The organism is Streptomyces sp. NPDC018019 (assembly GCF_044327805.1).
In the GTDB taxonomy this organism is placed as follows: Bacteria; Actinomycetota; Actinomycetes; order Streptomycetales; family Streptomycetaceae; genus Streptomyces.
On sequence record NZ_JBIRGD010000006.1, the window covers coordinates 49,880 to 159,950 of the forward strand.

The following is a 110,071-nucleotide window of genomic DNA, read 5'->3' on the forward strand; positions in this document are numbered from 1 at the left end:
TGCTGATCATGTGACACCACTGTCTCTTGGTGGTGATCCGTACGACCCCGCGAACCTTCGTCCTGCCCATCGCCGCTGCAATTCGATCAAGGGTGCAGGCCGTGCCCCGGTCCCACTGGTCGCCTCGCGGCGGTGGTGATCGAATATTCAGAGTTATGCGGTATATATACACAGTGACGATCACGCTCTGCATAGTCATGCTGCATAAATCCATGGATGGCTATGCAGGGCGGCGATGTCGATCGCTCCTCCTCATTCACATAGCCGCAGCTCAGAGCGTTGATCGAGTGGCCGGGGGGTGGATCTCCGACGTGGATCTGGTCGCCGGTGACCCAACGCCCTTATTGACCGATTTTCTCTCTACGTGAAAAGTGCCAGGTCAAGGCTTGATCCAAGGGCGTGGTGGTTGCTGTGCAGGTCGGCGCACTGATCGGTTCGCCCGGGTATGCAGCGCACTGCACTGTGAATGCATAAACCGGCCGAGTCTATGCGGCTTATGTATATCCGCCATCCGCTGCCTCGGTTCTTTTATGCAGTGCTTTGCGGGACGGGAGGCGGTCATGGCCACGGACTGGACGAAGGCCCCGGACGCCGTCCTGGACTGGCGCTGGGACTGGACGGAGTGGCTGGCCGACGGCGAGACCATCATCACGTCCACGATGACGGTCTCCGCCGGGCTCGTGCTGGACAGCAGCTCGAATTCCCCGACTTCGGCGACCGCGTGGCTCTCCGGCGGGACGCCGGGCACCCCGTACCTCGTCGCGAACCGCATCGTGACGAGCGCCGGCCGCACCGACGAGCGGTCGGTGACGATCCGCGTCACGAACCGGTGACCCTCTACGTCGTCATGGGCCCGCCCGCCGCCGGGAAGACGACCTGGGTCGCGGCGCACGCGGTGACCGGGGACATCGTCATCGACTACGACCGGCTGCTGAATGCCCTCACCGCGGAGGGCGCCTTCGTCCGCGGCATGGGCCGGCCGCTGGCCACCGTGGCGTACCAGGCGCGGGAGGCCGCGATCCGCGAGGCGCTGCGGCACACCGGCACGCACGAGGTGTTCATCATCCACACCATGCCCAAGCCTGCCCTGCTCGCGAAGTACAAGCGCTACCGCGCTCAGCTTGTCACCGTGGATCCGGGCCGGGACGTGGTGGAGGAACGGTGCCGCGCGGAGCGACCGGACAGCTCGATGGACGGGGTGCGGCGCTGGTATGCGTCGCACGCCGTCCGCGGGGAGGCGGCTACCGCTGCGGGTGCGGTACCGGCTCGTACGGCTGGTGCATCGCGGAGCTGGTAGCTGTGGCAATGGGCATGTTGATCTGCACGGATAAATCGATGTTTCCGGAGGTGACGGGGAGCGTCAGTAGCGCAACGACGCTGAAAAAGTTTCTCCATCTGATCTTTTTTCGACCGTGGGCCATTTAGGGACCTTTCTCGTCGGGCAGCGTTCGAAGGAGGGTGAGCGCTTCGTGTTCTTACCTGGGCTGATGCAGGTTGAAACTCTGGCCTGTGTGCGGCCCCGTATGAGGGGGATACCCACCCAACAACAGCAGAAAGCGGACGGTTCTACCGTCGTAGCGGTCAACGTAACTCAACGTCGCCTACTCGTTACGAATGGCTTTTCGGGCCTTCCAGTAGCGGTGTGACGAGGCAAAGACTCGGAACATGGGGTGGAAGTAGTCCCGACACCACCTGGTCAGTGGCGTGATGATCAACATGAACATGCCCAGCATGATGGACAGCAATATTCGACGGGCAGCGACCGGTGAAGGGGAGGGTGTTTCCGTGGCGAGGAAGGCCAGCGAGCTGTATTCCGCCAGGGCGAGCAGAATGGTGACTACGACCCACCCCGCGCTGAGTGCCAGAGAGGCGATCGCGGTCGGGGTCACGCCGCTGCGGCGTGCGCCAGTGATGACGGCGTTCCGCTCCTCTTCGGTTCGAGCTGCCAGCAGAGCCTGCGTTGATTCCTCGATGAGACGGGCTTCCGTCAGGCCGACGTCTCTGGTCCTTGTACCGTAGATGCGCATCTCCACGACGGCGACCAGGACGATGACCGGTGCGACGGCCGCGGCCGTGGTCGCGAAGGCTTCTGTCATCTGCACGAGTGGAGTCTTCCGTGCCGACTAGGTGCCGCGCGGCGGTTCGGCGGCAGTGACCGCTGTGCGCTCGTCCCGCCCACCCGATGTCCCGGATCTCGATCGCGCCGGCGTGCGGCGTGTACTGTACCCAGCACCGCGGACCGTGCGCCTCGCGCACCTCTTCGACGCTGCCGGGATCGCGCACGTCCGGCCAGGTCCGCGGGCTCGCACGTACCGTCTCGATCAGGCGGAGCACTTCGCGCCGCGCCTCGTCCGTTGGCAGCTCCGCCATCACCTCGACTGCCAGCTCTTCGAAGACCATGCCGTGCATCTGCACCCCCGTGTCCGTGATGTGGGCAGCACGGTAGGGGAGTTGGCTGCGCCTCGCTGCGGCCTGTGGATAACTCCGGATCGGCGCGACGAAGGCCCCGCTCCTTCTGGTGCGGGGCCTTCGCGTCAGCGGGTCCTGCCTACCGGCGGTACCGCCAGAGCAGCCACGAGGTCACGGCGGCCATCGCCTCGACGGCGATGTGCCGGATGTCGACGCCGGTGCCGAACGCGGCCACGTAGCCGGCCACATAGCCGCTGGCCAGCGCTAAGACGATGACCTTCGGCTGCCGGGGCCCGTCGCCATCGGCGGCGGCGGGCTGCATACTGGGCATGTGTTACCTCCTGGGTGTGCGATCCGGTGGGTGACCATCCGCCGCTCCCCGCGGTTGCTTCCTACGGCTGGTCGCGGGGGCGGCGGAAGACTTTTTATGGTTCTTCCTGCTGGCGAGCTTCCCGTTCCGCCATCAGCAGGGCGACTTGCTCTTCCAGAACTGCGATCCGAGCCTCAGGCGACTCCTCCTCGTTTGTAGGGGCGCGTCGCGGAGGCCGGGGCGTTTCACCTTCGCTGTATAGCAACCTCGTCACAGCTTGCAGTAGCTGGAGAATCGTACGCGCTTCGGTAGCGATCCACTCGTCCTCGTGCTCTTGCAAATCCCTCAGAGTTTCATACAAGAAGGCCAGGGCTTCGCCTAGTTCCGGATCGCTCGTGGCGAAATCATGGTTAATTGCTTTCAGTAGGCGGTGCAGGCTGACGGGGGCGTACTTGACAGACGGGGGAACCTGTCCGCTCTCTCGCACTGTCGCGACTAGGTTCATTGTGCGTGCATGAACTTCTTGTGGAAGCAGGGTCAGGTCCCGACGAAGCGGCTGAGCAGGATCCAAGCGCTCGTTCAGCTTTCGATAATTTTCGCCCAGGGCCACTGCATCTTCCCAGCTCTGATCGAGGGCCCGCTTCCGTCTCCGCATGCCGACATCTGATGAGGCGTCAGCGTGAAACCTGCTATGGGCGGCGGACTTGGATACGCCTAGATGAGCGCCGATCGTCTCCCAGGAAGTGCCGAGTGCCCTTTCCGTGGCTACAGCTCGACGTAGAGCCTGCTCGGCCACATCAACGAGCTGCCGTGCCTGGTGTACGTAGGTCCCAGGGGCAACTGTGATTTCTGAGGAGACCGAGGGGGGCGGTGGCTGCTCGGCCTGCGCCGACTCAGCATCGCGGGCCGAGAAAGACATGTGGCGAGAGTGCAGCATGACGATACGTCACGTCAACCCAGCCAGACTTTTCGTCTGGCCGGTGATACATCGATAGGAAGCCGCAGGCTTGGCGGGGTGCATGGACCGAGGGGTCGTGCATCGCGCGACCTCATGCTCTCCCCGCAGACAGGAGACCCATGGCAACGCACTTGGCCACGGCGGTGCAGAACGCGATGTGCGACGCCGCCGTGGACTACGTCGACGCCGGCGCGGGCGTCGGCACCATCAAGATCTATACGGCTACGATGCCGTCCAGCGCGAACACCGCGGTCTCCAGTCAGACGCTCCTGGCCACGTTCACGCTGGTCGATCCGGCGTTCGGCTCCGCATCATCCGGCGTCGCCACGCTGGCCGGTACGCCCATCACGACGACCGGCGCCGCAGCTGGCACGGCGGCCTGGTTCCGCTGCGCTACGAGCACTCCCGGGACCTGCTTCGACGGCACCGTGACGGCGACGGGCGGCGGCGGTGAACTCCAGCTCAACACGACGACCATCTCTGTCGGCGTCAGCGTAGAGATCACCTCTGGCACCTTCACCATGCCCTCGGGCGAGTAGTGGCCATCGCCTTCCAGAACTCCACGACGGCCGGTGTCGGCTTCGCTTCGACAGGCGTGATCAGTGTGCCGTCCGGGGTGGCCGACGGCGACGTGCTGCTGCTGGCGTTCGTGCTGGAGGAGTCCGCCGCGTCCCCGGCGGTCACGGGCTGGACGCAGGCCGCGACGGTCAGCGGCGGTGGCACCCAGGACAACCTGACGCGGGTCTGGTACCGCCGTGCCAGTTCCGAGCCGGCTTCGTACACCGTCACCTTTGGCGGGTCGTACGGCGACAGCGCGGCGCTGGCCATGCTCCGCTACACCGGCGTCGTCTCAAGCGGCTCGCCGCTGCGGACGACGGCGACCGTCAGCCGGGTGGCCTCGCTCGGCACCCCGCAGACCAGCGCGGCGCTGACCGGAGTGCTGGCCGGGGACATGGCCGTGCACACCGCGGGCGTCGTCAAGGCGACCTGGAACAGCGTCACTTACACGCTGGCCGGGCCGGGCGGTTCGTGGGCGCAGCGCGCCAACATCGTGGCGTCGGCCGACTCGGACCCGGGCGTGCTGATGATCGACCAACTCGGCACGGGGACAGCCCCGGCCTGCACTGCCGCGGGTACCGGTGCGACGAACACGGCCTGGTGTTTTGCCGCTCTGGCGCTCATCCCGGAGCCGGAGGCGACCGGTGCGAGCACGCACATCCTCAGCACGGCTGTCCGCCGTGCCTCTACTTGGTGAGGCGGCGTCATGGCAGTTCTGGAGCCAAACCGGTACCCGCTGATGTGGATGAACGGTGAGTCGGACCGCGTCGCGCTGTACGCCCTGCGGGACATCAGCGCGACTGACATGGTTGACGTTGTCCAGCAGTTCACCGTCATCAAGCGCGCTGTGATCATGGGTACGACGGTCGCGGCGGCGGTCGGCGCCAGCATCTCGGGCACCACCGTCACCATCCCCGCAGGGGCCAGCCGGGACGGCGGGTACCTGCTGGTCTACGGGGTGGCAGGCGTCGCATGACCCTGTACATCGCCTACAACTGCGCGATCGACGTGACCACGGGCGTCATGGCGGGCACGAGCTACACCACGGGCGCCAAGTGCGCCGTGCAGCTCGCGACGCCGTCCACGATCAGCGTCCGCGTGGTCGAGTGGGGCGTCTCCTTCAACGGGTCGGCAGCCGGGACTCCGGCGGTCTGCACGCTCGCGCAGGCCAGCGCGGCGACCACGTCCCTGACTGCGCACAGCACGAGCACGGTGATGCCCGTCGGCGACAACGCCAAGGCATCCAGTCTGACCATGGGGACCGGCTCCACCGGCTACGGAGCGGCGACCATCATCACGAACACCACGGAGCGGCAGTTCGCGGGCGCTTTCGTGGGCCCGACGAGCCAGTATGAGAAGCAGTTCCCGCTCGGGCGCGACTTCCTTGTGCTGCCCAGCAAATACTGCCAGTTGAGGATCAACACCGCGGCGACGCTGACCGCCATCGCGTACATCGTTTTCGAAGAGTGCTGACCCGGCGTCACCAATAGGGCGGTGAGGCATGGCCAGGCTCGGGCGCGGGCATCCCGCAGGCGCGTACGTCACGCTCGTGCAGCCGCCGGTCGTCGCCGTCGATGCCCGCGGGGATCTGGCCGCCGCTGCTCCGGCCGCGGCATCAAGTGCCACCGGCGCCGTCAGGGCGTCGGGAACGCTGTCCGCGGCTGCTCCGGCGGCCACAGCGATCGCCGCGGGCTCAGTGGAGATCTCCGGGAGTCTCGTGGCGGCCGTGACGGCGCCGGTGGCGGCATTCGGGGGAGCCGCAGAGACCTCCGGAGATCTCGCGGCTGCTGCCGGGCCCGCCGCGGCGACGGTCGCTGCAACAGCCGCGGCCAGGGGCCGTCTTGCTGCCGCCGCACCGTTTGCCACATGCGCATTCGCCGCGGACGCAGAAGTCTCCGGCGCGCTCGCTGTCACCGCTCCGGCCGCAGCCGCTGCGTTCACGGCTCTCGTGCCGTACGCGCTGCGGGTCAACGCGCCGCCCGCCACGGTCTTCTTCTTCGGCTCGCTCACGGACCTCCTGGACGTGAAGGTGCCTGGCGCCGTCGCGGCGGCGACGGGTACGGTCACCGCGTCCGGCGAGCTGACTGTGGCCGGTCTCGCGGCCACTGCATCCGCATCCGGCACGGTCAGGGTCTCCGGCACGCTGCCCGGCACCGCGTCGGCTGCCGCGGCAGCTCTCGCCGGCTCGGCGCTGGCCGACGGAGACCTGGTTTCCGCAGTGCCTGTCGCCGCTGTCGCCCTGGAGGCCACGGCCCTGGTGCAGGGCAGCCTGACTGCTGCCGTACCGGCCGCCACAGCGGCCCTGGCGGGCAGGGTTTCGACGGATGCCTTGCTGGCGGCTGCTGCTCCTGCGGCCGTCGCGGACGCGGATGCGGTCGTGACCGTGCGGGGCAGCGTTGTACTGACCGCCCTGACGGCCCGCGCGGGCGTCGTGGGCCGCCTCAGCTCTCCCGGCTCGCTGAATCTCCTGGCCCTGGCACCGTCGGTGTCCCTGGCGGTCAGGGCGGCGGCTCGCGGTGCGCTCGCCGTCACCGCCCCGGCGGCCGACTTCGACGGTGTCAGCGAGACCCGTATCTCCGGGCCGCGCGTCGTCGTGGTCTACGGCGAGGTGCGGACCCTCTACGTCACGCGCGAGCGCCGCACCGTGCTGGTGGAAGCAGAGTCCCGGACTCTGACCGTCCCGCCATCGCTGCGGGAGGTGGATATCGGCGCTGAGCCGCGGGCTCTGGTGGTAGGGGGGGACCTCGCATGACGATCTTCCGCAAGGCCATCTCGGATGGAGACAGGCGCGTCCAGCTCGAAGCGATGCGCGACCAGCTCGCCGCCGCCATACAGCGGGAGACCAAGGGGAGCGACATCGCGGCCCTGACGCTGCGGCTGATGAAGGTGCTCGAAGCGCTGGACGGCGTGCCCGACGACCAGCAGGCCAGCGCCTTCGATGAGCTGTCTGCGCGCCGCGTGGGCGGCGACAAGAGTGCGGCCCGCCGCCAGGGCGGCCGACGGCGCCGCGGCAGCACGTGAGCGGCCCGGTCATCCCGCTGCGCGGGTCGCAGACGCCCCGCATCCTCTCCGCCCCGCCGCGTGTGACCAGTGCGGGCAGGGATGCGGTGGAACTTGCTGCGATTGCAGGTCTCACCCTGGACCCGTGGGAACGGCTGGTCCTGGACGAGTCGCTGGGGATGCGTGGCGACGGCACCTGGTCCGCCTTTGAGGTGGGGCTCATCGTCGGCCGCCAGAACGGCAAGGGCGTCGTCCTGGAGGCCCTGGAGCTGGGCAGTCTGTTCCTCTTCGACGAGGAGCTGTGCATCCACTCGGCCCATCTCTTCGACACCAGCCTGGAGGCTTTCAACCGCATCCTGGGCCTGATCGAGAACACACCCGACCTGGACCGCATGGTCAGGCGGGTCAGCCGCAGCCATGGCGACGAAGGCATTGAAGTCTTCCGGGACGGGGCGCTGCGGCGGCTCCGTTTCCGTACGCGGACCAAGGGCGGCGGGCGCGGATTCACTTGCGACCGGCTGATCATGGATGAGGCGATGATCCTCACGGACCAGGCGGTGGGCGCCATCCTGCCGACGCTGTCCGCGGTGCCGAACCCGCAGGTTGTCTACGCGGCGTCCGCGGGCAACCGCGAGTCCACCGCACTTGGCCGTGTACGCACGCGAGGCGCGGCGGGCAGTGACCCGCGGCTCTGCTTCATGGAGTGGTCGATCGATCCCTGCACGCAGTTCTGCTCGCAGGACTGCGAGGAACACGACGCTCAGGGCCTGACAGCCGATCCGCGCTGGAGCGCGGAAGAGCGGGACCGCCGTCTCTCGCGGCTGTATGCCTCGTACGCCAGGGCCAACCCAGGCTTCGGCATCCGTATCGGCGGCATCAACTCGCCGGAGCGCTCCGTCGAACACATCGAGGCGGAACGGCGCTCCATGAGCGCGGAGGAGTTCGCACGCGAACGCCTGGGCGTCGGCGACTGGCCGGTCGAGGGCGAGAGCTGGCGCGTCATCGGCGAGGCGTACTGGAAGGCGTGCATCGACCCGCTGTCGTCGCCCGTCGGCGACCTCGCCTTCGGCGTCGACATGGCACCGGACCGGTCTATGGCCTGCATCACCGTGGCCGGGCTGAATCCGGACGGCCTGACGCACATCGAGATCACGGCGGACGAACAGCTCGACTACCGGCCCGGCGACCGCTGGGTGGTACCCCGGATCGCCGAACTTGCGGAGCGATGGAAGCCGGCTGCCATCGTGATCAACAAATCCTCTCAGGCCGGCTCACTCATACCCGGCCTGGAGAAGCAGGGCATCGAGACCGTCTCGCCGACGGCCCGTGAGTACGCGCAGGCGTGCGGCGACTTCGGCAGCGCGGTCGTCCCGACGAGGGGCAGCTCCCCGACGCTCGTGCACCTGGACCAGGTCCCCCTGACATCTGCCGTCTCGGGCGGCGAGAAGCGGGACCTGGCCGATCTGTGGGCCTGGGACAAACGGGGGGCTGCCGTCGACATCACGCCGCTGTCCAGCGCGACGCTCGCCCTGTGGGGGCTGCGCCAGGTCCTGAACGCCGCGCCTGCCGCGGAGCCCTGGGTGGTGGTCCGGTGACACGCAGACAGCTGCTGGTGGCGGTCGCTGTCGCTGTCGCCATGGTGAGTGCCGGTCTTGCGTGGGCGTACGGCCCGTGGGGGCTGGCAGGGTCCGGCATCGCTGTCCTGGCCGCCGCTCTCTTCGGGATAAATGAACAGAAGGAGTGACCGCCGTGCCGAAATTCTGGCGGACGCTCCTCAGCGGAATTCCTGAAGTGCGCAGCGATCCGACGGTCACGATGGACGACTGGGCGGGGATGTTTTCGTACGGCGGTCTCGGCTATTCGCTTCTGGGGCCGTCGGGCGGCACGAACACCGAGGAGATCGACAACGATTTCCACGGCTACGTCAACGGGCTCTACAAGTCCAACGGAATCGTTTTCGCCTGTATGCAGACGCGGATGCTCGTTTTCTCCGAGGCCCGTTTCCAGTACCAGCGGGTGCGCAGCGGGCGCCCCGGGGACCTCTTCGGTACGAAGAGCCTCGCACTGCTGGAGAACCCGTGGCCGAACGGCACGACGGGGGAGCTGCTCTCCCGGGCGATCCAGGACGCGGACCTGAGCGGCAACAACTATGTCGTCCGCGAAGCCGGGCGGCTGCGCCGACTGCGTCCGGACTGGATGCAGATCGTACTGACGGCACCGCCGAACGAAGCCGTCCAGTCGGATGTCCTCGGGTACCTGTATTCCCCGGGCGGCGTCGGCAACCGCGGTGAGCAGTCGAAGGTGTACCTGCCCGGTGAGATCGCGCACTGGTCACCGATTCCCGATCCGGTAGCGCAGTACCGCGGCATGAGCTGGCTGACACCGGTGATCCGCGAGATCCAGTCGGACAAGGCGGCAACGCTCCATAAGCAGAAGTTCTACGAGAATGCCGCGACGCCCAATCTCGCCGTCTCTCTCAAAGAGACGGTGACGAAAGAGCAGTTCAAGGAATTCATGTGGGCGATGGACCAGGCCCACGGCGGCGTGGACAACGCCTACAAAACCCTGTATCTGGGCGGTGGCGCTGACGTAACGGTGGTCGGCGCCGATATGCGCCAGCTCGACTTCAAGAACACGCAGGGTGCCGGTGAGACCCGCATTGCCGCAGCCGCACGTGTCCATCCCGCCCTGGTCGGCCTGTCCGAAGGGCTCGCCGGGTCGTCGCTGAACGCGGGCAATTACAGCGCGACCAGGGACTGGTTCGGCTCCGGGACGATGCGCCCGCTGTGGCGCTCGATCTGCGCTGCGTACGCACCGCTGGTGCCTGCGGAGACCGGCGCCCGGCTCTGGTACGACGACCGCGATATCCCTGCGCTGCGCTCGGACAAGAAGGACATCGCCGATATCCAGGGAACGCAGGCGTCCACCATCGTCGCCCTGATCACCGCAGGCTACGAGCCGGAGTCGTGCGGCGCCGCCGTGATGGCAGAGGACTGGACGCTGCTCAAGCACACCGGCCTGCTCAGCGTGCAGCTGACCCCGCCGGGCGAGACCGCGGAGCTGGCTCCGGCCGCCGCCCCTGAACCCGCGCCAGCAGAAGAACAGCCCGCCCCGGACGAGGGAAAGTGACCATGCCTGATACCGATCCCATTGACGGTGCACCCGTCAGGCTGGACGTGCCGGTATGCCGGGCACTTTCCCAGCATGTGGCGGTGCGCTCCGATTCCAGTACCGGCGGTATGCCGACCATGACCGGGCACTTCAGCGTGTTCGGCAACTGGTATGAGATCAACAGCCACTTCGAGGGCCAGTTCCTGGAGCGCATCACGCCGGGGGCTTTCAGGAAGACCCTGAGCGACGACGCGAGCCGGAAGAATCCCGGTGAGCGCATCAAGGTCCTGCTGGAACACGGCCATGATCCCCAGGTGGGCGACAAGCCGCTGGGGGTTCCTGTCCGCCTCGCAGAGGACGACCTCGGGCCCGCCTACGAAGTGCCTCTGCTGGACACCTCGTACTGCCGCGATCTGGTGCCAGCCCTGGAGGCCGGTGCCTACGGCAGCAGCTTCCGCTTCCAGGTGATGCAGGACGAGTGGAACGACAAGCCGGAGCGCTCCGACGGCAACCCGGGTGCTCTTCCCGAGCGGACGATCAAAGAGGTCCGCGTGTTGGAGTTCGGCCCGACGGTCTTTCCCGCCAACGCCTCTGCGACAGCGGGGCTCAGGTCTACCACGGACGACTACTACGACAAACTGCGCAGCCGCCAGCCTGAGCGGTACGAGGAAGCACTGCGGCGCGTCAGGTCCCAGCGGGCCGGGTCTCCGTTCTCACCCGCCGGCGATGTCGTCTACGCCGACTCTGCCGGGAAGAAATTCCCGCTGGGAACAGCAGATCAGGTCAAAGCCGCGTGGGCCGCTGTCAACGACCCGAAGAAGGGCGCGGATTACAGTCCCGAAGGCATCGCGGCGATGAAGAGCAAGATCCAGGCCGCCGCGAAGAAGATGAACATCACGCTGGACGGAAAGGCGGCGCCGCCTGCCAAGGGCGATGCGCCGAAGAAGAAGGGCACTCCGCCGCCCTTCGGCGGAGCCGCCCCGGAAAAGAAATCCGAAGAGCCGCGAAAGCACTCTGCGGGACAACCCCCATCGAATTCGCAGAGGAGTGATGACGACGTGCCCGAGCTGGAATTCCAGATGACGGTGGAGGAGCGCGCCGCGCGGCAGGAGGAGATCCGGTCGCGGCTGGCGGAGCTGGATGCTGAGTACAACGGGGCCGTGCTGCCCGAAGACCGACAGGCCGAATGGGATGCGATCAGCGCCGAGTTCGATGACCACCGTGTGGCCATCGAGGCGGCCACCCGGCGCAGCGCGAGGATCAGGGCTCTGGCCGGCGAGCCGGGGCACACCGAGGGCGGAGCCGACCTGACGGTTCCGCATCAGATCCGGACCCGGAGCGATGTGTACGACGTGTCGGCTCTGCGTAAGCAGGCCCGCTCGATGGACGACCTCGGGCGTCTGCTCAAGGACAACGCCCTGCGTGCTGTAGACGAGAACCGATACCCCTCGGCAGAGGACCAGCAGACCGCACAGGCCCAGGTCGAGCGGCTGATCCGTAACGTGGACGACCGGGAGGGCACCCTCAGTCGGCGCATCCTGACGACCGGGCACGAGCGCTACGACCGCGCTTTCGGCAAGGCCGTCCTCTCCGCGTCGACCGACACGCTCACGAATGAGGAGCGCGCCGCGCTCGCCATGGGGGCGGACGCGACCGGTGCGTTTGCGGTCCCCTTCCAGCTGGACCCGACGGTCATCATGACGGGCGCCGGCGTGGTCAACCCGATCCGCAGCCTGGCCCGCGTCGTCCAGGTCACTGGCAAGACGTGGCAAGGCATCACGTCGGCAGGGATCGCCGTCACGCGTGAGGCGGAGGCCACCGAGGCGGTTGACGGGTCGCCGACGATCGCGCAGCCGTCCGTGACGCCGACAAGGGTCCAGGGTTTCGTGCCCTTCTCCTTCGAGGTGGACCAGGACTGGCAGCAGATGCGCGGCGAGCTGGGCATGATGTTCGAGGAGGCCAAGGACACGGAGGAGAGCGCCAGCTTCATCCTCGGCTCCGGCCTGACGGTCAACCCCCAGGGCGTCGTCACCGGCGTCGCGTCCGGGCAGCAGATCGAGACGGCGGCGGTCACCAGCTTCACGGTGCCGGACCTGTATTCGCTGGCTGACGCTCTGCCCCCGCGTCACACCGGGAACGCCTCGTGGCTCGCGAACAAGGCGACGTACAACAAGATCCGCCAGTTCGACACCGCGGGCGGCGCGAACCTGTGGGAGCGCCTGGGTGCCGGTACGCCGTCGCAGCTGCTCGGCTACCCGGCGTACGAGGCGTCCGCCATGGCGACGGCGCTGACAGCGGGTATCAAGATTCTGCTGCTCGGGGACTTCAAGAAGTTCCTGATCGTGGACAAGGTCGGCATGAACGTGGAGCTGATCCCGCACCTCTTCGGCGGGACGGCGAACTACCCGACCGGGCAGCGCGGCATGTACGCGGTCTGGCGCAACTCCAGCAAGGTCCTGGACTCCGGCGCATTCCGTCTCCTCAAGGTCAAGACCTGATTCTGGCGAATTGCCCTGCTGCCTGCCGGGCAGCAGGGGAGTCGGTTCCGACCCTGAAGGAGGCGGCGTGTCCGACGACATCTACGTGGCCGCCACGAGCGGCACCATCCACCTGGACGACGGCACCGTGGTCCAGCTCCAACAGGGCGTTACCCGGGTCCGCGCCGGCCACCCCCTGCTTGAGGGCAGGGAGACCATGTTCCGGCTGCTCGACGTGCATTACGACGTGGAGCAGGCCACAGCACGCCCGGCGGAGAAGCGCGCCGGTCCGGGACGGCCGCCCGGCGGTAAGCAGGGCGCGTAATGGCCAACGTCATCAGGCCGCTGCCCAGTGCATCCCGCACGTTCATGGTGCTGCCGTCCGCCGCGCGGACCGCTGACCCGGACACCCAGGAATTCGAAGTGATAGGGCGCGGGTACGGCTACCGCGCCCTGGTTCTGACGGTCGATGTCACGGCCATCACCGCGTCGCCCGGCCTCACGGTCACTGTGTCCGGTGTCGACCGCGTGAGCGGCAAGCTCTACACGGTTCTCGCGTCGGCGTCCCTCGTGGCGACCGGCACGACGGTGCTGCGCATCGGGCCGGGGCTCGCCGCCGTCACCAACCTGACGGCGGCTGATTACCTGCCGCCCGTGTGGCGCGTGACGGTGACGCACGCGGATACCGATTCCATCACCTATTCCGTCGGCGGAATGCTGGCCCCCTGATGCCCCTTGCTGCCTACCTGACGATGATGGGGGGCGTTACGACGATGAGTGAGCCGTACGCCTCGCTGGCCGACCTCAAGTCGTACATGTCCATCGAACAGGACATGTACGACGACGTTCTGATCCAGGCGCTTGACTCCGCGAGCCGTGAGATCGAACTGCACTGCAACCGGCAGTTCAACAAGGACGTGACCGCCAGCTCCCGCGAGTTCGATGCGGACAACCGCCGCTGGGTGCATGTCGATGACTTCTGGACTCCAACGGGCCTGGTGGTAGAAACCGGCCCCGGTTTCTCGGTTACGTGGGCCACGACGGATTACCGCCTGCGTCCGCTGAACGGGGTGGTGGACGGCCAGCCCGGCTGGCCGTTCTCGAAGCTGGTGCCGTCCGGCATGGGCCGCTACCGCTTCGACCGGTACGGCGTCCGCGTCACCGCGAAATGGGGCTGGGTCGCAGTTCCCGCCCCGGTGAAACAGGCGTGCCTGATCATGGCGGCTGAGACGTTCCAGATCAAGGACGCGCCGTTCGGTGTTGCGGGAATGGACCAGTACGGCGCCATCCGTGTGCGCGACAACCGTATGGCGCAGACCAAGCTCCGGCGTTACTGCCGTGACCCGATTCCCGTGGGGTGACATGGCGACGCTGGGTGAAATCAAACAGGCCGTCAAGGCGACGCTGAAAGCTCACATTCCACGGCTCAATGTCTACGGCGACGTACCGGATGTGTCCCAACTTCCCGCCGTGGTGGTGCTCCCCGCGAAGTCTTCCGCTGGTGGACTCGTCTGCGATTTCAACGGGGCGATGGGGCGCGGCCTCGACACATGGCGCCTGGACCTCTACGTGCTCGTATCCCGGACGGAAACCACGCTGGGGCAGCAGTCTCTCGATGCCTACGTTTCCGGCGCCGGGAAGCGGAGTCTGCGGCGTGTCTTCTTCGAGCACAGTGACCTCGGTCTGAGCGACGGCACCGATGCCCATCCGGAAGGCATCAGCGATTACGGCGGCAATTTCGCGACCGCCTCTATTGACCACGTGGGCGCGGTTGTGCGGCTCATCGTGCGCACGACTGGCGCCTAGGAGAGGTAATCATGTCGCTCAGGACGACACAGGTCATTGTCCCCGCCGGAACCGCTCCGACCTTCACGGCTGCCACCGCTTCCGACACGATGGAAGTCGGCGAGCGTGTGTGGGTGGAATACCGCAGTACGCACAGTGCGACGACCACTGTCACGGTAATTGGTGAGCGGGAACTGGAGAATGGCGACGTAACGCCCAACAAGGTCTACACGCTGGGTATCGGCAGCGTCACGATGTCGGAGCTGCGTATCCCGCTCTACAAGAGCTACCAGGATGCGACGACCGGCGTTGCCGCCATCACCACGTCGCAGCAGACCGGCGTGACCATGGCCGTCGTGAGGCGGTGACCATGCCGCGTGCGACGCACAGGGCAGAGCCGCCTCTCATCCAGGACCGCTCCGCCGACAATCCCGCAGCAACCCGCAGGGCTGTCCGGGAAGAGGCGAGGGTCCGCGCTTTCGAGGTCACCGGCCCGAAGCCGGTGGCCGGCCGCGTGCGCGGCGAGCGGGTCGACCTCTGCCTCACCGAAGCGCAGGCGCAGGCGCTCATCGAAGCCGGGCATGTGGTGCCCGCAGAAGCCGAACGGCCATCAGTGGCCGCCAAGAAGGGTGACGACTGATGGCAAAGCTCGTACTGCGGGACTGCTCGATCGTGGTGAACTCCGTTGATTTCTCCGACCATGTTTCATCGGTAGAAATCAACCTCGTCAAGGATGAGGTCGAGACGACCAACTTTTCCGGCTCCGGCCGCGAGCGGGTCGCCGGACTGAAAGACGACAGCATAGTTGTCAACTTCCAGCAGGACTTCGCCGCCGGCGAGGTCGACGCGACGCTGTACCCGCTGTGGAACAACGAAACGGAATTCACCGTCGTTGTGAAGCCGACCGCCGCATCGGTCTCGGCGTCGAACCCTTCGTACACAGCGACATGCATCCTCCTTGAGTACCAGCCGCTGGCCGGCGACGTGGGCGACCTCTCCGAGACCGAGGTGACGTTCCCGACGCAGCGGACCGGAGTCACGCGGGCGACCGCCTGATGGCCGGGAGCCTGGGTTACCGCGTCCATGCAGGCGATGAGTACAAGCGTGTCGAGGCGGCTCTGCGTGCGGTAGGCAAGAGCTTGCCTGATCAGCTCCGGGAGGAAATGGCAGAAGCCGTGGCTCCGCTGGTTGCCCGCGTGAAGCAGAACGTCCGCAGTATCCCCGCCGCCGGCCGGTCCGGCTCCACGGGGCTCCGGCAGCGTGTCGCCCGCGGTGTGCGCGTCCAGCAGACCGGCCGTGCCGCTCTGCGAGTGGTGGCGACGATGGCCAGGCCGGATGAGGAGTCTCTTCCGCTGGGGCTGGACAGCCCCAGCGGCTGGAGGCACCCCGTGTTCGGGCACCGGGACCGGTGGGTAACGCAGCGCACCAGAGGCAGCTGGTTCCGGGACGAGATCGCGGCAGGTGGTGACGAAGTCCAGCGTCGGCTGCACGCCGCACTGGAGCGCGCCGCGCAGACGATCGCCGCCGCCGGTAGCGGTTGACCGAAGGGCTGGCCGCCGCCATGCGGGTGCGCCGGCCAGCCCGGACATAGCGAAGTCCCGGCGCATCCCGCCGGGACTTCGCTATGTCTCAGAGGGCTGCCTCGTACTGCCGCCGCACGTTCGCCGAGATCCGGCCGCGGGAATTGACATCGATCCCGTGAGCCTTCGCCCATTCTCGGATCTTTGTGCTCTCGCCGGTGCGCTGCGGCTGACGGGCGCGAGCGCTCATCCCGGACTTGCGTCCCGCCGTGATGTAGGGCCCCACGGCTTCGAGCAGGCGCTCGTAGCTTTCGGGGGCCAGGTCGATTTCGTAGCTCACGCCGTCCAGCGAGAACGTGTGAGCTGCCACCTCATCCGATTCTTTTCCGGTGAGATCGTCCGTGTAGATCGTGACAATTTTCTGAGCCATGAACGGATGCTACAGCAGCACTTGCCCATTCCCAACCGGTGTCCGGCCACCCGCAGTTGAAGGGATCACCCGCAATGTCATACCTGTCCCGTGACGACATCCTCAAGGCCGATGACCTCAAGACGGAGGATGTGCCGGTGCCCGAATGGGGCGGTACCGTGCGGCTCAAGATGCTCACCGGCACCGAGCGCGATGCTTTCGAGGCCAGCATGGTCGAGACGCGCGGCGGCAAGCAGAAGCAGAACATGACCAACTTCCGTGCCCGCATGATCGCTCTGTGCGTCATCGACGGCGAAGGCGCCAAGCTGTTCAATGCGGCGGACGTGAAACTGCTCGGCGCCAAGTCCAGCGCTGCCCTGGGGCGTGTATTCGACAAGTGCCAGGAGATGAACGGTTTCTCGGACAGTGACGTGGAAGAACTGACCGAGGGTTTCGGCGACGGCCCGAGCGAGGACTCTACTTCCGGCTAGCCCTGGCCCTGGGCATGACGGTCGCCGAACTCCTGGCCCGCACCGACGCACGGGAGCTGGCGGAGTGGGCCGCCTACGAGCGCTACGCGGGTCCTCTCGGGCCCGCCTACCGGGACGAAGCGCTGGCGGCCATCCATGAGCAGCTTCAGCGGCTCAACCGGATTCAGGGTGCTGCCCACTTCACGGACAAGAAGCACCGTAAGAATCCGGCGCCCGAGCCGAAGCCCTACCCCCGTCCCCGTGAGGTCTTCCGGCGCGAAGAGGACGACGAAGAGGACGGCACAACTGAATAGGGCGGGCGGTGACTCATGGCCACGATCACCGCCCTGAACTTCAACATCAACACCCGGTACAGCGGCACGGGCATCGCCGAAGCCCGCGCTGCCATGACGGCCTTTGACGAAGAGGTGCAGCGGCAGAACCGGGCCCGTGCCGTCACCGAGGCGCAGCGCCACCGTCTGGAGGCCGCTGAGGCTGCTGCCCGCCTGACCGCCCAGCGCCGTGAGCTGGACCAGGCGCTGCGTGAGCGGGAAGCGGCATGGGTCCGTGAGCTGACACGGCGCCAGAACGCTCTGGCTGCACAGGTGGAAGCCGACCGCCAGCACTGGGTCCAGATACGGGACAACCAGAGGACCGCTCTCAGCAACATCGCGACGGCGTTCACCAAGAGCGTCGCGACCATGCTCAACGCGATTCTTCTGCTGGGGCCCGCGATTGTCCCGATTGCGGGCGGCCTGGCGGCAGTCGGCGCTGCGGCCGGCACCTCGTTCGCTCTGGCCGGCGCAGCAGCGGGCTTCTTCGGTGCGGCTCTGATGGGCGCGGTGCAGGCCACTGTCGGCGCGAACAGCGCGGTCGGCGCTACCGGTACCGCACTGAATGCTGCCCGGAATGCTCTGGACAGGACGGTAGTCGGAACCAAAGAGTACGCCGCGGCGCAGGCCAAGGTTACTCAGCTGGAAAAGGCCCATGAGGCTGCCCTGCGTGCGCTGCCTCCGGTGCAGGAGGCGTTCGCCCGTTCCGTCGACGGAACGAAGGATGCCTGGCAGAAGTTCATCCAGAGCACGACCAGCTCTACTTTGCGTCCCGCCACCACCATGGTTCAGGCGGCGACGTACGCCATTCCGCAGCTGACCAGCGTCGTCAAAGCGGTGGCCCCGGAGATGCAGCGGGTCGCCGATGCGACGAAGCGCTGGGTGACCGAAGGCGGGCTGGACCGCTTCCTGACGTTCGTCAAGATGTACGGCGTGCCCGCGCTGCACAACTTCATCGAGGCCGGGCGCAGCCTGTTCGATGCTCTCGGCACGGGCATGCGGGCGACCGCTCCGCTCGGCGTCGCTTTCTCCGAATGGGTTCTGAAAGCCTCCGAGGCTTTCAAGCAGTGGGCATCGGGCGGGGGATTCGAAAGATTCCTTCAGTGGTTTCAGAGTGTCAAGGGGGACCTGCTCGCAGCGCTTCAGGATCTCGGCACGTTCATGGCCAATCTAGGTACTGCCATGGCCGACATGAGCGGAATGTCTTTCGGCGTCATCATGGTTTTCCTGAACGTGCTCAGCAAGTTCCCGCCGGAGCTGATCGAGGCTATTGCCTACGGTTGGCTGGCGTGGAACGCGGCCCTGCTGGCGTACAACGTCATAGCCGGAATATCCGCTGGAGTGACGGCTGCCCTTGCCCTTGCCGCGGCCCCTTTCGGGCTTCTCCTTGCGGGCATGGCGCTGACTATCGGTCTGGTCATTCTGGCCCTGGCCGCTCTGGCTGTCGGCATCTTCTTCCTGGTCAAGTACTGGGACACCGTCTGGAACGCTGTCAAGAAGACCGCGAGTGCCGTCTGGAACTGGCTGCGGGATACCTGGACCAGCATCTGGGACGGCATCAAACAGGTTGCGACTACGGTGTGGAAGTTTCTGACCAATGGCTGGGGTCAGCTGATCCTGGGATTCCTCGGTCCCATCGGCGTCCTGATTTTCATAGCCGCCCACTGGGACGAGATCTGGACCGGAATTAAGACCGTTGCGCTCGCCGTCTGGGATGCGCTCAAGGCTGCGTGGAACGTTCTGTGGGGTGCGCTCAAGGCCGTGTGGGATGCCTTCATAGGCCCCATCAAGGAAGCCTGGAACTCGGTCTGGCCCGAGCTGAAGCTCGCTGCGACGAATGTCTGGAACGCGCTGAAGGCTGCGTGGGACTTTCTGTGGGGCGGGATCACGCTCGCCTGGGACGTCTTCTGGTCGGTGTTCGGCCCGACGTTCAAGGCGGCATGGAACGGCATCGTCTCCGTCGCCAAAGCAGCATGGAATGTCCTCAAGGCCGGCTGGGAACTCATCTGGGCCGTCATCAAAGGCGTTTTCGATGTTGCCTGGGCCGTGCTGTCCAGTGCCTGGCAGATCGGCTGGACCTGGCTCACCGGCGCTGCCAAGATCGCGTGGTCGGTTCTCACTTCCGCCTGGGAAGTTCTCTGGGCCGTCATCAAAGGGGTCTGGAATGCCTTTTACGGCGTCTTCAAGGCGGTGTTCACCAGTGCCTGGGATGTCATCAAGGCGATCGCCACCGGCGCCTGGAATGTTCTCAAGGTTGCATGGGACGCGTTCTGGAAAGCGATCACAGCCGTATGGCGGGTATTCCTGGCGTTCTTCACCGGCAACTGGAGCGGTGCCTGGAAGGCTATCAGGGAGGCTGCCGAGGCGGTCTGGAGCCTGCTCAAGGCCGTCTGGACCGCGTTCCTTAATGCAATGCGGGCGCTCCTCAATGCCTTTATCAGCATCTTCACCGCCCTGTGGAACGGTGCCTGGAACCTGATCAGGGACGTGGCGGCTGCTGTGTGGAATGCGATCCGTACGGTCTTCAGTGCCTTTCTCAACGCCCTCAAGGCGCTGTGGAATACCGTATGGAATGCGATCAAAAACGTCTTCAATGCGGTGGTCGAAGCAATCAAGAACATCGCTCTGGCTGCCTGGAATCTCATCCGCTCCCAGGTTGAATTCTTCCTCGCGGTGGTCAAGGCTGCGTGGAACACTGCGTGGACCGCAATCAAGACAGCGTTTCAGAACGTCGTGAATGCGGTAAAGGTCATTGCCGATGCGCTGTGGGATGCTTTGCGGGCTGTCTTCAACGCCGGTAAGGACTTCCTCCTGAATACCTTCTGGAATCCCGTGAAGAACTTCTTCACGAAGACGATTCCGGGTGCGTTCGAGTCGGCTGTCAGGGCACTGGGTGTTGCCTGGGACAAGCTGAAGCAGGCCGTCCGCGCACCCATCCAGGCGGTTGTCGATGTCGTCTACAACGGAGGCATCGTCAAACTGTGGAACCTGGTGGCGAAGGTGTTCAACGCGCCGGGGCTGAGTAATTTCACCCTTCCCAAGTTCGCCAAGGGCGGCCCGGTCGAAGGACCGGGAAGCGGCACTTCCGACTCGATTGCGGCGCGGCTGTCGGCGGGCGAGCACGTCTGGACGGCGAAGGAGGTCCAGGGCGCCGGCGGGCACGAGGCCGTCGCGCAGATGCGCCGTAACGCCATGGGCGGTCAGAAGGTCCGCACGTACGGCACCGGCAAGCGCTTCGATGAGGGCGGCGGCATCCTCGGCACCGGCTGGGGCCCCGATTTTGGCCCGGACCTGGTCCCTGACGGCATCCTCGGCAACGCGCTGGGCACGCTCAAAGACCTGGCGCTGGGTGCGATCAGCGGTCCCTTCAGCGCTGCCGTAGACCTCATGGTCAGCGGCGCGAAGAAGGTGATCCGCGGCATCGTTCCGGGCGATGGCTCTCCGATGGAGAAGCTGGCCACCGGCATACCGGACAAGATCGGGGAGATAGCCAAGAGCTGGGTGTCAGCCCATGACATCGCTGCGGATGTCGGCGGCGGCGATGCTGCCGCCGGGCTTGCGTGGGCGAAGACGCAGGCGGGCAAGCCGTACCAGTGGGGCGGCAACGGCAATCCCTCCTGGGACTGCTCGGGCTTCATGAGCGCGATCGAGTCTGTCATCCGGGGTGAGAAGCCGCACCGCCGTTGGGCGACGGGCGCTTTCTCCGGCGGTACGGCGCCGCCGGGCTGGAAGCTGAAGGACAAAGCCCCTTTCATGGTCGGCATTACCAATGCCGGTGTCGGTCATACCGCAGGGACGCTGAACGGGACCAACGTGGAATGCCGCGGCGGCCAGGGCTGCATCGTCGGCAAGGGCGCCCGCGGCTACAGCGACGGCATGTTCACGAGTTGGTACGGCCTCGGCCCGTCGAAGGACGTGGGCGGCGGCGCGGCGAGCGGGACCAGCGCGGCAGCCGCGCAGGCCACGGCGAAGAGTTTCCTGTCCGCATACGGGTGGGGCACTGACCAGTGGTCGGGACTCCAGGCGCTGTGGCAGCGCGAATCCGGCTGGAACTACAAAGCCAGCAACCCGTCCAGCGGTGCCTACGGAATTCCGCAGGCGCTGCCCGGATCGAAGATGGCCAGCTCCGGCAAGGACTGGAAATCCAATCCGGCCACGCAGATCAAGTGGGGTCTGGGGTACATCAAGGGCCGCTACAAGACGCCGAACGCCGCGAACGCTTTCCAGAAAGCGAACAACTGGTATGGCAGCGGCACGCGCAGTGCCCAGCCCGGCTGGGCGGTTGTCGGCGACCAGGGGCCTGAACTGATGCGGATGCGTGGGGGCGAGGACATCCGGTCGAACAAGGAGTCTCTTGCCATGGTCGGCAGCGGCGATGACCACTTCGACATCACCGTGCCCGTGACGATCCAGGGCAATGCCACTCCCGCCACGGTGGACAAGCTGACCCGTGAGCTGCCCTCCAGGCTCCAGATGGCCCTGGCACAGGGAGTGGGGAGGCGTCCGTGACCGAGCTCGCCCACATCTGCACCGGCGACTTCCGCAATGAGGGCTGGACGCTGGTCGGTTCCGGGGTGACCCGGCTGTTCCACTGCTGGAACAACGACGATGACTCGAAGTACTGCCGTAACCCTCCTTATAAGGGGAGGGCCTGCGTGTCCTTTCCCATCGATATCAGCACGGTCCCTGAAGGCGCCGTCATCACCTCGGTCACCATCTACCTGCGGTGCGCGAAAGTCGGTTCCGGCTCCCGCTCGGTCACCATCAACATGTCCTGCTCGGAGGACACCAGCCGCTTCACGAGCAGGACCATCTACCCGACGACGACCATCACCACATACGAGATCGGCACCTACCAGCGCGACCCGCTCGGGCACCCGTGGGACATCCACCGGCTGAACAAATTGCTGTGCCAGGTGTTTTCGTACAGCGGCATCTTCGACTGCATCCGCATCTATAAGCTGTACTGCCAGATCAATTACCGGACGCGCCCGACAGTGTCGGTCGAAGCGCCGACCGGCACGGTACTCACGCCTTCGCCGGTCATCTCCTGGACGTACTCCCAGGCCGACGGCGACCCGCAGTCCAAAGCGCAGTACCGCGTCTTCACCGCCATCCAGAAGGCGGAATCGATCTTCAGCCCGGACACGACGCCGCCGGTCTACGCCACGACGGTCGACGGGGATATCACCTCGCTGACGCTGCCGACCTCCCTGAACCCGGACGTGTACTACGTGTACGTCCGGGTCTATTCGTCGTTCCTCGCGAAGTCGGTATGGGTCGGCCGCAGCTTTACCGTGCAGGGTCCGTCGCCCGGCGTGCCCGGCGACGACCACACCGTGAGCGGCACCCCCGGCATCGGCGTCGTCTCCGTCGTGCTGGACAGCTACGCCTCTGCCGTGGTGCTTACCCTGCGGGACAGCTCGAACTTGCTGTCCGTCCAGCAGGCGGACTTCGAGACGCTGACCGACGCGCTGGAGTACACGACCGCCAACTGCGCCGCCGCGCAGGACACCAGCGTCTATTTTGCGGGCGTCGGGTCGCTGAAGCTGACGGCCAGCAGCGCGGCGTCCATGTCCGTCCAGGGCGCCTTCGTAGAGATCGCGCCGCTCGCGCCGGTCACTGTCCGGGCTCAGCTCAAGGCGGCGGCGACCAGCCGCACGATGAATGTGCGCATCCTCTTCCACGACGACACGTTCACCGCCATTGCGGGGGCCGTCACGGGCACCGGTACGGACGTGACCGCGACATGGACCGAGGTCACTGCCACCGGCACCTCGCCCGCCACGGCTCGCTACGCCAAGGTGGAAGTCGAGATTGTCTCTCCGGCGAATGCCGAGATCCATTACGTGGACCACGTCGGGCTCATGTACGGCGCCAGCGCGCCCTGGTCCGACGGCGGGCACAGCTCCCGCAACATCCTCAGCTCCGCCTCGGCGACCGGCGACGACCCGAGCAGCGATGCTTGGGTGGCCGGCACAGGCAGCACGATCTCTCGCGTGCCCGTGGCAGGCGCCGGGTCGCACGGCACGCTGACGAAGCGGCTGACGTACACCGGCATCACGCCGTCCCTTGCTTTCAGGGCGACGGGCACGGCATTCACGAGCCCTACGTCAGGCACGGACTTCACGTTGAACAAGCCGGCCGGTACGGCGACCGGCGACCTGCTGCTCGCCTTCGTTTCCTTCAGCCAGCACGGCACCGTCACGCCGCCCGCAGGCTGGTCGGCGGTGAACTCGGCGTCGATTGACGACGGGACGACCGACACGGCCCTCTTCGTCCTCAAGCGCACCGCGGGCGGCTCCGAGCCGTCCACCTGGGCGGACGGAGCACTGGGCACCGCCAGCACGCGGCGCTGCGCCGTCGTGGTCGCGTACAGCGGCGCGGCCGATGCCTCCGATCAGTTCATCGCGGAGAACGTACTGACGCGCGCTGCCGGTACGCCCCTGTACCTGACCTCTGCCGTCGTCTCCAACACGGACGTAAACGCCTGGCGCGTGGCGGCTTTCGCGGTCAGCGACAGCACGGCCGGCGGCACGATGACGGCGAATATCGCGCCGCCGAGCGCCGCTCCGGCGATCAGCTACGTCGGCAAGGGCACGGTGTGGTCCGCCACGTCCAATGCCACCAGCTACGTGATCAACCGGCCGTCCGGTGTCATCGCCGACGACCTGTTGATCGCCACCATTGCGATCAGCGATCCGGTCATCGCCACTGTCACCGCTCCGGCTGGCTGGACGGTGGTCCGGCAGATCACGCAGACGGACAGCACGGCCCCGCTGCGCTTCGCCGTCCTGAAGCGCACTGCGGGCAGCAGCGAGCCGAGCAGCTGGACGGGCACGCTGTCCGCCACGGTCAAGCCGGTGGTGACGCAGGCGGTGGCCTACCGCGGTGCGGATATTGCCGCGAACCAGTTCGTGGCGGAGAACACCAGCCAGTCCGGCAGCGGCAATTCGGTTACCACGGCCACGGTCAGCAACACCGACTCGCGCTCGTGGCGCATCTCCGCTTTCGCGTCCTCGGGCGACTACGAGACATCGTGGTCCTACCTGTCCGAGGTCACAGAACGCTCGGACAGCACCGCCGAGTACTACGCGGGGGGTTACTCGTACCGCACGGCGACGCTCGCCATGGCGGACAGCAACGGCCCGGTCGGCACCGGATCGCATTCCCGCACCGGCTACCTGGGGCGCAGCTACTACGCGGGCGCCTCCTGGATCGGCATCATCAAGGCACTGCCGAGCGCCCCGGCTCCGGGCGCCAACGAGACCGAGCGCAATGACACCACGGTCGGCAGTTCCGACCCGTGGCTGACGATCGCGGTCTACGACAGCAACGGCGTGATCCCGATCGGTGCCACATCGGTGACCGGTGTCTTCGCCCCCGGCTCGGGCACGGACCTGAGCAGCGCTGCGTCCTGGATCGGCATCGTCAAGCCGGCCGTCCCCATCGTCTCGGGCAAAGCGGTCGGCACCATGCCGGACGCCGTCGACATCTCCGCCATCGACCCGCGCATCATGACGCTGGCGCAGAACAAGGTCACATTCACGAGCGCATTCCTCGGCAGCACGTCCGGTACGCCCTACCTGACGCTGTACTTCTACCGGGCCAACGCCCTGATCTCTTCGCAGGTGATCCAGGGGACCAGCTTCGGTACGGCAACCTGGGTCAAGAGCGCGGGCACTTTTGTCATCCCCGACGGCACGACACGCCTCAAGGGGGAGGTAAGCGTCACCGACCGGGCGGTCAGCGATCTGGTCTACTTCGACCGCGTCGGCATCATGCTCGGATCGTCCGGCGTGTGGAGGAACGGCACCGGCAGGACGACGCACGCGGTATGGTCCGCGCCGGTCATCCAGTACCAGGACGACGACGGCAGCGGGTACACCGACTGGGCGCCTCTGCCCGGTCTCACCGCGAGCCCGCCGAGTTTTGATCCGCTCTCCGGTATCGCGACGTACACAGATCACACAGTGATCCCGCTGACGAACCGCCGGTACCGGGCGCAGACGACCAGCTACGGTCTGGCCGGCGACCAGTTCGTCAGCGGGTACGGGCCGGCCAGCGATGAGGTCTCGATGACCGCGTCCAACTGGTGGCTGAAGGACATCAGCGACTCATCCCGGGCCATGCTGCTGCGCGTCAAGGCGGAGCCTCTGCAAGTCGGCACGACGGGCACCAGCGTCATGTTCCAGCCGCTGGGCGAGGACTACCCGGTCGTGCTCACCGAGGGCTACAAGGGCGACGCCTTCGAGCTGACACTGATCCTGGACCGCACCGAGCGGGCGCAGCTGCGGGAGCTGCTGGCCGGCGGCCGGACGCTCTACCTCCAGTCGGATGTGGACCACGCCTGGTGGGTGCGCCCGGTCGGCGACCTCCAGGCCGAGATCCAGCTCACAGGCCAGCGGCGTACGAACCCGATCCGTTTCGTGAAGGTGACCTTCGTCCAGGTAGCGGCGGAGGTGTAGAGCAACACCAGGCTGCCCTCATGACGAAGGGCAGCCTGGTGCCAGGGGCGTCAGCGTTTTCTCGTGAAAATGATACGCAGAATGAGCAGAGAGCGCTCCCGCATTCCGGGGTCCGGGTGGGCAACCGCGATGCAAATAAGTGCGAACACGGCGCACGTTGGTGCGAAAAGCGACAGTGATGGTGGGTCGAAATTCATGTGCGCACGCTAGCGAAGCGCAGGAGAAAGCGCAAACACTACAGCTGCTTCTGTAGAAACTGCACTGCCCCCTGTAGCAAATGCGAATACTCGTTATTGCGAGTCTGTCGTTCCATGTTAAAAGGAACTGCGTATTCCTCTTGCTAAAAGCACTCCCGAGAGGAGGCGGGTATGGTCCAGCGCGCATCGGCCCGCCTCCTGAAGGAGATCAGGCGCAGCCACACGGTCTACGCGTACGTGGACGTGACCTCTCCGACGCAGCAGATCCGGCGGCTACCTGCCACCGGAGGGGAGGTGTCCGTCGACCGTACGGCGGCGGTACGGCGCACCTGCAAGGCCACCTGCGTCGATCCGCTGGGGGACCTGGTACCGAGCGGCACCGACTCCCTGCTGACGCCGTACGGCACCGAACTGCGTCCCTACCGGGGCGTGCGCTACGCGGACGGGAGCGTGGATGTCCTGCCGCTGGGTGTGTTCCGTCTGGCGAAGGTCTCCGTCTCGGACGCGACGGGCGGCAGCCCGGACATCCAGCTCGAAGCGTTCGATCTGTCGCGCACCGTGGCCCGCGACAAATTCATCAGCCCGTACGTCATCGCGTCGGGTACGAACATCATCGATGCCATCAAGGCGATTCTGGCGCGCACCTTCCCGGACCTGAGCTACGACGCGATCAGCACCACCAGGACGACGACGGCGCCGCGGCTGTACGACGTGGGTGACGGCCCGTGGGAGGCCGTAACGGAGCTGGCGCTGAGCCTGGGCTGCGACATCTATTTCGATGTGGAGGGCTGGGTCGTCATCGCCCCGCCCGTGGACATCGACGCCCTGCCTACCCCGGACTTCACCTACATCGAGGGCGAGCAGTGCACCATGCTCGACCTGAGCAGGGTCTTCACGGACGAGCCGGGGTTCAACGGGGTCGTGCTCACCGGCGAGAGCCCTGGCGATGAGCTGCCCGCGGTGCGCGCGGTGGCATGGGACGAAGAGCCCACCAGCGCGACGTACCACCTCGGACCGTACGGCGAGGTGCCGACCTTCGTCACGGACCAGCTCATCAAAACCACCGAGGAAGCGCAGGCGACCGCGGACCAGTTGCTGCGCAATCTCTTGGGCTTCTCCGCGCAGCTCTCGATCACGGGCATCGTGAACCCGGCGTACGAAGCCGGCGCCGTGGTGGAGGTCGTACGCGAGCGCAGCCACGTGTCCGGCCTCTACGCGGTCGACGCCTTCAACGTGCCGCTGGACAGGGGCGGCACGCAGTCACTGACGCTGCGGCAGAAGCGGAGTGCGGGATGAGCACTCCGGGCGAGGCGGTACCGGCGGAGCCTCCCGTCGTCCCGACCGAGGCCGCGGCGCAGGAGGCCGCCCAGGCTGCCGAGGCGGCGCAGGCCGCGCAGACGCAGGCAATCCGCGACCTGGCAACCGAGATCGCCAAGCAGACGCTGCTCGACTTCGACCCGGCGACGCTGCGCAAAGGCACGGTCGCCAGTATCGCGACCACGGCCGCGCCGCCGACGCTGGGCATCACGGTCAGCGGCGACACCACCGAGGTCCCCGGGGTGCGCTACTACGAGCACTACGCCCCGGCCGTCGGCGATGTCGTCCACGTCATCAAGCAGGGCACGGACCTGGTGGCGCTCGGCAAGATCGCGGAGCAGTACACGGCGACCGCCTGGACGGTGCTTACGCTCGGGTCGGGCTTCAGCCACAACGGCAACGAGAACGGCAGCGTCAGGTATCGCCGGGTCTGGGACAACGGGTCCTGGAAGATGCAGTGGCGCGGGGGCGCGGCCGTGACTGGCTCGCCGACGGCCGTGGTGGCCACGCCGCTCGCCGCCGGCTACCGGCCCGTCGACCGCGCGACAGCCGTCGTGGCCCGCGATGCGATCGGCACCACGGCCGTCAAGCTCGATTTCAACACGGACGGCACGATCACGCTGGTCGGCGGGACGGCGGTGCCCAGCATCACCAGCACAGTGATCGATCCGCACACGCACTCCGGCCCAGCGCACAGCCACAGCGGTCCGAGCCACAACCACACCGTCTTCACCAGCCACTTGCAGGATATCGGCACGACCGGCGGCACGTCGCAGTCCCACACGCACAGCTACACCGGCGGCACGACCGGCGGGCAGAACCAGTCCCACACCCACACGCTGAACCATACGCACGAGATGGATGACACCAGCTCGAACGGCACTGGGCAGACCAGCATCAACGGCACGGCCGGAACCAGTTCGGACGGCGGCAGTACGCACGGCCATGACAACAACGCCTTCGCCCCGGCGTGGGTGTCCTTCAACACCATCGAATACTTCCTCGACTGACCGCAGGACAGCCGGGGCCTGCCGGGTCTACGACCAGGGGGAGGGCCGCTGAGGAAAGAGTTCTGCCATGATTTCCCGGCAGCGCTCGTCCGGTACCTGGGGAGCCTGGTATCCGGATTTCCGCACATGTTCGAGGAAATCTGCTGGAAGGGCAAGGTGGTAACGCGAGAGGTAGTGCACGAGATCGACGGGCCAGACCCATTCGCCATCCGTCATCAGCGACCCGGCGCCGCTGATCCACTCGTCTCCGGAAATGGCGTCACGCTCTGCGCCCATGGTGCTGTAGATTTCCTCACCTCCTTCGAGGTAGGAGAGAACCCGGTCTTCATCAGGCGCTGGCGGACCCTCCACGGCCAAGGTCAGCGAATCGCTGTAGACAGCGGGGTCGCCGTCCTCGTTGCCTTCCGCGAAAAACCCTACTCGGCGGATCATCGTTCCTCGCAATCGTGGATGTCAGTCAGTGATGGGAAGGAATATGCGCCAGTATCCGCCCTTGTCGATGACGGGTTCCTGAATCCCCAGCTTGCGGTCCACTCCCATGCGGTTCGTCGGCGCATAAACACGGACACCCAATTCATTCGCCACTGACTGCCCCAGCGGCTCGGCTCCAGCCCCCGAGTGGCAGGAGACCAGGCGCACAGGACCGCCGGTGTAGTTCGGGTTGTTGCGGATTGCTTCCACTACCTGATGCGGGCTGATGTGGTAAGTGGTCTTCATTTTACCCGCTGGGTTCATGTGCCCGGCGATGAACGTACCTTCATCCGTCCCGTGTACGACGATGTCGTGAAGGCCCGGCACACGTCGCACGCGCTCTGCATTCGACAGGGTGCGGGTGTCGTAGCCAATGGTGGTCGTCTGCTTTCCGTGGTAAATCGGATGCCCGGACGGGAGCATATCGTCGCCTGGTTTGGCCGGTGGCGCCATGGCGTCCGAGCTCTCCGCCCGGTACAGCTCCCAGGTGCGCCGCTTGCCCATCTGGTCGATCGCCGGACGAAGCTGCAAGCTGTCAAGCTTCATGCCGCTGAAGACGTTCTTGATGCCCCCTGCGTCGGCGACAGCCTTCACACCGCGGGCGGCTCCGCCGAAGGCGCCGCCGAGAGCACCGCCAGCCAGGCCGGCTTCGGCGGCCTCGTGCAGATTGATGCCCTTCTGCTCGCCCAGCAGGTTGCGTCCGCCCTGGGCCACCACGATATCCACCGTGATCGCCTCTACGCTGCCGATGGCGGCCGTGGCCAGCACGGTTCCGGCGATCTCCGCGACCGTGGCAGACACAGCCACACCCGCGGTGCTCGCCGCGGCAACGATCGCTTCCGTCGCGCCGGCTGCCGCCACTTCGCTGATACCGCCGGTGAACAGGGCCAGCGCCGTTCCGGCAACCAGCACCGCCCCCGCAATCTCCAGCGCATGCTCGATCTGCTTCTTGGCTGTGGCGATCTCGTCGGCAAACTTGTCCAGCGCCTTGGCCATGTCCCGCGCGGCGGAGGCCACATCGTCCAGATAGCCCTTGCCGCCGCCGTGGTACTTGCGCCAGAACGCGCCGAACGCCTCGATGCCCGGGCCCTTGTTGTTGTCGATGACATCCTGGGCAGGTTTGTGCGCGGCAGCGGTGACATCCTCCACGTCGTCGGCGAAGGTCCGCCAGGCGCGGGCAGCCTCTCGGAGTTCGTCCTCGTCGCCTTCCGGCCACCACATGCCGGTCAGGTCCTGGACGATCTCCTTTGCCTTGTCGGCGGCGCCCATCACGCACCGCCCTTGTTGAAGCCGGAGGCCGAAGAGCGGTCGGCTTCCTGATGGTTGCCCGCCATGTCCTTCATGGTTTTGGAGATGCTTTCCAGTCCCTTGACCAAGGCTTGGGCGGCCTTTTCTATCTGCTCGCGGTGCGGGGCATACACGTGCTGGAACTTCTGCCCCTGCTCATCGTCTCCCCACGGTGAACCCAGCCCGTCCAGCGAGCCTTTGAGCTTTGCCGCCGCCTTCGCCAGCGCGTCGGCTTCCCGGTGGAAACGCGGCGCTGCGGACTTGAGCTGGTCCGTGTCTATGTCGAAGCCGTCACCGGCCATAGGTCCCCCCAGGAACTGTGCCTTCGCGTGTTCCCACAACCTATCGCGAGCCACTGACAACGCTTCAGTCGCTTTCGCAGTCAGAGATGTTCAGTAATCAAGTAAGCGGTCGCACGCGGGCGGCGCATCCGGCGGCGAGCGGGCGGCCTTCTTCATGACGAGAAAGAGAGAGTCCATGGCACCGCCCATGACGGCAGCGCAGTTCATCGCGGCACTGCGCGCCGAGGGTGTGAAGGTGAGCGAGGTCGGCACCTGGCGCACGCACAACCGCGCCGGACACGGCCCCTGGGGCCCGGTGCACGGCGTGGTGATCCATCACACCGTGACGAAGGGCACCGACCTGACCGTCGACCTGTGCCGCCGCGGGCACGCCTCCCTTCCCGGGCCGCTGTGCCACGGCGTCATCGCCAAGGACGGTACGGTGTTCCTGGTGGGCTACGGCCGTGCGAATCATGCGGGCAGCGGCGACGGTGACGTGCTCGCCGCGGTCATCGCCGAGGCGGCGGTGCTGCCGCCCGCGAACGAGGCGGACACCGACGGCAACGCCCGCTTCTACGGCTTCGAGTGCGAGAACCTGGGCGACGGCAAGGACCCGTGGCCCGCCGCCCAGCTGCTGGCGATCGAGCGGGTGTCCGCCGCGATCTGCCGCCATCACGGCTGGTGCGAGCGCTCGGTCATCGGCCACCTCGAATGGCAGCCCGGCAAGGTCGATCCCAAGGGCTTCACCATGACCTCGATGCGCTCCCGCATCGCCGCACGGCTCAAGCCGGCGCCGTCGGTCTACGTGGTCAAGACCGGCGACACGCTCTGGCTGATCGCCTCCGCCCTGCTCGGCAACGGCACCCGCTGGCCGGAGATCTCCCGGCTGAACGGCCTGAAGGGCGACGCGATCACCGTCGGCCAGCGGCTCAAGATCCCCAAGAAGTGAGGTCCCGTGAAGATCTTCGGACGTGAACCGGCTGTCGTTCTGGGCGCCCTGAGCGCGGCGCTGTCCCTCGCCGTGACGCTGGGCACCGGCCTGACCGGCGAAGTGGCGGGAGCCGTCGTCGCCCTCATCAGCGCCGGGTTCGCCGCTGTCACCGCCTGGCAGACCCGGCCCATTGCCCCGGCCGCGTTCACCGGAGTCGTGGCCGCAGGCGCCGCCCTGCTGGCGGGGCTGCACTACGAGGCGGCGCGCGCCACCGTCGGCGCCGTCAACGCGCTGGTGCTCGCCGTGCTGGTCCTGCTGACCCGCAGCCAGGTCTCGCCCGTCCCGGCCGCCGGCCGTCCCCCGGTCCAGAGCGTGTAATGCCGCGCGCGGCGGCTGGCCGGCTCCGGGCGCGGATCGGCCGCCGCGGCACCTTCCTGCTGGTCATCGGCATCGGCAAGGTGTGCTGGGGGTCCGGGTTCGTTGTAGAGCCGCAGTCGGCCCCGCAGGGGCTGGGTTTGCTGACCGGTGCGGCGCCGCTGCACTGCTGGGGCTGGCTGTGGGTGACGGCCGGTCTGGCCACCGCGGGTTCGGCATTCCTGCGGGTCGGCCGTGACCGGTTCGGGTTCGCGGCGGCGCTCATCCCGCCCGCGACGTGGGCCATCGCGTACACAGTGGCGGTCCTCATCGGTGACTACCCCCGTGGCGGCTATGTCGCGCTCTGGTACCTGACCAGCCATGTGGGGGTCATCCTGTGGGCGTCGGGGGTGCCGGAGCACTCGCTGCCGGAAGGGCGCACATGAACATCCTGGCCTGGGTGGTCGCCTGCGCGGGCACGGTCGGCACTGTCGCCGCGGCGGCGTTCACCGCCCGCGCCGCAACCCGCGCCGCCGCAGCCACGGCCCGCGCGAACGAGGCGGCAGCTCGCGCTGCCGCCGAACCTGCGCACCGCACGGCTGGCCTCGCGGTGCTCCAGGCCACCGTCGACCGGGTCGACCAGGAGAACGCCGCACTCAGGACCCGTATGTCCCGCACCGAAGCACTGGTCAGGGCGTACTCCTGGACGGTGGACGCCCTCTACCGCTGGGCGCGCGATCCGGTAGGCGACCCGCCTGAGCCGCACCGCCTGGTCAAGGAGTACAACGACACCGGATCATGATCATGAGAGAGCCCCCTTCGCCGTCGCGGGCGGAGGGGGCTTCTTCGCGTGAGGACAGTCATCAGGGGCAACTTCGGTCCAGGGGGCGTCGGTGAAGAAGTCGCCACCGGCGCGGCCGTCGCTGTCGCTCATCCAGCCCTGCGGCTCGCCGTCCCGGGCCGCGTCCGTGCAGGGGGTCCAGGCGGTGTGCTGGCAGGAGACCCAGTAGCGGACGCTGTCGATGGTGTAGGTCTGGATGGTCACGATGAGCCTCCTGCTCTATGGTTCGGTCGGCGTCCCGGCTGCTTTCCTCAGCCGGGGCGCCGCGCTGTTCAGCGCCCGTGCCGCTTGACCTGGATAGTGGCGAACTCGCTGATGATCGAGCCTTGGAGGCCACCGTTGACGTTGCTGGCGATGTCGGCGGCAACGGTTGCCTGCGTGGCACGAAGTCCATACTCACAGGCGTACTCGCGGAGCTGCTCTTCGGTGAGTTCGATGGTGACCGTGAGTTGAACCTTCATGGCTTCCTCTCCAGCTGCCCTCTTTTCTGTAATACAAGAACTCCGCGGCCCCTTGCCAGCGTCAAGAGGCTGCGCCATGATTTTCTGTATGACAGAAAAGAGCGAGACGAAGCGACGCGGCCGACCCGCCACCGGACACGGCGACGTCGCCCCGGTACGCGTCGACAAGGCCGTGAAGACCGCCTTCGACGCGGCAGTCGCAGCAGCGGGCTCGAACCGCTCGAAGGTCACCGAACAGTTGTGGGCCTGGTACGCCCGCCGCCCCGGTGCCGAGCTTCCCGAGCGGCCCGACCCGCAGTAGCCCCGGATGCGCCGCGCCCCGGCCTCCCGCACGCTGGTGCCATGGCGCGCATCGTGATCCAGGAGCCGAGCCCGACGGGCGGGCGGCGGGTGCGCGTGGACGGCACGATCCTCGGCCTCGCGCACAGCGACCGGGACGTCGTGGAGTTCCTGCGGCGGGCCGGGCTGCCCGACTCCGAGCCGCTGCTCGACGACCCGGCGTGGGTGGGATGGCGCGGCGGCCGGCCGCATGACTACGGCGGGTCGAGCCTCAGCAGCGCGTGACCTACCCGGCCAGTGCCTTCTTCAGCCTGGCCACCTCGGGCCCCTTGTCCTTCGCGGGCATCTGCCAGCGGTACGTCTTGCCTTCGCCGTCGGTGTAGACGAGTTGACCGCCGTGCTGCGCCGCGGTCAGGTCGAAGACGACGCTGCGCCACTGATAGCTGCCCAGCGCAACGGGGCCCGATCCCATGAATCCGGCCGGGGTCACGCTGGTCGCGTCGCCGTCCAGGGTGGTCACCGACTGGCCGTCCGGCGCAATCCACTGCCAGCCGCCGCCTTCGGCCGGTGCTGTCTCGGCGGCGGCGACCGCCGTGGACGAGCGGGCCTTATATGCCACGACGGCGTAGGTTCCGTTCTTGGGTGTCTGGTCCGTGGCGGCCGGGACATACACCACGCTGGTCGGCGTCAGGTCGAGCACTCCGCCGCCGCTCCCGGCGATCGGGTGGTGCGAGCCGGCCGTGTGGGCGGTCGTGCCGAGACCGGGCACCGTGGGCGTCTCGATCTCCGGCGTCTGAGGTGTGGCCGCGCTGCTGCTGGACGATGCCTTGCTCTCCGGCTCAGTGCTGCCGCCACCGCAGGCGGTCAGCGGGAGCGCGGCGGCGGCGATGACGGCGAGCATTCGGGTGACGCGCATGGCTGCCCCCTGGGGACTGCGCCGCGGCCGGCCCGCCGCGCGGTAACCGAGAAGCGTAGCGCCGGATCACCCTGCGAAAGCCGCGTCCTCGGGCGACCACACGCCCGGCCCGCCGCCGTGCCATTCGATCAGCGAGGCGTCATCCAGGTTCACGTCGTCCGGGTCCAGGCCCGCGCGGCGCAGGAATTCGAGCAGATCCCGCACGCCGTACGCCACGCCCAGGATCGCGGAGTCGGCATGGACGCGCCGCCCTCCGGTAGGGGACGGCGGGTGCACCACCACGCGCACTGCCATACGGACAGGATCGTGCGGGGGAGTGCGGTCCGCATCCCGGGGTGCGATGCTCCCCGTTGCTCACGACGTGTGACCCTGACCGTCCTGATACTGAGTGTTCTCGTGATCGATGTCTGGCGCCGCCACAGTGGTTACGAGGTGCTGAGCACCAGGATGGCCGCGCTGACGAAGTGACGCAGTAGCTCTTGAGCAGGCAGATCTATGCATGTGACATGTATGATCTTGCGCTTGGCGCTCTGGGGGATTTGCACCGCCATACGGGGTGCACTCCAATCACGTCGCGTACGCCCGGTATGTCCTGAGGTCTGATACGGCGAGGTTCGAGGCAAGGCGTCCTTCCAGGCCAAGCGCCATCCTGTCATTGCCCGCAAGTCTGGGATCCATGAAAAATCGCACACTGAGCAGAATCGCGGCGTTCGTACTGACGCTCGCCATCTTCATCACCGGCGGCATGAGCCAAGCTCTCGCGGCCGACCAGAAAGAAACACCCTCAGCTCTGAAGAAGTGCCTCGCCGAGCCCTTCGGGAAGAAGCTGGAATGCATCAAGAAGAACGCTCGGAGTGAGGCGTTCGCTTTGCTGGGTATCGCCCTCTACCTCGGCGCGTCGCTCGACTGGAAAGACCAAGTCGATGCCCAGTTCCCCGGCCTGCGCGAGAAGCTAGCAGGTGCCAAGGAGGCCGCTCCGCTCATCGAAGCCAAGATGAAGGAGTACACCGCCGCCAAGGAAAAGAACGATCCGGAAGCGGCGGAGATATACAAGAACCTCACCGCGACCATAGACTCGCAGAAGCGAGTGCTCGGTAATGTTCGGGATATAGCTCAGCATGCCGCACAGGTCGCGAAGGCTACGGGTGACCTTACTATCGAGCTGGCGCCGGTGATCAATGAAGCCGCAAACATTCTGTCGGACCCAGAAATTGATGCTGCGCTCGATAAGATCATCTCCGGTTTCAATGAGATGGATGAGGCGCTACAGGGCTCGAACTCTGCTATTGATGAAGCGAATAAGGGCATGAATGGCCTAAATAAGGGCATGAATGGCCTAATCGCCATCATCGATGGCATGGTCAAAACTATGAACGACATGATCGACGCGCTCGATCAAATGAACCGCGGCCTTAAAGTCATGAACGAGGGCGTGGATCAAATGAACCACGGTATCAACGGAATGATCGAGGGCCTCAACCAGGCTAACCGTGGTCTCCGACAGATGAACGAGGGCATCGCCGAGGCCAATCGCGGCATGGACCAGGCTAACCGTGGCGTCACTGGCATGAACAAGGCCATCGACAAGGTGAACGACGCCCTCAAAACCCCCATCGCTAAGGATGGCAGCGGCCCGTTCAAGGACCTGGATCTCTCCGATATCGGGGACTATGTTCGCGGCCATCCCAAGGTCGAGGACAGCAAGGCCAAGCAGGCACTCGTCTCACTGCTGCTGAACTTCATACCGGTCGTCGGCGACGTCAAGGGAGTCGTTGAAGCGATCGCCGGCACGGACATCATGACCGGCGAGAAGCTTTCCACCTCTGACCGCATCCTCGGGGCCGCCATCGTCGCCCGCTGGATCAAGGGTGGTCGGCAGGCCATCAACGCCAAGGACCTGCTCAAGGCCATCGAGAACGAGAAGGCGTTCAATCGGGTCGCCGGAAATGTTCGCTGGGGGGCCGGCGGCGAAAAGTACCTAGGAGAGGAATTCAAGGCCCCGCTCACGCCTGACCTGAAGAAGCTCGTTAATCCCGAGGGCGGGAAAACGAACTGCCGGGCCTGTGCGCTTTCTGTGGACAAGGCGTTCGACGGTGTTCCGTCCTCTGCGCTGCCAACGATACCTGTGGGGGATATTACCGTCCTGGAAAAGTACTACCCTGGGAGGAAATTCCGGGTGCAGTCGTTGCCCAGTATCATCAGAGAGGTCAAGAACGCGGGAGACGGTGCTCGCGGCATCGTCCATGGCCAGGAAGCGGATGGTGGTCACGTCTTCAACGTAATCAACCGAGGCGGGGATGTAGTATTCCTGGACGGCCAGCGGGGGCAAGCGAAGCCCCTAGGGTACGAACGGTACAGGTTCATGAGGACGAAGTGATGATAAGCCGAGAAGAAGCCGTGAAGGTGGCACGACAGCTCATCGAGAGCAATATGGGCCCTTACGACCCGCCGCTCCGGATTGATTACGAACGCGTGCGCGAAAGGCGTGGGCTCCTTGTCGTTCCCTACAACTCCATCGAGTATCTGGAAACCCGGGACCTGGACAAGCAGCTAGTCGGCCTCTGGCCCATCATCGTCGACCTTTCCACCGGGCAAGCACGCCAGGGCTCAGTCGATGACAGGCCCTTGTTCAAGGACTGATCGAGTAGGCCGTAGGGGAACTCGGCCTGCTGACAGCTGAACACGCAACAGCCGTGGGGTCACCGGCAGTGGTGACCCCACGGCTTCAATATTGCTCTGGGCGAAACTCCGCTGCTGTTTTGGAGCCGGGCTCCTGCCCAGCGCACGCGTCGGCCGCGCGCCGACAGATCGACCGCGCTCCGCTCCACCACGGCCGGCGCCGCCTCCCTCGCCGCCCTGTGCACCCGTCCTACCCGTCCACGTGGGTATCCCCGAAGCCGCCGTCACCCTCCTGGAAGAACTCCAGGACTTGGCGCACAGCGAGCGCGGTCCGCATCCCGGGGCGCACGGGAGAAGCCCGGCACCGGGTGAGGCGCCGGGCTTCGTCTAGGACCGGTCTAGCTTGCGAGCACCAGGTCCATCTGCCCCATGTACACCTGCGACATGAACAGCGCGGCGAACGTACCGGGCCCGTGCCGCTGGTCGAGCCATGTGCTCAGCGCGCCCACGTCACCGCTGATCATTGAAGCCAGGATCACGGAGTGCAGGTCTTCGGCTTCGCCTCCGCCGATCTCTTCCAGGAACGCCTGGTACCTCATGTTGACGGCGGACTCGTACCTGCCCATCGATGCGAGGTACGCCCTGGTCTCCGAGCCTGTGTCCGGCAGCCCCGCCAGCTCGGCAACATCTGCGCTGTCGAGCTGTCCGGTCACATCCCGGAAGGCGTAGCCGTCGGTGCCTCCGGAGACCAGGACGCCGTGTCCGTGGGCGATCTGCCGGGTGATCGAACGGGCCTCCCGGTCGCACGCACCCTCCATCACCGTGCCGATGTTGCGGGTGCTGCGGGCGCCCGCGCGGTCCGGAGCGGAGTAGCTGCGCCCGTCGGCGCGGCGGAAGTTGACGCCGTACTGCCCCCGGACCGGGGCCCCGTCGATCAGCCGGTACGCGCGGTAGGAGCCGAAGTGCAGGCAGTCGTGGGCGTAGGAGCGCAGCAGATCCAGCAACGTCAGTTCACCGGCGTACGGCTCGGGGGCTGCGAGATCTCCGTACGCGGTGACCACTGCCCTCATCTGCAAGTGCCGGTAGCCCTGGTTGGGGTGGTGGAAGCCGCCCCGCGCCCCGGAGCGTACGGAACGGACAGCGACCAGCACGCGGTCCAGCGGGAGGAGCTGACGCAGCCCGAGGGCCGCGTACCTGGCTTGCACCAGGGCGAGGCCGTTGTGGAACGGGGCTGTGTTGACCTCCTGCGCCTCCCACTGGTCGAGCAGGAGCGAGAGAGGGGTGAAAACGTGATCTGGATGTTCCGGTGTGAGGGTGTCGGCGGTGCGCAGACGGGTCAGCGCCTGGAGGAGCGGCGCTGTGTCCGTGCCCGTCAGGTGCTCGCCGGGGGCGAGCAGGTGCCCGGTCAGGGCGTGGTCTTGCCGTGAATCAGTGCCCGGTGTGACTCCTGCATCCCGTCGGGAAGGGAGTCCGGCGAATACCACTGTGCCTCCAGGATCTCGAACGTATCGATCTTGAGGGTTCCTCCGGTGACGAGTGCTTCGTAGGCCACTTCGAGCCGGAGCTTGTACCCGCTCTTGAGGTGCACCAGCCGACCGGGCTCCACATCGAGCCCCGTCTCTTCCTTGACTTCGCGGGCGATGGTGAGCGGGAACTCCTCGCCCTTGACTGCGTAGCCGGTGGGCAGCCCCCAGGGCCGCTCCGGCGGCCACATGCGGTGGCGCAGGAGAAGGACTTCACCCTGGTCGTTGCGGACGACGCCGGTGACGCCGACCATGAATTTCGCGTGGGCCAGCCACAGGACCCGCCACTGCATCGGGCCACGGATGACGCGCCACAGCCAAGCAATGATCTTCTTCAACGTCGGCCTGCTTTCCAGGAGATGGGCCGTCGGTCAGACGGATCACTCTGGCGCATCATCAGTAACCGGCCAAATGCGCTGCGTACTCAGGTTATACCCTGTGGCCTAGGCCACAAACCACCTCGGCGGGAGTAGGCTGGTGGCCTAGCCCACCACTCCCGAAGGAGTGTCACATGCCCGAAATCGAAAGGTCCCTTCCTCCCTACAAGCAGGTCCTGACCTATCTGCGCGAGCAGATCATCAGCGGTGAACTCGCGGAAGGGGACACCGTTCCCTCCGAGCGACAGCTCGCCGCCGACTGGGGTATCTCCCGCGCGACGGCGACCAAGGTGCTCGGAGAACTGCGCCACGAGAACCTGGTTGAGCCCCGGCAGGGCGTCGGCACCGTGGTCACTGCCCGTGGCCAGCACCAATCCCCGTCGGACCGCTTCCGGTCGGCGGACGTTACCGGCCGGATCTACCCGTCCGGCCAGTACGCGAAGATCCTGTCTGCGGGCCTGGTGCCCGCTCCGGAGCGTGTCGCCCTCGCGCTGGGCATTGAGGAGGGCGCACAGGCCGTCTGCCGCCGCCGGGTGACCTGCGACGAAACCGGGCCGGTTTCCGCGTCCACTTCGTGGTTCGCCGCCGAACTCGCCGACGCTGTACCGGCGCTGCTGGAGAGCGAACGCATTCCCGGCGGCACACCGGGCGCGATCGAGGAGGCCACCGGCCGGGCCTGGGAGGACGGCCAGGACCTGGTCAGCGCGAGGATCGCGACGGACGAAGAAGCCGAACTGCTCGGCATCACCGAGCGGCCGGCGGCTCTGCTCGTCGGGTACAACAGCCTGTTCGACGCAGAGGGCAACGTGATCGAGTACGGCGAGTACCTCAGCGTCGGCAGCCGGCTCACCCGCTACGCCTATCAGCGTTCGCGGGACTGAGGGGGCGGCATTCCGAACGAGGCGGCGTCCGCACTGGCGGGCGCCGCTTCTTCGCGGCCTCACCCGGCTGCGAGCGACCGCCGCGCTCTGCTGATGATGTCCTGGGCGTCGGGTCCGAAGACGGCTGACTCGCGTAGTGTTTCCCACGTCCGGACGTAGGTCGCCACGCTCGCGGCGTCATCGATCCACAGTTCGGCGTGCCAGTCCTCGGTGATGACCAGGCTGTCGTCCAGGACCCAGAAGGCGTTGGCCGGCGGGATTTTCAGCGAGGCGCCGAAGGGGACGATGCCCAGCTCCAGGGTCGCCAAGCCGACCACACCCGCCAGCCTGTCGAGCTGGGCGGCGAGAATCTGCGGGGGACAGATGAGAGCGTGCAGCGCTGCTTCCCACATGAGAATGCAATAGCGCTTGCCCTGCTGGTACAGGCCCTCCTGGCGCTTGAGCCGGGCGCATACCGCTTCTTCCGTGTCCCGGGGAGAGCGGTGCAGGTCGGCATACCGCGCGAAGGTGTGCCGTGCGTAGTCGGCGGTCTGCAACGAGCCGACAATCATGGAATTCTCCCAGGCACGGAAGTGCGCGGTGCGCGTGAACTGCTCGTTGATCCCCTCCTGGACCGCCCGGTGCCCAGTCGCGAGCTGTCGCCGCCACGAGCGCACATGCGACTCAAGCCCGGTCAGCCGCGAAATGAGTTCGGCTGCGGCGCCGGGATGGCCAGTCGCTGCGGCCCACGCTTGTAGATCTTCGGCTGTCGCTGTCTGCCGGCCGGTCTCCAGCTTGCTGACCTTGGACTGTGTCCAGCCCAGCCGTTCGGCCAGCTCGGAGCCGGTGAGCCTGCCGTTCGGGCAGGTATGGCGCAGCTCCCGAAGGCGCACCCCCAGGGCGGCGCGCGCCTGCTGGAAGTCAGTGCTCACCGGCTCACACTCGCTACTCTGCGGCCAGGAGCTGCGCCGCTGTCTCGTAAGGGACGGCGTGATGCCAGGCGGCATCACGGATCTGGGCGTACCGGACGACCTGCGCCGGTTCAGTGATCAGCTCTACGTTGAGGAGCTGGTCACTGGCGTCGAAGTTCAGCAGGGCGACCAGCCGGGAGTCAAAAATCCAGAAGTCCTCCTCCGGGAGGGTCAGTTCGCTGCGCCTGATCACACGGATGACCTCGCCTACGGCGGAGTTGCGCCGGGCGTTGTCGAGGAGATAGAGCTGGCCAGGAGTCGGCGGGGTGTCGATAATGCGCACGCGCTTGAACGTCTTTCCGAGCGCCACCTGTTCGCGCCGCTCTGCACACCACTGCGCATCGACCCCGTCCCAGGAGACGGGCTCGCCGCGTACGAACTGGGCGTACGTGTCGGTGGCCTCGTCGCTTGCGTAGCGCCGCCGTGTCTCCAGCCGCCAGGCGGTGTGCTTGAAGGTCGTGAACAGGCGGTCGAACTCGTCCAGGCTGAGGATGTCGGGCACGTGGTCGGCCTCCTTCGGCCCCCAGTCCACGAGCAGTTCGCGGGGCACGATGATCGCCGTTTCCCCGTCAGACAGATGCGCGAGCTGGGCGATGTCGTCCGGGTCGGTGAGTGGCGGGCCGTGCACGATGATCTCTCGTGAGTCGATGTCCTCATGTACCGCAGGGCAGCCGTTGACGCCGCTGCCCGTGCCGTTGAAGCGGATGCGCCTCATGACGGTGTCCTTCCGCAGGGGCTGATCCACCCAGCATCGGGGCGCCAGGGGCTCCTCAGTACACAGTGCGCGCAAGCCGCATGAGAATAAAGGCGAATAACTAGCCAACCTCTGCGCATATTCTCGAATGACGCGTGGCGTTCCGCATGCCGCCCTCCCTAGCGTCGGCTGCATGGCAACAGCAAAAGGCCCCGAGGCCGTTGACCCGGACGTGGCGACGGAAGCGCTCCGTGAAGCGCTGATGTCGGTCGGCATCGTGCTGCCGTCGCTGGCGGCCGATGCAGCATCGGACCTGGGCCTGGTCAGTCTCGGACGTGTACGGGCTGCGGTGGCCATGCGGCTGGCCGACGTGGTGCGGCAGAAGAGCGGAGCCGGCGCATGAACGGCGGACAGATCGTTTTCGACACCGCCCAGAGGCGCGTCGGCAGGGTCATGGACAAGGTCGGAACGTACATACAGCTCCGCCCGCTGGGCGGTGGCCGCGAATGGGACGCCGACCCGGAGCGTCTGCGTCCGCCGACGCCGCGCGAACTCCTGAGCGCCCGTCTCGCCGCGGCCAACCGCGACTCCGAGAGCGGGCCGATCCGGTGAGTGCGCCGGTGTCAGGGGTCGACCTGTCGAGCCTGAACGGCCCGCAGCAGGAGGGCTGGCACTGCGCGCTGTGCAACGCCCGTCTGTTTGCCGACCGCTCGCTGGGCGTGCACCGGATCATCTCGTGCGGCCAGGAGATTGACGTGGAGCTGTGGGCATGCAGGCCCGACTGCCATACGGCGGCCCGCAACGCCCAGCGGAACCGCAGGAGCTGTTCTTACCTGCCGGGGTGGTCCTCGTGAGCGAGACGTGCTGCTGGTGCAGGGAGTCGACAGCCGATCCCGTCGATGTCGGGATCGAGCACGTGGCGTCAGCCGGCGGCAGGACGGTCTACGCCTGCCGGACGTGCGTGAAGCGCCACGGCATCATCCCCTTCGCCGACCACCCGGCGGGGAGTGACGGGCGCCTGCGGTTCACGGCCGAAGCGCTCCGTGCCGCCACGGTGCGCAAGGCCCGCCGGACATAGGCCGGACGGCAGCGGGTAGGCGCCCCCGCAGCCCGCTGCCGTCCTCGCGCTCCCGCCCCGGCCGTGCAGCGGTCACCGGCCGGGGCGGGACGGCACCCTCCCCATCTGTTCCCGCCCAGGCGGGACGACGGCGGGTGGGGAGGGTGACCAGGGGACGCGCGGAACGTATGGCTACGGGCTTCAGCACCGGTCAGCCGAGTTCCCGCAGTTCGTCCGGCAGGGCCGGGCGGTAGCCCGGGTCCGAGTGCAGGTGCCGCAGACGGCGGGCCCGGATGTGCATGCCGCCGGCGGCCAGGGCGCTCACGGCCGTGGGCGGACGGCGGACTCCGAGTGCGCGGCGCAGCGGCGGGTCAAGAAGAGCCCCGGCGGCAGAGCGGACCAGGGGGACCAGGAAGGCGGGAACCCGCTGGGCGAGGAGTCCGCTGGTAGCAGCCCATAGCGCCGTCGCCTCGGGCGTACGGGCGAAGAAGCCATTCTCGTAGTCGTCCATCCAGGCGGCGAATGCCCCCCAGGCCAGCGGAACACGATGAATGCCCATACGGTCGGCGAGTGCGCAGTAGAACACGTGAGACGCGTCCTTCTCAGCGGCCGTCGTCGCTCTCCAGCCGTAGGCGTCGCACCAGCGCATCGGGGCGACGTCGAAGCAGGCCAGCACATAGCGGAACGCGTCATTGCTGATCTGCCACCGGGCGTGGACGTTATTCAGGGCAGATACTGTCCGCGCACCGGACGGGCTGTCGAGGCCGTCGCGGAAAAGCCGGTACATCATCTGGCCGGTCGTCTTCGCCCGGAGTTCGGTCTGGCCGGTCATCTGGCCTGTGGTGGCCAGGACCGCGGCGATCTCGGGCACGGCGAAGGTCCGGTAGAAGCCGATGTTGAGGCCGAGCATGAGGTCTTCGCAGAATTCGGTGAAGGCAAGTCGCCGGTAGAGGGCTTCGGCCTCCGGCAGCGACGGGCCGCCAGGCGTCATGATGTCTCTGCCAGCACGCGCCGGACCACGGGACTGTGGAGGTACCGGGCCATGGCAACGAGGTGATCCCGTTCCGCTGCCGGAGGGATCAGCGTTCCGGGAAACGCGGCGGTTTCCTCGGGCCGCTGCCGGTTCTGCCGTGCACGCAGCGCCGCAGCAAATGCAGTGGCGGCGATCATGGCATCCCGTTCGCCGCCGGTGAGCCCCGCACGGTCCGCGTGCTGTGCTGCTGCGGTGATGACCTGCTGGCCGACCCAGGGGTTCAGGACGAGCTGCCCGTCACGGATCTCCATGGTGCGGCGTGCAAGTCGCCACTCCAGGTCACGCGCGGACAGCAAGGGGGCCTGCTTATGGGCTTCGTCCAGCACCAGGCGGTGATCGGCCTGGAGGCAGGCACGCCACAGCGGTTGCAGGGCCTGGTAGTCACTGCGGCGGCGGCGCCACGTGGCGATGGCGGTACCGGCCCATCCGACAGCCATGACCAGGGAACCCACGATGACGCAGGCGGGGCCGACAACGGTGCTCAGTACGTCCAGGGCGTGGCTGCCCGCGGCGATCGTGATGACGACGAGGAGGGTACACAGGCAATATCCGCTGTCGATCGCGCATCCGATGGCGAGCCGGCGCAGGCCCCGCCGTGCCGCCCCGTGAGAGGCCGGGAGGGAACCGGCGCGCTGCCAGGAGATCCAGCCCAGCGACCACAAGGCCCACAGGAACCCGCCCTGGAAGACTGCCTGATAGGCCACGAACGCGGGACGGTCGGCGAACGCGGACTCGAACTGCGTGTACGTTCCCGGCGAAGCGTTCAGGGGAGAGGCGAGCGCGAACAGTACGGCCATGGCGGGGATGACAAGGCCGTATACCGCGACCACCCGGCGCCGGACGGCAGGCCATGCTGACCGCCACGGACGGGAGAACGGGGAGGGACGCCCCGGCGACGGCGGTACCCACAGCAGGACCAGCACGATCACGTAGGCGCTGAAGAGCATGGTGCACAGATTGGCGAGCAGGTTCTCCAGATGGCCGATGCCGGTGGCCCGGCTCAGCGGGCGGGAAGAGAAGAGGGCGGCGAGGACGAAGGACGTGCCGGACGCTGCCGCGGCGAGGCCCATGACCAGCACACCTGGGATGCGGTGACGCCGCCACGCCCGGAGTTTGACAGCTGCCAGCACATACATGAGCGCACCGAACAGCAGGAGAAGGACTGCGAAGGAGCCCGGATCAGACATGGCTGCTCCCGCGGTGCTCCATCGTCGTGACTTCTGCGGTGGCCGGGGCGAGGGCGAGGCGCTGCCACAGTAGAGTTCCCAGCACTTCGGCCTGCTGCTCGGCCGGGTCCTCGTAGTGCGAGCGGCCCAGGACGGTCCGGGCCACCTTGGAGTCCAGGGCTTCGAGCTGCGGGATGTGCGTGAGTAGCAGGTGGGCGAGTTCATGGCAGATGATGAATGCCTGGTGCGCTTCGCTCGTGCTCTTCGGGTAGTAGATCCGGTCTTCGGTCAGATGCTGCTGGAACTCGCCGGACCGCTGCCCCGGTGCCATCTCGCGCGCTATGAGGATGATGGGCCGACCGCGCTGACGGCCCAGACGGTCGCACAGTTCCTGGACGGTGGTGTACGCCGGAACCTTGGCACGGTCCAGCACAGCGCGGCACTGCCGCCGGGCACGTCGTAGGCCCATGAATGCCTCCTCCTGTCCTTGGGGCAACCGCCAGCGGGTCGCCACACGGCCAACGGGCGCGTCTGCTGTGCTCATGGCTGTCCTCCGAGGGCCTTGCGGAGCTGTTCCACGAGGGTGCGTACGGTGCCGCGCATCTCCGGGGGGAGGTCGGCGGCGCCTTCGGCAATGCCGCGGACCGCGGGATCACCGAGCAGCACAGCGTCTTCCTCCGAGGCGCTGCCCGCCGTGCGGTACGCGGTGTGCTGCGGCCGGCCGGAGCGGTGTCTGCGGATACGTTCGAGATCACGTTCCACGGCGCGGACAACGGGGTGGTCTTCGGGCCCGTGGAAGTAGTCGGTCGACACCCCGAACAGCCGGGCCAGCGCTGCGGCCTTCGCCAAGCTGGGCATCGCTTCACCCCGGCGGAGCCGGCCGACGTGCTGGGGGGAGAGGCCACTGCGCTGGGCGATCTCGGAGTCGGTGTAGGGGCGTCCGAGAGCGGCCGGATACACCGCAGCGATCAGTCGGCCAAGGCGGTCGGCGAAGAGGGCAGCGCCTTGGCGGTCGTCCGGTGTGCGCGATGCTGCTGCTCCGGGTCCCGATGACTGCATGTGGCGGACCATAGACCCGCTGGGAAGGTTTGCGAACCCTCCCCGTCGAGCCGCGAACGTATCCGTTCGTTCCCGTCCCAGCGTGCTGCGGGGGTGACCTGCAACTTCATCTTCATTTTTCCGCGGTGGTTGACGCGGCGCGGACCGGGCGCCAAGCATCGGAACGCAGGGCGGGATACCGGCCGCATTCACGGTCCGTGCTGCACTCGGCACGGTGGCTGCCGGTGTTCTGGTCGCGCCGCCCGTCCATCACACATTCCCCCGGCGGTGGGCGGGTGGCGGAGCAGCAGGGAAGAGGTGGTCCGCGTGGCATTGGCGAAGATCGCGTTGCTCGTGTTGCGGAGCGTTGGGCGGGACTCTGCTCTGCTCTTCGCAGGGGTCGGCAGTGGGCAGTTCAGCGTAGGCGGACCCGGCAGTGCTGCTCCCGCCACCGGTGGCGGACGAAGGAAGACGCTCATCGCTTGCACCCTGCGTCAGAGTATCGGGGCGGAAGCGCGCGCAAGGGCGCTCACCTGCCAGCCAGCAGCCGTTGTGATCTTCTGGGCTGTCCGGCCGTCGGGAACGGGCGGGGCGGCCGGGCGGTGGTGTGGCGCGTCCGGATCGCCGACGGTGCGACAGAAGAATCATGAAGTCCATGTGAGAAGCGTGTTGACTGCCGCGCCGGCCGGAGGAATATGTAGTCCCACACCGGAAGTTACACGGCACCTCACCCGGTGGATCAACAAACCCCATGCTCCTGTATCCGGTGGAATCGGTCAGGTTGGAGCCAAGGCAACATGTAAGGACCCGGACCAGAATGGTGATCCAGTTTCCGGGAGGGCTCGCCGGTTTCTCTGACACCGGGCCCTACGCCCGAAGGGCCCGCGAAAGCGTGAGAACCACGCGAGATCGAAGATCAGACAGCACAAGCGAATACGAACAAGGTATGCACTGCACAGCCGCCCCGGGTCGCCCGTCCCGTCAAACGGTGCTGGCGGCCGTGCAGTGCATATTCTTTGCAGACCGGGCAGGGCGCGGTGCGATGAGATCCCCATCCCTGTCCGGTCTGTGGAGCAACGGTCACGCATCCCCACTGCGTCCGGGAACCCGGACCCCGTTTCCTCCCGTACGGGCCATGAGAAACCAAGAGGGGGCGGGGTGTCCCCATCTGACGAAGATGAAGATTACGCACAATGGGCGCGCGAAAAGAACAGGGGACTGCCGCCGATGTCGCCGACGGTGATGGAACGAGTGGCCAGAACATACGATCCGGCCGTCAGTCCGACGGAGGAGGAATCGGCATAGGGTCCGATATCCGGTGCCGCACTTCATCTTCGGTGGACGGTCCCGGTGTGACGAGAATCCGGAACCCGCTGTATGCCTGCCGGAGGCGTTCGCGTTTCCTGGCAGGTGAGGCGGTTTTCCACTCCTCCCTGATGTCCCGCAGTGTCTCGATGTCCACGGCGGGTGCGGGCGTCGCCTCGACCTTCTCCAGTTTCTTCTGCTCTTTCCCGATCTGGGCCAGCAGGTCATCGACCATGGCCTCGTGCTCGGACTGCGAGACCTTGCCCTCGTTTAGCCGTCTGTTCCAGTACGTCTTGAGTTCTTCGAGCTTGCCGATCTTGTCCTCATGCGGCTTGCGCTGGCGGCGGCGTGCTTCCAGCGCCTTCTTTATCTGGGCGACTTGCTTCGGCTGGGACAGCCGGTCAAGGACCATGGCTTCGATGGCCCTGTCGAGTGCGCGCCAGTCCGCGATCGTCCTGCCGCATCCCCCGTACTTCGCGTTGCACCGGTAGTGCCGCCGTTCCACTCCGTCCGCGTACGTCTTGTGGCGGGTGTCGATGTAGATCGTGAAGTATCCGCCGCAGTCCGCGCAGCGGACAGGGGTGTCCTTGCCGGTGCACAGGTAGGTTTCCAAGGGCGGGCGCCCCCTCCGGGATTGCACCAGGGAAACGAATGCCTGCCAGTCGACGGGATCTACGATCGGTTCACCGGTGAGCCTGCCCGCGATGTTGCCGCGGCCCAGTGTGACGTAGCCCCCCATCCGGCCAGACATCAGGGCGGCGCGCAGTGAGTCAACGGTCCAGCGCCGCCGGGGGCAGTCACAGGAATACTGCCGGTAGATGATCCCGACCAGTGCTGCCCGTCTTTCCTTGCACTCTTCTGTATGATCCTGGGCTGTTGAGTAGACGCCGGCGCTGTTCATGAAATCCCGGACCTCCGGCCACTTGGCGCCAGCGAGGACGCGGGCCACCGCCTCGCGGGCGTAGACCTTTTCGGACTCGCGGACCGTGTGGCCGTCCTCCTCGAATCCGAAGGGGCGATAACGGCCGCGGCGCCCCTCACCCCGCTGGGCCTTCTGCCGGTTGCCGCGCTGGACCTTGGTGCTCAGACGGTGGCTGTAGTACTGGGCGCTTACCGCCGCGTCGTAGAAGGATTTTTCGCCTTGCGGCGTGGTGAGATCGAATTCGCCGTCGGAGTCGTAGATCATCACGCGTCGGCCTTCGCCGCGGGCCTTCTTGACCACGGCGACGATGCGGAAGGCGTCTTCGACCGTGCGCAGGAAGCGCTCGATGTCGAAGATCACGGCACCGTCGGACTGGCCGGTCTCCATGCGCTTGATCAGTTTTTCCCAGTCCCCGCGGAAGACACCGGGTTTCCAGGCTGATTTCCCCTTGTCCTCCAGTTGCTCGCCCAGCTCCGCGCCGAGATCTTCAATGCGCTTGGCGTTGATCTGGTGCTGTCCGCTGATGCTCATGTTCCGTTTGTCACCGGCTGCGGACTCCCGCGCATAGTCATCCAGGATCTGGCGAGCCATGCCATGACGGTAGCCTTACCCTTTGCGCCGGGGATAGTGCACCGGCAGCAATAAGTGGGCTACTTCTGGAAGATGCACGACCCGGCCAACGGCGGTGGTGCGCCGTCCACGTTCCCCGACGCGCGGTCGGGTCTGATCTGGCCGAGCCACGAGGGCTGGGGCGTGTTCTCCGCGATGGTGTTCTGGGACGCGGACGACCGGCCGAACGAGTACCGGGCCCGCTTCGTGCGCGATCCGCTCGGGCCCGGTTACGACTCGACGGCCACCACCGACACGTGGAAGACCGGGGGCGGCCAGTACAAGACGTACATATGGCAGATGTTCGTCCACAAGGGGACGCCGGTCGGGCTGAAGATCTCCGCGCGCGGCTCCGGGGACACCAAGGTCCCGGCCGCGATCACGCACGCGCAGTTCAAACTGGCGATCCATACGGAGGTGGTGCGGCCGTAGGGGCCGCGGGTCAGCCGGCCAGGGCCAGCGCGGGCCGCAGACCGTCGGGACGCTCGGTCACCGGCAGGTGGTCGACGGGCAGGTACGCGCAGCCCAGCGCCGTCGCACCGCCGTCCGCCGTCCGGTCGTCGCCCACCATCAGGACGTCCGTGGGCGCCAGCCCCAGCTCCTCGCACGCGATCTCGAACAGCCTCGGGTCCGGCTTCTGGATGCCGTGCTCGTACGACAGGACGTAGCCGTCGACGAAGCGGTCGAGACCGTGGGCGCGGAGCACCGGCCGCAGGTCCCAGCCGATGTTGCTGACCACGGCGGTACGGATGCCGCGCCGCCGCAGTTCGCCCAGCACCTCGGCGGCGTCCGGGTACGGCGCCCACGCGGCGGGTGTCATGTGGCGGTCGTACAGCGCGTCGTACAGCCTGTCGTCGGGCAGCGGCACCTGCCGGGCCAGCCCGGTGTACAGCTCGCGGTGCCGGCCGGCGCTGCGGTCCCGGACCTCCCACAGGGCGGCCAGACCGGGTGGCAGCCGTTCCGGGGAGGGGCCGCCGGGCAGCGCCCCGGACCGGCCCAGCTCCGCCGCCAGGCGGACGACCTCCGCCTCCGCGAGCTCCGTCCCGGTCTCCGCGAGCACCGCGCGCAACCAGCTCTCCGGCGATTCGATCCGCAGCAGCGTCCCGGAGAAGTCGAACAGCACACCCTTGATCGTCATACCGCCATCCTGCCGCGCCGGCGGCCCGCCGTCACCGTCGGGCCCCGTACCGGCGGGTGTACGCCGGCGCCGCGACCGCCACCAGGGCGCCGCCCAGCAGCCAGCCGCCGAGCACGTCCGTCGCCCAGTGGACCCCGAGGAGGACCCGGGTCAGGCCGACACCCGCCACGGAGACCACGACCAGTGCCGCGGCGGCCCGCCGCCAGGCCCGGCGCACCCCGTACAGCCGCAGCAGCCACAGGGCGAGGCCGCCCGCGACCGCCGCCGTCATCGCGTGCCCGGAGGGGAAGGCCGCGTAGCTCGCCGAGTCGACCGGGTCCGGCCAGACCGGGCGGTGGCGGCCCACCAGGGCCTTGAGCAGCTGCTGGAGCGCCGTGCCCAGCGCCGCCGTGACCGCCACCCAGCAGCCGAGCACCCACTGCCGCCGGCACACCAGCGCGATGACCGCGACGGCCAGGAGGGCGCGCAGCGTCCAGGGGTCCCAGACCCAGTCCGAGAAGACGCGGTTGGCCTGGGTCAGGCCGGGCTCCGCGACGGCCGTGCGGTGGAAGGCGGTGGCGATGGACCGGTCGAGGGCGAGCAGGGGGCTCCAGCGGGCGGCGATCAGGGCGAGGAGGACGGTGAAGGGGAGGAACAGGAGCAGGGGGAGGAGAGCGGAGAAAGCGAGGGGGCGGGAGCGGTGCGGTGCGGGCGACGGCCTGGGGGACATGGGGAAATCCTCGCGGAGAGAGCGGAGGAGGGCCAGGGCGCTCCCGTCCGGAGGCACGTTCGTACGCCCGCGCGTTCCCGCCGACCCGCGCCTTCTCGCCGCGCCCGCGCGCCCCGTGCCTGCTCGGCGCACCCCGTGCCTCCTCAGTACGTCAGCGCGCTCAGCCCCGGCATGAACGTCACCAGCAGCGGCACCGCCGGGACCAGCGCCGCGACCGCCGTCATCCGCAGACGCCGGCCGGGCGTGAAGCGGGGAGCGGGGGCCAGCAGCCGGTGCACCCGGTCCGGGAGCTGGGCGCACTGGGCGGGGCACGGGCCGAACACCCCGCGGTCCTCGTTGAGTTCGACGAGCGCCAGGGCGATCGTCAGCCGCCCGAAGCGGCGCGAGGCCACGTCGTCGGCGGCCAGCTCGACCAGCCGGTGCACCTGGTCGCGGAACGCGGCGAAGACCGGGACCTGCGGGAAGCCGGCCGCGAGCGCGGACGCGCAGTACAGCAGGACGTCGTGCCGGGCCCGTGCGTGGCCCTGCTCGTGGGCGATCAGCGCATCGAGCTGACGGCCTTTCAGGCGGCGCAACGCCGAGGTGGTGATGACCAGTTGGGACGTGGCGCCGGGCAGCCACCACGCCTCCGGGCGGTCGCCCTCCAGGACGACGAGCCGGTCCCCGGTGCGCTCCTCGCCGGGCAGCAGCGGCGAGCGCCGCAACAGGTCCGTACGCCGCTGCCGGCGCCGGGCGCGGGCCTCCCGCACCTCGCGGGTGAGCATCACGGCCGTCCACGCGCCGCCGCACGCCAGCGCCGCGGCCAGCACGCCGGCCCACGGGCCGTACGCCTTGAGCGCGTACGCGTCGACGACGACGCGCGGCGCGTGACCGAAGAGGTGGCTGCGCACGGCTTCCCAGGCGGCGGCGCCGCTGAGCGACATGGCGAGCACACAGCACAGCAGGACGGCGGCGACCACGCACTGCCACACCCACAGGGCGAGCACCGGTTCGCGGTCGGGCCAGTCGGCGCGGGCCATCAGGCGCGGCGCCATCGCCGCAGCCAGCGCGCCGAGCACCATCAGCGCGAGGGGGACCATCATGGGCGTCAGCCTATGAGCGAGCGGCTGCCGCCAGGTACGGTACGGCGCCGGAAGTGACGTATACCACCGACACCGTGGGTGCGGACGGTGCGCGAGGGACGTCCGGCGGTCCAACCGGCCCTTGCGCGGGCCCCGTCGGCGGGCCGGTGGAGCGGTGAGGCGTCAGAGGGTGAGCAGCATCGCGAACATGCCGATGCCCATCGCCACCCGGCACGCGCCCACCACCTCCGGCCACGCGGCCCGCACGGGCGCCGGTACCGGCGCGCCGTCCGCCGGGCCCGCCGGGGCCAGCCGTACGCCGGCGGCGACGACGTACACGGCGTAGTACGTCAGCAGCAGCCCGGTGAGGACCGGCAGTCCGCCCGGCCCCATGGCGTCCATCTGCTCCATGCCTCCTGAGTGCGACGCGTGCCCGCCGGTGAGCGGACCGCCGCCGGGGACGGCCACCATCGCGAGGGACATGTAGACCATCGCCGCGGCACCCACCGCGTGGTGCGGATGCAGCCTGACCAGCGCCCACAGGCCCGCCACGGCGAAGACGGCCGCGAACACCCACGGGGTCCAGGGCGGCTGGGCGACGGCGGAGGCGGGCATCGCCATCGCCGCCATGCCGAGCCCCATCAGCGCCTCGCCGCGCGCTTCCCGCCGCTGCGTGGCCGTACCCCGGCGCACACTCGACAGGCAGTACGCGCCCGCCCCGGCACACAACAGCACCAGCAGCCAGCCGACCCATGACGGTCCGTGCACGGCGTCCTCCCCGTAAGCCCGTACGGCGGTCGCGTGCGGACCGCACGCGCGGCGCGCGGCATCACACGGAGCCCGGTACAGCCGCATGGTGCCCCGCGGGCGGCCCGGGGACGCCCGTCGGAAACCGGGAACGGGGAGCGCACGGGCGCAACAGGGGAGCACGGGCGACCGGTGGGGGACGGTGCGGGACGGGAGGACGGTCCCGTACCGTCGCCACGCCGGTTCCGCCGGTCAGATGCCGGGCCGGTACCGGATGGGGTGGTCCGCGGGCACCTCCGTCAGCACGATCCGGTGGCCGTCCGGGTCGGCGATCCACATCTCGACCAGGCCCCACGGTTCCCGCACCGGCGGGCGCAGGATCTCCACGCCCTGGGCCTTCAGTTCCTCGTGCGCGGCGGCGGCGTCGGCGACCTGGAGCCACAGCTGGAGCGTGGCGGTCGGGGGCTCGGCGGAGCGGCCGGAGACCTCCAGGAAGCCGCCGCCGAGGAAGTACACCGTGCCGCGCTCCGGGCCGGTACCGAATTCGCGGTAGATCTCCAGGCCCAGCGCGCGGCCGTAGAACTCCCGCGACCGCTCGGGGTCGGACGGCCGCACCAGCACCCTGCTGCTCAGTACATGCACCATGCTGCGGACCCTACGCCGCCGGGCCCGCACACCGCGGCCGCGGGCCGGAATCCGCCCGTCGGAGCCGTCGCACGCCGGGCGGGCCCGGGCGGTGGACCAAGGCGTCTTGTTAGCCTCCGGTACGGCCGTACGCGTGCACCGCCCCCGCACCGATCCGTACCGCCGCGCAGAGCCCGCCACCGGAAAGGACGTCCGCCATGACGACCGTCGAGCTGACCTACCGAGCCGCCACCGAGGCCGACGTCCCGGCGCTCGTCGCCCTGATCGAGTCCGCCTACCGCGGCGACGCGAGCCGGGCCGGCTGGACCACCGAGGCGGACCTGCTGGAGGGGCAGCGCACCGACCCGGAGGGCGTCGCGGCCGTCGTGGGCGACCCGGACAGCGTGCTGCTGGTCGCCGAGGACGCGGGCGAGCTCGTCGCCTGCTGCCAGCTCGAACACCGCGGCGACCACGTGTACTTCGGCATGTTCGCGGTCCGTCCGACGCTCCAGGGCGGCGGCCTCGGCAAGGTCATCCTGGCCGAGGCCGAGCGCACCGCCCGCGCCCGGTGGAACGCCGCCGAGATGCGGATGTCCGTCATCCGGCAGCGCTCCGACCTGATCGCCTGGTACGAGCGCCGCGGCTACCGGCGCACCGGCGAGATGCTCCCGTTCCCCTACGGCGACGAGCGGTTCGGCATCCCGCGGCGCGCCGACCTGGAGTTCGAGCTGCTGGTCAAGCCGCTCGGCTAGGTCGTGTCCTTCGGATCAGCCAGGCGCCGCGGGCCCAGGACGATCCGAAAGACACGGCCTGGCACCCGGGACCCGGGACCGCCGGGCGGGCCGCCGCCCGCGCCGCCTCACGCCGTGAACCGCACCGCCCGCCGGATTTCGGGGAAGTCGGTCACCACGCCGTCCAGTCCGAGCCCGCGGCTCAGCCGCAGCTCGTCGTGGGTGTTGACGGTCCAGCCCAGGACGCGCAGGCCCGCCGCGTGCGCCCGCTGGACCAGCTCCAGGGTGAGCCGGCGGATGTCGAGGGAGAGCGCCGAGGCGCCGACGGCCAGCGCGCGGTCCACCACATCGATGCCGTAGTGCTCGGCGACCAGCGCGGTCCGTACGCCGGGCAGCAGCTCGAAGACCGTGGCCAGCGCCTCGTCGTGGAAGGAGATGACCTCGACCCGGGCGGTCAGGTCGCGGGCGCGCAGCACGTCCACGAGCGCCCGGGCGGCGGCCACGTCCTTGATCTCCGCCTGGAGCGGCGTCCGCACCGCGTCCACGATCTCCTCGAACACGGGGATCCGCTCGCCGTCACCGGCGTCCAGGTCGCGCAGCTCGGCCAGCGTGCGGTCGGCGACCGGTCCCGTCCCGTCGGTGGTGCGGTCCACGTCCGCGTCGTGCAGGACCACGAGCGCGCCGTCCTTGCTCAGGTGCAGGTCCAGCTCGATGACGTCGAGACCTTCGCGTTCGGCGCGGACGAACGAGCGCAGGGTGTTCTCCGGCTCGACGCCCATCATCCCGCGGTGTCCGATGGTGAGAAAGGACAAGGCTGCCTCGTTTCTGTCGGTGTGCTGCCGGATCGGTGCCGGCCGCTGGCCACGGCTGCCGTCCCTGTGCCGCGCGTGGACCACCGGCTGCTCTCGAAACGGCGCACAGCCTAACGGGCGGCCCGCAGCGCGGATCCGTTGTCGGACAGCCCGCCGGCCTGGCCGGAACGGGGGCTTGCCACGCCTGCCGCACGGGCCGGGCGGCCGTGGGATTCCGGGGCCGTACGGGTGCCCGCGCGGGATGCTTCCGCCGGGGCGGAAGCGCTCCGGGCGGCTCCGTCCGTTCCGTCCGGGGGTGTCCGCCGGTACGTCGGCTCACCCGTGCGTGGGCGAGTCCTCCGGAGGCTGACGCGGCGGGCCGACGGGGCGGTCCGGCGCGGCGCGGGGTTCCCCGGCGTACCGCCCAGCACGGCCCCGGCGTACCGCACAGCACGGAACCGGTCAGGAACCACAGCCGCCCACAGGGCCGCTCGCCCGCCGGGCGGCCGGGATTCGACCGGAACCGGGTGCCCGCGGGCGCCGCGGGGCGGCCGGCCGCGGGTGGCCACCGCGCCCGGATACACCGGCCGATCCTGGGTACGGGCTGGAGGATGCGCGGCAGGCATGGTTCCACCGGACAGAAACTTCCGCATCCGCTACGCACGGCAGGAAAAAGATTCGTGACCATGGGGGTTTGGCGAAACAATTTCCTCTGGGGCTCTTGAGAAGGCGAAGCACCCCTGGATACCGTGTCGGCACAACAGGATCTCCTGCCGGAGGGTAGTCATGACGGAAATTCTTTCGCCTGTGGGTGCCCCAGGGGGCACCATCACCGCAGAGCGTGTGGTGGCGCACCCGGCGTGGCCGGTGCTGAAGGACGCCATCGAGACCATCCGCCCGTGGCAGTCCAAGGACGGCTCGATCGACCTCGCCGCCGAGGGCGCGCCCGCCGCCGACACCATCCGGCGCGAGGTCGCACGCGTGATAGCGGCCGTCGAGGAGCTGGCGCCGCTCCTCCCGCACGACGCCGCCTACCACCGGGCGCTCGTCGCGGACCTGCGCCGCTGGGCCGACGGCGGCTTCGCCGTACCGGACTTCCTCGACTCCCTGCTGGCCTTCCAGCCCGCACGGCAGCGGTCCGACGGCCTCCAGCACCTGGTCGTCTTCCCCATGTACACGCAGAACGGCAACCCGGACCGCAACTTCGAGGCGGTCGTGCTGCGCATGGTCTGGCCCGAGTGGCTGGCCGAGCTGGAGCGCACCCGTTACGACAACCCGCTGTTCTGCGGCATCACCTTCGAGGACTTCACCGCCGGCTACGACACCAACTCCGCGGTCCTCTTCCCGGAGACCATCGCGGTGCGCGAGGCGCCCGAGCGCTTCACCTGGGGCGGCATCTTCTGCGACCGGGAGGCCGCCCGCTTCCGCCGGGTCAGCGAGGCCGCGGTGGCCACGCTGGGCGTCGAACTGCCCGAGGACATCCGCGGGATGCTCGCCGACCAGGAGCGCTGCCAGGAGGCGTTCGTGCTCTGGGACATGGTCCACGACCGCACCCACAGCCACGGCGACCTGCCCTTCGACCCCTTCATGATCAAGCAGCGGCAGCCGTTCTGGATGTACGGCCTGGAGGAGCTGCGCTGCGACCTGACCGCCTTCAAGGAGGCGGTGAAGCTGGAGGCGGAGGGCTACCGCCAGGCCCGCGACGTCCAGTACGCGGTCATCTTCGACCGGCTGTTCCGCTTCCCCGTCACCGGCGACCGGGTACGCAACTACGACGGCCTGGGCGGCCAGCTGCTCTTCGCCTACCTGCACCGCCACGACGTCGTACGCTGGACGGACAACACCCTGCACATCGACTGGGACCGGGCCCCGCAGGTCACCAACCAGCTGTGCGGCGAGATCGAGAAGCTGTACCGGGACGGCATCGACCGGCCCAAGCTGGTCCACTGGTTCGCCGCCTACGACCTCGTCTCGACCTACCTCGCCCCGCACCCCGGCTCCGTCTGGGCCAAGGGCCCCGACGCGCTCGACCTCGACAAGCCGCCGCGCAAGCTGGTCGACGACGTTTTGCCGGACGAATTCCCGCTGAGCATGTTCTACGAGGCCCTCGCCAAGAAACTGCGCGGCGTGATTGCCTCCACGAAGGGCATCACGGCGCGGGACGACGTGCCGGCGGCGGTGTGAGGACCGGCGGCACACAGGGCAGGCCGGAGCACGAGGAGACGAGGGACATGAGTACTGCGACGAACGGCCAGGGGCCACTGGAAGGCGCGGTCATCGCGGTGGCCGGGGCGGCGGGCCCCGCGGGACGCGCGACGCTGCTGCGGCTGGCCGAGGCGGGCGCGACGGTGGTGGCGTCGGACGCGGACGCCGCGCGACTGGCGGAGGCCGTGGACGCCGCGCGGTACGCGCACGGCGGCGCGACCGTCACCGGGGACACCGTCGACCTGCTGGACCTGGACGCGACGCGCGCCTGGGCGGACCGTACGGAGAAGGAGTTCGGCCGGGTCGACGGGCTGGTGCACCTGGTCGGCGGCTGGCGCGGCTCCGCGTCGTTCGCGGAGACCGACCTCGCGGACTGGGACCTGCTGGAGAAGCTGCTCATCCGTACGGTCCAGCACACCTCGCTGGCCTTCCAGGGCCCGCTGGAGCGCTCCGGGCGGGGCAGGTTCCTGCTGGTCAGCGCGGCGGGCGCGAGCAAGCCGACCGCCGGGAACGCCGCGTACGCCGCGTCCAAGGCCGCCGCCGAGGCGTGGACGCTGGCCCTCGGCGACGCCTTCCGCAAGGCCGGGGGAGCGGACGGCCCGAAGGCGGCGGCTGCCATCCTGGTGGTCAAGGCGCTCGTCAACGACCAGATGCGCGCCGAGCGCCCGAATGCCAAGTTCGCGGGCTTCACGGACGTCAAGGACCTGGCCCAGGCCATCAGCGGCGTCTGGGAGCGGCCCGCCCAGGAAGTGAATGGACAGCGTCTGTGGCTGACCCCCGAAGCGTGACCGAACGGCAGACCGACGCCCGGCGGCGCCACGACCTGACGGTGCGCGGCTTCGCCAGCGACAACTACGCGGGCGCCCACCCGGAGGTGCTGGCGGCGATCGCCCTCGCCAACGGCGGCCACCAGGCCGCCTACGGCGAGGACGAGTACACCGAGCACCTCCAGCGGATCATCCGCAGCCACTTCGGACAGACCGCGGAGGCGTTCCCGGTCTTCAACGGCACCGGCGCCAACGTGGTCGCCCTCCAGGCGATGACCGACCGCTGGGGCGCGGTGATCTGCGCCGAGAGCGCGCACGTCCACGTCGACGAGTGCGGCGCCCCGGAGCGCGTCGGCGGGCTGAAGCTGCTGACCGTGCCGACCGAGGACGGCAAGCTGACGCCCGAGCTGATCGACCGGCAGGCGTACGGCTGGGACGACGAGCACCGCGCCATGCCGCAGGTCGTCTCGATCACCCAGAACACCGAGCTGGGCACGGTCTACACCCCCGACGAGGTGCGGGCCATCTGCGAGCACGCGCACGAGCGCAACATGCTGGTGCACCTGGACGGGTCGCGGATCGCCAACGCGGCGGCGTCGCTGGACGTCCCGATGCGGGCCTTCACGAACGCGGCCGGGGTGGACGTGCTCTCGCTCGGCGGCACCAAGAACGGGGCGCTGTTCGGCGAGGCCGTGGTGGTCGTCAACCCGGACGCGGTGCGCGCGATGAAGCACGTGCGCAAGCTGTCCATGCAGCTGGCCTCCAAGATGCGCTTCATATCCGTGCAGTTGGAGGCCCTGCTGGCGCGCGACCTGTGGCTGCGCAACGCCCGGCACGCCAACGAGATGGCCCAGCGGCTCGCGGCCGGCGTCCGCGCGGTCGACGGCGTGGAGATCCTCTACCCCGTCCAGGCCAACGCCGTCTTCGCGCGTCTGCCGCACGACGTCACCGAGCGCCTCCAGAAGCGCTACCGCTTCTACTTCTGGGACGAGGCGGCGGGCGACGTCCGCTGGATGTGCTCCTACGACACGACGGAGGAGGACGTGGACGGCCTGGTGGCCGCTCTCCGGGAGGAGATGGGGCGGTAGCCGGGACGCTTCCCGGACATCGATCGGCGGGCCGTCGTCGGCCCGCCGGTCCTCGTTCCACGACGGACCGCGCGTGCGCGGTGCCGCGGTCAGCGCACCAGCGGCAGGAAGATCGTGTCGACGATCTCATCGAGGACGTGGTCGCCGGGGCTGGTGCCCGTCTCCTGGTAGTAGCCGGCCAGGTGCACGTTCATGACGGTGACGAGCTGGACACGGGTGGCGTTGGTCGTCCGCATGAGGGTGAGGACGTCCTCGCGCAGGCTCCCGGTGTCGGGGACCTCGGTCCGGGAGCGCTCCAGGCCGTGGGCGACGGCCGCCCGGACCAGCGCCTCGCGGTCGGACCAGCGGCGGTAGAGCACGGGAGGGCTGGTACCGGCGCGCCGGACGACGGCGTCCATGGTGAACCTGGCGTAGCCGTTGGCCGCGAGTTCGTCCCAGGCCGCGTCCAGGAGCGCCTTCTCCGGTGTGGCGCACGGCATTCACCGTCATCGTCGGCGCCCTCGCCGTCGTCTTCGACACCACCATCGTCACCGTCGCCCTCCACCGCCTGGCCACGGAACTCGACGCGCCGCCGGCCACCGTCCAGTGGGTGAGCACCGGCTATCCGCCGGCCGTCTTCGTCGCCATCCCGCTCGCCGGGTGGGCCCAGTCCCGGCTCGGCGGCAGACGCCTGCGGATCGCCTCGCTGGGCGTGTTCCTGCTCGGCTCGGTGCTGAGCGCGCCGGCGTGGAACGCGGCCGCCCTCATCGTCTTCCGCGTCGTCCAGGGCATCGGCGGCGGCATCATGATGCCGCTCATGGCCACGCTGGTCATCCAGGCCGCCGAGGGCCGCAACATCGGCACGGTCATGGCCGCCGTCACCCTGCCCACCGCGCTCGGCCCCGTCCTCGGCCCGGTCCTGGGCGGCGTCATCCCTGAACCTGGCCGACTGGCGCTGGATCTTCTTCGTCAACATCCCCTTCTGCCTCGTCGGGGCCTGGCTCGCCCGGCGCAACCTGCCCGACGACCGGCCCGCGCCCGGCAGCCCCCGCACCCGCCTGGACGTCGCCGGCCTGGCTCCTGCTCTCCCCGGGGGTCGCCGCCCTCATCTACGGACGGTCCCGCGTCGGGGACCGTGCGGGCTTCCTCAGCGCCGAGGTGCTCGTACCGCTGCTCGGCGGGCTCGCCCTGGTCACCGGCTTCACCGTCCGGGCGCCGCGGCGCACCGACACGCTGATCGACCTGCGGCTCTTCCGCCACCGCGCCCTGGCCTCCGCCACCACCTGGTCTTCCTGGCCGGCATCACCCTGTACGGGTCGATGCTGCCGCTGCCGCTGTACTGGCAGCAGGTCCGCGGCGAGGACGCGCTCGGCGCGGGCCTGCTCCTCATCCCGCAGGGCATCGGCGTCTTCATCGCCCGTACCCGGGCCGGTCGTCACACCGACCGCTTCGGCCTGCGGCACGCCGAGATACCGGACGCCGGCATCATCACCCGTGTCGCCCAGCAGATCGGCGGCTCGGTGGGCACCGCCGCGCTCGCCGTGGTCCTCCAGCGTGCCACCGGCGACGCCCGTACCCCGGGCGCCCTGGCCGACGGCTTCCGGACCGCCTTCTGGTGGTCGGTCGCCTTCACCGCCGTCGCCGTACCGCTCTGCCTGCTCCTGCCCGGCCGTCCCGAGCCGCAGGCCCCGGCCGGGAAGGCCGAAACCGGACGGGCCGTCCGGGCTTGAGGCTCCGGACGGCCCGTCCGGTACGCCCTCAGGATGGGCTCAGGCCGTGGCCCCCGGCGCCGGGGCCGTGCCACCGAGGTGGGCCGGGATCCACCACGTGTCGTCCGGCCCCTTGGGACGTACGGGGTACGCGCGCTGCGCCGCCTCCAGCAGGTCCTGCACACGGGACCGCAGCCGGTCGGTGATCTTCTCCGGCTGCTCGTCCGGGGCGGCCTCCACCGGCTCGCCGACCCGTATGGTGATGGGGAAGTGGTGACGGCCCAGATCCCGCTTGTGGCCCTTGGTCCACAGTCGCTGGGTGCCCCACAGCGCCATCGGCAGCAGCGGTACGCCCGCCTCCTGCGCCAGCCGGGCGGCACCGGACTTGAAGGTCTTGAGCGTGAAGGACTCCGAGATCGTCGCCTCCGGGAAGACGCCGATGATCTCCCCGCCGCGCAGCGCGTTCAGCGCGTGCTTGTAGGCGTGCACACCCTGCGTGCGGTCCACCGGGATGTGCTTCATCGCGCGCATCAGCGGCCCCGACACCTTGTGCCGGAAGACCGACTCCTTCGCCATGAAGCGCACCAGGCGCTTGGCGGGCCGGGCGGCCAGGCCGCAGAAGACGAAGTCCAGGTATCCGATGTGGTTGCTCACCAGTACCGCGCCGCCGCGCCGGGGGATGTGGTCGGCCCCGCCGATGTCGAACTTCAGGTCGAGCGCCTTGAATGCCGCGCGGGCGGCGCCGATGACGGGCGGGTAGACGAGCTCTGCCATGTCGGGGGACCCCTTTTCTGTGCCTGGGGAGGGTTCTCCCGGCGAAGAAGTTACGCAGCCGTAAGTGTGCGGCTTTCGGGAGATCGTGCCCGATCGGAGGCCCGGGAGCCACCGTACGGGACGCCGCCGCCGGGAGATTCTCGTCACGTGGTGGTGGTCACCTCGTGCGGTTGCCCTCCGCAGCAGAAGGTACACCTCGCGTTCACCGGCGGCGGGAATGAATGCGCCTCTGGGGACGCTGCACGCGAGGAGAACAGGACCGGTGGTGCGCGGCGCCCGGCCCGTGGCGGCCCGCCGCCAGGGGGCCGCGGACCGGCGAGGGAGGGTGCAGTGCGAGGGCAGGACGTGGGGAGGCGGCTGGGCGCCGCGGAGACGGGCGCGGAGCTGGGGGAGCGGGCCACGCTCGTGCAGTTCTCCAGTGCCTTCTGCCGGCCCTGCCACGCCACTCGGCGCGTCCTGGCCGAGGTGGCGGGCATGGTGGACGGGGTGGCTCACGTCGAGATCGACGCCGAGGCGCACCTGGACCTGGTGCGGTCCCTGGGGATCGAGCGCACGCCCACGGTGCTGGTGCTGGACCGGGACGGCGCGGTGGTGCGCCGCGCGGCCGGACAGCCCCGCAAGGCCGACGTCATCGCCGCCCTGGGGGACGCCGTCCGTGATTGATCTCCCAGATGCCCGGCGTCACTTGACTGCCCGGCACACGCGTCGTCAGGGTGACGTCATGCGGCCAGCACCCCTCCTTCTGCCCGGACACGCGCCCGCGGACCTGCCGTACGCCGCCGGCGGGCGCTGTCCCCGTCCGTGAGCGGCGACGACTCCCGCGACGCCGGCGACGGCGCCGCACCGGCCCGGACACCACGGCAGAAGGACATCACCATGACGGTACCGACCGGCCTCGGTACACCCCGTGCCGCAACTCCCGACCTGCTGCGCTCCGTCTTCCGGCAGCACGCCGCCGGGGTCGCCGTGATCACCGCGCCGGGCGCCCGCCCGGCCGGCTTCACCGCCACCTCGCTGACCTCGGTGGCCGCCGACCCGCCCCTGGTCTCCTTCGGCATCAGCACCGGCTCCTCCTGCTGGCCCGCGGTCTCCGAGGCCGGTCACGTCGGCGTCCACATACTCGGCGAGCACCAGCAGGAGCTGGCCGCCACGTTCGCGCGCAGCGGCGCCGACCGGTTCGCCCCGCCGACCTCCTGGCGCCCCGGCCCGTACGGCGTGCCGCTGCTGGACGGCGTGCTGGCCTGGCTGGTGTGCGAGGTGGTGGCCCGGGTGCCGGCCGGCGACCACCGGATCGTGCTGGGCCAGGTCGTCGAGGGGGACCCGGAGGGCTACGCCGGGACGGCCGGGCGCAGCCGCCCGCTGCTGTACCACGAGGGCCGCTTCAACGCGCTGCGCGACTGATCCTCCCCGGGCCCCGCGGCGCGGCCCTCTCAACGCTTCGCACACCCCGCCGGTTCCGCGCCGACGGCTCCGGCGTCCCTTCCGTATCCGTTGGCAACGTCACAGTTCAACGGCCTTGCTTCCGGGGAAAGGGGTGGATGTACTGGCGAGTAATATTTCGGTCGGCGTGGGGAACCCATCCGGCCGGAAGCCGCCCCAACAGGCGCCTATGCTGCCAGCACAAGGCAGTTCGGAAGAGTCGAAGCAGGTAGGAGAGCCGGCGTGAGCCTGAGGATCGTTGTCTGTGTGAAGTACGTGCCCGACGCCACCGGCGACCGGCACTTCGCCGAGGACCTGACCGTCGACCGCGACGACGTGGACGGCCTGCTCTCGGAGCTCGACGAGTACGCGGTCGAGCAGGCCCTGCAGATCAAGGAGGCGGCCGACGGCGACGCCGAGATCACGGTGCTCACCGTGGGCCCTGAGGACGCGGGCGACGCGCTGCGCAAGGCCCTGTCGATGGGCGCCGACAAGGGTGTGCACGTCGAGGACGACGATCTGCACGGCACCGACGCGCTCGGCACCTCCCTGGTACTCGCCAAGGCCGTCGAGAAGACCGGCTACGACCTGGTCGTCTGCGGTATGGCCTCCACCGACGGCACCATGGGCGTGCTGCCCGCGCTGCTCGCCGAGCGGCTGGGCGTGCCGCAGGTGACCCAGCTGTCCCAGGTCTCCGTCGAGGGCACCACCGTCAAGGGCCGCCGGGACGGCGACACCGCCACCGAGCAGCTGGAGGCGTCGCTGCCGGCCGTCGTGTCGGTCACCGACCAGTCCGGCGAGGCCCGTTACCCGTCCTTCAAGGGCATCATGGCCGCCAAGAAGAAGCCGGTGGAGTCCCTGGACCTGGACGACCTGGACATCGAGGCGGACGAGGTCGGCCTGGAAGGCGCCTGGACCAAGGTCGAGGAAGCGGCCGAGCGCCCCGCCCGTACCGCGGGCACGATCGTCAAGGACGAGGGCGAGGGCGGCAAGCAGCTCGCCGAGTTCCTCGCGGGCCAGAAGTTCATCTGAGCCCGGCAGCCCGTCCTCACCACCGCCCTTTTCCCGCAGGAGAGCAATCCCATGGCTGAAGTCCTTGTCTACGTCGACCACGTGGACGGCGCCGTCCGCAAGCCCACCCTCGAACTGCTCACCCTCGCCCGCCGCATCGGCGAGCCGGTCGCCGTGCACCTCGGCCCCGGCGCCGACACCGCCGCCGCCACGCTCGCCGAGCACGGCGCCGTGAAGGTCCTGGCCGCCGACGCGCCGGAGTTCGCCGACTACCTGGTCGCGCCGAAGGTCGACGCGCTCCAGGCCGCCTACGAGGCCGTCTCCCCGGCCGCCGTGCTGCTGCCGTCCTCCACGGAGGGCAAGGAGATCGGCGCCCGCCTCGCGGTGCGCATCGGCTCCGGCATCATCACCGACGCGGTCGACCTGGAGGCCGGCGACGAGGGCCCGGTGGCCACCCAGTCCGTCTTCGCGGCCTCGTACACCACCAAGTCCCGCATCACCAAGGGCACCCCGGTCATCACCGTCAAGCCCAACTCCGCCGCCCCGGAGGCCGCCCCGGCCGCCGGTACGGTCGAGCAGCTCGCGGTGACCGTGGCCGAGACCTCCAAGGGCACCAAGGTCGTCTCGCGCACCCCGCGCGAGTCGACCGGCCGCCCGGAGCTGACCGAGGCCGCGATCGTGGTCTCCGGTGGCCGCGGCGTCAACGGCGCCGAGAACTTCCCGGTCATCGAGGCGCTCGCCGACTCGCTCGGCGCGGCCGTCGGCGCCTCGCGCGCCGCGGTGGACGCCGGCTGGTACCCGCACACCAACCAGGTCGGCCAGACCGGCAAGTCGGTCTCGCCGCAGCTGTACATCGCCGCGGGCATCTCCGGCGCGATCCAGCACCGGGCCGGCATGCAGACCTCGAAGACCATCGTCGCCATCAACAAGGACGCCGAGGCGCCGATCTTCGACCTGGTCGACTACGGCGTGGTCGGCGACCTGTTCGAGGTCGTCCCGGCCCTCACCGACGAGGTCAAGGCCCGCAAGGGCTGACCCCGCCGGGCGGCCGGGCGCGCCCCCGCCGCACGAGTGACACACCAGGGGCCCGTACGCACGCCGCGTACGGGCCCCTGGCGTATCCCGGGGCGACCGGCTGGGCCCGGCCGGGGCTTACGTCCCGTACGCGGGGACGTAAGCCCCGGGTTTCGCACGCCCCGGCGGGCACACCGAGGGTGCCGGATGCCCGACTCCGGAACCCGAAGGGAAGGCCCGCACGATGTCCCTGCCCGAAGCCTCGACCGATGCGTCCGTCCGCGCCCTGCGGATGTGCCTGCCGACCGGTCCCCAGGCCCCCCGCCTGGCCCGGGAGTCGGTCTGCGCCGTCGTGGACCCCGACCGCTACGCCCTCGGCGACGGCCAGACCTGCCTCTCCGAGGTGGTGGCCAACGCCGTCCGGCACTCCAGCGCCCCCGACATCCGGGTGATGCTGATCGGGGAAGGCGGCGGCAGCCTGTTCGCGGCGGTCCGCGACACCGCCCGTACGGTGCCGATGGCCAGCGGCGCCGAGGAGGAGCCGCTGTCCGAGGACGGCCGCGGCCTGGAGGTCCTGGGAGCGCTCGCGGACGGCTGGGGCTTCGACCGCACGCGCACCGGCAAGTGGGTGTGGTTCCGTGTACGGCACCCGCGCACGGCGGACCGCGCCGGGCGGGTGAGCGCCTGATGACCGGGTCCGTGCAGGTACAGGAGAGACCCGCCACCGGGCTCGCCGGGCTGCCGGCGGTGGCCGATCCGGGCGCCGTCACCCCGCAGGACGCCCGCGAGGTGTCCCGGCTCTTCTTCGAGCGGCTGGCTGGGCTGCCGGAGGGCGACCCCGCCCGCCGGTACGTGCGCGACTGCCTGGTCGAGATGAACCTGTCCCTGGTCCACTACGCGGTCCGCAGGTTCCGCAGCCGGGCCGAGGAGACGGAGGACATGGTCCAGGTGGGGACCATCGGGCTGATCAAGGCCGTGGACCGGTACGACCTCGGGCGCGGCACACCGTTCAGCGCCTTCGCCGTCCCGTACATCGTCGGGGAGATCAAGCGGTTCTTCCGGGACACCAGCTGGGCGGTCCACGTGCCGCGCCGGCTCCAGGAACTCCGTATCGACCTGGCCAGGGCGCGGGAGAAACTCGCGCACGACCTGAACCGCGCGCCCACCACCTCGGAAATGGCCCAGTACCTGGAAATCGGCCAGGAAGAGGTCATCGAGGGGCTGTACGCCGGAAACGGATACTCCGCCGATTCCCTCGACGCTCCGCCGGACGAGGGGGACGCCCAGAGCGCGGGCGGACTGCTGGCCGCCCGGCTCGGCGGCGAGGACCCCGCCCTGGAAAAGGCCGAGAACATCCAGGCGCTCAAACCGCTGCTGGACGGTCTGGAAGAGCGGGACCGGCAGATCCTGCACATGCGGTTCGGCGCGGAACTGACCCAGACGCAGATCGGCGACGTGCTCGGTATCTCGCAGATGCAGGTGTCACGGCTGCTGACCCGCATTCTCGCGAGCCTGCGCGAGGGAATGCTCGAAACCGACTGAGGGCGCCGTCCGGGACGTGAAAGCGCGACGGCGAAGGCCCGCCTCCTGCTGTGCGGCAGGAGGCGGGCCTTTTCCCCGGCTTTCCGCGGACTGTGCTGTTCAGGCCGCTCGCCGGTATTCGGCGTCGTGTGCGCGCAGCAGCCGGCGGGCTTCGTGGAGGGCCGCGGCGGGGTCCCGGTGGCCGGTGTAGACGCCGAGGGTGTAGGACACGTCGTCGAGGCGTACGGATTCCGGGCCGCCGTCCCGGGAGGAACCGTTCCGGGTGAGGTTCTGGTATTCGTGGACGAGATCGCGCAGCACCTCGTAATTGATCAGTCGCATGGCGTGCCCTTTCCTGTACGGGAATGCGGTGACCGCCGCAGTGGAATGCCATTCCACCGGCCTGCTGCTTGACCGGTGCCCCGTGGGCGGGGTGAGCGGCAGGGCTTTCGTCCCCCGATGCGCGGGACCTCTTTCCGTCCGGCGCCGCCGAACGGCACCCATTTCCGGCGTACGCGAATTTCTCCGCCGAGGCCCGCATGGGCGGTGTCCGCACCGGACATCACATGGTTTCGGCGGCCGTCACCGAGGCCGGAGATCACCGATGCCGGAGGACGACGGAAGGGGACCACGTGCGGGAGGAGAAGACGGCGCGGCCCGGGCGCCCGGCCGTGCGGCGGGTGCGTTTCCGGGACGGCCCGTGGGCCGTCCGGTGGCTGGTCGCCGTCCGGGCGAGCGTCGCGGCGGCCCTGGCCTGGCAGCTGTGCTCCAGCGTGTGGCACACGCCGCGGCCCGGCCCGGCCATCGTCGCCGCGCTGCTCGTCGTCCATCCGACGGTGTTCCGGTCGTGCACCGCGGGCCTCCAGTACGCGGCCGGGTGCACGCTCGGCGCGCTCATCGCCCTGCCCGCCGCGATCCTCGTCGGGCCGTCCTGGCTGAGCATGAGCGCCGTCCTGCTGCTGTCCCTGCTGGCCGCCGGGCACGAACGGCTCGGCGCGCACGGACTGCACGTGCCGATCACCGCGGTGTTCGTCCTGCTGCTCGGACCGAGCCACGCGCGGGAGATCGGCCCGCATCTGTGGCAGATCGGCGTGGGGATCGCCGTCGCGGTCCTTTTCAACGCCCTGCTGCCGCCGCCGCTGCGGCTGCGCGCCGCGGAGGCCGCCTTGGACCGCCTGCGCGCGGAACTCGCCGGAGTGCTGGACGGCGTGGCCGGCGCGGTACGCGCCTCCCGGCACCCGGACGACGTGCTCGACGCGCAGTGGCGCGCCCACCTGACGGACCTCACCGCCCAGGCCCGCAGCGCGCTCGGCCAGGCGCACGAAAGCCTGCGCTGGAACGCGCGCGCCCCGAACCGGCAGGCCGTCTGGCACCTGGACCAGCGGGTCCTGGAGAGTCTGGAGCGCGTCGCGTACGACACGGAAGCGGTCGTCGCCGCGCTCGACGACCTCCCGGCGTACCGCCTGGCCCACCCCGCGGCGCACCGCCCGCCCACGGAGGCACCCGGACCCGGCGCAGCGGCCGGTACGGACACCTGGGACGAGGAGTTCCGGGCCGGTTGCGCACGGCTGCTGACCTGCCTGGCACTGTGCGTCCGCGGCTGCCGGGGCGGCAGCCCGCACCCCGTCCTGCCCGCCACCCGCCGGGTCTGGCGGGAACTCGCCGAGCGCTGCGACGACCGGCACGGCCGCCTGGACGCACGGGTGGCCGAGTGCCGCCTGCTGATGCTCCTCGACCGGGCCCTCCAGGACGTGGCGGGCGGGCGCCGCCGGACGGCGCGGGCCGCGCCCGGTGCCGCCGCCACCACCGAACTCACCGTCGCCGCCAGGGAAGACACCCATGCGCAAGCCGTCGCCGAGCATCGCTGAGCACCCCGTGGGGGCCGGGCGCCGGTCCCTGCGCAGCCGGTTCGCGCCCCTGCTGCCGCACGTGCCGCCGCGTACCCTGTTCGTCCTCGCCTTCGCCCTGTTCACCCTGGCCGTCGTGACCGTGCCGACCGCTGCCTGCGCGGCGCTGGCCGCCGCCGTACCGGCCGCCCTGCTCGGCCACGCGCTACGGCGCCGGCGCCGGCGGAACCGGTCCGGCGCGTCGGCCGCGACGGCGCAGCGGGTCCTGTTGCGCCCGCTGCCCGGCCGTATCGGGGACCTGCGCCTGCGCGGCACCTACCTCCCGGCCCGGACCGCGACGCGCAGCGGCGGCGACCTCTACGACGCGGTGCGCAGCCCGTACGGCGCCCGGCTGCTCATCGGCGACGTACGGGCCAAGGGAATGCTCGCGGTGGAGGCGTCGGCGGTGCTGCTGCGCGCGTTCCGCGCAGCGGCGTACGAGGAGGAGACGCTGACCGGGGTGGCCCGGCGGCTGGAGGACGACGCCCGGCGGCACATCGCGACGCTGCCGGGCACGGAGACGCCCGAACGGTTCGCCACCGCCCTGCTGGTGGAGATCCCCGCCGGGCAGGTGGCCCGGGTGGTCCACTGCGGACACCCCGAACCCCTGCTGGTCTCCGGCGGCCGGGTCGGCGCCTGCCCGCCGGAGCGCCCCGGCGCCCCCATCGGCATGGCCGACCTGGTGGGGGCCGGACACACGGTCCAGACGCTGCCGTTCCGGGCGGGGGAGCGGCTGGTGCTGTGCACCGACGGGTTCACCGAGGCCCGGGACGCGGCGGGGCGCTTCCACCCGTTCGCCGAACGGCTCGGCGCACGCGCCGCCGAGCCGCTGGACGACCTGGTGGACGGGCTCCGCGCGGACCTGCTGCGGCACACGGGCGGGGCGCCGGCGGACGACGCGGCGCTGCTCGTCGTCGAGCGCGACCCCGGGTGAGCCGCCCGGCCGGTCGCTACTCGCCCGTCGCCCCGTCGATCCGCTCGCGCAGCAGGTCCGCGTGCCCGTTGTGCCGCGCGTACTCCTCGATCATGTGGACGTACACCCACCGGAGGCTGATCGTCCGGCCGTCCGCCATGGTGAAGGTGTCGTCCAGGCCGCGGTGCGCCACCGCCTGGTCGGCGGCGTCGATCTCGGCGCGCAGCGCGGCGAACGCGGCCTCGGCCTGGGCGGTGTCGAGCACCTCGAAGTCCGCGTCCGGCCGGTCCTCGGTGAAGTACAGGTCCCCGATCTTCTGGCCCGCGACCCGCTGCCGGAACCAGGACCGTTCCACGTCCGCCATGTGCCGGACCAGGCCGAGCAGCGTGAGGTTCGACGGCTCGGCGCTCGGCCGGACGAGCTGCTCCGGGGTGAGCCCGGCGCACTTGCCGAGCAGGGTGTCGCGGTGCCGGTCCAGCCAGCCTTGCAGCATTGCGCGTTCGTCCGCCACGTACGGCTCGGTACGGCGGTCCACCTGGGGTGCGATCCATGTCATGCGGGAGAGTGTCCCCCGGCGTGATCGGGGGACGCCACGGGTTAATCCCGCAGCGTGCCCGGGACTTCGCGGTGTCAGTGATCGCAGATCGGGTCGTACGGGACATCGGGTAGCAGCTCGCGCCAGCGCGCGGGACCGGTCCTGCCCACCAGCGGGCAGATGCGCCCGGCCACCCGGCCCGCGTCCAGGTCCCACAGGCGCACCGCACCGTCCGCGCCGGTGCTCGCCAGTGTCCGGCCGTCCGGCGCATAGGCCACCGACCACACCACGTCGGTGTGCCCGGTCAGCGTGGCGGCCTGCGTACGGGCGGCGGTGTCCCAGATCCGTACGGTGCCGTCGAAGCCGACCGTGGCCAACCGCCGTCCGCGCGGCGCGAAGGCGATGCCCCGCACCGACCCGGTGTGGCCGCGCAGCACCCCGGCGCCCCGCTGCCGGCGCACGTCCCACAAACGCACCGTCCGGTCGTTGCCCGCCGAGGCGAGCGTGTGCCCGTCCGCGCTGAAGGCGACCGCCCACACCGCGCCCGTGTGCCCGCGCAGCACGGCGGTCTGCCGGTGCGTGACGACGTCCCACAGCCGTACCGTGCGGTCGTCGCTCGCGCTGGCCAGCAGCCGCCCGTCCGGGCTGAACGCCACCCCGTTGACGAAGTCGCCGTGGCCGGACAGCACGGTGGAGCGGCCCCGCGCGAGGTCCCACAGCCGAACCGTGCCGTCCTCGCTCGCCCCGGCCAGCAGCCGCCCGGCGGGCGAGAAGGCGACCGCGAACACCGAACCGCGCGGACCGGTCAGGACCTTCCCGCGCACACCGCTCGCCGCGTCCCACAGCCGTACGGTCCCGTCCGCGCCGGCGGTGGCGAACGTCCGGCCGTCCCGGCTGTGCGCCAGCCCCCGCACCGGCCCGTGGTGGGCGCGCAGCGGCGGCCCCAGCTGCGTACGGGTGCGCACGTCCCACCGCTGGACCGTGCCGTCGACGCCCGCGGCGGCCAGCCGCCGTCCGCCGGGCGCGAAGGCGACGGCGGAACGGCCGGACACCGGCCGGGCGGTCAGCGCGGCGCCCGCCGGGTCCCACAGGGCGATCGTCCGGTCGAAGCTGCCGGTGGCCAGCGTGTGGCCGTCCGGGGAGAAGGCGACGGCGAGCACGTAGTCGCTGTGCCCGGTGAAGGCGGCCACGGTACGGCGGGTGGCGACCTCCCACAGGCGGGCCGAGCCGTCGCCGGACGCGGACGCGAGGGTGTCGCCGTCGGGGCTGAAGGCCAGCGCGTTGATGTCGTCGTTGTGGCCGGTGAGCCGGGCGGTGACGGTCATCCGGCGGGTGTCGTAGAGCGTCACCGTCCGGTCCGTGCCGCCGACGGCCAGCGTCGCGCTGTCCGGGCTGAAGGCCACGGCCACCGCGCCGTTGCCGTGTCCGGAGCGGTCGGCGAGGACGGTGGGGGAGCCGGGACGGCCGGTGGCGGACAGGGCGCTGCCGGCGGCGGACGCGGTCAGCGCCGGCGGCAGCCGCCAGACCCGGACCCGGCCGTTGCCGTCCCCGCGGGCGAGCAGCCGGCCGTCCGGGCTGAACGCCACCTTGCCGGTCGCGGCGCCCCCGCGGCCGGGCAGCCGGGCCATCGGCCGCATCCGGGGCGCGTCCCACAGGGTCACACTTCCGCCGGGGCCGGTGGCCGCGAGGACGTCACCGTGGACGCCCGCCGGACCGCCCCGCCCGGCGGGCGCGAAGGCCACCTCGCCGCCCGGCCCCTCGCCGGGCACGGTGGCGGCGGGAGCGCGGCGGCCGGGGTCCCGGACCCGTACCGAACCGTCCGCGGCGCCCGCGGCCAGGAGGCGGCCGTCCGGGGAGAAGGCGACGCCACGGATGCGCGAGGCGCCGGACGTGAGCGCGGTGACCGGCGGGCGGCGGGTGCGCGGGTCCCACAGCCGGACCGTGCCGTCCGAACCGCCGCCCGCCAGCAGCCGGCCGTCCGGGCTGAACGCGGCGGCGTTGACGGGCCCCTGATGGCCGGTCAGGCGCCCGGCGAACGGCCGGGCCTGGGTGCTGAGCAGCGCGCTGCGCGAGACGGGGGAGGGGCGCAGCCGGTACGCCTCGGCGGCGAGCAGTATGGCCGCCTCGGGCTGCCCGGCGGCCACCTGCCCCGACCGGGCGGCCAGTTCACCGGCGTACGCGTCACGGCGCCCGGCCTCCGCCGTACGCCACTGCTGGACGGCCAGCACCCCCGCGCACACGGCGAGCACGAGCAGCACGGCGAGGATGCCCGCGAGCCTGCGGCGGCGCCGCACTCGGCGGCGTTCGGCGCGCGCCGCGGCCACCTCGCGCGCTTCCGACGCGTGCAGGAACTCCGCCTCCAGCGGGCTCAGACCGGCGCTCTCCCCCTGCTGCGCGGCCCACTCGCGGGCCACCGCCAGGCGCGTGCCCCGGTAGAGCGCCGCGGCGTCCCGCCCCTCCCGCTTCCAGGCCCCGGCCGCCTCCGAGAGCCGCTGGTGGACGACGAGCCCGGCCCGGTCGGCGCGGATCCAGCCGCGCAGCCGGGGCCAGGCCCGCAGCAGCGCCTCGTGGGTGATCTCGACGGTGTCCGCGTCGAGGGTCAGCAGCCGGGCCCGGACGAAGACGTCGATCACGGCGGCGGTCTTCTCCGGGTCCGGCAGATGCTCCAGCAGGCGGTCGTGCGGTACCCGGCGGCGGGTCTCGCCCGCGATCTCGCCGACCTGGACCAGCCGCAGCAGCACCTGCCGCGCGGTGCGCCGCTCCGCCGGGTCCAGTCCGGCGTGCACCCGCTCGGCGGTGGTGGCGACGGCGCCGTGCAGGCCGCCGGTCAGGCGGTAGCCGGCGACGGTGAGGGTCCGGCCGGTGCGCTGCTGCCAGGTGGCGAGCAGGGCGTGCGCCAGCAGGGGCAGCGTGCCCCCGGCCACCGGCTCGTCGTCCCCGTGGATGCCCAGGTCGGACAGGAGCAGCTCTTCGAGCCCCGCCTCCAGTTCCAGCGCGGCTTCCCGCGCGGGCCGGGTGATCGCCGCGCGGACTTCCCGTACGGACATCGGCCGCAGCGCGAAGACCCCGGCGGACAGGGCCGGGGCGAGCGCGGGGTGGTCCAGGCACTGGCCGTAGAAGTCGGCGCGGACACCGAGGACCACCGCGCACGGGGCGTCCCCGGCCGCCGCGCACAGTGCCGTGACGAAGGCGCGCCGCTCGCGGGAGTCCTCGCAGGCGGTGAAGACCTCTTCGAACTGGTCGACGACGAGGACCAGGCGGGGACGGGGGCCGAGGGCGGCGCGGACGGCGGCGGAGCACCGTTCGGGAGCCCCGGCCAGCTCCTCGGCGGCAGCGGCCACGGAGGCGGAGTCCGCGGGCTGCGCCGCCGGCCCGGGCAGGGTGCCCGCCAGGTCGGCCAGCGCCGTGGCCAGTTCGGTGAGCGGGTGCGCGCCGGGCGTCAGGACGCGGACCGGCCAGTGCCGGGAGCCGGGCAGGGCACCGGCGCGCAGGGCGGGCAGCAGGCCGGCCCGCAGCAGCGAGGACTTGCCGGCGCCGGACGGGGCCGCCACGACGAGCGGGCCCGGGGCCTCCAGGCGCTCGGCGAGGCGGCCGACCAGGGCGGCGGTGGCGCGTTCCCGGCCGAAGAACCAGGGGGCGTCCTCGGCGGTGTAGGCGGCCAGTCCCGGGTACGGGCAGCGGTCGCCGGGCGTGCGGGCGGACAGCAGCCGGGTGAGCGCACCGTCGGCGGCCAGGGCCGCGTCGCAGCGGCGGGCGACGTCCGCGGTCGGCGGCTTCTCACCGTTCTCGATCTTGCTGAGATAGCCCTTGCTGTAGTGCACCAGCTGGGCCAGGGTGCGGAGGGAGACCTCCTTCTCCCGCCGCAGCCGCCGCAGCGCCTCCCCGAACTCCTCCGGCATCCAGCCCCCCACGCCTCGTGCGGGCGGCCGGGCTCCCCGGCCGCCCGCACCGCGCCGGTGATGCTACGCACAGGAGTTCCGGCCCGGCCGGTGAGCGCGCGAGAAGCACCGAAAGGGGTGAAACGGGGGTTTCCGGTAGGCGGGCGCACGGCGCGCGCGATGGGGAACGCTCCCCGTGCGGCGCCCCGCCGATCCGGCCCCCGGAGGGTGTTGACCTGCCCTCTCGGCCCGGATAGCTTCGCTCTACGGATTGTTGATTCCGCAAAGCGGAAAGCCTGGGGACCGGGCGTGGAGCAGCTGGGAGGGTGCCGGATGGGGCAGCACGAGACGGTGGCGACGAGCCTCGCGCACACCGTACGCGAGGAGATCGGGGCCGCTCTCGCGGACGTCGACGCGGACCTCGCGCGGCGCTACCCGGGCGACCCCGGCACCCGGCAGCCGGTCCACACGGTCTACGTCCCCGGCGACGTCTGCACGGCGGACACCGTCCGCGAGTGGGGCGACGCCGCCCTCGCCGCGCTCGACGAACACGCGCCGGACGCCGAGGCGTTCGCCGGCGTCCTGGGCCTCCCGGACGCCCTCGCCGGGCCGGTGTACGAGCGGGTCCGCGCCAAGCTGGAGCGCGAGCCCGTCGAGGACCTGCGCATCGACTTCGAGGACGGCTACGGGCCGCGCCCGGACGCCGAGGAGGACGCCGCCGCCGCCCGCGCCGCGGAACTCGTCGCGGCCGCCTACCGGGACGGCACCGCCCCGCCCTGCATGGGCATCCGCATGAAGTGCATGGAGGCCGCCGTCCGCGACCGCGGCATCCGCACCCTCGACATCTTCCTCACCGGCCTGATGGCGGCCGGCGGCCTCCCCGACGGCCTGGTCCTGACCCTGCCCAAGGTCAGCTACGCCGAGCAGGTCGCCGCGATGGCGCGCCTGCTGGAGGCGTTCGAGAAGACGCACGGACTGCCGGCCGGCCGGATCGGGTTCGAGATCCAGATCGAGACCACCCAGTCGATCCTGGGCGCGGACGGCCGCGCCACCGTCGCCCGGATGATCGAGGCCGCCGGGGGCCGGGCCACCTCGCTGCACTACGGCACCTTCGACTACAGCGCCTCCTGCGGCGTCAGCGCCGCCCACCAGGCGCCCGACCACCCGGCGGCCGACCACGCCAAGGCCGTGATGCAGGTCGCCGCCGCCGGCACCGGCGTACGCCTGTCCGACGGCTCGACCAACGTCCTGCCGGTCGGCGCGACCATCCGCGTCCACGACGCCTGGCGGCTGCACCACGACCTGGTGACCCGCTCGCTGGCCCGCGCCTACTACCAGGGCTGGGACATGCACCCGGCCCACCTGCCCACCCGCTACGCCGCCGTCTACGCGTTCTACCGCGGAGGTCTGGAGCAGGCCGCCGCCCGGCTGGCCGCGTACGTGTCCAAGGCGGGCGGCGACGTACTGGACGAGCCCGCCACCGCCAAGGCGCTCAGCGGCTTCCTGCTGCGCGGCCTGGACTGCGGCGCCGTGGACCCGGCCGAGGTCGCCCGGCTGGCCGGGCTCACCCGCGCCGACCTGGACGGCCTGGCGGGCCGCCCGGCGCCGACCGCCTGACGGCCCGTCACCAGCGGCGTACGAACACGTCGTACGCCGCGTCGGTGCCCCCGGGCACCGGATCGGCCGCGTCCGAACCGAACGCCACCGCCCGGCCCTCCGCGTCGGCCGACCCGCCGGCCGTCCTCACTGACCGCCTTCGCCTCCGCTGGGCGGTCGGCGGGGAACTGCCGTGCGTCAGATCCACCACGGCCGCACACGCCGCACCGGTTCCGACGACCGCGCCACCGGCCTCGACAAGGCCGGAAAACAGCAAAGGCAAGGAGTCACCCACTCCTTGCCACTCTCAACATATAGCGCACAGGGGGGCTTGCGGCAAGGCCCCGGTCGTGGCGCACAATCGCTCGCCGAGGCCAGAACCTGCGGGAATGGGAGATAAGCGAAGTACGTGTGGTGTTGTCGGTGTATGGGGTGGGCGGTGATGGCGGGCCGGCGGGGGGACCCGCGCCGCGGTCGCACACCTCAGGCGCCACGGCCCGGACGTACGCGCGACAGGACCCCGCGGGTGCGGCCCAGGATCGGAGCTGACGCCATGCATTCCCTGACCACCAGCGTGTTCGACCTTCCCGCCCGCCTGTCCGCCAAGGCCGACCCGAAGCTGACGGCGGCCGACGAACGGCACTTCGCGGCCATCGCGGAGAGCCTGGACCGGACGATCACCGAACTGTCCGACCGCCTCGACGCCGAACTCAAGGCACCCGGCGGCACCGGCCGGCAGGCCATGGACCGCGACGCGGAGGTCCACCGGCTGACCGGACGGCTGCGCGCCCTGCGCCGCTACGGCCTCGACCTGTGCCTCGGCCGCATGGTCGGCGAGGACGGCACCGAGCCCGTGTACGTCGGACGGCTCGGCCTCACCGACAGCACGGGCCGCCGGCTGCTGGTCGACTGGCGCTCACCCGCCGCCGAGCCGTTCTTCGGCGCCACCCACGCCGACCCGATGGGGCTCACGAGCCGCCGCAGGTACCGCTGGACCGGCGGCCGGATCAGCGACTACTGGGACGAGGTGTTCACCGCCGAGGGGCTGGACGGGCACGCCGCGCTGGACGACCACTCCGCCTTCATCGCCAGCCTGGGCGGCAACCGCTCGGCACGGATGCGGGACGTGCTCGGCACCATCCAGGCCGACCAGGACGCCGTCATCCGGGCGGGATCCCGCGGCGCCCTCGTCGTGGACGGCGGCCCGGGCACGGGCAAGACCGTCGTCGCCCTGCACCGCTCCGCCTATCTGCTCTACTCGGACCCCCGCGTCGGGCACCGCCGCGGCGGAGTGCTGTTCGTCGGCCCGCACCGGCCCTACCTGGCCTACGTCGACGACGTCCTGCCCAGCCTCGGCGAGGAAGGCGTACAGACCTGCGTCATACGGGACCTCGTCGCCGAGGGAGCCGGGGCGGCGGCCGAGAGCGACCCGGAGGTGGCCCGCCTGAAGTCGTCCGCGGACATGGTGAAGGCCATCGAGAAGGCCGTCGGCATCTATGAAGAGCCGCCCACCGGGGGGATGACGGTCTCGACCGCCTGGGGCGACGTCCGGCTGAGCGCCGACGACTGGGCCGAGGCGTTCGAGGCGCCGGACCCCGGCACGCCGCACAACGAGGCGCGCGAGCGGATCTGGGAAGAGATCGTCGCGATCCTGCTGGACAAGCTCGACGGCGACGTGCCAGCCCACGACTTCCAGCGGTCCCTGCGGTACGACGAGGAACTGGTCACCGCCCTGCACCGTGCGTGGCCGCTGCTCGAAGCCGCCGACCTGGTCTCGGACCTGTGGACGGTCCCCGCCTACCTGCGGCTGTGCGCCCCCTGGCTCAGCACCGACGAGGTGCGCAGGCTCCAGCGCAAGGACGCGCCCCAGGCCTGGACGGTGTCCGACCTGCCGCTCCTGGACGCGGCGCGGCAGCGCCTCGGCGACCCGGAGGCGGCCCGGACCAGGCGCCGGCACGCGGCCGTGCTCGCCGCGCAGCGCGAGCGCATGACGCAGGTCGTCGACAACCTGATGGACGCCGCGTCCGCCTCCGGCGCCGACCTCGACGAGGGCGAGGGCCTGGTGACGATGTTGCGCGGCCAGGACGCCCAGGTCAGCCTGGTCGACGAGGCCGAACTGACCACCGCCGGACCGGACCGGCTGGCCGGCCCGTTCGCGCACATCGTGGTGGACGAGGCCCAGGAACTGACCGACGCCGAGTGGCAGATGCTGCTGCTCCGCTGCCCGTCCCGGAGCTTCACCATCGTCGGGGACCGCGCCCAGGCCCGGCACGGCTTCACCGAGTCGTGGCGGGACCGGCTCGAACGGATCGGGCTGGACCGGATCGAGGTGGCCTCCCTGAACGTCAACTACCGCACCCCGGAAGAAGTCATGGCGGAGGCGGAGCCGGCCATCCGGTCCGCACTCCCGGACGCCAACGTGCCGGTCTCCATCCGCCACAGCGGCATCCCGGTCGTCCACGGCCCGGCCACCGACCGGGACACGATCCTCGACAACTGGCTCGCCACCCACGACGACGGCATCGCCTGCGTCATCGGCGACCCCACCTTCCGGGCAACGCCGCGCGTCCGGTCACTGTCCCCGGAACTGGCGAAGGGACTGGAATTCGACCTGGTCGTCCTCGTCGACCCGGACGACTTCGGCAACGGCGTCCAGGGGGCGGTGGACCGGTACGTGGCGATGTCCCGGGCGACGCAGCAGTTGGTTGTTCTGACGAGTCAGACGCCATTTCGTATGGCGCGTAGGCACCTCGGGTCGCATCTGGGACCAACTGCCGCCCGCGGCCCGGCTGCCGACGACTCCACCGCCGCCACGAACGCACACCCGGTCACTGACCTTCACCGCCACCGTGGCAACCTCCATCCGTTGCACGTCGGCAGGGAATCCGCGTCTCTGCCTGTGTGACAAACGCCGGCATGCGAATCGCGCTTTCACTCGCCGGCCCGCTCGGTGACGAGGGCGCGGAATGCCTCCAGATCGCCGATAACCCCCTCCGCGAGGTCGGGCTGCTGGTACAGGTTGTAGTAGCGGTCGCCGACCGTATCGGGGTCCGGCACCGGGGCGCCCGGGGGGATCGCGGAGGCGAGCGTCACCGCGTGGATGCCCCGAGGGCGGAGCTCGGCGTGCAGGACGTGCGCTCAGCAGCGCCAGGGACCGTCGCCTGCTCGCCGAGCAACCCTTCCCGCCTTCCCGGTGGATCTGCAACCCGTGAAGTAGCGATGACAGCCGGGCGTTGACGACCTGCGCGCTGTGCTCGACCCGCCCCTAGCGGGCCGTACCGCCGGTTCCGGTCTGGGGGCGGCTGACGGGCGCCACCCCCTCAGGTCTTCCCTTTGCCCAGCTCTACGCCTGTCGCTGCCGGCTCGGTCACACCGTCGCCCGCCACCACGAGCAGGGCGCTCTCGATAGCCTGGCGGAGGTAGGGCCGCGCGTCGCCCCTGTCGGCCTTTTCGAGCAGCACCGGGAGAAACTCGGAATCCGGGGTAACCGTTCACCTCGGCATCCCTCGTCGCCCACACCTGCGACCAGACGGCGATCGCCATTTCGTGGCAGGACCTGGCCTTTTGGGTGCCGTGAGCGGCGTCTTCGCCGAGGGCTGCCCGCGTGAGGATCGCCATACGGTGTCCCAGGGCCAGGAAGAAAGTTTCCCTGGAGTCCGAGTTCAGGATCTCCAGAATTCGGTCTCGGACATTCATCGTTTCTTGCTCCGTCGCCCAGATTTCTTCATCCGCCCGGACACGCCGTGGCGCTCAGCCCGGATCCACCGGCTTGTTGCCCGTAGCAAGGCACTTCCGAGGTGCGACCTTCCCCTGCCGCGGCGGCGGTCATCCGCGTTCGGTGCTCCGAACCTGTTCGCGTGTGGCGGGCTCTCGCGTACGGCGGGCTGGAGCCGGTGGTGCGGCTGGCCGGCCGGTGCGGTCTGTCCGCGCTGGTCGGGGAGACGAACCCTGATGCGGCTGAAGGGGTGGACTATCCGTTGTGTGCTTAGAGCTCGGTCGCCGGCGTCTGTCGGGTGGCCGCCCACGACGCCAGGAGCGCCAGGTTGTCAGCGGTCGGCGTGCCCGCGGGGGCGGTGTAGACGTTGAGGTGCAGGCCGGGTTCGGCGGGCAGTTCCATGGACTCGACGTCCAAGTCGAGCCGGCCCACGATCGGATGGTGCACCCGCTTGCGTCCGGACCGGTGCAGCCGCACGTCCTGAGACGCCCACCGCTGCCGGAACAGCTCACTGCACGTTGACAGTTCGCCCACCAGGGCGATCAGCTCCTCGTCGTGCGGATTGCGGCCGGCTTCCATGCGTAGCTTCGCGGCCGCGTCACCGGCAATGTGGTCGTAGTCGACAAAGAAACCCCTGGCCGCCTCGGGGTTCAGATAGACGAACCGCGTCGTGTTCGCGGGCCGTCGCGGGTCGGCCAGCACCGGCGAAAACAGCGCGCGGGCGAGTTGATTCATGGCGAGCACGTCATAACGTCCGTTACAGATCCAGGCCGGCGCATCGGAGATCGCGTCGAGCACCTGCCGCAGTGTCGAGCGCACCGTTACGGCAGGCCTGTGCCGATGTGGGCCGCCGGGCGCCCTGGACCGGCGCGCGAGGCGGAACAGATGCTCGCGCTCGGCCTCGTCGAGTTGCAAGGCAGAGGCCAACGCGTCGAGCACGCCATCGGAGGCACCTGCGAGGCTGCCGCGCTCCATGCGCACGTAGTAGTCGACCGACACCCCCGCCAGTAGCGCTACTTCCTCGCGACGCAGACCTTTGACCCGACGATTGCCGCCGTAAGCGGGCAGGCCCGCCTGCTCGGGTGTGATGTGGGCGCGACGCGAGTTGAGAAACTCCCGGATTTCGGTGCGTAGATCCATCGCGGCCATCCCCTCACCGTAAGCCCGTGCCGCAGTCTACGGGGTACCTGTTGCGGTCGTCGCGATGCCGCCGTCCACCGGGATGATGGTGCCCGTGAGGTACGATCCGGCCCGGCTGGCGAGAAACACGGCGATACCCGCCATGTCTTCGTCGCGGCCGAGCCGGCGCAGAGGGGCCGCCGCCGCGATCGTGTCGCCGATGGCATCGAGCGTGGACGCCATCATCTGTGACGGGAACACTCCCGGTGCTACCGCGTTCACCGTGACGTGCTGGGGGCCCAGCTCTCTGGCAAGCACTCTGGTGAGTTGATGGAGTGCCGCTTTGCTGCTGGCATACGAATAGTTGGGCGACTGGGCGACGTGGATGGCGGCGATACTGCCGATGTTGATGATCCGCGCGGGATCACCGGCGGTGCCCGCCCTGCGAAGTGCGGGAAGCAGCGCCTGCACCAGCCAGAACGGCGACTTGAGGTTGAGGTCGATCACTGCGTCCCAGGCCTCGTCCGGGAACGTCGCCAGCGGCTCGCGCCACATCGCTCCCGCGTTGTTGACGAGGATGTCCAGGCGCTCCGAGTCGACCTTGACAAGATCAGCGAGGCGCTGACACTCGTCGTGCCTGGACAGGTCGGCGGGAATTGCTCGGACGTCACCGAATTCGGACAGCAGATGCTGTGCTTTCGCGCACGCGTCTGCCTTGCGTGAGCTGATGACAACGCGGGCGCCCGCCTGGAGAAGGCCGCGCGCTATCATCATCCCAATGCCCTTGGTGCCGCCAGTGACAAGGGCGTACTTCCCGCTCAGATCGAAAAGGTCTGTGCGAGTGGTGAATTGGGTGTCCGCCATTGATCTCCGTCCCTTTTGCCGTGGAACAATGCGCCGACACGTCCATGGAGTGTTGTCGGCGCTTTCGTCTCAACCAGGTTGACAGGCGTTTTGGATGTCTGGGAGACCCTGGTGATCCAGGTACTGTCAGAACCCCCTTGCCTGGTGCGCTGAGTCCGGATCACCCGGCCCGATGCCCGTGGGTGGTTCTTCCAGAAACGAAGGAGTGCCTTGCGACCTGGGATGATGGGGGTTTCTCTAGGACCACATCAGGCACGCTCGGCAAGACTTCCGAGATGCGGTCTTCCCATGCCGCGGCGGCGGTCTCATCCGCGTTCGAAGACCGAACCTGCTCGCGTACGGCGGGCTGGAGCCGGTGGTGTGGTCTGCCCGCGCTGGTTGGGGGCACGTCCGGCTGCCCGCCTCGAAGGACGGCACCGGCGCCTTCCCTGCGGCGAAACCGATGTCGCCGGCGGGCGGCATGGCCGCGGACGTCGACAGCATCGGCGGCATGGACCGGCTGCGGCACGGTGCGATGGGCCGCCTGTTCTCCGGAGTGCGGGCCCCGTCCACGCCGGGGGTCGTTCCTGCGCTCCTTCACTCACGGGCATGTGAGACAACTGCACGCCGCGGCCCGCCGGTTCCTGCACGGACCGGCCCGTGACACCCCGCTGCTGCCCGGCGCGGACCAGGCCGCATACGCGGACATCGCCGCCACCATCCGCCGCATCCACGGCTACGCCGAACAGGGCGCCGGCTACGGATACCGCAAGGTCAAGGGCCCGAATGGACTGCTCGGCGTCGTCTCCACACCCCTGTCCGCCCCGTGATCGCCGCCACCAGGCTGCGCAAGGACCCTCGAACTCCGCGCGCGGGGCGGCCGAGTTCGTCGCTGCTCTTCGACACCCGGCGCTACCACGCCGCGTTCACCGGCTCCCCGCTCGTCCTGAGGGATGCCGAGCGTGATCACCGCCGGCACGCTGTCGTCGAACAGGTGATCGCCGATGTCAAGAACAGCGGCTTCGCCTACGCGCCGTCCGGTCGTTTCCGGGCCAATGCCGCGTGGTTTGCCCTGGCGGCCCTGGCACACAACCTGACCCGCGCCGCCGGCACCCTGGCCTCCGCGTTCCCTGCCAGGGCGACCACCGCCACCATCCGTGCCCGCCCGCCTGGCACGCTCCGCCCGCCGCCTCACCTTGCACCGGCCCGAACCCTGGCCCTGGAGCACAGACCAGCGGCCACCCCATGCCCGAATCCGCAAATCAGCCCCAACACGGCCTGCACGTCCCCGAAACGACGAACCGCGAATCAAGCCGGTGGATCCGGGCTCAGGCGTCCGCGGCCGGCGGCAGTTCCCCCGAGCCGCGGGGGATGAGGCGGGTGGGGATCTCCTCGCGGCGGGGCGGGCCGTCGGCGCCGTCGAGGCGGTGGAAGAGCAGGGTGGCGGCGGTGCGGCCGAGCTGTGCGGCGTCCTGTGCGACGACCGTGATCGCGGGGGACACCAGGTCGGCCAGTTCGAAGTCGTCGAAGCCGACCAGGGCGACCGGGCGCGGGCGTTCGGCGAGCACCCGGACCGCGGTGACCGTCACCCGGTTGTTCCCCGCGAACAGCGCGGTGACCGGCCGCGGCCCGTCGAGCATGGCGGTGGCCGCGAAGCGCACCCGGTCCGGCGCGGTCGAGCCGAGGGACACCCACGACTCGTCGACGGCCAGCCCCGCCCCCGCCATCGCGGCGCGGTAGCCGCGCAGCCGCTCGGCGGCGGTGTGGATACGCGGCTGGTCGCCGATGAAGCCGATGCTGCGGTGGCCGTGTGCGATCAGGTGCGCCACCGCGTCGCGGGCGCCGCCGAAGCTGTCGGAGAGCACCGTGTCCGCCTCGATCCGGCCCGCCGGACGGTCCACGAAGACGGTCGCCACGCCTGCCGCGATCTCCGGCTCCAGATACCGGTGGTCGTCCGCGGCCGGGATGATCACCAGACCGTCCACCCGGCGCGCGCACAGCGCGAGCACCAGCTCCTGCTCGCGCGCGGGGTCCTCGGCGCTGGACCCGTTGATCAGCAGCGCGCCGTGGTCCCGGGCGACCTCCTCGACGGCGCGGTTCAGCGGCCCGTAGAAGGGGTCGGCGAGGTCTTCCAGGACGAGGCCGATGCTGGCGGTGCGGCCCTTGCGCAGGATGCGCGCGGAGTCGTTGCGGCGGAAGCCGAGGGCGGTGATGGCGTCCTGGACGCGGCGTTCGGTGTCGGGGGTGACGCCGGGTTCGCCGTTGACCACCCGGGACACCGTCTTCAGGCCGACCCCGGCGCGGGCCGCGACATCCTTCATCGTGGGCCGGCTGCCGTAGCGGCGGGAGGTGCCCCGGGCGGTGTCGGTCACGGTGCGCGGTCCTGATTCTGTCGGCTGCGGTGGGGTGCCGGCGCGGGCGCGGCGGCCGGCCCTGGTGCGGCCACGGCTCCGGTCTCGCTCCGGCTGTTGCTGATGAGACGGGCGGGGCGGGTGTGGCGGTTCCCGGTCCGGTGCGCCGATGATGGACACGGCGTGACCGAGCGGCCGGTGCGTGGGGCCGGCCGGGCGGTACCGCCCGGCGGTACCGCGCACCGGTGCGCGGTACGGCCTTGAGCATAACCCCTGGACAACGTTGTCAACCGCGACGAGACTGGCGTACCCGTGCCGGGCCCACACCCCCCGGCCCCGCGCCCACCAGGAGATTCGACACCGATGCAGACGGACCTCAGCGCAGCGCTGGACATCGGCGGCACCAAGATCGCCGGAGCGCTGGTGGACGAGCGCGGCAGACTGCTCGTCCGCACCACCCGGCCCACCCCCGCCGATCAGGACGGCGCCGCCGTGCTGCGCGCCCTGGCCGAAGTGGTGGCGGAGCTGACCGCGTGCCCCGAGTGGACCAGGGTGGCGGCCGTCGGCATCGGCAGCGCGGGGCCGGTGGACGCCCGGCGCGGCACCGTCAGCCCGGTCAACATCCCCGGCTGGCGGGACTTCCCGGTCGTCGCGGAGGTGCGGGCGCTGGTGGGCGCGCTCCCGGTCGTCCTGGTGGGCGACGGCGCGGCCATGACCGCCGCCGAGCACTGGCAGGGCGCCGCGCGCGGCTATGCGAACGCCCTGTGCATGGTGGTCTCCACGGGCGTCGGCGGCGGCCTGGTCCTGAACGGTCAGCTGCACCCCGGCCCCACCGGCAACGCCGGGCACATCGGCCACATCAGCGTGGATCTCGACGGCGACCCGTGCCCGTGCGGCGCCCGCGGCTGCGTCGAACGCATCGCCAGCGGCCCCAACATCGCCCGCCGCGCCCTGGAGAACGGCTGGCGGCCCGGCCCCGACGGGGACACCGGCGCCGCCGCCGTGGCCGCCGCGGCCCGCGCCGGCGACCCGGTGGCCCGCCACTCGTTCGAGCGGGCCGCGCAGGCCCTGGCCGCCGGCATCGCGGCCACCGCCGCCCTCGTCGAGATCGAGATCGCGGTGATCGGCGGCGGTGTGGCGGGCGCCGGCGACACGCTCTTCGTCCCCCTCCGCCGCGCCCTGCGCGACTACGCGACACTGTCCTTCGTCCGCGGCATCACCGTCGTACCGGCGCAGATGGGGACGGACGCCGGTGTGGTGGGCGCCGCGGCGGCCGCCGCACAACAGTCCCGTCTCGATGCCTTCGCCCCCACGGCCTGAGCCGTCCGCCGGACCCCGGACGCCTCTAGGCTGTTGCCGACCATGACCGGGGTCGAGCGGCGCGAACGGGGCGAGTAGGCGTGGACGGTGTGGACGAGCCGGGTGACGTGGGCGGCGGCGCCCCTGGCGCAGGCGCGGGCGGCGGGGAGCTGACCGGGCGGCTGCTCGGCGGGCGCTACCGGGTCACCGGGCAGATCGGGCGCGGCGGCATGGGGGTCGTCTGCCGGGCCGTGGACGAGGTGCTGGGCCGGGAGGTCGCCGTCAAGGTGCTGCGGGCCTACACCGACGCGTCCGCGCCGGAGCTGGCCGATCTGCGCACCCGGATGCAGCGCGAGGCGCGGGCGGCGGCCCGGATCCGGCACTCCGGCGTGGTCACCGTGCACGACGTGATCGACGAGGACGGGCGGCCGGTCATCGTCATGGAGCTGGTCGACGGGCCGTCGCTGGACGACGCCCTGGACCGGTACGGCGCCATCGGCCCGCGCGAGATCGCCGCCATCGGCGCCAAGGTGATGGACGCGCTGGACGCCGCCCACCAGGTGGGCGTGCTGCACCGGGACGTCAAGCCCGGCAACATCCTGCTGGCGGGCTGGGCGCGGCGGGCGGGCCGTCCGGACGCCGGGGTGGGGCGCGTGGTGCTCACCGACTTCGGCATCGCCAGCATCGAGGCGCCGGACGACGGGAACACCACCCATCTGACCCGCAGCGGCGAACTGGTCGGCTCGCTCGACTACCTGCCGCCGGAGCGGGCCCAGGGACAGCCGCCCTCGCCCGCCTCGGACATCTGGTCGCTGGGCATGACGCTGTACGCGGCGGTGGAGGGCGGCGGCGCGCCGTTCCGCCGTACCTCGGTGTGGTCGACCCTGACGGCAATCGTCTCCGAACCGCTGCCCGAGCCGCGCCGCGCCGGGCCGCTGACCCCCGTCCTGCACGCGCTGATGGCCAAGGACCCGGCCGCCCGGCCGAGCGCGGCCGAGGCGCGGGCGATGCTGGCGGCGGTGGCCGACGGGCGGGACACGACGCGGCTGGGCGCCGCGCGGACGCCGACCGCACCCGATGTCCTGGCCGCACCGCCGCCTCCGCCGCCCGGCGCCGGAAGCGGAGCCGGGGGCGCCGTCGCCGCGTCCACGGGGCCGGTCGGCGGTCCGGCGCCCGCCGGGCCGGTGCCCCCGGGCGACCTGGGGGAGCGGGAGACCAGCACCGTACCGGCCGGGGCGGCGGCCGCGCGTCCGGCCGGGCGCGGGCGCCGTAACACCGTGCTCGCCGCCGCCGTGGCCGCCGTGCTGCTGGCGGGCGGGGGAGTGACGTACGCCCTGATGGACCGTGATTCCGGCCGTACGGTCGCCGGGCATCCGCCCACCTCCGCACCGGAGGAGCAGGCCGCGTCGCGGCCCGGCGCGTCGGGCGCTCCGAAGGAGACCAAGGGAACCGGGGACGCCAAGCCCGGCGGGAAGGCGACCGGGGACGGCCCGGGGAAGGAGAGCGCGGCGCCCGCCACCTCCGGCAAGCCGTCGCCGGGCACCGCGTCCGGCAAGCCCGGGCCGGGCGATGGCAGCAGCCCCGCCGAGGGAGCGACCGGCGGTACGGGCGGCTCCGCGTCCGGCGGGGCCACCACGGGCGGCGGCACTCCGGGCGGCACCGGCGGCGACCCCGGGCCCACCTCGTGCGCGCCCATCGGCGGCGGCAAGGTCAACTGCCAGGTGTGGCGCGCCGCCGCCTCGTACACCGGCTCCTTCCAGCGCGTCGGCACGCTGAACGCGGGCACCAACTACTTCTACTGCCAGGCGGACCTGGGCCGCCGCGAGACCTACGGCAGGTGGACGAACACCTGGTGGGCGAAGACGGACGACGACAGCGGCAACTCCGGGGTGTACGTCAGCGTCGTCTACGTCAAGGGCGGCCGGAACGACGCGCCGGTCCCCGGTCTGCCGACGTGCTGACCCGGGCCGGGCGGGCCCGGACACCGCGGACCGGGCGGACCGTGCGGCCCGCCCGGCCGGTGTGCGGTGCGGCGTCCGGCCGCGTCAGCAGGTGAACTTGGCGTCCGCCCAGTCGGCGTGGTCGTAGTAGAAGCCGTCACCGGCGTCCTGGACGACCAGCCGTACGGTGTTCGCGCCGGAGACCGCGGCGCCGACGGCCTTCGCCGGGTCCTTGCCGGTCAGCGTGCCGCTCTCGGCGACCCGCTGCCCGTCGGCCCACACCTCGAAGGTGACCGTTCCCTGGTCGCCCGTCTCGTCGTCCACGCCGGCCTGCGCGCTGAACGCCGAGCACCGCCCGCCGGTGTAGTACGTGATCTCGCTGGGCGCGTGGGCGCCGAGCCCCTTGGCGAACGGCACGCCGCCGATGCTGATCGGCGTCCCGTCACCGGCCTGGGGCCCGCCGACGCTCCGGTCCCGTTCCACCGGACCGTACCCGTTGGTGGCGGTGACCCAGGCCAGGTCGCTGGCGTACGAGGTGCCGGCGGGCGGCGCCTGGACGGCGTGGACCGGGATCGCCAGCGTCTGGGTGACCTGCTGCCCGCGCGGTGAGCGGTACTCGGTGGTGAGCGTCAGCTCGTACGGGCCGGGCCTGGTCCCCGCGAGAGGGGAGATCTTCCAGGCGGTGGCCAGCTCCTTGCCCGCGGGCAGGACCCGGGTCCCGGTGGGTGTGACCGGCTCGACGCGCCAGCCCTGCGGGCCCTTGAGCCCGACCTCGACGTCCAGTGCGGGCGTCCGGCCCAGGTTGCGGGTGAGGGTGGCGACCCGGGCCTCCTTGCCGACCTCGACCGGGTCGACACCGTCCGCGCCGCTGTCGAGGGCCGGCGGGTACTGCGGCCACTGGCGGTCGGCGGAGACCCGGTAGACCAGCGTGCCGTGCGCCGGCACGGTTGCGGCGATCTCTCCCGCGGTGTGGGTGTTCTCGTGCTTCCACAGGTCGCGCAGCCGGTATCCGCTCGCCTGCGGCAGGCCCGCCTCCTTGGCCGTCGTGCTGATGCGCTGCGGCCGGTCGGTCTCGTTGAACAGGGCCACCGCCCGGTCGCCGTCGGCCAGCGGCTTGCTCAGCACCCAGCGGCCGCCCTCGGACTTCAGCACCTGGGCCTGCTTGCCCAGCGGGTCCTGGTCGAGCGCGATGACCTCCTTGTTGCCGAGGATGTCGAACGTCGCCTGCGAGGCCTTGCGCAGGTCGGTGCCGATCAGCAGCGGCGCGGCCATCATCGACCACAGCGAGAAGTGGCTGCGGTACTCGGTGTCCGTCATGCCGCCGTTGCCGACCTCCAGCATGTCCGGGTCGTTCCAGTGACCGGGACCGGCGTACGGGGCCAGCGGCGCGTTCCGCTTGAAGATCGAGACCATGCTGTCCCACACGTCACTGATGTCACCGGTGGTGCGCCACAGGTGCCCGACGTCCGCCGCCCACTCCCACGGCTTGTTCTCGCCCCACTCGCAAATGCTGTAGACGATGGGGCGGCCCGTCGCCTTCAGGGCGTCGCGCATGGTGATGTAGCGCTTCTTGGCGTCCACCCCCTGGTTGTTGCAGTTGTCGTATTTCAGGTAGTCCACTCCCCAGTCGGCGAATTGCTGCGCGTCGGAGTACTCATGGCCCAGCGCGCCGGGCATCGCCTGGGCGCACGTCCTGGTGCCGGCACTGGTGTAGATGCCGAACTTGAGCCCCTTGGAGTGGACATAGTCGGCCAGGGCCTTGATGCCGTTGGGGAAACGCGTGGTGTCCGGGACCAGTTTGCCGTTCGCGTCCCGCTCCTTCTGGGCCCAGCAGTCGTCGAGGTTGACGTACTCGTAGCCCGCGGCCTTCAGGCCCTTCGCGACGAAGATGTCGGCGATTCCCTTGATCATCGCCTCGTTGAAGTCGGCGCCGCAGTGCGTCGAGTTCCAGTTGTTGAAGCCCATGGGAGGCGTCCTGGCCAGGCCGTCGGGCAGCCGCGGGGCGGCGGACGCGGCTGCTCCGGGGCCGGGCCGCGCGGCGGGCGGTCCGGCGGCGCCGTCCGTACGGGCCGCGGCCGGCAGGGCCGTCACCCCGGTCGCGCACAGGAATGCCGCGGAGAGCGCTCCGACGACTCTTCGCCGGGCGCGCCGGGTGGTGAGGGGGGCGTGCGGGTGCATGATGCGCGTCCTCCGTTCTCGGAGAGAGCAGTGAAGTCATGTACCGGTCAATAGCGAGTGTTTACGGTAAGCCTTGTTGGACTGTGTTGGAAGGCAGTGGGTGGCGGTGGGAAAACGGGCCGCCAAAGCCCTTGACGGATATCCCCGTTGGGAGTGAGATCCCAGCACTCGCGTTCGGTTCTGTTCGGTTCCATCGTCGAGGAGGGGGAGAGGACATGGCCCAGGTACGGGGAGACGGCTCCGGCGGGAGGGCGCACCGGGCGGTTCGCGCGGTCCCCCGGCGGGCCCTTCTGCGGGGCGTGGCGGCCGGTGCGGGGGCGGTCGCGCTGCCGTCCCTGCTCACCGCGTGCGGCGACGGTCCGGGCGACGGCGTCACCCTGGGCTCCAACGCCTCCGACGCGGTGCCCAAGCGCGCGTACGCCGACGCCTTCGCGGCGTACGAGAAGAAGTCCGGGAAGACGGTGCAGGTCAACACCGTCAACCACGAGAACTTCCAGGAGAACATCAACCGTTACCTCCAGGGCACGCCCGATGACGTCTTCACGTGGTTCGCCGGCTACCGCATGCAGTACTTCGCGCGAAAGGGCCTGCTCGCCGACATCAGCGATCTCTGGAGGGGGTTCGAAGGGTTCTCCGACGCGGTGAAGAATCAGTCCACGGGCGAGGACGGCAAGCAGTACTTCGTGCCGTACTACTACTACCCGTGGGCGGTCTTCCACCGGAAGAGCGTTTTCCGGACGCGAGGTTACGAGATCCCGAAGAACTTCGATCAGTACCGCGCTCTCGCCCGGCAGATGCAGAAGGACGGCCTTACCCCATTCGCCTTCGGCGACAAGGAAGGCTGGCCCGCCATGGGCACCTTCGACTACCTGGACATGCGGGCCAACGGATACGACTTCCACATCGCCCTGATGCGCGGGGAGAAATCCTGGACCGGCCCCCAGGTACGGCAGGTCTTCGACCTGTGGCGGAGCCTGCTGCCGTACCACCAGAAAGGCGCGAACGGGCGGACCTGGCAGGAGGCGGCGCAGTCCCTCCAGCGGAAGAAGACCGGCATGACGGTGCTCGGACTGCCGCACCCGGGCCAGCAGTTCACCGCGGAGAACCGCGCGGACCTGGACTTCTTCCCGTTCCCCGAGATCGATCCGGCATTCGGGCAGGAAGCGGTCGAGGCGCCGGTGGACGGGTTCCTGACGCCGAAGAAGGCGCGGAACCGGGGCGGGGCCGAGGACCTGCTGAAATTCCTCGCCACACCGCAGGCCGAACTGATCTACCTGAAACGCGACCCGAACAACGTGGCGGTCAACAGCGGGGCCGGCACCGGGTCGTACGACGCCCTCCAGAAGAAGGCCGTCCAACTGGTGTCGGGCGCCCGGCAGATATCGCAGTTCATGGACCGCGACACCCGCCCCGATTTCGCCTCGACGGTACTGATCCAGGCGATCCAGCAGTTCATCGGCGACCCGGACGACATCGACGGGCTGGTGAACGGCATCGAACGGCAGAAGAAACAGATATTCGCCGCGGACTGACGCCGTGACCACCGGGAGCCGGACGACCGGCCAGGAGCCGGGAACCATGCCGACATCCGTGCCGCGGCGTGCCGTACGGCGCCGGGGCCCGCGCCGCCACACCCGCCGCGACCTCGCCGTCCTGTGCCTCCTGCTGGGGCTGCCGATCGTGCTCGACCTCGCCCTGGTCTGGGGCCCGACACTGGCCTCCGTCGGCCTGTCCTTCACGACCTGGGACGGCGTTGGCGACCTCGGATGGGCCGGCCTCGGCAATTACGCGGACCTCTTCGCCGACTACCCGCGGTTCTGGCCGGCGGTCCGCAACAACCTGCTGTGGCTGGCCGCCCTCGGGCTGCTCGCCACGCCGTTCGGGCTGCTGCTCGCCGTCCTCATCGACCGCGGCGTACGGTTCAGCCGCTTCTACCAGTCCACCCTCTACATGCCGGTGGTGCTCTCGCTCGCCGTCGTCGGCTTCATCGCCCAGCTGATCCTCTCCCGCGACCAGGGCGCGCTCAACGCCCTGCTGGGCAACCAGGACGATCCGGTCGACTGGCTCGGCGACCCGGACCTGAACATCTGGACGGTCCTGCTGGCCGCCTGCTGGCGGCACACCGGTTACGTGATGATCCTCTACCTCGCCGGGCTGAAATCCGTCGACCCGGAGCTCAAGGAGGCCGCGGCGATCGACGGGGCGAGCGAACGGCAGGCCTTCTTCCGGGTCGTACTGCCGGCGCTGCGCCCGGTCAACGTCATCGTCGGCGTCATCACCGTCATCGAGGCGCTGCGCGCCTTCGACATCGTCTACGCCGTCAACAAGGGCCGCAACGGGCTGGAACTGCTGTCCGTGCTGGTGACCGACAACATCATCGGCGAGGCGAGCCGGATCGGTTTCGGCTCGGCCATCGCGGTCGTCCTGCTGCTGGTCTCCCTCGGCTTCATCATCACCTATCTCGTCCAGGAACTGAGGGGGGAAGCGCGGCGATGACCGTATCCGCGGTACGCGTCCGGCGTCCGGCGAGCCCCGGCGGCCCGGCCCGCGGCACACCCGGCCGCCGCCGGGGCCGTTTCGGCGTGCACGCCTTTCTGCTCGCCGTCTCGCTCGCCTTCCTCGCACCGCTGCTGCTGGCGGTCTACGCCTCGCTGCGCCCGTACGAGGAAACCGCCCGGGACGGCTATTTCTCGCTGCCGAGCCGGCTCTCCTTCGACTATTACCGGCAGGCGTTCACCGATTCCGGAATGGGCCGGCACTTCCTGAACTCGCTGCTGATCACGGTGCCGGGTGTACTGATCACGCTCTTCCTGGCGTCGTTCACCGCCTTCGCCGTGGCCCGGCTGCGGCTGCGCGGCTCCCTGGTCCTGCTCATGGTCTTCACGGCCGGGAACCTGCTGCCGCAGCAGGTCATCGTCACCCCGCTCTACGTGCTCTTCAACGAGGTGCCGCTGCCGTACTGGATGTCCGACTCGCTGACGCTGTACGACTCGCTGTGGGCGGTGCTCGCCGTGCAGATCGCCTTCCAGCTCGGCTTCTGCGTCTTCGTCCTGGCGAATTTCATGCGGACCCTGCCGCCGGAAATCCTGGAGGCGGCGATCGTGGACGGTGCCGGGGTGTGGACGCGCTACCGGCACGTGACGCTGCCGCTGTGCCGCCCCGCGCTCGCCGCCCTGGGCACCCTGCAATTCACCTGGATGTACAACGACTTCCTCTGGGGGCTGGTCTTCCTTTCCACCGGGGACAAACTCCCCGTCACCTCCGCCCTGAACAATCTGCGCGGGCAGTTCTTCACCGACTACAACCTGCTGGCCGCGGGATCGGTCATCGTCGCCCTGCCCACGGTCGTCGTCTTCCTGCTCCTGCAACGGCACTTCATCGCGGGACTCACCCTGGGCGCGAACAAGGGCTGACGGGCCGGCCCGCGGCCGGGCGCGTCCGCGGACAGGGAATTCCGTGCGCGGGCCCTTGCCGGGTACGGCCGGGGCGGCGACGCTCCGGCTACATCCCGAGCGGGAAGGGAAACGCCATGACGAACGCGCAGTTGTGGGCGCTGATCGTGGGATTCGCGTCGCCGGTGCTCATCGCGGTCATCAACCGGCCCGAGTGGTCGCGCGCCGCCCGAACGCTGGTGCAGGTGGTGGTGTCGGTTCTGGTGGGGCTGGGGAGCGCGCTCTTCGCCGGGGACTTCGCCGGAAAGGACGTGGTGAGCAGCATCCTCGTCGCCGCGGTCGCCGCGATCAGCGCGTACAAGGGCGTCTTCAAACCTGCCGGGATCGCGCCGAAGGTGGAAAAGGCCACGTCCCCGGGCGCGCGCGGATAGGCCCGGCCCCGCAAAAGTTTCCGTGGCAGGGTGTTACGGGCAACTCACAGGGGTCTAGGGACAAGGGGGCAATGTGATCGTCTGGCTGAACGGCGCGTCCGGTGCGGGAAAGTCCACCGCGGCCCGGTACCTGCTGGACCTGCTTCCCGGAAGCACGCTCTACGACCCCGCACTGGTCGGCAGCGAACTGCGGCTGATGCTGCCCGCCGCGCGGCTGGAGGAGATCGGCGACTACCAGGACCTGCCGGCCTGGCGCCGGCTCGTCGTGGACACCGCGGCGGCCCTGCTGAACGAGGTGCCGGGGCCGCTCGTTACCCCGATGCCGCTGCTGCGCCAGGAGTACCGGGACGAGATATTCGGTGGGCTGGCCGCGCGCCGGGTGCCCGTGCGCCACATCCTGCTGCACGCGGAGGAAACGATCCTCCGGGAGCGCCTGGACCGGTGCGCGGGCCGGAGCGGGGACGGGGCGTGCGCCGCGGCGGCACGGCAGCGGGGCCTGGCCCACCTGGAGTCGTACGAGGACGCGCTGGGCTGGCTCAAGCAGGACGCGCACGTCATCGACACCGCGCGGCTGACCCCCCGGGAGACCGCCGAGCGGGTCGCGGAGGCGGTCCGCACGGGCGCGGGGGCCTGCGACATCGTGCAGACACCGGAACCCACGGCGGAGACCCTGGCGGCCGGCGTGCTGCTCTTCGACGACGCCGACCGGGTGCTGCTGGTGGATCCGACGTACAAGCCGGGCTGGGAGTTCCCGGGCGGTGTGGTGGAGCCGGGCGAACCCCCGGCCCGCGCCGGGCTCCGCGAGGTGACGGAGGAACTGGGCATCCGGCTGCACAGCGCGCCGCGCCTGCTGGTGCTGGACTGGGAGCCGCCCAAACCACCCGGCTTCGGCGGGCTGCGGATGCTCTTCGACGGCGGGCGGCTGGCCGGCGAGCAGATCCGCGACCTCCTGCTGCCGGGACCCGAACTGCGCGGCTGGCGGTTCGCCACCGAGGAGGAGGCGGCGGACATGCTGCCCCCGGTGCGCTGGAACCGGCTGCGCTGGGCCCTGCGCGCACGCGAACAGGGACGCCCCCTCAACCTTGAGGCGGGCGTCCCTGTGGGATGAGGCGCGGCGGGGAGGGCCCCGGCCGGTGCCGTACCGGGGCTCGGCCGGCGGCGGTCCCTACTGCTGTGCCTTCTGCCGCGCGTACTGCTGGAGGAACAGCGCCTCGGCGAGCGAGAGGCGCTCCAGCTCCTCCGGCGAGACGGACTCGTTGACCGCGTGGATCTGCGCCTCCGGCTCGCTGAGGCCGATGAGCAGGATCTCGGCCTCCGGGTAGAGCGCCGCCAGGGTGTTGGTCAGCGGGATCGAACCGCCCATACCGGACGTCTGCATCTCCGTGCCGTCGTACGCCTCGCGCATCGCCGACGCCATCGACGCGTACGCCGGGCTGCCGGTGTCCGCGCGGAACGGCTGGCCCTGCCCGACCTGCTCCACCGAGACCCGGGCGCCCCACGGCGCGGCGTTCTCCAGGTGGGCGGTGAGCAGCTCGGTCGCCTTCACGGCGTCCGTGCCCGGCGGGACGCGCAGGTTCACCAGCGCCCGCGCGCTCGCCTGCACGGACGGCGTGGCGCCGATCACCGGCGGGCAGTCGATACCGAGGACGGTGGCGGCGGGACGGGCCCAGAGGCGGTCGGCGACCGTACCGCTGCCGGTCAGGCCGACGCCGTCGAGCACCTTGGCGTCCCGGCGGAACTCCTCCTCCGGGTACTGCAGACCCTCCCAGGCCGCCTCGGCATCCAGCCCGTCGACCGTCGTCGAGCCGTCCTCGTCCCGCAGCGAGTCCAGGATCCGGATCAGCGCCGCCAGCGCGTCGGGGGCGGCCCCGCCGAACTGACCGGAGTGCAGGTTGCCCGCCAGGGTGTCCACCTGGACGCGGACCACCGTCATGCCGCGCAGTGTCGCCGTGACGGTCGGCAGGCCGACGCGGAAGTTGCCGGTGTCACCGATGACCACGGCGTCGGCGGCCAGCAGCTCGGGGTGGGCCTCGGCGTACCGCTCCAGCCCGCCGGTGCCCTGCTCCTCCGAGCCCTCCACGATCACCTTGACGTTGACCGGGACGCCGCCGTGCTCCTTGAGCGCCCGCAGCGCCGTCAGATGCATGATCAGGCCGCCCTTGCAGTCCGCGGCGCCGCGCCCGTACCAGCGGCCGTCCCGCTCGGTCAGCTCGAAGGGCGGCGATATCCAGGCGGACTCGTCCAGCGGCGGCTGCACGTCGTAGTGGGCGTACAGCAGCACGGTCGGCGCGCCGGCCGGGCCCGGCAGGAAGCCGTACACCGACTGGGTGCCGTCCGGGGTGTCGAGCAGCGCCACATCGGTGAACCCGTCGGCCCGCAGCGCGCCCGCCACCCACTCGGCGGCGGCCTCGCACTCGCTCCTGGGGAACTGCGCCGGGTCGGCGACGGACTTGAAGGCCACCAGTTCGGCCAGCTCGGTCCTGGCCCGGGGCTGCAGGGCGGCGACGGTGTGCGCGAGCGGGCTGTCAGGCATGGAACGCTCCTTGTGGGCACGACGTTGTACACGTGGGTCACGCGCGGGTCCGTCCGGTGTGCCGCACCGGACCAACCGTACGTACGGGCGATTGTGGGGCCGATCTTCCCACAGGACGCTCGCCCCGGGGCGCGCCGTAGGATGCGGGCGGTACGCGGCACGGCATCGAACGGGAGCAGAAGCACAGGTGAGCAGCGACAGCGCAGCCGAGGGGAACCAGCAGGTGTGGGACGTCGTGGTGGTGGGCGCGGGACCCGCCGGCGCCTCGGCCGCCTACGCCGCGGCGTGTACGGGACGCCGGGTGCTGCTCCTGGAGAAAGCCGAACTGCCGCGGTACAAGACCTGCGGCGGCGGCATCATCGGGCCGTCCCGGGACGCGCTGCCGCCCGGCTTCGACCTGCCGCTGCGCGACCGGGTCCACGCGGTGACGTTCTCGCTCAACGGGAAGCTGACCCGCACGCGCCGCTCGAAGCACATGCTCTTCGGGCTCATCAACCGTCCCGAGTTCGATGCCCAGCTGGTCAAGACGGCCCAGGACGCCGGCGCCGAGCTGCGCACCGGCGTCACGGTCTCCCGGGTGGAACAGCACGGCTCGGCGGTGCCGGACCGGCGGACCGTCGCCGTGGTGCTGGCCGACGGCGAGGTGGTGCTGGCCCGCGCGGTGGTCGGCGCGGACGGCAGCGCCGGCCGGATAGGCGCGCACGTCGGCGTGAAGATGGACCAGGTCGACCTGGGCCTGGAGGCCGAGATCCCGGTGCCGCCGACGGTCGCCGAGGACTGGGCCGGGCGGGTGCTGGTGGACTGGGGACCGATCCCGGGCAGCTACGGCTGGGTCTTCCCCAAGGGCGACACCCTCACCGTCGGCGTGATCTCGGCCCGCGGCGAAGGCGCCGCGACCAAGCGCTACCTGGACGACTTCATCGGCCGGCTCGGCCTCGCGGGCTTCGAGCCGAGCATCTCCTCCGGCCACCTGACCCGCTGCCGCGCCGACGACTCGCCGCTCTCCCGCGGCCGGGTCCTGGTGTGCGGTGACGCGGCCGGGCTGCTGGAGCCCTGGACCCGCGAGGGCATCTCCTTCGCGCTGCGCTCGGGGCGGCTCGCGGGGGAGTGGGCGGTCCGCGTCTCCGAGGCGCACGACGCGGTGGACGCGCGGCGCCAGGCACTGAACTACGCCTTCGCGATCAAGGCCGGGCTGGGCGTGGAGATGGGCGTCGGCCGCCGTATGCTCACGGTCTTCTCGCGCCGCCCCGGCATGATCCACGCGGCCCTGACCGGCTTCCGCCCCGCCTGGCACGCCTTCGCGAAGATCGTCCGCGGCACGACGACGCTGGCCGAGATCGTACGGACGCATCCGGTCGCACGGCGGGCGCTGGGGGCGATGGACCGGCCATAGGGCCTGCCCTTACGGCGAGCGGCCACTCAGCGGTTCTGTGCGCAGGTGCGCTGGTGTACCTACGGGACGGGCGGGGCGCTCCGGGAGGTGCCGCCCCCGCCGGCTACTCCCCCCGGAGTACACCCGATCACCGCGCTGGGCTGACGCGTCCGTACGGCGCGCCGGTCTAGCGTGGCGGGATGGACAACGGAAGGCCGCCGTGGGCGCGGTTCTGCCGCGGCCTCTTCCCGGACCGCGGGCGGCTTTCGCCGGGCGAGGGGGACGGCCCGGCCGGGCGGTTCGGCACGGGGGCGCCCGGCGCCACCGCCGGTACGCGGCTGCCCCGGACCTTCGCGGCCGGTACGCGGCTGCCCTGGGCCTCCACGGCCGTCCTCACCGTGTTCGTGCTCGTCGGCACGCGGTTCGCTGGGCTGAGACAGCCGGAGCGTGCCGCTCCCGACCCGTTCGCGTACGCGTTGCTCGTCACGGGCGCGGTGCTGCTGCTCTGGCGGCACCGCTTCCCGCGTACGGTCGCCCTCGGCACCGCGGTCGCCGCCACTGTCTACCTCGCCGCCGGATATCCGTACGGCCCCGTTCTGCTCACCGTCGCCCTCGGCTGCTTCGCGGGCATCGTGGCCGGGCGGCGCGTGGCGGCCTGGGCCGCCGTCGCCCTGATCTGGGCGGGCCATCTGCTGGTCGGCCACTGGCTCTACCGCTGGCTGCCGCCACCGGGCGACGGGCCGGCGCCCTGGGGCGAGCAGCTGTTCATCACCGTCCTGGTGGTGGCGGTCGTGGCCGTCTCCGAGCTGGCGCGCGTACGCCGTGAACAGCTCGCGCGAGCGCGCGCCGAGCGGGTGGCCGCCGAGCGGCGGCGGGCCGACGAGGAACGGCTGCGGATCGCCCGGGAACTGCACGACGTGCTGGCGCACAGCATCTCCGTCATCAACGTCCAGGCGGGCGTCGGACTCGCCCTGCTGGACGACGACCCCGAGCAGGCGCGTACGGCCCTGACCACCATCAAGGCCGCCAGCAAGGAAGCGCTGGGCGAGGTGCGGCAGGTCCTGGCCGCGCTGCGGGCTCCGGGCGACGCCCCGCGGTCCCCGGCGCCCGGTTTGGCCCGGCTGCCCGAACTGTGCGAGCAGGCCGAAGGGGCCGGGCTCACGGTACGGGTCACCGAGGAGGGCGACCCCACCGGCCTCGCCCCCGGCGCCGATCTCGCCGCCTTCCGGATCGTGCAGGAAGCGCTGACCAATGTCGTCCGGCACTCCGGGTCCCGCACGGCCCGGGTCCGGCTCGTCCGTCTTCCCGGCGCACTGGAGATCACGGTCGACGACGACGGCCCCGCGACCGCCGCCGGGCGGGCCGGGAACCCCGGGGAGGCGGGGGACGCGGGGGACGTCGCCGGGGGCGGCAACGGCCTGGTCGGGATGCGGGAACGGGCCGCCGCCCTCGGCGGCACCGTCGAGGCGGGCCCGCGGCCGGACGGCGGGTTCCGGGTGCGCGCCCGCCTTCCGCTGCGCCCGCCGACACCGGCGCCGCACGGCCCCGGCTCCGCGCGCGCTACGGATACGGTGAAATCCACCGCCACCGAGGAGGAGTCGTGATCCGGGTACTGCTCGCCGACGACCAGCTGCTGGTCCGCGCCGGATTCCGGGCCCTGCTGGACGCCCAGCCCGGCATCGAGGTCGTCGGCGAGGCGGCGGACGGCGAGGAGGCGCTGATCGCCCTGCGCGAGCTGCGCCCGGACGTGGTGCTGATGGACATCCGGATGCCGGTGCTGGACGGGCTCGCCGCCACCCGGCAGATCTCCGAGGACCCCCGGCTGTCCGCCGTGAAGGTGGTCATGCTCACCACCTTCGAACTGGACGAGTACGTCTTCGAGGCGATCCGCGCGGGCGCCGCCGGCTTCCTGGTCAAGGACACCGAACCGGAGGAACTCGTACGAGCCGTACGCGCCGTGGTCGAGGGCGACGCGCTGCTCTCGCCGGGCGTCACCCGCCGGCTGATCGCCGAATTCGCCGCCCGTTCCAAGGAACCGGCCGCCGCCGGCACCCTGTCCGCGCTCACCGAACGGGAGCGGGAAGTGATGACGCTGGTCGGCCTCGGCATGTCGAATGAGGAGATCGCCCGCCGCCTGGTCGTCAGCCCGCTGACCGCCAAGACCCACGTCAGCCGCACAATGATCAAGCTGGGCGCCCGCGACCGGGCCCAACTGGTCGTACTGGCCTATGAGTCGGGGCTCGTGCGCCCGGGGTGGCTGGGGTAACCGGTTGCGGAACGGGTGGGGTGGGCGCGGAGCGGGTGGGCCGGACGCGGAACGGGGCGGCCGGGCGACGCCCGGTGGCGACACGCCGTCCCGGCCGCTATCCGGAGCTGCGCCCGGTGAAGCGGCGCAGGACCCGCACCACCCGCCAGACGAACGCCACCCCCGCCGCGCTCCCGGCCGTCGCCAGCAGCACGCCGGTCCCGGTGCGCCCCGGGTCCGTGAACAGCAACGGACTCACCACGGCACCGAAGGCGAGAGCGGCCGCGAACACACCGGTCAGCAGGGCGAAGCCGATCTCGACGGTCATCGCGTCGCGTTCGGCTTGGGAGCGGGGTGGGGACATGGTGACAGTTTGTCATGTGGTGGGCAGGGGTGGGGGATCGGCCGGTTGCTTCCTTGGCTGCGGTTCCCTTCCCCCTCTGCCCTCCCCCCACCCACCCGCCCCACTCGCCTCGCCCCACCCACCTCACCCCACCCGGGCCGGTCCGGAGACCCCCGCTCCCCGGACCACACGCCCCCCAGCCCCGTCCTCCTGTTCAGATCGTGAAGCGTTCGCGCCACAGTTGGGCCAGGGAGGTGTCGCCCGTGACCGTGAGGCCGTCCAGCGGGTGGCGGTTCCACAGGGCCAGGTACAGCTCGGGTGCCGGTCCCTCGATTACGCAGTCCGGTGCGGCGGCGTCCGGTGCCGGGGCCTCCGGTGTGCGTTCCACGCGCGGGGGCGCGTCCGACACGTGCACCGTCCAGGTCCCGGTGGCCTCGCCGGTGGCCCGTATGCGCAGCGTCCGCGGCGCGTCCGTCCGCAGGGCTTCGTGCCGCCGCGCGACCATGCCGATCAGCAACTCGTCGATGCCGTCCACCGCGAAGCCGGGCGCGGAGGGGGTGATGCCCGCGCCGAGCGCGGCCTCGGCGTCGGCGCGGTGGATCGCCGTCTCGTGTGCCTGGCGCCGTGCCCAGAAGGCCAGGGGGGACGGCGCGGGCAGGAAGGTCCAGCAGGATATGTCCGCCGGGGCCGCGCGCAGCACCGACGCCAGCTTCCGGCAGCCGTCGCGCAGCCAGTCGGCGAGTGCCTCGTCGGGCAGCCGCGGGTCGTCGGGCGGCGCCACCTTCTCCTGGACGGCGTCCGCCACGTAGCGGGTGGCCCAGCGGTGCACCCGGCCCGTGTGGACGAGCAGGTCGCGCACCCGCCACTCCGGACAGGTCGGGACCGGGGCGTCCGCCCCGGCCTTCTCGGCGGCGTCGGCGAGCAGTCGGCCGTCCCGCTCCAGCGAATCGATGAAGTCAGCGATCTCCATGCCGTTGAGTGTGCCAGCCACCACTGACAACGGGCCCGCGCGTCATCGGCCGCCCGCGCAGCCCCCGGTGGACCAGCCCCAGGAGCAGCGCGTTGACCAGTGCGGCGACCGCGAGGGTCAGCACCGCGAACCACTGCGGCGAGCCCGCGTCACCCCACAGCGCGTCACCGGCGAGCCACAGCGGGAAGATCGTGGGAGCGGTGAGCAGCACCGCCCAGATGCCCGCGAACGAGGCGTCCTGGTGTTCGACGAAGACCATGTCCACCAGGGCGAAGAGCACCGCCGCGACCACCAGGCCCAGGTAGACCAGCGAAACCGGATTGCCGAACGTCAACCGCGCGAGGCCGCGCAGCCGGGATGTGGTGTTCATGCCGTCCCCCAGGTGTCGGGGTGGCCGGGCGGACGGGGCGCGCGTCGCGCGCCGGCGCCCGTCGGCCGGATGCCCTGGCCGAATCCATGACCAAGTAGCCCATTATGGTCCGCGATCGGTCCCTTCCGGCAGGTCGGGTACCCGGCATCCGGGTATCGACTCCCGCGTACGGGGCCGTACGCGCCGTGCGGTAGCCGTACCCGGCCGTCGGCGGTATCCGCCGCCCCGCTTCCGGCCGTACACGAGACGCCCGTCGCGCCCGCCGGGTACGGCCGCACGCCGGGCACCCGGGGGCCCGGAAGGGCGGCCCGTATTTTGTTCACCGTCGGCACAAAGCAAGAATGGGGACGTGACCCACACTCGGACAACCAGGCTGGAGCGGGGCCGCAGCGCTCTCGGCCCCGCACTGGAGCTCGTACACACCGGGCGCGCACCCACCCGTGCCGTGCTGACCTCGGAACTCGGCGTGACCCGGGCGACCGCGGGCGCGGTGGCGGCGGAGCTGGAAGCGCTCGGCCTGATCATCGTCGACTCCCGCCCGACCGCCTCGGCGGGGTCCCAAGGCCGCCCCTCGCACCGGCTGTTCATCGACGAGAACGGCCCCGTCGTCCTCGCCGCGCAGATCCACGCCGACGGCTACCGCACCGCGCTGGTCGGCCTCGGCGGGCGGATCGTGGCCACCGAGAGCGGCTGCGACACCATCCCCGCCGACCCGGCCCACGTACTTGCCGAAGTCGTGGCGTCCGGGGCCGGGATGCTCGAACGGACCGGGCGGCGCTGTCTGGGCGCGGCGCTCGCCATCCCGTCCGCCGTCGCCGAACCCGACGGCGAGGCGCTCAACCCGCTGCACCTGGCCTGGCCCACGGGCGCCCCCGTACGCCGCCTCTTCCGGCGCGCGCTAGCCGAGGCCCGGATTCCCGGGGTCACCCCGGCGGTCGGCTTCACGGGCAACGACGTCAACCTCGTTGCCCTGGCCGAACACCGGCACGGCGCCGGCCGCGGCGCCCGCGACCTGCTGTGCGTCGCCTCCGGGCACCGGGGCGTCGGTGGCGCGCTGGTGCTGGACGGGCGGCTGCACAGCGGCAGTTCGGGCCTGGCCCTGGAGGTCGGCCACCTGACCGTCAACCCGGAGGGCGCGCCCTGCCACTGCGGCAGCCGCGGCTGCCTGGACGTCGAGGCGGACCCGCTCGCCTTCCTCGGCGCCGCGCGCCGCGCGCCCGGCCCCGAGGGCTCACTGCTGCGGCAGGCCACCGACCTGCTGCGCGAGGAATACCACGACCCGTCCGTACGGGCCGCCGCCGACCTGCTGATCGACCGGCTGGGCCTGGGCATCGCCGGGCTGGTCAACATCCTCAACCCCGACCGCATCATCCTCGGCGGCCTGCACCGCGAACTCCTGGGCGCCGACCCGGAACGGCTGCGGGCCGTGGTCGCCGACCGCAGCCTGTGGGGGCGCAGCGGCGGCGTACCGATCCTGCCCTGCTCACTCGACCACAACAGCCTGGTCGGCGCGGCGGAGCTGGCGTGGCAGCCGGTGCTGGACGATCCGCTGGTGGTGCTGGAGGGGCAGAAGGAAGAGTAGGGGCAGGGGGAAGGGCCGGGGCGGCTGAGTGGCTGCGGTGCCGAGGTGCGCGCCTCAGTGGGCGGCCGGGCCCCCGCGCCACACCGGCGCGGGCCGCCGGCCGACGGCGGTCTCGAAGGCCGCGCGCGCCAGCAGCCGCGTCGAGTCCAGCGTCGGCAGCGGCGAGACCTCCGGGGTCACCAGCAGCGGAATCTCCGTACAGACCAGGGCGACCGCGTCGCAGCCGCGCGCTGCCAGCCGCTCGATGACGCGTACGTACTCCTGGCGCGCGGGCCCGGAGAAGACACCGTTCACCAGCTCGCCGAAGATGATGTCGTGGACGGTACGGCGGTCCCGCTCGTCCGGCACCTCGGCCGCGATGCCCCGGCCGCCCAGCGCGTCCCGGTAGAGCGGGCCGTCCATCGTATACGCGGTCCCCAGCACGCCGACGCGCCGGAACCCGGCGCGGGCGGCGCGTTCGGCGACCACCTCGGCGATGTGCAGGCCGGGCAGCGGCAGTTCCGCGCCGGGCAGCCCGAGCGCCAGGTGGGCGGTGTTGTCCGGACAGACGAAGAAGTCCGCGCCGGCGCGGCCGAGGCGCGCCACACTCTCCAGGAGCGTCGCCCGGACGGCGTGGTGATCACCGGCCTCCCAGGCGGGCATGCTGCGGGCCATGCTGATGCAGTCCAGCGTCACGTCCGGGTGCTCGTACGGTCCCAGTTCGGCGAAGCCCTCCTGGCAGAACGCCCGGAAGCACAGCGCCGCGCCTTCGGTGCTGTGCGCGAGGATGCCCAAGTGCCGCACGGTGCCTCCCGAGGCCGACGGACGCGTCTGCCGCCATTGTCACCCGCGCCGGCCGCCAACGCTCCCCCCCCAACGCTCCCCGAGGGCTCGCCTTCACGCACTGCCCGTCGGCTCCCACGCGACCGCGAACGCCCGGGCCGGGTTCGTGGTGAAGACACGCCGCACCAACGCCTCGCCCAGGGCGACTTCGAGCCGCGGACGCAGCCGGCGCAGCAGGTGGGGCATCCCGGGCCCGCCGTTCACCGAGCGGGCCGCCGCGGTCGTCGTGTCCCCGCCGAGCAGCAGCCGGTCCGCGTACCCGGCGTCCGCGAGCGCGGCCAGCGCGTCCGGCAGCCGCCAGTCCGTGGCGTGGTGGGCGCGCGAGGGGCCGTCGAAGGCCAGGTAGGCCCCGGCCGCGGCGGCCTGCCGGTGGACGACGAGGTCGGGCGAGCGGTTGAGATGGCCCAGGATCACACGGTCCGGCGGCACCGCCAGCCGGTCGCACAGCAGGTCGAGGACGTCCGCCGCGCCGGTGCCCAGCTCCAGGTGGACGCCGATGGGGGCGCCGGTGGCTTGGTGGGCCTCGGCCGCGGCGGCCATGGTGTACCGGGCGTGCGCGTCCAGGCCGTGGAAGCCGCCGGCGACCTTGATCATGCCGGCCCGCGGTCGCACGGCGGTCCGCTCCGCTTCCGGACCGCCCCCGCCGGGACCGCCGTCCCGGCCGCCGATCCCGGTCGTCAACTCGGCCACGAAGAGCCCGGCCAGCCCGGCCAGACCAGCCGTTCCGTCCGGGGCGCCGCCGGCCTTCCCCCGCACCCGCCCCAGCACCTCGGGCGCATAGTGGACCGCCTGATGCAGCCCGGTGGCCGCGATGATCCGCACCCCCGACTCCGCCGCCAGTCGCGGCAGTTCACCCGCGCGCCGCCCCATCCCGTACGGCGTCCACTGGACCACGGTGCCGCCGCCCGCCTCCCGGAAGGCCCGCAACTCCGCCGCCGCGGCGCCGGAGTCGGCCAGTTCCTGGCCGGGCAGCAGCGGGCTGCGCAGGAACAGGTGGTCGTGGGCGTCGCAGACACCGAGGGCGGCGGGGGAGACGTCCCCCGAGACGGTACGGACGGTGGCGGCCGGACGGACGGCGGTGTCCTCCAGGGGCGCGGTCACCACTGCGCGCCCACCGGCAGCCGGTCCGCCCCCGGCGCGGAGAGATGCAGGACCTGGTAGAGCTCCCCGTCCGACGCGGGCGGGGTGTCCTCCCAGAGGGTGAAGTGCACCAGTTCCCAGTGCCGGGGGTCGAGCGCCAGCGCGGTGGTGTGCACACCGTCGGTACGGGCCAGCTGCCGCTGCTCGGTCACCGCTTCCTCGACGGCGGTGGCCGGATCCGTGCCCTCGGCGAGCATCCGCGTACGGCGCACGAAGCAGCGGGGCACCGCCCCCGCCGCCGGCCCGCGCTCGTGGTGGACGCCCATCCAGTGCTGTACGACCGGGCGGCCGAAGTCCCGGATCACGCCCCGGAACCCGTCACCGAGGAGGAAGCGGTGCATCGCCGGGGCGTCCGCCCACAGGTAGAACGGCGCATATTGATTGACGGCCGAACCGCCGACCCCGCGTTCGCGGATGCCGTACGCCTTGATCCCCAGCCCGTCGAAGTCGTCGAGGAGGTGGCCCCGGGTCCGTACCCGGTCGCGGATGATGTCCATGTCGTAGTCGGCGGGCAGGGTGACGGCGTACTGCAAGGCGTGCACGGGAACTCCTGAAGGGGGAGGGGAGAGGGGCGTTCACTCGGAGAGGACGGCGTCGACCGGGCAGCCCCATTCGGCGGCCGTGCCGTCGGCCGCCGCCTCGACCACGGCGAGGTGGGTCATGAACGTGCCGGGCGCGGCACCGTGCCAGTGCCATTCGTCCGGCCCGGTCCACACCGTGTCACCGGCCCTGATCTCCTCGACCGGGCCGCCCCGGCGCTGCACCAGGCCGGTGCCCTCGGTGACGTGCAGGACCTGCCCGTTCGGGTGGCGGTGCCAGGCGGTACGGGCGCCGGGCGCGAAGTGGACGCTGAACATGCGCAGCCGGGACGGCGCGGGCGGCGCCGCCAGCTCGTCCAGCCACACGGCGCCGGTGAAGTGCTCGGCGGGGCCGGGCCGGCTGTCCGGGCGACGACGGGTGATCTCCATGGGTTGGGGCCTCTCCGGTCGGTGCGTGAGCTGATGTGGTGTCAGGCCGCAGGGGACGGGCCGGTGGTGCGGGCGGTGAGGAGGGAGAGCACGCCGTGTACGGCGGCGTCGAAGGGGGCGGGCGACTCCGCGGCGCGGGCCAGCACGTAACCGCCCTGCACGGTCGCGACCACGGCCGCCGCGGTGCCTTCCGGATCCAGCTCGGCGTCGAACTCGCCGCGCTCCAGGCCCTCCCGGAGGATTCCGGCGATCCGGCCGCGCAGCCAGTCCAGCGTCTCGAACACCGGCTGCCGCAGCGCCGGATCGGCGATGACGTCGGGGTCCATGGTCAGCCGGCCCACCGGGCAGCCGCGCAGCACGTCGCGCTCGCGCAGCAGATAGGCGCGGACCCGGTCGTACGCGCCGCCGTCACCGGACAGGGCGGTCTCCGCGGTGGCCCGCATGTGCTGCGCGGTGCGCCGGATGGCGGCGAGCGCGAGATCGGACTTGCCCGTGAAGTGGTGGTACATGCTGCCCTGGCCGACGCCGGCGCGCTGCAGGATCGCCTTCGGGCTGGTGCCGGTGAAGCCGCGCTCCCACAGGAGCTCCCGGGTGCTCTCGATGAGGCGTTCGGAGGTGGTCATGACCTCACTGTACATACCAGTAGTTACAAAGATCAACAGGGGCGGGCGAGGATGGGGCACACGCGTACTTCCCTGGTGGTACGCGCGGTGCCGCCGGCCGTACGACGCCCCGCGGCCTCCGGCGGCGCAGGCTCGACAGGGAGAACACCCGACCCGCGGCGGCTGCCGAGCGGCCGATAAGGAGCTGACCTCATGTTTGATCTGGCGCACCCGTGGACCGGCGGCCCCGGCCCCTGGTTCCTGTTCTTCCCGCTGTTCTGGGCGGCCGTCGTGTTCGGTGTGTTCGTGCTGCTGCGGCGCACCGTGTGGCGGGGGCGCGCCCCCTGGCGGCGGTCCGACGGCTCTCAGGGCCGCGCCCCGGGACCGGCGGACGGCACGGACCGCTCACCGGTCGGACTGCTCGGCCGGCGCTTCGCGGCGGGGGAGATCGACGAAGAGGAGTACTGGCGCCGGCTCTCCGTCCTGGACGAGCGGTTCGGCACCGGGCCGAAGGGCGGCGCGGCGTGAGTGCCGCGTGAGCGCGGCGCCCCGAGCGCTCCCGGCGGCTCGCCGCCGAGCCGGGCGCGGCGACCCGTCGCCCGGCCGGCCGCGGCGCCCCGCCGACCGGCCCCGCCGACCGCCCGTTCCACCCGCCCCCTTCAACCGACCCCTGCACCCCGCACCCGCGGACGGGCGTCCACCGGTGTGCGCAGGGGTGGTTCGACGGCGGTGTGCGCCGGTTCGCGCGACAGCACGCCGCGGGCGCACGGCGAGCGCCCCGTCGACGTACGGCGTACGGATTCCTCCGGTGCGATCGTGAGGGCGGGGAGCGTGAACCAGACGACCTTGCCGCCGCCGTCGGGCCGCACCCCCCAACTCTCGCTGAGGGCCGCGATCAGCGACAGTCCGCGGCCCTCGGTATCGAGGGTTCCGGCCGCCCGCACCCGGGGCAGCCGTGGGTCCAGGTCACGCACCGAGACCGTCAACTGGTCGAGCAGTACGAGAAGTTCGACGGTGCACTGTTTGCTGGGCACGGCGTGCTGGTGCACATTGGCCAGCAGCTCGGTCACCCCGAGCGCGGCCGGGTCTATCAAGGCGTCGAGACGCCAGTAACGGAGCTGCGCCGATACGATTCTGCGCACTTGGCCGATCCGGGCCGGAAGGGCCTGGAGCTCCACCGTGCAGTGTCTGCTGGGCTGCCTGATCACGACCACGACTCCCTGATGAGGTCGGGCGCCCTCGTACGACGGGGGCGAAGATCGGATCCAGCGATGCCGCCTTCCACCACAGTGTCACCGCTGGTGAACCCTCAGTGATACGAGTCCAGGGTCGTCCCGCCTGTGCGCTCCCGCAACCGCACCGTCCCCCGAAGGACCCTGTCAAGCGCGTGTGGAGCGTGCCGCGCGTACGGCATCCAGGAAGCGGTCCGGAGTGCCCAGCGTCAGTGAATAGCGGTGCCCGTTCAGGGTGGCGAGCGCCCGGTCACGGGCCGCGAACAGCGGTTTGTGCGCCTGTACGGACTGGACCGGCGCGCTGTCTATCTCGGTGCCGTAGCTCGTCAGCAGCGCCAGTCTGCCGTCCTTGATCACGACCTGGCCGGCCCGGGTCAGCGACCGGAGCAGCCACCGTTCGATGCGTACCCCGGTGGCGTTGAATTCGGGTTCCGCCATGGCGATCACCTCCTTGGCACGTCGGGCGTGCGCTCCGCACCCGCCCCCTTGGTGCGCAGTCTGCCTGCGTCGTGCCGTGGGCACCAGTACCCCTTGGCCAAAGCTCGCCGCCAGCTTTTCCCCAGGCCTCGCTTGGGGCTGCCCAAAGGGTTGTTTATGCAGGTGAGAAGCGTGTGGCAGGTGGTTATAGTCGGGACAGGCCCGGCGTTCCGCGCGGGCTCCGTACGACGTCCGGGAGCGCGCCGATGAGCATCGCACAGTCACCAGCCGACCACCCGGGGCGGGTGCCCGGGAGCGGCGGCCCGATGCCGACCGTGGACGTCGACCGCAGTGATCCGGACTACCGGGCCTGGCTGAAAGAGGCCGTGCGCAAGGTGCAGGCGGATGCCAACCGGACGGCCGACACCCATTTGCTGCGCTTCCCGCTGCCGGAGGAATGGGGCATCGACCTGTACCTGAAGGACGAGTCGACCCATCCGACCGGCAGCCTCAAGCACCGGCTGGCCCGCTCGCTGTTCCTCTACGGGCTGTGCAACGGCTGGATCCGGCCCGGCAAGCCGGTCATCGAGTCGTCCAGCGGCTCCACCGCGGTCTCCGAGGCGTACTTCGCGAGCCTGGTCGGTGTGCCGTTCATCGCGGTGATGCCCGCCACGACCAGCCGCGAGAAGACCCGGCTGATCGAGTTCCACGGCGGCCGGTGCCACCTCGTGGACGATCCGCGGACGGTCTACGCGGTCTCCGCCCGGCTCGCCGCCGAGTCCGGCGGCCACTACATGGATCAGTTCACCTACGCCGAACGGGCGACGGACTGGCGCGGCAACAACAACATCGCCGAGTCGATCTACCAGCAGCTGCGGCTGGAGCGGTATCCGGAGCCCGCCTGGATCGTCGCCACGGCCGGCACCGGCGGCACCTCCGCGACCATCGCCCGCTACGTGCACTACATGCAGTACGACACCCGCATCTGCGTGCCCGACCCGGAGAACTCCTGCTTCTTCGACGGCTGGCGCACCGGCGACGCGAAGACGGACTGCGCCACCGCCTCGCGCATCGAGGGCATCGGGCGCCCGCGCATGGAGCCCAGCTTCGTGCCCGGCGCCATCGACCGGATGATGAAGGTCCCGGACGCGGCGAGCGTGGCGGCCGTCCGGGCCCTGGAGCGGGCCATCGGGCGCAAGGCGGGCGGCTCGACGGGCACCGGCCTGTGGAGCGCGCTGAAGATCGTCGCGGAGATGGTCGCCGAGCGGCGCACCGGCTCCGTCGTCACGCTGCTCTGCGACCCCGGCGACCGCTACCTGGACAAGTACTACTCCGACACCTGGCTGGCCGGGCAGGGCCTGGACATCACGCCGTACGCGGCGACGATCGACGCCTTCCTGGAGACCGGGGTCTGGCCCGGCTGAGCCGGCCGGCCCGGACGGGCGGCGGGCCGGCGCGCGTCGACCTCGGGTACGGGCGCGCTCCTGGCCGTCAGCCCCTCAGATGTCCGTGCCGTCGCCCGGTTCGCCCGCGACCACCAGCTCCGGCGGCAGCTCCGCGATCTCCTCGCGGGCCCGCGCCGGCAGCCCGCGGTCGGTCACCAGCACGTCCACGTCCTCCAGTGAGGCGAAGGAACTGAGTCCGACGGTGCCCCACTTGGTGTGGTCGGCCACCACCACGACTCGGCGGGCGGACCGGACGAAATGGCGGTTGGTCTCCGCCTCGGCGAGGTTGGGCGTGGACAGCCCGGCCTCCACCGATATGCCGTGGACGCCCAGGAACAGCACGTCGAAGTGGAGCGAGCGGATCGCGGCGTCCGCCACCGGCCCCACCAGGGTGTCCGAGGGCGTGCGCACGCCGCCGGTCAGCACCACCGTCGCCGCGCCCGCCCGGGGGGCCGGACTGCCGGCCGCCGCCCGCTGCGCGTTGTAGAACACGTCGGCCACCCGCACCGAGTTGGTGACCACCGTCAGGTCCGGCACCTCCAGCAGCTGCTGGGCCAGCGCGAACGCGGTGGTGCCGCCCGCCAGGGCGATCGCGCCGCCGGGCGCCGCCATCCGGGCCGCCGCCTTGGCGATGTCCTCCTTGGCGCTCAGCTCCAGCCCCGACTTGGCCTCGAAGCCCGGCTCGTGGCTGCTCGGCTCGCTGACCGGTACCGCGCCGCCGTGCACCTTCTCGACCATGCCCTGCCGGGCGAGGGCGTCCAGGTCGCGCCGGACCGTCATGTCCGAGACGTTGAGCCTGCGGGTCAGTTCGTTCACGCGGACGCCGCCGCGCCGTCTGACCTCGTCGAGGATCAGAGCGCGACGCTGCTCCGCGAGGAGGTTCTGGTTGTCGCTCACCCCGGCCTGTCCCTTCCGCCCGGCTGCCGTTGCGCCCTCATCCTCGCACGCGGCGGCGGGCGCATCCGCCCCGCCGGGGTGGGGTGTGCGCCCGTGGAAGCGGGAAGGAAGCAGGCGCGAGGGGCCGGTGGCCGCGTACGCAGCCGTGGGAAGCTTCTTGAACATGACATGACAGCCGTTCCGCCGCCGGGTACCGTGCGGCGCCGACGGCACGTACCGCATCGGGGGACGGATCACATGGACAGCGGAAACAGGACGGCGGCAGCCGCTCCGGACGGACCGGACGCCGCACGGGACGAGGCGCCGCCACCGCGGCAACCCGCCCTGGAACTCCTCGTGCACGGTGTGGGCGGCACCACGCCGGAGAAGATGCTCGGCGACCCGCGCACCGTCCTGGTCACCGGCGACGACACCGCCGCCGTGTACCGCCGCGCCGTCGACGCCGACGCCGAACAGCACCCCGAGGACCACCGCACCGAACCGATCCGCGAGGCGTACTGCTGGTGCAACCTCACCTCCGGCAACGGGGCCCGCGCGCTGTGGCTGATCCTGCTGCCCTTCATGGTCGCCAACCTCGCCCACTGGATGCGCCCCGCCGCACCGTCCGGCCACCGGGGCCACCGCGTGTACGACATCCTCGTCCGCCTCCTCGCCCTGAGCCTGACCGTCCTGCTCGTCGCCGCCGCCTGCGAAGTGGCGCTGGACCTGACGGCCTGGCAGTGCGCGGGCAGCGCCGCCTGCGCGGCGGGCAAGTCCTGGATGGGCTTCCTCAGCCCCGCGCAGGGCGGCCCATGGAGCGGACCGGGCCGCCGCATCGCGCTCGCCGCCCTCTTCCCGTTGCTGCTCGTCGGCTTCCTGTGGTGGCTCTCGCGCCGTACGTGGAGCGCGTACGAGTCCGCCTCGCCGCCGCCGCGCCGCCCCGGCACCTCCCGCGACGTACCGCCCGCCCAGCGTCCCGCGCTGACCCGCCGCGGCTTCTGGTACGGCCGCCGGGTGGTCGCCCGGCTGCGCGCCGCGCACACCGCGGCCGGGCTGCTGACCATCGCCGTCGCCCTGCTCGTGGCAGCCGTGGACCACGACCGGCGGGCGGGCGCCGACGGCACGCTGGCCGCCACCGGCCGCGTCCTGCTCACCCTGGTCCTGCTGCTGGCCGCGCTCACCGTCTGGATCGTCTGCCGCACCGCCCGCTCCGAGGCCGAACCGGACGAACACCGCGACCGATTCCTGGTCAGGGCGCTGCCGTTCGCCGCGCTCGGCGCGCTCGTGCTGTCCGCCGTCCACACGGCCTGGGCCCGGCCCGGCTGGGTCAGCGGCGACCGGCTGCCCGGCAGCGGCGCCTTCGGCGGCATCGCCGTCTTCCAGGGCCTGCTGGTCCTCGGCCTCCTCGGCACCGCGGGCTTCCTCCAGAACGCCGCACGCCGCCACGGGCACGGCGACGGACGC

118 protein-coding genes and 3 pseudogenes (2 of these 121 cut by a window edge) are annotated in these 110,071 nt (G+C 70.5%); 71 read left to right on the forward strand and 50 right to left on the reverse strand.

The genetic code is table 11. The features are described from left to right. The 3 genes from ACH4FX_RS12375 to ACH4FX_RS12385 form a co-directional block, all read left to right on the forward strand. A protein-coding gene (locus tag ACH4FX_RS12375) for an HNH endonuclease signature motif containing protein (protein ID WP_398477895.1) crosses the window boundary here: on the forward strand, positions 1–139 show its final stretch. The gene continues 152 nt to the left of window position 1, outside the view; only the last 139 of its 291 coding nucleotides appear in the window; its start codon lies off the left edge, out of view; it ends in the stop codon at positions 137–139. Between the two features lie 421 nt (positions 140–560). Continuing rightward, positions 561–833 carry a hypothetical protein gene (locus ACH4FX_RS12380; protein WP_398477897.1) on the forward strand — a complete coding sequence of 91 codons (273 nt, stop codon included), beginning with the start codon at positions 561–563 and terminating at the stop codon, positions 831–833. Then, entirely contained in the window at positions 830–1,297 is a 468-nt protein-coding gene (locus tag ACH4FX_RS12385) for an AAA family ATPase (RefSeq protein WP_398477899.1), read from the forward strand. Before ACH4FX_RS12380 ends, ACH4FX_RS12385 begins: the two co-directional genes overlap by 4 nt. A 304-nt stretch (positions 1,298–1,601) precedes the next feature. Here ACH4FX_RS12385 and ACH4FX_RS12390 read toward each other — a convergent pair whose 3' ends face one another. From ACH4FX_RS12390 to ACH4FX_RS12400, 3 genes are all read right to left on the reverse strand, one after another. After that, positions 1,602–2,102, reverse strand: coding sequence for a hypothetical protein (locus tag ACH4FX_RS12390; RefSeq protein WP_398477901.1), 501 nt, complete (start codon positions 2,100–2,102; stop codon positions 1,602–1,604). Between the two features lie 446 nt (positions 2,103–2,548). Continuing rightward, entirely contained in the window at positions 2,549–2,740 is a 192-nt protein-coding gene (locus tag ACH4FX_RS12395; RefSeq protein WP_398477903.1) for a hypothetical protein, read from the reverse strand. 94 nt (positions 2,741–2,834) lie between these two features. Beyond that, complete coding sequence (locus ACH4FX_RS12400) at positions 2,835–3,329, reverse strand: hypothetical protein (RefSeq protein WP_398477905.1); 495 nt, start codon at positions 3,327–3,329, stop codon at positions 2,835–2,837. Between the two features lie 467 nt (positions 3,330–3,796). Between ACH4FX_RS12400 and ACH4FX_RS12405 the strand changes: the two genes are divergently transcribed. The 17 genes from ACH4FX_RS12405 (at position 3,797) to ACH4FX_RS12485 (ending at position 16,149) form a co-directional block, all read left to right on the forward strand. Next, positions 3,797–4,216 (forward strand): hypothetical protein, encoded by a 420-nt coding sequence (locus tag ACH4FX_RS12405; RefSeq protein ID WP_398477907.1) that lies wholly within the window; start codon positions 3,797–3,799, stop codon positions 4,214–4,216. Continuing rightward, positions 4,216–4,932 (forward strand): hypothetical protein, encoded by a 717-nt coding sequence (locus tag ACH4FX_RS12410; protein ID WP_398477909.1) that lies wholly within the window; start codon positions 4,216–4,218, stop codon positions 4,930–4,932. The genes ACH4FX_RS12405 and ACH4FX_RS12410 overlap by 1 nt, the downstream gene beginning before the upstream one ends. 9 nt (positions 4,933–4,941) lie before the next feature. Then, positions 4,942–5,211 (forward strand): hypothetical protein, encoded by a 270-nt coding sequence (locus ACH4FX_RS12415; protein WP_398477910.1) that lies wholly within the window; start codon positions 4,942–4,944, stop codon positions 5,209–5,211. After that, positions 5,208–5,708 (forward strand): hypothetical protein, encoded by a 501-nt coding sequence (locus ACH4FX_RS12420; protein WP_398477912.1) that lies wholly within the window; start codon positions 5,208–5,210, stop codon positions 5,706–5,708. The genes ACH4FX_RS12415 and ACH4FX_RS12420 overlap by 4 nt, the downstream gene beginning before the upstream one ends. A gap of 475 nt (positions 5,709–6,183) precedes the next feature. Then, on the forward strand, positions 6,184–6,987 hold the full coding sequence (locus ACH4FX_RS12425) for a hypothetical protein (RefSeq protein WP_398477914.1): 804 nt from the start codon (positions 6,184–6,186) through the stop codon (positions 6,985–6,987). Next, on the forward strand, positions 6,984–7,256 hold the full coding sequence (locus ACH4FX_RS12430; RefSeq protein ID WP_398477916.1) for a hypothetical protein: 273 nt from the start codon (positions 6,984–6,986) through the stop codon (positions 7,254–7,256). The genes ACH4FX_RS12425 and ACH4FX_RS12430 overlap by 4 nt, the downstream gene beginning before the upstream one ends. Beyond that, positions 7,253–8,830, forward strand: a complete 1,578-nt coding sequence (locus tag ACH4FX_RS12435) for a terminase (protein WP_398477918.1) — start codon at positions 7,253–7,255, stop codon at positions 8,828–8,830. The genes ACH4FX_RS12430 and ACH4FX_RS12435 overlap by 4 nt, the downstream gene beginning before the upstream one ends. A gap of 154 nt (positions 8,831–8,984) precedes the next feature. After that, entirely contained in the window at positions 8,985–10,364 is a 1,380-nt protein-coding gene (locus ACH4FX_RS12440; protein WP_398477920.1) for a phage portal protein, read from the forward strand. Between the two features lie 2 nt (positions 10,365–10,366). Further along, entirely contained in the window at positions 10,367–12,844 is a 2,478-nt protein-coding gene (locus tag ACH4FX_RS12445) for a phage major capsid protein (RefSeq protein ID WP_398477922.1), read from the forward strand. Positions 12,845–12,911: 67 nt separating this feature from the next. Next, on the forward strand, positions 12,912–13,148 hold the full coding sequence (locus ACH4FX_RS12450) for a hypothetical protein (protein ID WP_398477924.1): 237 nt from the start codon (positions 12,912–12,914) through the stop codon (positions 13,146–13,148). Beyond that, positions 13,148–13,552: a hypothetical protein gene (locus tag ACH4FX_RS12455; protein ID WP_398477926.1), complete on the forward strand. Its 405-nt coding sequence runs from the start codon at positions 13,148–13,150 to the stop codon at positions 13,550–13,552. The genes ACH4FX_RS12450 and ACH4FX_RS12455 overlap by 1 nt, the downstream gene beginning before the upstream one ends. A gap of 44 nt (positions 13,553–13,596) precedes the next feature. Beyond that, entirely contained in the window at positions 13,597–14,184 is a 588-nt protein-coding gene (locus tag ACH4FX_RS12460) for a head-tail connector protein (RefSeq protein WP_398477927.1), read from the forward strand. 1 nt (position 14,185) lies between these two features. Further along, complete coding sequence (locus ACH4FX_RS12465; RefSeq protein ID WP_398477929.1) at positions 14,186–14,629, forward strand: hypothetical protein; 444 nt, start codon at positions 14,186–14,188, stop codon at positions 14,627–14,629. Positions 14,630–14,640: 11 nt separating this feature from the next. Continuing rightward, the gene (locus tag ACH4FX_RS12470; RefSeq protein ID WP_398477931.1) at positions 14,641–14,976 is read left to right on the forward strand and encodes a hypothetical protein; all 336 of its coding nucleotides are present in this window, start codon (positions 14,641–14,643) and stop codon (positions 14,974–14,976) included. A gap of 2 nt (positions 14,977–14,978) precedes the next feature. Further along, positions 14,979–15,248: a hypothetical protein gene (locus tag ACH4FX_RS12475; protein WP_398477933.1), complete on the forward strand. Its 270-nt coding sequence runs from the start codon at positions 14,979–14,981 to the stop codon at positions 15,246–15,248. After that, positions 15,248–15,664: a hypothetical protein gene (locus ACH4FX_RS12480; RefSeq protein ID WP_398477935.1), complete on the forward strand. Its 417-nt coding sequence runs from the start codon at positions 15,248–15,250 to the stop codon at positions 15,662–15,664. The genes ACH4FX_RS12475 and ACH4FX_RS12480 overlap by 1 nt, the downstream gene beginning before the upstream one ends. Before the next feature lie 140 nt (positions 15,665–15,804). After that, the gene (locus ACH4FX_RS12485; RefSeq protein ID WP_398477936.1) at positions 15,805–16,149 is read left to right on the forward strand and encodes a hypothetical protein; all 345 of its coding nucleotides are present in this window, start codon (positions 15,805–15,807) and stop codon (positions 16,147–16,149) included. A gap of 88 nt (positions 16,150–16,237) precedes the next feature. Here ACH4FX_RS12485 and ACH4FX_RS12490 read toward each other — a convergent pair whose 3' ends face one another. Beyond that, positions 16,238–16,558 (reverse strand): Lsr2 family protein, encoded by a 321-nt coding sequence (locus ACH4FX_RS12490; RefSeq protein ID WP_398477938.1) that lies wholly within the window; start codon positions 16,556–16,558, stop codon positions 16,238–16,240. 74 nt (positions 16,559–16,632) lie between these two features. Between ACH4FX_RS12490 and ACH4FX_RS12495 the strand changes: the two genes are divergently transcribed. The 6 genes from ACH4FX_RS12495 (at position 16,633) to ACH4FX_RS12520 (ending at position 28,331) form a co-directional block, all read left to right on the forward strand. After that, positions 16,633–17,028: a hypothetical protein gene (locus ACH4FX_RS12495; RefSeq protein ID WP_398477940.1), complete on the forward strand. Its 396-nt coding sequence runs from the start codon at positions 16,633–16,635 to the stop codon at positions 17,026–17,028. 14 nt (positions 17,029–17,042) lie between these two features. Next, entirely contained in the window at positions 17,043–17,321 is a 279-nt protein-coding gene (locus tag ACH4FX_RS12500) for a hypothetical protein (protein WP_398477942.1), read from the forward strand. A gap of 15 nt (positions 17,322–17,336) precedes the next feature. Then, positions 17,337–21,848: a transglycosylase SLT domain-containing protein gene (locus ACH4FX_RS12505; RefSeq protein ID WP_398477944.1), complete on the forward strand. Its 4,512-nt coding sequence runs from the start codon at positions 17,337–17,339 to the stop codon at positions 21,846–21,848. Further along, positions 21,845–25,807: a hypothetical protein gene (locus ACH4FX_RS12510; protein WP_398477946.1), complete on the forward strand. Its 3,963-nt coding sequence runs from the start codon at positions 21,845–21,847 to the stop codon at positions 25,805–25,807. Before ACH4FX_RS12505 ends, ACH4FX_RS12510 begins: the two co-directional genes overlap by 4 nt. Positions 25,808–26,175: 368 nt before the next feature. Beyond that, positions 26,176–27,300 carry a DUF5047 domain-containing protein gene (locus tag ACH4FX_RS12515; RefSeq protein WP_398477948.1) on the forward strand — a complete coding sequence of 375 codons (1,125 nt, stop codon included), beginning with the start codon at positions 26,176–26,178 and terminating at the stop codon, positions 27,298–27,300. After that, positions 27,297–28,331 carry a hypothetical protein gene (locus ACH4FX_RS12520; protein ID WP_398477950.1) on the forward strand — a complete coding sequence of 345 codons (1,035 nt, stop codon included), beginning with the start codon at positions 27,297–27,299 and terminating at the stop codon, positions 28,329–28,331. Before ACH4FX_RS12515 ends, ACH4FX_RS12520 begins: the two co-directional genes overlap by 4 nt. A gap of 27 nt (positions 28,332–28,358) precedes the next feature. On the opposite strand, the gene ACH4FX_RS12525 is transcribed toward ACH4FX_RS12520, so the two are convergent. From ACH4FX_RS12525 to ACH4FX_RS12535, 3 genes are read right to left on the reverse strand one after another with little or no spacing between them, the layout of a single operon-like run. Further along, positions 28,359–28,763, reverse strand: a complete 405-nt coding sequence (locus ACH4FX_RS12525; RefSeq protein ID WP_398477952.1) for a hypothetical protein — start codon at positions 28,761–28,763, stop codon at positions 28,359–28,361. 21 nt (positions 28,764–28,784) lie between these two features. Beyond that, positions 28,785–30,071, reverse strand: coding sequence for a WXG100 family type VII secretion target (locus ACH4FX_RS12530; protein WP_398477954.1), 1,287 nt, complete (start codon positions 30,069–30,071; stop codon positions 28,785–28,787). Continuing rightward, positions 30,071–30,391, reverse strand: a complete 321-nt coding sequence (locus ACH4FX_RS12535) for a WXG100 family type VII secretion target (protein WP_398477956.1) — start codon at positions 30,389–30,391, stop codon at positions 30,071–30,073. Before ACH4FX_RS12535 ends, ACH4FX_RS12530 begins: the two co-directional genes overlap by 1 nt. 175 nt (positions 30,392–30,566) lie before the next feature. Here ACH4FX_RS12535 and ACH4FX_RS12540 point away from each other — a divergent pair, with 175 nt between their 5' ends. The 4 genes from ACH4FX_RS12540 to ACH4FX_RS12555 are packed head-to-tail and all read left to right on the forward strand — an operon-like array spanning position 30,567 to position 32,457. After that, positions 30,567–31,319: an N-acetylmuramoyl-L-alanine amidase gene (locus tag ACH4FX_RS12540; RefSeq protein WP_398477958.1), complete on the forward strand. Its 753-nt coding sequence runs from the start codon at positions 30,567–30,569 to the stop codon at positions 31,317–31,319. A gap of 6 nt (positions 31,320–31,325) precedes the next feature. After that, the gene (locus tag ACH4FX_RS12545) at positions 31,326–31,679 is read left to right on the forward strand and encodes a hypothetical protein (RefSeq protein WP_398477960.1); all 354 of its coding nucleotides are present in this window, start codon (positions 31,326–31,328) and stop codon (positions 31,677–31,679) included. Beyond that, positions 31,679–32,101 carry a hypothetical protein gene (locus tag ACH4FX_RS12550; RefSeq protein ID WP_398477961.1) on the forward strand — a complete coding sequence of 141 codons (423 nt, stop codon included), beginning with the start codon at positions 31,679–31,681 and terminating at the stop codon, positions 32,099–32,101. The genes ACH4FX_RS12545 and ACH4FX_RS12550 overlap by 1 nt, the downstream gene beginning before the upstream one ends. After that, positions 32,098–32,457, forward strand: a complete 360-nt coding sequence (locus tag ACH4FX_RS12555; RefSeq protein WP_398477962.1) for a hypothetical protein — start codon at positions 32,098–32,100, stop codon at positions 32,455–32,457. Before ACH4FX_RS12550 ends, ACH4FX_RS12555 begins: the two co-directional genes overlap by 4 nt. Here the strand turns inward: ACH4FX_RS12555 and ACH4FX_RS12560 are convergent, their stop codons facing one another. Both ACH4FX_RS12560 and ACH4FX_RS12565 read right to left on the reverse strand, forming a co-directional pair. Beyond that, positions 32,458–32,700: a hypothetical protein gene (locus tag ACH4FX_RS12560; protein ID WP_398477963.1), complete on the reverse strand. Its 243-nt coding sequence runs from the start codon at positions 32,698–32,700 to the stop codon at positions 32,458–32,460. A gap of 68 nt (positions 32,701–32,768) precedes the next feature. Beyond that, entirely contained in the window at positions 32,769–32,957 is a 189-nt protein-coding gene (locus tag ACH4FX_RS12565) for a hypothetical protein (RefSeq protein WP_398477965.1), read from the reverse strand. Positions 32,958–33,045: 88 nt separating this feature from the next. Here ACH4FX_RS12565 and ACH4FX_RS12570 point away from each other — a divergent pair, with 88 nt between their 5' ends. Together ACH4FX_RS12570 and ACH4FX_RS12575 are read left to right on the forward strand one after the other, a co-directional pair. After that, positions 33,046–33,258: a hypothetical protein gene (locus tag ACH4FX_RS12570; protein ID WP_398477967.1), complete on the forward strand. Its 213-nt coding sequence runs from the start codon at positions 33,046–33,048 to the stop codon at positions 33,256–33,258. A gap of 41 nt (positions 33,259–33,299) precedes the next feature. Continuing rightward, positions 33,300–33,521: a hypothetical protein gene (locus ACH4FX_RS12575; RefSeq protein WP_398477969.1), complete on the forward strand. Its 222-nt coding sequence runs from the start codon at positions 33,300–33,302 to the stop codon at positions 33,519–33,521. A 1-nt stretch (position 33,522) separates the two neighbouring features. On the opposite strand, the gene ACH4FX_RS12580 is transcribed toward ACH4FX_RS12575, so the two are convergent. Both ACH4FX_RS12580 and ACH4FX_RS12585 read right to left on the reverse strand, forming a co-directional pair. Next, on the reverse strand, positions 33,523–34,152 hold the full coding sequence (locus ACH4FX_RS12580; RefSeq protein WP_398477971.1) for a hypothetical protein: 630 nt from the start codon (positions 34,150–34,152) through the stop codon (positions 33,523–33,525). 66 nt (positions 34,153–34,218) lie between these two features. Beyond that, on the reverse strand, positions 34,219–34,446 hold the full coding sequence (locus tag ACH4FX_RS12585) for a hypothetical protein (protein WP_398477973.1): 228 nt from the start codon (positions 34,444–34,446) through the stop codon (positions 34,219–34,221). Between the two features lie 382 nt (positions 34,447–34,828). On the opposite strand from ACH4FX_RS12585, the gene ACH4FX_RS12590 reads away from it, so the two are divergent. Both ACH4FX_RS12590 and ACH4FX_RS12595 read left to right on the forward strand, forming a co-directional pair. Further along, positions 34,829–36,529, forward strand: a complete 1,701-nt coding sequence (locus ACH4FX_RS12590) for a pre-toxin TG domain-containing protein (protein ID WP_398477974.1) — start codon at positions 34,829–34,831, stop codon at positions 36,527–36,529. Continuing rightward, positions 36,529–36,792 (forward strand): YrhB domain-containing protein, encoded by a 264-nt coding sequence (locus ACH4FX_RS12595; RefSeq protein WP_398477975.1) that lies wholly within the window; start codon positions 36,529–36,531, stop codon positions 36,790–36,792. The genes ACH4FX_RS12590 and ACH4FX_RS12595 overlap by 1 nt, the downstream gene beginning before the upstream one ends. A 377-nt stretch (positions 36,793–37,169) precedes the next feature. On the opposite strand, the gene ACH4FX_RS12600 is transcribed toward ACH4FX_RS12595, so the two are convergent. Next, positions 37,170–38,255 carry a hypothetical protein gene (locus ACH4FX_RS12600; RefSeq protein WP_398477977.1) on the reverse strand — a complete coding sequence of 362 codons (1,086 nt, stop codon included), beginning with the start codon at positions 38,253–38,255 and terminating at the stop codon, positions 37,170–37,172. Next, positions 38,177–38,587 carry an NUDIX domain-containing protein gene (locus tag ACH4FX_RS12605; RefSeq protein WP_398478407.1) on the reverse strand — a complete coding sequence of 137 codons (411 nt, stop codon included), beginning with the start codon at positions 38,585–38,587 and terminating at the stop codon, positions 38,177–38,179. Before ACH4FX_RS12605 ends, ACH4FX_RS12600 begins: the two co-directional genes overlap by 79 nt. A gap of 218 nt (positions 38,588–38,805) precedes the next feature. On the opposite strand from ACH4FX_RS12605, the gene ACH4FX_RS12610 reads away from it, so the two are divergent. Then, a complete protein-coding gene (locus ACH4FX_RS12610) occupies positions 38,806–39,552 on the forward strand; it encodes a GntR family transcriptional regulator (RefSeq protein ID WP_398477979.1) in 747 nt (248 codons plus the stop codon). Between the two features lie 59 nt (positions 39,553–39,611). Here ACH4FX_RS12610 and ACH4FX_RS12615 read toward each other — a convergent pair whose 3' ends face one another. After that, positions 39,612–40,463 carry a helix-turn-helix domain-containing protein gene (locus tag ACH4FX_RS12615; protein ID WP_398477981.1) on the reverse strand — a complete coding sequence of 284 codons (852 nt, stop codon included), beginning with the start codon at positions 40,461–40,463 and terminating at the stop codon, positions 39,612–39,614. Between the two features lie 13 nt (positions 40,464–40,476). After that, on the reverse strand, positions 40,477–41,217 hold the full coding sequence (locus tag ACH4FX_RS12620) for a DUF6879 family protein (RefSeq protein WP_398477983.1): 741 nt from the start codon (positions 41,215–41,217) through the stop codon (positions 40,477–40,479). 172 nt (positions 41,218–41,389) lie between these two features. Here ACH4FX_RS12620 and ACH4FX_RS12625 point away from each other — a divergent pair, with 172 nt between their 5' ends. The 4 genes from ACH4FX_RS12625 to ACH4FX_RS12640 are packed head-to-tail and all read left to right on the forward strand — an operon-like array spanning position 41,390 to position 42,274. Beyond that, on the forward strand, positions 41,390–41,599 hold the full coding sequence (locus ACH4FX_RS12625; protein ID WP_398477984.1) for a hypothetical protein: 210 nt from the start codon (positions 41,390–41,392) through the stop codon (positions 41,597–41,599). Beyond that, the gene (locus tag ACH4FX_RS12630) at positions 41,596–41,808 is read left to right on the forward strand and encodes a hypothetical protein (protein WP_398477986.1); all 213 of its coding nucleotides are present in this window, start codon (positions 41,596–41,598) and stop codon (positions 41,806–41,808) included. Before ACH4FX_RS12625 ends, ACH4FX_RS12630 begins: the two co-directional genes overlap by 4 nt. An 8-nt stretch (positions 41,809–41,816) precedes the next feature. Continuing rightward, on the forward strand, positions 41,817–42,050 hold the full coding sequence (locus tag ACH4FX_RS12635; protein ID WP_398477988.1) for a hypothetical protein: 234 nt from the start codon (positions 41,817–41,819) through the stop codon (positions 42,048–42,050). Continuing rightward, positions 42,047–42,274, forward strand: a complete 228-nt coding sequence (locus tag ACH4FX_RS12640; RefSeq protein ID WP_398477990.1) for a hypothetical protein — start codon at positions 42,047–42,049, stop codon at positions 42,272–42,274. Before ACH4FX_RS12635 ends, ACH4FX_RS12640 begins: the two co-directional genes overlap by 4 nt. A gap of 190 nt (positions 42,275–42,464) precedes the next feature. On the opposite strand, the gene ACH4FX_RS12645 is transcribed toward ACH4FX_RS12640, so the two are convergent. The 5 genes from ACH4FX_RS12645 to ACH4FX_RS12665 form a co-directional block, all read right to left on the reverse strand. Further along, complete coding sequence (locus tag ACH4FX_RS12645) at positions 42,465–43,244, reverse strand: oxygenase MpaB family protein (RefSeq protein ID WP_398477992.1); 780 nt, start codon at positions 43,242–43,244, stop codon at positions 42,465–42,467. Next, positions 43,241–44,473 carry an MAB_1171c family putative transporter gene (locus ACH4FX_RS12650; protein ID WP_398477994.1) on the reverse strand — a complete coding sequence of 411 codons (1,233 nt, stop codon included), beginning with the start codon at positions 44,471–44,473 and terminating at the stop codon, positions 43,241–43,243. Before ACH4FX_RS12650 ends, ACH4FX_RS12645 begins: the two co-directional genes overlap by 4 nt. Further along, positions 44,466–44,921 (reverse strand): ImmA/IrrE family metallo-endopeptidase, encoded by a 456-nt coding sequence (locus ACH4FX_RS12655; protein WP_398477996.1) that lies wholly within the window; start codon positions 44,919–44,921, stop codon positions 44,466–44,468. Before ACH4FX_RS12655 ends, ACH4FX_RS12650 begins: the two co-directional genes overlap by 8 nt. Positions 44,922–44,992: 71 nt before the next feature. Then, a complete protein-coding gene (locus tag ACH4FX_RS12660) occupies positions 44,993–45,511 on the reverse strand; it encodes a helix-turn-helix domain-containing protein (RefSeq protein ID WP_398477998.1) in 519 nt (172 codons plus the stop codon). A gap of 1,255 nt (positions 45,512–46,766) precedes the next feature. Beyond that, complete coding sequence (locus ACH4FX_RS12665; RefSeq protein WP_398478000.1) at positions 46,767–48,308, reverse strand: recombinase family protein; 1,542 nt, start codon at positions 48,306–48,308, stop codon at positions 46,767–46,769. A 66-nt stretch (positions 48,309–48,374) separates the two neighbouring features. Here ACH4FX_RS12665 and ACH4FX_RS12670 point away from each other — a divergent pair. Beyond that, positions 48,375–48,758, forward strand: a pseudogene (locus tag ACH4FX_RS12670) (hypothetical protein); the annotation flags it as partial. Between the two features lie 10 nt (positions 48,759–48,768). On the opposite strand, the gene ACH4FX_RS12675 reads toward ACH4FX_RS12670, so the two are convergent. The 5 genes from ACH4FX_RS12675 to ACH4FX_RS12695 all read right to left on the reverse strand — a co-directional run bounded on the left by ACH4FX_RS12675 (position 48,769) and on the right by ACH4FX_RS12695 (position 52,626). Continuing rightward, positions 48,769–49,464, reverse strand: a complete 696-nt coding sequence (locus tag ACH4FX_RS12675; protein ID WP_398478002.1) for an HAD family hydrolase — start codon at positions 49,462–49,464, stop codon at positions 48,769–48,771. Between the two features lie 31 nt (positions 49,465–49,495). Continuing rightward, the gene (locus ACH4FX_RS12680; protein ID WP_398478004.1) at positions 49,496–50,173 is read right to left on the reverse strand and encodes a phosphatase PAP2 family protein; all 678 of its coding nucleotides are present in this window, start codon (positions 50,171–50,173) and stop codon (positions 49,496–49,498) included. Positions 50,174–50,316: 143 nt separating this feature from the next. Then, positions 50,317–51,255, reverse strand: coding sequence for a M56 family metallopeptidase (locus tag ACH4FX_RS12685; protein ID WP_398478006.1), 939 nt, complete (start codon positions 51,253–51,255; stop codon positions 50,317–50,319). 162 nt (positions 51,256–51,417) lie between these two features. Next, the gene (locus ACH4FX_RS12690) at positions 51,418–52,002 is read right to left on the reverse strand and encodes a DUF5134 domain-containing protein (RefSeq protein WP_398478008.1); all 585 of its coding nucleotides are present in this window, start codon (positions 52,000–52,002) and stop codon (positions 51,418–51,420) included. 231 nt (positions 52,003–52,233) lie between these two features. Further along, positions 52,234–52,626, reverse strand: coding sequence for a VOC family protein (locus ACH4FX_RS12695; RefSeq protein ID WP_398478010.1), 393 nt, complete (start codon positions 52,624–52,626; stop codon positions 52,234–52,236). A gap of 197 nt (positions 52,627–52,823) precedes the next feature. Between ACH4FX_RS12695 and ACH4FX_RS12700 the strand changes: the two genes are divergently transcribed. Then, positions 52,824–53,357 (forward strand): GNAT family N-acetyltransferase, encoded by a 534-nt coding sequence (locus ACH4FX_RS12700; protein WP_398478012.1) that lies wholly within the window; start codon positions 52,824–52,826, stop codon positions 53,355–53,357. A gap of 107 nt (positions 53,358–53,464) precedes the next feature. On the opposite strand, the gene ACH4FX_RS12705 is transcribed toward ACH4FX_RS12700, so the two are convergent. Next, on the reverse strand, positions 53,465–54,148 hold the full coding sequence (locus tag ACH4FX_RS12705) for a glycerophosphodiester phosphodiesterase (protein WP_398478014.1): 684 nt from the start codon (positions 54,146–54,148) through the stop codon (positions 53,465–53,467). Positions 54,149–54,913: 765 nt separating this feature from the next. On the opposite strand from ACH4FX_RS12705, the gene ACH4FX_RS12710 reads away from it, so the two are divergent. From ACH4FX_RS12710 to ACH4FX_RS12720, 3 genes are read left to right on the forward strand one after another with little or no spacing between them, the layout of a single operon-like run. Further along, complete coding sequence (locus ACH4FX_RS12710; RefSeq protein ID WP_398478016.1) at positions 54,914–56,311, forward strand: DUF6421 family protein; 1,398 nt, start codon at positions 54,914–54,916, stop codon at positions 56,309–56,311. A 47-nt stretch (positions 56,312–56,358) separates the two neighbouring features. Further along, complete coding sequence (locus ACH4FX_RS12715; protein ID WP_398478018.1) at positions 56,359–57,120, forward strand: SDR family NAD(P)-dependent oxidoreductase; 762 nt, start codon at positions 56,359–56,361, stop codon at positions 57,118–57,120. Beyond that, complete coding sequence (locus ACH4FX_RS12720) at positions 57,117–58,187, forward strand: threonine aldolase family protein (protein WP_398478020.1); 1,071 nt, start codon at positions 57,117–57,119, stop codon at positions 58,185–58,187. The genes ACH4FX_RS12715 and ACH4FX_RS12720 overlap by 4 nt, the downstream gene beginning before the upstream one ends. An 89-nt stretch (positions 58,188–58,276) precedes the next feature. Here ACH4FX_RS12720 and ACH4FX_RS12725 read toward each other — a convergent pair whose 3' ends face one another. Then, positions 58,277–58,666 (reverse strand): TetR/AcrR family transcriptional regulator, encoded by a 390-nt coding sequence (locus ACH4FX_RS12725; protein ID WP_398478022.1) that lies wholly within the window; start codon positions 58,664–58,666, stop codon positions 58,277–58,279. On the opposite strand from ACH4FX_RS12725, the pseudogene ACH4FX_RS12730 reads away from it, so the two are divergent. Further along, positions 58,651–59,040, forward strand: a pseudogene (locus tag ACH4FX_RS12730) (MFS transporter); the annotation flags it as partial. The gene ACH4FX_RS12725 and the pseudogene ACH4FX_RS12730 overlap by 16 nt on opposite strands. Before the next feature lie 100 nt (positions 59,041–59,140). Continuing rightward, positions 59,141–59,896 carry a hypothetical protein gene (locus tag ACH4FX_RS12735; RefSeq protein ID WP_398478409.1) on the forward strand — a complete coding sequence of 252 codons (756 nt, stop codon included), beginning with the start codon at positions 59,141–59,143 and terminating at the stop codon, positions 59,894–59,896. 39 nt (positions 59,897–59,935) lie between these two features. On the opposite strand, the gene ACH4FX_RS12740 is transcribed toward ACH4FX_RS12735, so the two are convergent. After that, positions 59,936–60,649, reverse strand: coding sequence for a lysophospholipid acyltransferase family protein (locus ACH4FX_RS12740; protein WP_398478024.1), 714 nt, complete (start codon positions 60,647–60,649; stop codon positions 59,936–59,938). Between the two features lie 330 nt (positions 60,650–60,979). On the opposite strand from ACH4FX_RS12740, the gene ACH4FX_RS12745 reads away from it, so the two are divergent. From ACH4FX_RS12745 to ACH4FX_RS12770, 6 genes are all read left to right on the forward strand, one after another. After that, positions 60,980–61,312, forward strand: a complete 333-nt coding sequence (locus tag ACH4FX_RS12745; protein ID WP_398478026.1) for a thioredoxin family protein — start codon at positions 60,980–60,982, stop codon at positions 61,310–61,312. Between the two features lie 213 nt (positions 61,313–61,525). After that, positions 61,526–62,050 carry a flavin reductase family protein gene (locus tag ACH4FX_RS12750; protein WP_398478028.1) on the forward strand — a complete coding sequence of 175 codons (525 nt, stop codon included), beginning with the start codon at positions 61,526–61,528 and terminating at the stop codon, positions 62,048–62,050. A gap of 261 nt (positions 62,051–62,311) precedes the next feature. Next, positions 62,312–63,100 (forward strand): electron transfer flavoprotein subunit beta/FixA family protein, encoded by a 789-nt coding sequence (locus tag ACH4FX_RS12755; RefSeq protein WP_398478030.1) that lies wholly within the window; start codon positions 62,312–62,314, stop codon positions 63,098–63,100. 51 nt (positions 63,101–63,151) lie between these two features. Beyond that, positions 63,152–64,114, forward strand: coding sequence for an electron transfer flavoprotein subunit alpha/FixB family protein (locus ACH4FX_RS12760; protein ID WP_398478032.1), 963 nt, complete (start codon positions 63,152–63,154; stop codon positions 64,112–64,114). Between the two features lie 223 nt (positions 64,115–64,337). Further along, a complete protein-coding gene (locus tag ACH4FX_RS12765) occupies positions 64,338–64,781 on the forward strand; it encodes an ATP-binding protein (protein ID WP_398478034.1) in 444 nt (147 codons plus the stop codon). Further along, complete coding sequence (locus ACH4FX_RS12770; RefSeq protein WP_398478036.1) at positions 64,781–65,635, forward strand: RNA polymerase sigma factor SigF; 855 nt, start codon at positions 64,781–64,783, stop codon at positions 65,633–65,635. The genes ACH4FX_RS12765 and ACH4FX_RS12770 overlap by 1 nt, the downstream gene beginning before the upstream one ends. Positions 65,636–65,734: 99 nt before the next feature. Here the strand turns inward: ACH4FX_RS12770 and ACH4FX_RS12775 are convergent, their stop codons facing one another. Then, positions 65,735–65,956 carry a DUF5133 domain-containing protein gene (locus ACH4FX_RS12775; RefSeq protein WP_398478037.1) on the reverse strand — a complete coding sequence of 74 codons (222 nt, stop codon included), beginning with the start codon at positions 65,954–65,956 and terminating at the stop codon, positions 65,735–65,737. Between the two features lie 290 nt (positions 65,957–66,246). On the opposite strand from ACH4FX_RS12775, the gene ACH4FX_RS12780 reads away from it, so the two are divergent. Together ACH4FX_RS12780 and ACH4FX_RS12785 are read left to right on the forward strand one after the other, a co-directional pair. Beyond that, the gene (locus ACH4FX_RS12780) at positions 66,247–67,482 is read left to right on the forward strand and encodes an aromatic acid exporter family protein (RefSeq protein WP_398478039.1); all 1,236 of its coding nucleotides are present in this window, start codon (positions 66,247–66,249) and stop codon (positions 67,480–67,482) included. Further along, positions 67,454–68,434 (forward strand): PP2C family protein-serine/threonine phosphatase, encoded by a 981-nt coding sequence (locus ACH4FX_RS12785; protein WP_398478041.1) that lies wholly within the window; start codon positions 67,454–67,456, stop codon positions 68,432–68,434. The genes ACH4FX_RS12780 and ACH4FX_RS12785 overlap by 29 nt, the downstream gene beginning before the upstream one ends. Before the next feature lie 16 nt (positions 68,435–68,450). Here ACH4FX_RS12785 and ACH4FX_RS12790 read toward each other — a convergent pair whose 3' ends face one another. Beyond that, complete coding sequence (locus tag ACH4FX_RS12790; protein WP_398478043.1) at positions 68,451–68,969, reverse strand: DinB family protein; 519 nt, start codon at positions 68,967–68,969, stop codon at positions 68,451–68,453. A gap of 74 nt (positions 68,970–69,043) precedes the next feature. Then, the gene (locus ACH4FX_RS12795; protein ID WP_398478045.1) at positions 69,044–72,847 is read right to left on the reverse strand and encodes a helix-turn-helix domain-containing protein; all 3,804 of its coding nucleotides are present in this window, start codon (positions 72,845–72,847) and stop codon (positions 69,044–69,046) included. A 312-nt stretch (positions 72,848–73,159) separates the two neighbouring features. Here ACH4FX_RS12795 and ACH4FX_RS12800 point away from each other — a divergent pair, with 312 nt between their 5' ends. Beyond that, positions 73,160–74,443, forward strand: coding sequence for a DUF6986 family protein (locus ACH4FX_RS12800; protein ID WP_398478047.1), 1,284 nt, complete (start codon positions 73,160–73,162; stop codon positions 74,441–74,443). A 7-nt stretch (positions 74,444–74,450) separates the two neighbouring features. Here the strand turns inward: ACH4FX_RS12800 and ACH4FX_RS12805 are convergent, their stop codons facing one another. Beyond that, the gene (locus tag ACH4FX_RS12805; RefSeq protein ID WP_398478049.1) at positions 74,451–74,573 is read right to left on the reverse strand and encodes a hypothetical protein; all 123 of its coding nucleotides are present in this window, start codon (positions 74,571–74,573) and stop codon (positions 74,451–74,453) included. A 402-nt stretch (positions 74,574–74,975) separates the two neighbouring features. Between ACH4FX_RS12805 and helR the strand changes: the two genes are divergently transcribed. After that, on the forward strand, positions 74,976–77,327 hold the full coding sequence (gene helR, locus ACH4FX_RS12810; protein ID WP_398478051.1) for an RNA polymerase recycling motor ATPase HelR: 2,352 nt from the start codon (positions 74,976–74,978) through the stop codon (positions 77,325–77,327). Between the two features lie 26 nt (positions 77,328–77,353). On the opposite strand, the gene ACH4FX_RS12815 is transcribed toward helR, so the two are convergent. The 4 genes from ACH4FX_RS12815 to ACH4FX_RS12830 form a co-directional block, all read right to left on the reverse strand. Then, positions 77,354–77,515: a hypothetical protein gene (locus tag ACH4FX_RS12815; protein ID WP_398478053.1), complete on the reverse strand. Its 162-nt coding sequence runs from the start codon at positions 77,513–77,515 to the stop codon at positions 77,354–77,356. 227 nt (positions 77,516–77,742) lie between these two features. Beyond that, on the reverse strand, positions 77,743–77,883 hold the full coding sequence (locus ACH4FX_RS12820) for a hypothetical protein (RefSeq protein ID WP_398478055.1): 141 nt from the start codon (positions 77,881–77,883) through the stop codon (positions 77,743–77,745). Positions 77,884–78,407: 524 nt separating this feature from the next. Next, positions 78,408–79,286, reverse strand: coding sequence for a helix-turn-helix transcriptional regulator (locus ACH4FX_RS12825; protein ID WP_398478057.1), 879 nt, complete (start codon positions 79,284–79,286; stop codon positions 78,408–78,410). Between the two features lie 27 nt (positions 79,287–79,313). Continuing rightward, positions 79,314–80,120, reverse strand: coding sequence for an SDR family oxidoreductase (locus tag ACH4FX_RS12830; RefSeq protein WP_398478059.1), 807 nt, complete (start codon positions 80,118–80,120; stop codon positions 79,314–79,316). 275 nt (positions 80,121–80,395) lie between these two features. Here ACH4FX_RS12830 and ACH4FX_RS12835 point away from each other — a divergent pair. Continuing rightward, a pseudogene (locus ACH4FX_RS12835) lies at positions 80,396–81,328 on the forward strand (hypothetical protein); the annotation flags it as partial. Between the two features lie 99 nt (positions 81,329–81,427). Here ACH4FX_RS12835 and ACH4FX_RS12840 read toward each other — a convergent pair. Continuing rightward, positions 81,428–82,471 carry a LacI family DNA-binding transcriptional regulator gene (locus ACH4FX_RS12840; RefSeq protein WP_398478061.1) on the reverse strand — a complete coding sequence of 348 codons (1,044 nt, stop codon included), beginning with the start codon at positions 82,469–82,471 and terminating at the stop codon, positions 81,428–81,430. Positions 82,472–82,813: 342 nt separating this feature from the next. On the opposite strand from ACH4FX_RS12840, the gene ACH4FX_RS12845 reads away from it, so the two are divergent. After that, positions 82,814–83,770 (forward strand): ROK family protein, encoded by a 957-nt coding sequence (locus tag ACH4FX_RS12845; RefSeq protein WP_398478063.1) that lies wholly within the window; start codon positions 82,814–82,816, stop codon positions 83,768–83,770. Between the two features lie 89 nt (positions 83,771–83,859). Continuing rightward, positions 83,860–85,710 (forward strand): serine/threonine-protein kinase, encoded by a 1,851-nt coding sequence (locus ACH4FX_RS12850; protein WP_398478411.1) that lies wholly within the window; start codon positions 83,860–83,862, stop codon positions 85,708–85,710. Positions 85,711–85,794: 84 nt separating this feature from the next. Here the strand turns inward: ACH4FX_RS12850 and ACH4FX_RS12855 are convergent, their stop codons facing one another. Continuing rightward, complete coding sequence (locus tag ACH4FX_RS12855) at positions 85,795–87,867, reverse strand: NPCBM/NEW2 domain-containing protein (protein WP_398478065.1); 2,073 nt, start codon at positions 87,865–87,867, stop codon at positions 85,795–85,797. Between the two features lie 215 nt (positions 87,868–88,082). Between ACH4FX_RS12855 and ACH4FX_RS12860 the strand changes: the two genes are divergently transcribed. The 5 genes from ACH4FX_RS12860 to ACH4FX_RS12880 all read left to right on the forward strand — a co-directional run bounded on the left by ACH4FX_RS12860 (position 88,083) and on the right by ACH4FX_RS12880 (position 92,798). After that, positions 88,083–89,399, forward strand: a complete 1,317-nt coding sequence (locus ACH4FX_RS12860) for an ABC transporter substrate-binding protein (RefSeq protein ID WP_398478067.1) — start codon at positions 88,083–88,085, stop codon at positions 89,397–89,399. 46 nt (positions 89,400–89,445) lie between these two features. Continuing rightward, positions 89,446–90,363 (forward strand): carbohydrate ABC transporter permease, encoded by a 918-nt coding sequence (locus ACH4FX_RS12865; RefSeq protein WP_398478069.1) that lies wholly within the window; start codon positions 89,446–89,448, stop codon positions 90,361–90,363. Beyond that, positions 90,360–91,280, forward strand: a complete 921-nt coding sequence (locus ACH4FX_RS12870; RefSeq protein WP_398478071.1) for a carbohydrate ABC transporter permease — start codon at positions 90,360–90,362, stop codon at positions 91,278–91,280. The genes ACH4FX_RS12865 and ACH4FX_RS12870 overlap by 4 nt, the downstream gene beginning before the upstream one ends. A 116-nt stretch (positions 91,281–91,396) precedes the next feature. Further along, entirely contained in the window at positions 91,397–91,690 is a 294-nt protein-coding gene (locus ACH4FX_RS12875) for a hypothetical protein (protein WP_398478073.1), read from the forward strand. A gap of 73 nt (positions 91,691–91,763) precedes the next feature. Continuing rightward, entirely contained in the window at positions 91,764–92,798 is a 1,035-nt protein-coding gene (locus ACH4FX_RS12880) for an NUDIX domain-containing protein (protein WP_398478075.1), read from the forward strand. Positions 92,799–92,855: 57 nt separating this feature from the next. Here the strand turns inward: ACH4FX_RS12880 and ACH4FX_RS12885 are convergent, their stop codons facing one another. Then, the gene (locus ACH4FX_RS12885) at positions 92,856–94,223 is read right to left on the reverse strand and encodes a dipeptidase (RefSeq protein ID WP_398478077.1); all 1,368 of its coding nucleotides are present in this window, start codon (positions 94,221–94,223) and stop codon (positions 92,856–92,858) included. Between the two features lie 187 nt (positions 94,224–94,410). On the opposite strand from ACH4FX_RS12885, the gene ACH4FX_RS12890 reads away from it, so the two are divergent. From ACH4FX_RS12890 to ACH4FX_RS12900, 3 genes are all read left to right on the forward strand, one after another. Further along, the gene (locus ACH4FX_RS12890) at positions 94,411–95,616 is read left to right on the forward strand and encodes a geranylgeranyl reductase family protein (protein ID WP_398478079.1); all 1,206 of its coding nucleotides are present in this window, start codon (positions 94,411–94,413) and stop codon (positions 95,614–95,616) included. Positions 95,617–95,795: 179 nt separating this feature from the next. Then, the gene (locus tag ACH4FX_RS12895; protein WP_398478081.1) at positions 95,796–97,199 is read left to right on the forward strand and encodes a sensor histidine kinase; all 1,404 of its coding nucleotides are present in this window, start codon (positions 95,796–95,798) and stop codon (positions 97,197–97,199) included. Then, a complete protein-coding gene (locus ACH4FX_RS12900; RefSeq protein ID WP_398478083.1) occupies positions 97,196–97,861 on the forward strand; it encodes a response regulator in 666 nt (221 codons plus the stop codon). Before ACH4FX_RS12895 ends, ACH4FX_RS12900 begins: the two co-directional genes overlap by 4 nt. A gap of 97 nt (positions 97,862–97,958) precedes the next feature. Here ACH4FX_RS12900 and ACH4FX_RS12905 read toward each other — a convergent pair whose 3' ends face one another. The 3 genes from ACH4FX_RS12905 to ACH4FX_RS12915 form a co-directional block, all read right to left on the reverse strand. After that, on the reverse strand, positions 97,959–98,204 hold the full coding sequence (locus ACH4FX_RS12905) for a DUF6332 family protein (protein ID WP_398478085.1): 246 nt from the start codon (positions 98,202–98,204) through the stop codon (positions 97,959–97,961). A gap of 193 nt (positions 98,205–98,397) precedes the next feature. Further along, positions 98,398–99,153, reverse strand: a complete 756-nt coding sequence (locus ACH4FX_RS12910; protein ID WP_398478087.1) for a maleylpyruvate isomerase family mycothiol-dependent enzyme — start codon at positions 99,151–99,153, stop codon at positions 98,398–98,400. Beyond that, a complete protein-coding gene (locus ACH4FX_RS12915) occupies positions 99,140–99,523 on the reverse strand; it encodes an SCO4225 family membrane protein (RefSeq protein ID WP_398478089.1) in 384 nt (127 codons plus the stop codon). The genes ACH4FX_RS12910 and ACH4FX_RS12915 overlap by 14 nt, the downstream gene beginning before the upstream one ends. 349 nt (positions 99,524–99,872) lie before the next feature. Here ACH4FX_RS12915 and ACH4FX_RS12920 point away from each other — a divergent pair, with 349 nt between their 5' ends. Beyond that, complete coding sequence (locus ACH4FX_RS12920) at positions 99,873–101,105, forward strand: ROK family protein (RefSeq protein ID WP_398478091.1); 1,233 nt, start codon at positions 99,873–99,875, stop codon at positions 101,103–101,105. A gap of 54 nt (positions 101,106–101,159) precedes the next feature. Here ACH4FX_RS12920 and ACH4FX_RS12925 read toward each other — a convergent pair whose 3' ends face one another. The 5 genes from ACH4FX_RS12925 to ACH4FX_RS12945 form a co-directional block, all read right to left on the reverse strand. Then, on the reverse strand, positions 101,160–101,888 hold the full coding sequence (locus ACH4FX_RS12925; RefSeq protein ID WP_398478093.1) for an aspartate/glutamate racemase family protein: 729 nt from the start codon (positions 101,886–101,888) through the stop codon (positions 101,160–101,162). A gap of 93 nt (positions 101,889–101,981) precedes the next feature. Then, positions 101,982–103,031 carry a phosphotriesterase gene (locus tag ACH4FX_RS12930; RefSeq protein WP_398478095.1) on the reverse strand — a complete coding sequence of 350 codons (1,050 nt, stop codon included), beginning with the start codon at positions 103,029–103,031 and terminating at the stop codon, positions 101,982–101,984. Beyond that, complete coding sequence (locus ACH4FX_RS12935; protein WP_398478097.1) at positions 103,025–103,609, reverse strand: DUF4865 family protein; 585 nt, start codon at positions 103,607–103,609, stop codon at positions 103,025–103,027. Before ACH4FX_RS12935 ends, ACH4FX_RS12930 begins: the two co-directional genes overlap by 7 nt. A 33-nt stretch (positions 103,610–103,642) precedes the next feature. Further along, the gene (locus ACH4FX_RS12940; protein WP_398478098.1) at positions 103,643–104,035 is read right to left on the reverse strand and encodes a cupin domain-containing protein; all 393 of its coding nucleotides are present in this window, start codon (positions 104,033–104,035) and stop codon (positions 103,643–103,645) included. A gap of 41 nt (positions 104,036–104,076) precedes the next feature. After that, a complete protein-coding gene (locus tag ACH4FX_RS12945) occupies positions 104,077–104,658 on the reverse strand; it encodes a TetR/AcrR family transcriptional regulator (RefSeq protein ID WP_398478100.1) in 582 nt (193 codons plus the stop codon). A gap of 192 nt (positions 104,659–104,850) precedes the next feature. Between ACH4FX_RS12945 and ACH4FX_RS12950 the strand changes: the two genes are divergently transcribed. Then, positions 104,851–105,165, forward strand: coding sequence for an SHOCT domain-containing protein (locus ACH4FX_RS12950; RefSeq protein WP_398478102.1), 315 nt, complete (start codon positions 104,851–104,853; stop codon positions 105,163–105,165). Positions 105,166–105,296: 131 nt separating this feature from the next. On the opposite strand, the gene ACH4FX_RS12955 is transcribed toward ACH4FX_RS12950, so the two are convergent. Continuing rightward, positions 105,297–105,845, reverse strand: coding sequence for an ATP-binding protein (locus ACH4FX_RS12955; RefSeq protein ID WP_398478104.1), 549 nt, complete (start codon positions 105,843–105,845; stop codon positions 105,297–105,299). A gap of 171 nt (positions 105,846–106,016) precedes the next feature. Next, complete coding sequence (locus ACH4FX_RS12960; protein WP_398478106.1) at positions 106,017–106,307, reverse strand: hypothetical protein; 291 nt, start codon at positions 106,305–106,307, stop codon at positions 106,017–106,019. Positions 106,308–106,552: 245 nt separating this feature from the next. Between ACH4FX_RS12960 and ACH4FX_RS12965 the strand changes: the two genes are divergently transcribed. Then, positions 106,553–107,710, forward strand: a complete 1,158-nt coding sequence (locus ACH4FX_RS12965; RefSeq protein WP_398478108.1) for a PLP-dependent cysteine synthase family protein — start codon at positions 106,553–106,555, stop codon at positions 107,708–107,710. Positions 107,711–107,785: 75 nt separating this feature from the next. On the opposite strand, the gene ACH4FX_RS12970 is transcribed toward ACH4FX_RS12965, so the two are convergent. Further along, entirely contained in the window at positions 107,786–108,628 is an 843-nt protein-coding gene (locus tag ACH4FX_RS12970; protein ID WP_398478110.1) for a DeoR/GlpR family DNA-binding transcription regulator, read from the reverse strand. Between the two features lie 237 nt (positions 108,629–108,865). Between ACH4FX_RS12970 and ACH4FX_RS12975 the strand changes: the two genes are divergently transcribed. Continuing rightward, a protein-coding gene (locus tag ACH4FX_RS12975) for a hypothetical protein (RefSeq protein WP_398478112.1) crosses the window boundary here: on the forward strand, positions 108,866–110,071 show its 5' portion. It continues 1,188 nt past the right edge of the window; the window shows 1,206 of its 2,394 coding nt (coding positions 1–1,206); its start codon is at positions 108,866–108,868; its stop codon lies off the right edge, out of view.

Coding starts and splice junctions, on each gene's coding strand:
- ACH4FX_RS12565 (WP_398477965.1), bottom strand. CDS start 32,957: ATGAAGGTTCAACTCACGGTCACCATCGAACTCACCGAAGAGCAGCTC.
- ACH4FX_RS12430 (WP_398477916.1), top strand. CDS start 6,984: ATGACGATCTTCCGCAAGGCCATCTCGGATGGAGACAGGCGCGTCCAG.
- ACH4FX_RS12910 (WP_398478087.1), bottom strand. CDS start 99,153: ATGGAGATCGCTGACTTCATCGATTCGCTGGAGCGGGACGGCCGACTG.
- ACH4FX_RS12580 (WP_398477971.1), bottom strand. CDS start 34,152: ATGCGCGTCACCCGAATGCTCGCCGTCATCGCCGCCGCCGCGCTCCCG.
- ACH4FX_RS12525 (WP_398477952.1), bottom strand. CDS start 28,763: ATGATCCGCCGAGTAGGGTTTTTCGCGGAAGGCAACGAGGACGGCGAC.
- ACH4FX_RS12725 (WP_398478022.1), bottom strand. CDS start 58,666: ATGCCGTGCGCCACACCGGAGAAGGCGCTCCTGGACGCGGCCTGGGAC.
- ACH4FX_RS12530 (WP_398477954.1), bottom strand. CDS start 30,071: ATGGGCGCCGCCGACAAGGCAAAGGAGATCGTCCAGGACCTGACCGGC.
- ACH4FX_RS12520 (WP_398477950.1), top strand. CDS start 27,297: ATGAGCACTCCGGGCGAGGCGGTACCGGCGGAGCCTCCCGTCGTCCCG.
- ACH4FX_RS12710 (WP_398478016.1), top strand. CDS start 54,914: ATGACGGAAATTCTTTCGCCTGTGGGTGCCCCAGGGGGCACCATCACC.
- ACH4FX_RS12950 (WP_398478102.1), top strand. CDS start 104,851: ATGTTTGATCTGGCGCACCCGTGGACCGGCGGCCCCGGCCCCTGGTTC.
- ACH4FX_RS12455 (WP_398477926.1), top strand. CDS start 13,148: ATGGCCAACGTCATCAGGCCGCTGCCCAGTGCATCCCGCACGTTCATG.
- ACH4FX_RS12865 (WP_398478069.1), top strand. CDS start 89,446: ATGCCGACATCCGTGCCGCGGCGTGCCGTACGGCGCCGGGGCCCGCGC.
- ACH4FX_RS12915 (WP_398478089.1), bottom strand. CDS start 99,523: ATGAACACCACATCCCGGCTGCGCGGCCTCGCGCGGTTGACGTTCGGC.
- ACH4FX_RS12885 (WP_398478077.1), bottom strand. CDS start 94,223: ATGCCTGACAGCCCGCTCGCGCACACCGTCGCCGCCCTGCAGCCCCGG.
- ACH4FX_RS12760 (WP_398478032.1), top strand. CDS start 63,152: ATGGCTGAAGTCCTTGTCTACGTCGACCACGTGGACGGCGCCGTCCGC.
- ACH4FX_RS12465 (WP_398477929.1), top strand. CDS start 14,186: ATGGCGACGCTGGGTGAAATCAAACAGGCCGTCAAGGCGACGCTGAAA.
- ACH4FX_RS12675 (WP_398478002.1), bottom strand. CDS start 49,464: ATGACGATCAAGGGTGTGCTGTTCGACTTCTCCGGGACGCTGCTGCGG.
- ACH4FX_RS12595 (WP_398477975.1), top strand. CDS start 36,529: ATGATAAGCCGAGAAGAAGCCGTGAAGGTGGCACGACAGCTCATCGAG.
- ACH4FX_RS12540 (WP_398477958.1), top strand. CDS start 30,567: ATGGCACCGCCCATGACGGCAGCGCAGTTCATCGCGGCACTGCGCGCC.
- ACH4FX_RS12800 (WP_398478047.1), top strand. CDS start 73,160: ATGGGGCAGCACGAGACGGTGGCGACGAGCCTCGCGCACACCGTACGC.
- ACH4FX_RS12685 (WP_398478006.1), bottom strand. CDS start 51,255: ATGATGGTCCCCCTCGCGCTGATGGTGCTCGGCGCGCTGGCTGCGGCG.
- ACH4FX_RS12475 (WP_398477933.1), top strand. CDS start 14,979: ATGCCGCGTGCGACGCACAGGGCAGAGCCGCCTCTCATCCAGGACCGC.
- ACH4FX_RS12960 (WP_398478106.1), bottom strand. CDS start 106,307: ATGGCGGAACCCGAATTCAACGCCACCGGGGTACGCATCGAACGGTGG.
- ACH4FX_RS12550 (WP_398477961.1), top strand. CDS start 31,679: ATGCCGCGCGCGGCGGCTGGCCGGCTCCGGGCGCGGATCGGCCGCCGC.
- ACH4FX_RS12750 (WP_398478028.1), top strand. CDS start 61,526: ATGACGGTACCGACCGGCCTCGGTACACCCCGTGCCGCAACTCCCGAC.
- ACH4FX_RS12825 (WP_398478057.1), bottom strand. CDS start 79,286: ATGGCCGCGATGGATCTACGCACCGAAATCCGGGAGTTTCTCAACTCG.
- ACH4FX_RS12790 (WP_398478043.1), bottom strand. CDS start 68,969: ATGACATGGATCGCACCCCAGGTGGACCGCCGTACCGAGCCGTACGTG.
- ACH4FX_RS12575 (WP_398477969.1), top strand. CDS start 33,300: ATGGCGCGCATCGTGATCCAGGAGCCGAGCCCGACGGGCGGGCGGCGG.
- ACH4FX_RS12460 (WP_398477927.1), top strand. CDS start 13,597: ATGAGTGAGCCGTACGCCTCGCTGGCCGACCTCAAGTCGTACATGTCC.
- ACH4FX_RS12490 (WP_398477938.1), bottom strand. CDS start 16,558: ATGGCTCAGAAAATTGTCACGATCTACACGGACGATCTCACCGGAAAA.
- ACH4FX_RS12655 (WP_398477996.1), bottom strand. CDS start 44,921: ATGGGCCTACGACGTGCCCGGCGGCAGTGCCGCGCTGTGCTGGACCGT.
- ACH4FX_RS12515 (WP_398477948.1), top strand. CDS start 26,176: ATGGTCCAGCGCGCATCGGCCCGCCTCCTGAAGGAGATCAGGCGCAGC.
- ACH4FX_RS12470 (WP_398477931.1), top strand. CDS start 14,641: ATGTCGCTCAGGACGACACAGGTCATTGTCCCCGCCGGAACCGCTCCG.
- ACH4FX_RS12590 (WP_398477974.1), top strand. CDS start 34,829: ATGAAAAATCGCACACTGAGCAGAATCGCGGCGTTCGTACTGACGCTC.
- ACH4FX_RS12940 (WP_398478098.1), bottom strand. CDS start 104,035: ATGGAGATCACCCGTCGTCGCCCGGACAGCCGGCCCGGCCCCGCCGAG.
- ACH4FX_RS12905 (WP_398478085.1), bottom strand. CDS start 98,204: ATGTCCCCACCCCGCTCCCAAGCCGAACGCGACGCGATGACCGTCGAG.
- ACH4FX_RS12395 (WP_398477903.1), bottom strand. CDS start 2,740: ATGCCCAGTATGCAGCCCGCCGCCGCCGATGGCGACGGGCCCCGGCAG.
- ACH4FX_RS12570 (WP_398477967.1), top strand. CDS start 33,046: ATGACAGAAAAGAGCGAGACGAAGCGACGCGGCCGACCCGCCACCGGA.
- ACH4FX_RS12765 (WP_398478034.1), top strand. CDS start 64,338: ATGTCCCTGCCCGAAGCCTCGACCGATGCGTCCGTCCGCGCCCTGCGG.
- helR (WP_398478051.1), top strand. CDS start 74,976: ATGCATTCCCTGACCACCAGCGTGTTCGACCTTCCCGCCCGCCTGTCC.
- ACH4FX_RS12420 (WP_398477912.1), top strand. CDS start 5,208: ATGACCCTGTACATCGCCTACAACTGCGCGATCGACGTGACCACGGGC.
- ACH4FX_RS12610 (WP_398477979.1), top strand. CDS start 38,806: ATGCCCGAAATCGAAAGGTCCCTTCCTCCCTACAAGCAGGTCCTGACC.
- ACH4FX_RS12870 (WP_398478071.1), top strand. CDS start 90,360: ATGACCGTATCCGCGGTACGCGTCCGGCGTCCGGCGAGCCCCGGCGGC.
- ACH4FX_RS12535 (WP_398477956.1), bottom strand. CDS start 30,391: ATGGCCGGTGACGGCTTCGACATAGACACGGACCAGCTCAAGTCCGCA.
- ACH4FX_RS12605 (WP_398478407.1), bottom strand. CDS start 38,587: ATGCAGTGGCGGGTCCTGTGGCTGGCCCACGCGAAATTCATGGTCGGC.
- ACH4FX_RS12495 (WP_398477940.1), top strand. CDS start 16,633: ATGTCATACCTGTCCCGTGACGACATCCTCAAGGCCGATGACCTCAAG.
- ACH4FX_RS12695 (WP_398478010.1), bottom strand. CDS start 52,626: ATGGTGCATGTACTGAGCAGCAGGGTGCTGGTGCGGCCGTCCGACCCC.
- ACH4FX_RS12630 (WP_398477986.1), top strand. CDS start 41,596: ATGAACGGCGGACAGATCGTTTTCGACACCGCCCAGAGGCGCGTCGGC.
- ACH4FX_RS12965 (WP_398478108.1), top strand. CDS start 106,553: ATGAGCATCGCACAGTCACCAGCCGACCACCCGGGGCGGGTGCCCGGG.
- ACH4FX_RS12845 (WP_398478063.1), top strand. CDS start 82,814: ATGCAGACGGACCTCAGCGCAGCGCTGGACATCGGCGGCACCAAGATC.
- ACH4FX_RS12860 (WP_398478067.1), top strand. CDS start 88,083: ATGGCCCAGGTACGGGGAGACGGCTCCGGCGGGAGGGCGCACCGGGCG.
- ACH4FX_RS12740 (WP_398478024.1), bottom strand. CDS start 60,649: ATGGCAGAGCTCGTCTACCCGCCCGTCATCGGCGCCGCCCGCGCGGCA.
- ACH4FX_RS12625 (WP_398477984.1), top strand. CDS start 41,390: ATGGCAACAGCAAAAGGCCCCGAGGCCGTTGACCCGGACGTGGCGACG.
- ACH4FX_RS12380 (WP_398477897.1), top strand. CDS start 561: ATGGCCACGGACTGGACGAAGGCCCCGGACGCCGTCCTGGACTGGCGC.
- ACH4FX_RS12585 (WP_398477973.1), bottom strand. CDS start 34,446: ATGGCAGTGCGCGTGGTGGTGCACCCGCCGTCCCCTACCGGAGGGCGG.
- ACH4FX_RS12660 (WP_398477998.1), bottom strand. CDS start 45,511: ATGCAGTCATCGGGACCCGGAGCAGCAGCATCGCGCACACCGGACGAC.
- ACH4FX_RS12445 (WP_398477922.1), top strand. CDS start 10,367: ATGCCTGATACCGATCCCATTGACGGTGCACCCGTCAGGCTGGACGTG.
- ACH4FX_RS12480 (WP_398477935.1), top strand. CDS start 15,248: ATGGCAAAGCTCGTACTGCGGGACTGCTCGATCGTGGTGAACTCCGTT.
- ACH4FX_RS12795 (WP_398478045.1), bottom strand. CDS start 72,847: ATGCCGGAGGAGTTCGGGGAGGCGCTGCGGCGGCTGCGGCGGGAGAAG.
- ACH4FX_RS12650 (WP_398477994.1), bottom strand. CDS start 44,473: ATGTCTGATCCGGGCTCCTTCGCAGTCCTTCTCCTGCTGTTCGGTGCG.
- ACH4FX_RS12645 (WP_398477992.1), bottom strand. CDS start 43,244: ATGACGCCTGGCGGCCCGTCGCTGCCGGAGGCCGAAGCCCTCTACCGG.
- ACH4FX_RS12875 (WP_398478073.1), top strand. CDS start 91,397: ATGACGAACGCGCAGTTGTGGGCGCTGATCGTGGGATTCGCGTCGCCG.
- ACH4FX_RS12680 (WP_398478004.1), bottom strand. CDS start 50,173: ATGTCCCCCAGGCCGTCGCCCGCACCGCACCGCTCCCGCCCCCTCGCT.
- ACH4FX_RS12785 (WP_398478041.1), top strand. CDS start 67,454: ATGCGCAAGCCGTCGCCGAGCATCGCTGAGCACCCCGTGGGGGCCGGG.
- ACH4FX_RS12555 (WP_398477962.1), top strand. CDS start 32,098: ATGAACATCCTGGCCTGGGTGGTCGCCTGCGCGGGCACGGTCGGCACT.
- ACH4FX_RS12620 (WP_398477983.1), bottom strand. CDS start 41,217: ATGAGGCGCATCCGCTTCAACGGCACGGGCAGCGGCGTCAACGGCTGC.
- ACH4FX_RS12665 (WP_398478000.1), bottom strand. CDS start 48,308: ATGGCTCGCCAGATCCTGGATGACTATGCGCGGGAGTCCGCAGCCGGT.
- ACH4FX_RS12405 (WP_398477907.1), top strand. CDS start 3,797: ATGGCAACGCACTTGGCCACGGCGGTGCAGAACGCGATGTGCGACGCC.
- ACH4FX_RS12700 (WP_398478012.1), top strand. CDS start 52,824: ATGACGACCGTCGAGCTGACCTACCGAGCCGCCACCGAGGCCGACGTC.
- ACH4FX_RS12895 (WP_398478081.1), top strand. CDS start 95,796: ATGGACAACGGAAGGCCGCCGTGGGCGCGGTTCTGCCGCGGCCTCTTC.
- ACH4FX_RS12505 (WP_398477944.1), top strand. CDS start 17,337: ATGGCCACGATCACCGCCCTGAACTTCAACATCAACACCCGGTACAGC.
- ACH4FX_RS12500 (WP_398477942.1), top strand. CDS start 17,043: ATGACGGTCGCCGAACTCCTGGCCCGCACCGACGCACGGGAGCTGGCG.
- ACH4FX_RS12415 (WP_398477910.1), top strand. CDS start 4,942: ATGGCAGTTCTGGAGCCAAACCGGTACCCGCTGATGTGGATGAACGGT.
- ACH4FX_RS12830 (WP_398478059.1), bottom strand. CDS start 80,120: ATGGCGGACACCCAATTCACCACTCGCACAGACCTTTTCGATCTGAGC.
- ACH4FX_RS12770 (WP_398478036.1), top strand. CDS start 64,781: ATGACCGGGTCCGTGCAGGTACAGGAGAGACCCGCCACCGGGCTCGCC.
- ACH4FX_RS12945 (WP_398478100.1), bottom strand. CDS start 104,658: ATGACCACCTCCGAACGCCTCATCGAGAGCACCCGGGAGCTCCTGTGG.
- ACH4FX_RS12775 (WP_398478037.1), bottom strand. CDS start 65,956: ATGCGACTGATCAATTACGAGGTGCTGCGCGATCTCGTCCACGAATAC.
- ACH4FX_RS12855 (WP_398478065.1), bottom strand. CDS start 87,867: ATGCACCCGCACGCCCCCCTCACCACCCGGCGCGCCCGGCGAAGAGTC.
- ACH4FX_RS12715 (WP_398478018.1), top strand. CDS start 56,359: ATGAGTACTGCGACGAACGGCCAGGGGCCACTGGAAGGCGCGGTCATC.